Raw genomic sequence first — 113,498 nt, forward strand, 5'->3', positions numbered from 1 at the left:
CGCCGCCCGGCTGCGCGCCGCCGGTGAAGTTGCGTATATCAGGCATCTGTCGTCGCTCACCGGTACGCGTCAGTCGATCCTGATCGAGCGCGACGGCCTTGGCCGCACCGAGGGTTTTACGCTTGCCGCACTCGGCACGGGCGCACCGGGTGAGATCGTCGAGGCCGATATATCAGGCCACGATGGTAGCAGGCTGATCGCGGCGCCCCTCGCCGCCCGCGCGGCCTGAGAAACGCAAAGCATGGCTGGTTTTTTCAAGAAGATATTTTCGTTCGGCAAGAAAGAGGTGGTCGAGGAGCGGGTCGACGAGACCGCCCCGCTGCCGCCGATCAAATGGGAAGCGCTCGAGGCGCTGAAGCCGGCGGCCGAGCAGGTCGTTCCGGAGTTCTTGAAGCGTGACGAGCTGGAGCGCGAGGCGGAAACTGCGCCGACGCCGACGACGGTCGAGCCGGAAGTGATCCCCGCGCCGGAATCGGCGCCTGTCGAGAAGCCGGTGCCCGAGCCGGCACCGGCCATTCCGCCAGCACCGGAGCCGACTATTCCCTCCGAGCCGGAACCCCTGCCGGAGCCCGAGCCGGAAGAAGAACCCGCGCCCGAGACGCCTGCCGAGCCGCCGGCGCCCGAGGAGATACCAACACCTCCCGCCGTTCCGGAGCCTGCTCCCGAACCGCAGCCGCAGGAGGTCCCGCCACCCGCGCCGGCCGAGCCGGAGATCGTCCCGTCACGCCCGGAACAGCAGCCGGAACCGGAACCGGTCGAAGTGCCGACGCCTGCCGAGGTTCCGGCCGAGACACCAGCCCCGATCGAGGTGCCGACACCGGGGCCGGCCCCTGCTCAGCCATTATCAGAGGTCAGCGCCGCCCCTCATCCGCCTGCTGGCACCTTCTCTCCGTCTGAAGACGGGGAGAAGGAAGAAGTTTCAGCACCGACGCCCGAAGCCCCGCCTGCCGAAATCGCACCTCCCATTCGCCAGCCGGCGCCGATCGAATCGCAGCCGGTCATTGCGGAAATTGCGCCCGAGCCGCAGTCTCTTCCACAACCCGCGCCGGAGCCAAAAGCCGCACCCGGCAAGGTGACCGTCACCAAGAAGGTCGAGCAGAAGGCCGAGCCACAGAAGGCGCCGGAGCCGGCACCGAGGCGCTCATGGTTCCAGCGCATGAAGGACGGGCTTGCCCGCTCCTCCAAGGAGCTCACCGGCAACATTGCCGGCGTCTTCACCAAGCGCAAGCTGGACGAAGAGACTTTGCAGGACCTTGAGGATGTGCTGATCCGTGCCGATCTCGGCATGGAGACGGCCTTGCGCGTTACCGACGCGCTGGCCGCCAGCCGCTACGGCAAGGACGTCTCCGACACCGAGGTCCGCGCCATCATGGCAGCCGAGGTGGAAAAAGTGCTGGCCCATGTCGCCATGCCGCTGGAGCTCGACCTTTCACACAAGCCGCATGTCATCCTGGTGGTCGGTGTCAACGGCACCGGCAAGACCACAACTATCGGCAAGCTGGCCGCCAAGCTCACCGATGGTGGCCTGTCGGTGATGCTCGCCGCCGGCGACACCTTTCGCGCCGCCGCGATCGAGCAACTGAAGATCTGGGGCGAGCGGACGAAATCGCCTGTGATCGCCTCAAAGATCGGCGCCGATGCCGCGGGACTGGCCTATGACGCCTTCGAGAAGGCCAAGGAGGCCGGTTCCGACGTGCTGATCATCGACACCGCCGGCCGCCTGCAGAACAAGACTGAACTGATGGCGGAGCTCGAAAAGATCGTCCGCGTGCTTGGCAAACTCGACCCGGAAGCACCGCACACCGTGCTGCAGACGGTCGACGCCACCACCGGCCAGAACGCGCTCAACCAAGTCGAGATCTTCCGCAATATCGCCGGCGTCAACGGCCTGGTGATGACCAAGCTGGACGGCACGGCGCGCGGCGGTATTCTGGTGGCGATCGCGGCAAAGCACAAATTGCCGGTCTATTTCATCGGCGTCGGCGAACAGGTCGACGACCTCGAACCTTTCTCGGCAAGCGAATTCGCCAGGGCGATCGCTGGAGTAGCTTAACAAGCATGTCCCAAAAAGTTGCAGACTTTTTGGATCAGATCATGCGCAAGAAAGAGATTCCATGAACCCACCCATTCTCGAACGCGATCCGTCGGACCCGCAGAAGCAGAAGAAGGAAGGCGTCAATCCGCTGCTCAAGCTAGTGCTGGAGCTGGGTCCGTTGATGGTGTTCTTCTTCGCCAATGCGCGCGGCGGATGGCTGGTGCAGAAATTCCCTGTTCTGGCCGAGTTCGGCGGGCCGATTTTCGTCGCCACCGGGCTGTTCATGGCCGCCACGGCAATCGCCCTGATCGCCTCGTGGCTGCTCACCCGCACCTTGCCGATCATGCCGATGGTGTCGGGCGTCGTCGTCTTCATCTTCGGCGCGCTGACGCTCTATCTGCAGGACGACATCTTCATCAAGATGAAGCCGACCATCGTCAACACGCTGTTCGGCGGCGTGCTGCTCGGCGGGCTCTACTTCGGCAAGTCGCTGCTTGGCTATGTCTTCGATTCGGCCTTCAGCCTCGACGCCGAAGGCTGGCGGAAACTGACCTTCCGCTGGGGCCTGTTCTTCCTGTTCCTGGCCATCGTCAATGAGGTGGTGTGGCGCAATTTTTCCACCGACGCCTGGGTTACTTTCAAGGTCTGGGGCATCATGCCGATCACGCTTCTGTTCACCTTCAGCCAGATGCCGCTGATCCTGCGTCATTCACTCGAGGACAAGGCCGGCAAAGAAGAGAGAACCGGAAAGTAGAAAAAGCGGTTCTGCGTTCGTGAAACAATGAACCGTTCTGGGGAGAGGGACATGGAATTCATCACCACGCGCGACCAGTTGAGGACGATCTACAAGACGCCACGGCCGACCGACGGTTCTATCCGCAAGGAGCTGAAAAAACTTGACGGCCATTGCCGCTCCTTCATCGGCAAGAGCCCGTTCGTGCTGATCGGCTCGTCCGACGGTGCCGGCAATGCCGACGTGACGCCGAAGGGCGACAAGCCGGGCTTTGCCACCGTTCTCGACGACACCACCATCGCCATTCCCGATCGGCCCGGCAACAACCGGCTCGACACGTTGGAAAACATTCTCCTCAATCCCTCTGTCGGGCTGCTCTTCCTCATTCCCGGCATGAACGAGACGCTGCGCGTCAACGGCGATGCCCGCATCACCGTCGACGCAAATTTGCGCGAACGCCTCGCCGTCGACGGCAGGGAGCCGCAAAGCGTCGTCGTGGTCAGCGTCAAGGCCGCCTACATGCACTGCGCAAAAGCCTTCATGCGCTCGGACCTGTGGAAGCCGGAAACCTGGTACGACCGTGCGACGCTGCCGACGCTCGGCCAGATCATGCGCGATCAGCTGGCGGTTGCCGATTCCGCCGAGGCGACCGACCGCTGGCTCGACGAGGAATACAAGAAGACGATGTGGTAGGTTTCCGGACGCGATTCGCGTCTGGACCGATTCCATACCTTGCTGAACATCCTTGCCATTTCCGGCAGCCTGCGCGCGGCTTCCACCAATTCGGCGCTGATCGCCGCACTGGCCCGCGAAGCGCCGTCCGGCTGCCGCGTCACCGTCCATGACGGGCTTGGCCGTCTGCCCATCTTCAATCCCGATGATGAGGGCGAGCGGACGCCGCTCGAAGCCTCCAAGCTGATCGATGCCGTCACCCGAGCCGACGGCGTGATCGTCTCCTGTCCGGAATATGCCCATGGCGTGCCGGGCGGGCTGAAGAACGCCCTCGACTGGCTGGTCTCGCGCGACGCCGCCGTCGCCAAGCCCGCCATGCTGGTGCACGCCTCGCCGCGCTCGCTGTTCGCTCGCGCCGCACTGGCCGAGATCATGCGCACTATGTCATTCGCGTTGTGCGAGGATATGCTGGAGATTGTGCTGTTGGGGAAGAAGCAGCCGGAGGTCGAGAGCATCCTGGCGGAGCCGGCGAACCGGCTGGCGATGCGCGATGCGCTGAATGCTTTCGCGGACTTTATCCGCGCCCGTTGAGTGCCGACCCACCACGCATTCGTCATCCTAGGGCGAAGCAAGGAGCGAAGCGACGCGGCGCAGACCCTAGGATCCATGCCGCGACCTTTGCCGAGAATGCATCGGTCCAAGAAGGGCAGCCTAACGTTGGATACTACACGGACCGCCAAAGACAGTATTGCACCGTTGTGCCCTGCTCGAAAGTCGCGGCATGGATCCTAGGGTCTCCGCGACGTCGCTTCGCGACTGCTTCGCCCTAGGATGACGAAGGAAAGGGGCTTCGCCATGCCTTCGAAATCAACCCTTTCGCAGCGTCTCCACATCCGTCTTCCCAACATACCAATCACGCGCATTGACCTCCTCGAAAACCACCCAGACATCGTCGTTGCTCAGCCCGGTGGCGTCCATGATGGCCGCCGTGACCTTTTTGGCGATGTCCGCCTTCTTGCCCGCCGGATCGGCTGATATCACTTCCTTGACGATGCGGATGTTGACGAATGGCATTTTTTCCTCCCGGGATGTTCGTGCTCGCGACCCGCTTCGATGAAACCGTCGAACGGCCGCCAGTGCTCCAGTCTCAGTATGTCTTGGCGCCGTTGACCATGAGCCGCACCATGTAGAGCGACGTGGTGCCGGCGATGTAGAGGCAATTCAGCTTGTTGCCGCCGAACACGCAGTTGGCGGTGACTTCCGGTACCTTGACCTTGCCGATCAGCGTGCCGTCCGGATCGTAGCAATGGATGCCGTCGGCGGCACTGGTCCAGATGCGGCCGTCCTCGTCGAGCCTGAAGCCGTCGAACAGGCCGGCCGTGCAGTCGGCGAAGACTTTCTCGCCCGAAACCTTCTTGCCGCCCTTGCCGACATTGAACACCCGCATATGCGCCGGATTCTGCGCGCCATGCGTGCGGCCGGTGTCGACGACATAAAGCTGGCTCTCGTCTAGCGAGAAGGCCAGGCCGTTGGGCCGGACCATGTCGGTGATGACGGCTTCGACCTCGCCGGTGCCGGGATCGACCCGGTAGACATGGCAGGCGCCGATTTCGCTCTCGGCCCTGTCGCCCTCATAATCCGTATCGATGCCGTAGCTCGGATCGGTGAACCAGATAGAACCGTCGGATTTCACCACCGCGTCGTTGGGCGAATTCAGCCGCTTGCCCTTCCATTTGGCCGCAATCGTGGTGACCGAGCCGTCGAACTCGGTGCGGCTGACGCGGCGGCCCGAATGCTCGCAGGTGATCAGCCGGCCCTGCCGGTCGACGCTGTTGCCGTTCGAATTGCCGGACGGCTGCCGGAAGACGCTGACATTGCCGTCGGTCTCGTCATAGCGCAGCATGCGGTTGTTGGGGATGTCGGACCAGACGACATAGCGGCCGGCGGCGAACCAGGCCGGCCCCTCCGCCCACTGGCATCCGGTGAACAGCTTCTCGACCTGCGCGTTGCCGTTGAACAGGCGCGCGAAGCGCGGATCGAGAATTTCATAATAGTCCGCAGCCGCCATGCTTTTCCTCCCGGCATCAATGACACCGGATCAAGACAGCCGGAGGGACAGAAGGCAATGTGGGTACGCACAGTGTGATGCAAAAGATCGCTTGCCGGCTCTGCGCATGACGTTAATGCATGTCGCCCAAAAGTGGCCCCGGTTTTGGGAGAACGACATGCATAAAAACAAAGACCTGAAGCGCGTCGCCTGAATCCGTTCAAACGCGACGCGCTTTAGCGCCGCATTAACCGGCTATGCGTTCAGCGCAATGGTGCATTGCAACATCTTCTTTTTGCAATGCACCATTACTATGTCATGCTTCGTATCGATCAAGGGAGGAAGAAACCGCCGCCGAAACGCGGCGCCAAAAAGGAACCTTGCTATGATCCTCGACAGTCTCATGACCCGCGCTCGCAACAGCATTGCCAAGCGCAAGCACTACAACCGCCTTGTCGCCGAAATCGACAGCTTTTCCAGCCGCGATCTGGCCGACATGCGCGCCGACCGCTCGGAAATGCTCTACCAGATCCACAAGCAGATCTACGGCTGAGTATTCGATCGCCTCATCACGTTCGCCATCCTTGGGCGTAGCGACGCGTGGCGTTGCGAAGACCCAAGGATGATGCAGCTACGCGTATAGGTGCGTCGCGACGTCAGTTCGACGCCGCCAGCGCCTTGTCGATCTGTGGCAGCAAGAGATCCCTCGCCGTCTCGGGCGTCAGCGGGCCGACATGCTTGTAGGCGATCTTGCCGTCCTTGCCGATGACGAAGGTTTCCGGCACGCCATAGACGCCCCAGTCGATCGCCGCGCGGCCCGCTTCGTCGACCCCTATCGCCTGGAACGGATTGCCGAGATCGCCGAGGAACCGGCGTGCGTTTTCCGGCCGGTCCTTGTAGTTCAGCGCCGCCATGCTGAAACGCTTGTCCTGCGACAGCGCCAGAAGCACCGGGTGCTCTTCGCGGCATGGCGCGCACCACGACGCGAAGACGTTGACCAATGTGACCTTGCCGGCGAAGGTTTTCGAATCGAGCCCCGGCAGGTTTGAGCCCTCCAGCGCCGGCAGGCTGGTTTGCGGCGCAGGCAGGCCGATCAGGGCCGACGGCACTTCCGAAACATCGCGCCCCGACAGCAGCTGCGACAGGAACAGTCCGGCCAGGCCGAGGAAGATCAGCAGCGGCAACAGCACGAACAGGCGACGAGTGCGCGGGGGCGGCGTTTCTGTTTCGATGCTCATGGCTTTGCGACCTTGTCGGAGCGACGCCTCACGCCGGACGCCTCCAGTTCGGCAAGCTCACGCTTGCGCGCCCGCTGGTCGAGCAGGATCCAGCCGATCAATCCGGCCAGCACCACGGCAGTGATGCCATAGGCAGCGGTCACATAGAGTGCATGCGCGCTCATGCGGCAGGCCCCGCTGAAGTGCGGCCTTCCAAGCCAATCATGTCGCCCAGTCTAGACATGCTTTCCCTTAGCCTCGCTCCGTCGGCTTCGCAATCCGCAGTCATACGCCGCGTCAATCCGTGCCATGGCGCAGCGCCAGCGCCGCCGAGACCGGACCCAGCACGCCAAGAAACAGGGTCAGCGCGGCAAGAATGAGGAAGGGCTGCAGAAACGGATCGGGATTGGCGGTCGCTCCATAGCTTGCCGAAACGCCGAAGATCAGCACCGGAATGGTCAGCGGCAGCACCAGCACCGAGATCAGCAGCCCGCCACGCGGCAGCGCCACCGCCACCGCCGCACCGGCGGCGCCGATGAAGGTGATAGCAGGCGTGCCGACCAGCAGCGTCAGCGCCGTGGCGCCGATGCCGAGCGGCTCCATGTTCATGAACAGCCCGAGCACGGGCGCGGCGACCACCAGCGGCAGCACGCTGCCCGCCCAATGCGCCAGGCATTTCACCAGCACCGTCAAGGCCAGCATGTGGCGATCATTGCCGAGCACCAGCAGATCGAGCGAGCCGTCCTCGCGGTCGGCCTGGAACAGCCGATCGAGACCGAGCAGGCAGGACAGCAGCGCGCCAATCCACAGGATCGCCGGCCCGATGCGGGCCAGCAGCTTCAGGTCCGGCCCGACTCCGAACGGGATGGTGGCGATGACGGCGAGGAAGAAGATGACCCCGGTCAGCGCCCCGCCGCCCGCACGGATGTTGAGGCGGATGTCGCGCAGGAAGAGGGCTAGCATGGTATGAGATGCTCGGGCGCCATCATCAACCCGTTTCCCCCATCCTCAACTCCATCCCCTCGATCCCCAGCGGCAGGTGCGTCGCCGCGACAATCATCCCGCCATCCGTGCAATGCTTCGCCATCAACCCCGCGAACCGCGCCTCCGAAGCCTTGTCCAGCCCCGCCGTCGGCTCGTCCAGCAGCCACAATGGCCGGTGGCTGACCAGCAGTTTCGCGATCGCCGCCCGGCGCCGTTGCCCGGTCGATAGATAGCCGAACGGCAGGTGGCCGATGCCACCGAGCCCGACCGTTTCCAGCGCCTCTTCGACGCCGAGCTGTCCGTCGCCGTTGAAGTCGCGCCAGAAGCGCAAATTCTCCGCCACGCTGAGCGCCGGCTTCATTGCGTTCTGGTGGCCAAGGTAGTGACAGGCCGAGGCAACAGACGGGAACGCTTCGCCCCCGTCTTCAATCTTCATGGCACCCTCGATCCTCACGCTGCCTTGCGGCACCGGCAGCAGCGCGGCGATGACCCGCAGCAAGGTCGACTTGCCCGATCCGTTCGGCCCGGTAACGATGAGCGCCTGACCCTCCTCCAGGGCAAAGCCGATGCCGGAAAACACCGCGTCGCCGCCTCGCTCGCCGCACAGATTTTCGGCGATCAGCCGCATTCCTCGCCTGCCCTGAAACCATGTGTCGCGGCCGCTGCCGCATCGCACAAAATTGCTTTCCAACTGTCTAGAACTATTCCAGAAAATTCTCTATATGCGGTGCATCCGTGCCAGCGGTCGGCACGGGAACAGAATTAGCGCCGAACCAGCGCACGCGCCGCCTTGAACGGCTCGGGTTGCTTGGGAACGGACAGCGGAAATGGCCGTACCCGCACCTTTGCGCGTGATTGCATGCCATCGGCGTCCGTTCCCTTTCAGGCTGAACAGACAAGGATCGCACGTGTCAAAATCCCTCGACAGTTTCAATTGCCGCCGCACGCTGACCGCAGGCGGCGCGGAGTATGCCTATTTCAATCTCATTGAGGCCGAGAAGAACGGCCTCACCGGCATCTCGCAGCTGCCCTATTCGATGAAGGTGCTGCTGGAAAACCTGCTGCGCAACGAGGACGGCCGCTCCGTCACCAAGGAATCGATCCAGGCGGTGGCCGGCTGGCTGACCGACAAGGGCACCGCCGGTGTCGAGATCGCCTATCGCCCGGCCCGCGTGCTGATGCAGGATTTCACCGGCGTTCCGGCCGTGGTCGACCTTGCCGCGATGCGCGACGCCATGGCTTCGCTCGGCGGCGATCCGCAGAAGATCAACCCGCTGGTGCCGGTCGACCTCGTCATCGACCATTCCGTCATCGTCGACGAATTCGGCACGCCGATGGCCTTCGCCCGCAATGTCGAGCTGGAATATGAGCGCAACGAGGAGCGCTACAAATTCCTCAAATGGGGCCAACAGGCGTTCCGCAACTTCCGCGTCGTGCCGCCCGGCACCGGTATCTGCCATCAGGTCAACCTCGAATATCTCGGCCAGGTGGTGTGGACCAACACCGAGGACGGCGAAACGACAGCCTATCCCGACACCTGCGTCGGCACCGATTCGCACACCACCATGATCAACGGCCTTGGCGTGCTCGGCTGGGGCGTCGGCGGCATCGAGGCCGAGGCGGCCATGCTCGGCCAGCCCGTCTCCATGCTTTTGCCTGAGGTGATCGGCTTCCGCCTCACCGGCAAGCTCAAAGAAGGCGTCACCGCCACCGACCTCGTGCTCACCGTCACCCAGATGCTGCGTAAGAAGGGCGTCGTCGGCAAGTTCGTCGAGTTCTTCGGGCCGGGCCTCTCCAACATGACGCTGGCCGACCGCGCCACCATCGGCAACATGGCGCCCGAATATGGCGCCACCTGCGGCTTCTTCCCGGTCGACTCGGAAACCATCCGCTACCTCACAATGTCCGGCCGCAGCGAGGACCGCATCGCGCTGGTCGAGGCCTATGCCAAGGCTCAAGGAATGTGGCGTGAGACCGGCTCGACCGATCCGGTGTTCACCGATCTGCTCGAGCTGGAACTTGGCTCCGTCGTGCCGTCGATGGCCGGACCCAAGCGGCCCGAGGGCCGCGTCGCCCTGGAAGGCATTCCGGAAGGTTTCGCCAAGGCGATGGAGACCGAATACAAGAAGGCCGCCGAAATCTCCAAACGCTACGCAGTCGAAGGCACCGACCATGATCTCGGTCATGGCGACGTCGTCATCGCCGCCATCACTTCGTGCACCAACACCTCGAACCCGAGTGTGCTGATCGGCGCCGGCCTCCTGGCCCGCAACGCCAACCGCCTCGGTTTGAAGCAGAAGCCATGGGTGAAGACCTCGCTGGCGCCGGGCAGCCAGGTGGTCGCCGAGTATCTGGAGAAATCCGGCCTGCAGAAGGAACTCGATCAGATCGGCTTCAACCTGGTCGGCTTCGGCTGCACCACCTGCATCGGCAATTCCGGCCCGCTGCCGGCGCCGATCTCGAAGACCATCAACGACAAGGGCCTGATCGCTGCCGCGGTCTTGTCCGGCAACCGCAACTTCGAAGGCCGCGTCTCGCCCGACGTGCAGGCGAACTATCTGGCCTCGCCGCCGCTGGTCGTCGCGCACGCGCTGGCCGGCACCGTCACAAAGGACCTGACCACCGAGCCGCTCGGCGAGGACAAGAACGGCGAGCCGGTCTACCTCAAGGATATCTGGCCGAGCTCGGCCGAGATCCAGGAGTTCATCGAGAAGAACGTCACCCGCGAGCTGTTCGCCCGCAAATATGCCGACGTCTTCAAGGGCGACGAGTACTGGCAGAACGTCAAGGCGCCGGAAGGCCAGACCTATGCCTGGGACGACAACTCGACCTATGTGCAGAACCCGCCCTATTTCGCTGGCATGACATCAGGTTTCGGCAAGATCGGCGACATCAAGGGCGCCCGCGTGCTCGGCCTGTTCGGCGACAAGATCACCACCGACCACATTTCGCCGGCCGGATCGATCAAGGCGGCCTCGCCGGCCGGCAAATACCTCACCGACCACGGCGTCGGCGTCGCCGACTTCAACCAGTACGGCACGCGGCGCGGCAATCACGAGGTGATGATGCGCGGCACCTTCGCCAACATCCGCATCCGCAACCACATGCTGGGCGAGAACGGCCGCGAGGGTGGCTACACCATCCACTACCCGTCGAAGGAAGAGGAATCGATCTACGACGCGGCGATGGAATACAAAAGGGAAGGCGTGCCGCTGGTTGTCTTCGCCGGCGTCGAATACGGCAACGGCTCGTCGCGCGACTGGGCGGCCAAGGGAACCAATCTCCTTGGTGTCCGCGCGGTCATCGCCCAGTCCTTCGAGCGCATCCATCGCTCGAACCTGGTCGGCATGGGCGTTATCCCCTTCGTCTTCGAGGAAGGCACCTCATGGGCATCGCTCAACCTCAAGGGAGACGAGCTGGTCGAGATCGACGGCTTGAGCACCATCAAACCGCGCCAGACGATGATCGCCACGGTCACCTATGGCGACGGCACCGTGAAGAATGTGCCGATCATCTGCCGCATCGATACGCTGGATGAGCTCGATTACTTCAAGAACGGCGGCATCCTGCAATACGTGCTGCGCGATCTTGCTGCTTAGTACGGGAGTAAGGGAGTAGGGCAGTAAGGGAGTAGGGAAGGGAATCCCTATTCCCCTATTCCCCTATTCCCCTATTCCCCTATTCCCCTATTCCCCTATTCCCCTATTCCCCTACTCCCCTATTCCCCTACCTTCGGCTTCCCAAACCGCGCCGCTGCCGCCAAAAGCACGCTGAGCATCACGCCGTTGAGGATGTGCCAGAGGAAGTGCGTTCCGAGCGGAAAGCTGCCGCAGACCACCGGGTCGATCATCCGGCAGATGACGGATACGACGAAGATCGCCGAGCCCGCCAGATTATACCAGCCGGCGCGATTGCCGCTCACCGTCACCCAGACACCGAAGAAGGCGAGCGCCAGGAACGGCGGCAGATAGCCCGTCGTACCGTTCGACGCCTGGCGCAGCCAGTCCGGCACGGCAAGGGTTATCGCCCCGGCAATCACGTAGAAAGCGATGAAGATGGCGATGGCCTTGCCCCATCGCATGCCGAGGAAGCGACGCAGATTGAACAGCGTGTAGGCCAGCGTGAAGCCGGCGATCGGCAGCACGTCGGCCCAGACCGTGCCCTTGGTCGCAAAGGTGTGAAAGATCGTCGAGCCGATGCCGATCGCCACCACCCACCAGGCCAGCACCTCGGCGAAGGCGCCGGTGCCCAGCCTTCGCACCTCGCGCACGCCCCACAGGCCGGCGGCGATGAAGGCGAGATTGGTCAGGGCGTTGACGGGTTCGGACCAGAATTCCGGGCCGGTCCGCTCGCAATAGAGGTCGACCGGCGCCAAAAACGTTTGCCACATCGTGATTGCCGCCCGAATCGGTTTCTATCCTGAAGCGCAGATCCTTCCTATTGCGGGGTTGCGGTCAGCTGCAATGGCAAAATTTCACCGCAACGTGACTTCCCGTTGACTTCCGGTTCTGCCACATATTTTAGCAATCAAGATAAAGCCGGCACCACCGGCGGGAATCGGAATGGCCATGGCCTCGCGAAAATCATTGTGGCTGGCAGCTCTTGCGCTGGCCTTCTCGGCGTCTGCCGGCGCCGGGCATGCCGGCGAATCCGATCGCGCCCATGCCGACCGGGTCCAGATCGACAGGCCCCAGATCGACAAGCCATTGGGCGTGGTCGAGCTGTTCACCAGCCAGGGCTGCAGTTCCTGCCCGCCGGCCGATACGCTGTTCTCCGAACTTGCCGCCAAGGAAGATATCGTGGCGCTCGCCTATCACGTCGACTATTGGGACTATCTCGGCTGGCAGGACACGCTGGGCCGCAAGGAGAACACCGAGCGGCAATACGACTACATGCGCGCCTTCGGCAGCCGCTCCGTCTATACGCCGCAGGCCGTCATCAATGGCCGTGTCCACGTCAACGGCGCCAGCCGCGGCGAGGTTGATGGCGCGCTCGCCCGCATGGCCAAGAGCGGCGAAGGCATGCGCGTCGCCGTCAAGGTCAGCCGCACCAGCGACCGTGTGACGATCGACGCCGGTGATGCCGGCAACGGCCCCAGCGACGCCCATGTCGTCATCGTCTATTTCGACCCGCCGCAGACGGTCAAGGTCGGCGAGGGCGAGAATACCGGCCGCAAGATGACCTACTGGAACGCCGTCACCGGGATTCAGACCGCTGGCATGTGGCATGGCAAGGCACAGCGCTACGAGCTGCCGATGAGCGAGATTGCCAAAAAGGGCGGCTGCGCCGTGCTGCTGCAGTCGGTCGGCAAGGACGGCATGCCCGGTCCTATTCTCGGCGCCGCGTTCATCCACAAGCCGTAACGGACGCCGGCGCCCCCCATCTTCGCTAGGACTGTGGATGGGAGGCCCCTCATCCGGCCGCTTCGCGGCCACCTTCTCCCCGAGGGGAGAAGAGGTAAAGCGCCGCCGCGATCTCCTCTCCCCTCGGGGAGAAGTCGGATTGTCCCGAATTGCCCCTTCGCAATTCGGTTGGCAATCCGGGTGAGGGGGACGCGACGCTCGGTGAAACCGCACTCGACTCACCACCCAATAAAAAACCGACGTCAGCTTGCTTCTGACGTCGGTCATTTAGGTTTTGGGATCGTCGCACCCGGTTCTTCCGAGGAAGAGCCGAGGTTGGTTCGATCCGACGCAGACCCGTGGGCGGGGGGCTTGGGGTTTACGAGCCGGTGCCGGACCGAACCGTCTCAGGCAACACCGGTAAATTCGTCGGACATTGGGGCATGAGCGCGGATAAAAAAAGGCAGAAATGTGGCGGAACATCACCAATTCCAACACGGCGTTTCATAAAAGTGACTGGACGTGACGAAAACGGCGCGGCGCGGGGCTCGGTTCGCTAGGCCTTGCAATTCAGTCGCGAACACGCCAACTTTGGTTGGCAAAGATTCATTTTGAAGGATCGAGGCATGACGGATGACAGCGGCGGGACGGGGGATGGGGACGCATCCGCGATATTGATCCCGCTGCACGAGGCACGACGCGAACGTCTCGATCAGCCGGTACGGTTTGACCGCCGCGAGTTGGACCAGATCCTCAGGCTCTACGGACGCATGGTCGCTGCCAATGAATGGCGCGACTACGCCATCGATCATCTTGCGGACCGCGCCGTGTTTTCCGTATTCCGCCGCACCAGTGAAGTGCCGCTGTTCCAGATCGTCAAGGATCCGAAACTGGCCCGCAAGCAGGGCGCTTTTGCCGTCATCGCCGCCGGCGGCCGCATCCTGAAACGCGGTCAGGAACTTGGCCGCGTGCTTGGTGTGTTCGACAGCAAGCTCAAGGTTGTAGAGGCTTGAGCTACGGAATTGAAGAAACTGAAGAATTGAAGAATTGGGCACTCGACGCCTGATGTAACCGCCTTCTTCTTCAGTTCTTCAGTTCTTCAGTTGTTCAGTTCTTCAGTTCTTCAGTTCCCCAATTCCTCGCTTCAGTCCCCTTTAAGACGAAACTTCCGCTCCGGCAGCGAGCTCGGATCGGGCGGCGCCGAGGCACCGCCATTCAGCGACAGCTGCATGAACACCGTGTCCAGCCAGCGCCCATGCTTGTAGCCGGAACCTTCGAGGCGTCCCGAATAGCGAAAGCCGAGCTTTTCGTGCAGCCGCACCGAGGCACTGTCGGGACGGCCATCGCCGATCACCGCGATGATCTGGCGAAAGCCCGCCGTCGTCACTGCCTCGATCAGGCTTTGCATCAGCTTGAGCCCGACGCCCTGGCCCTTGGCCTCGGGCGCGACATAGACCGAATCCTCGACGATGAAGCGATAGGCCGGGCGCGGCCGGAAGGCGCCGGCATAGGCGTAGCCGAGAACAGTGCCGTCCTTCTCCGCCACCAGGTAAGGAAAGCCGCCGGCCATCAGGCTGTCGAATCGAACACCCATCTCCGCGCGGCTCGGCGGCTCCAGCTCATAGCTCGCCGTGCCTTGGGTCACCGCGTCGGCATAGATGGCCGTGACGCTGTCGAGGTCGGCCACCGTGACAGGCCGGATCGTAATATTGCTCATTGTTTATGCATGTCGTTTCTCTGCTCGCAATAACAGCAAAGGCCAAGACAAAAGAAAAGGGCGGCCGTTGGGCCGCCCTTCTGGAACTCGATGGTCCAAGCGCTGCTGTACTAGCGGCGGTCGCCCATGAACTGCAGCAGGAACATGAACAGGTTGATGAAGTCGAGATAGAGCCTCAGCGCGCCCATGATCGCCTTGCGGCCGGCGACATCGGTAGCATCGCCCTCGAAATACATCTCCTTGATCTTCTGCGTGTCATAGGCGGTGAGGCCGGCGAAGACCAGCACGCCGATCGCCGACACGGCGAAAGACAGCGCCGACGACTGCAGGAAGATGTTGATCACCGACGCGATGATGATTCCGAACACGCCCATGATCAGGAACGAGCCCATTGCCGTCAAGTCGCGCTTGGTGGTGTAGCCGAACAGCGACAGCGCGCCGAAAGCGGCGGCGGTGGCGAAGAAGGTCTGCGAGATGCTTGCCGTGGTGTAGACCAGGAAGATCGACGACAGCGACAGGCCGACGAGACCGGCATAGACCCAGAACGTGGTCTGCGCGGCAGCGACGCTCATCGACTGAATCCTGAACGACAGGAAGAACACGGCGGCCAGCGGCGCCAGCATCACCACCCAGCGCAGCGGCGAACCGAAGATCGCGTAGCCGAACGAGGTCAGCATCTCGCCGCTTGGCAGCGTCGCGACAGCCGAAGCCGGATCGGTGGTGGTGGCCAGCATGATCGTGCCGACAGCGGCAAGACCAGTGATGAGGAGGCCAAGCCCCATCAGATTGTAAACCTTGATCATGTAGGCGCGCAGGCCCTGATCGATGTCGGCACCGACGCTGACGCCGGGCACGGCGCGCGTCTGGTAGTTGCGAATGGGATCAGCCATTGTAGTCCTCTATTGCTTCTGCCCCGTCCGGTGTCAGGTCCTTCCGGACCCAGGCGCCGCTGGCAGGGCTCCAGCATGCCTGTGGCGAAATATGATGGTTATTCGCGTCAAGAACAAGACCGTAACCGGATGTAACGGTTCGTGAGGCAACCAAGTGCCGATTCCTCGGCTTTCCGGACGGCTTTCTTACCAAGATTTAATCCAGGATGCCTTTTCCGGGCCTGTCGTCACAGGTTGCGCAGCACCGGTGCTGCCTTGTGGCCGAGCACCCGCCAGGTGCCGGCGAGACCAATGCCGACCGTGACCACCAGCGAAAACAGAATGGTTGCCACCGCCACCTCCGGCATGAAATGCGACGGCAATGTCATGATGCGCGCGACGACGAACCAGGCGGCAGCACTGCCCGCTGCCAGCGCGAAGATGGCGGTGGCCAGCCCGATCAGCATATATTCGAGCGAGAAGGCCGATATCAGCGTCGTGCGTGTCGCACCCAGCGTCTTCAACACCACCGCATCATGGATGCGCGCCCGGTTGCCGGCTGCAAGCGCGCCGGCCAGCACCAGCACCGAGGCGATCAGCGCCACGCCAGCGGCGGCCCGGATCGCCGTGCCGAGTTGCCCGACCAACCGGTTGACGACATCGAGCGCGTCCTTGACCCGCACCGTCGTCACCGCGGGGAAGGCGCGGGTGACGGCGTTGAGGATGCGGGCGTCGTCGGCCGTCGAGGCACTCTTTTCGGTCAGCGTCGCCATCCAGCCATGCGGGGCGCCTGCGAATGTGTTGGGCGAGAAGACCATGACGAAATTGATGCCCATCGTCTCCCATTCGACCTGGCGGAAATTGGCGATCCTGGCGGTGACATTGCGGCCCAGCACATTGACGGTGATGGTGTCGCCGAGCTTCAGCCCGATCTCCTTGCCTTCTTGCGCCGAAAACGAAACCAGCGGTTCGCCGCTGTAATTTTCGGGCCACCAACTGCCCTCGGTCAACGTCGCGTTCTCCGGTTGCCTGGTGTCATAGGTCAGGCCGCGGTCCCCCCTCAGCACCCAGGCGCCTTCCGCCGGCACTTTCACCTTGTCGACATCGACACCGTTCAGCGCCATCACCCGGCCGCGCAGCATCGGCACCTTGGCCAGCACGCCCTGCGGGGCCTCCTTGCCGATCAGCGCCGAGAACGACGCGACATCGGCGCTCTGGATGTCGACGAAGAAGAAGTTCGGCGCCCGTTCCGGCAGGCTGCCGGAGATCTGCCGCCTGAGATTGCCATCGATCAGCGCCAGCGTCACCAGCAGCGTCAGGCCAAGCCCCAGGGACAGCACCACCGATGGCGTCAGGGCGCCTGGCCGATGAATGTTGCCGATGGCGAGCCTGAGCGCCACGAAGCGCACGCGCGGGCTTTTCCTGGCCGCCCATTGCACCAGTGCGCCGACCACGCGCAGCACCAGGAAGGCGAAGACGGTAGCGCCGACAAAAATCGAGGCTATGCGCTGGTCGCCCGAGAACAGAATGGCCAGCGCCGCAAGCAACAGCGCGATGCCTATGGCGGCCGCGACATAAGCGGGGCGCGGCAAGCCGCGGCCTTCCAGCCCCATTTCGCGAAACAGCGCGGTTGCCGGCACGTCGCGGGCGCGGCCGAGCGGCAGCAGCGCGAAAGCCAACGTCACCAGCAGGCCGAACAGCGCCGCCATACCGAGCGCGCCGGGATAGAAGCCGCCTTCGGCAGGCACCGGAATGACGGATTGCAAGGCCGCACTCGCCGCGAACGGCATCAGTGCGCCGAGCACAAGGCCCAGCACGATACCCAATCCGGCTATGATCAGGATCTGCACGAGATAGATGGCAAAGACGAAGCCGCCCGAAGCGCCCAGGCTCTTGAAGGTGGCGATGACGCCGCGCTTGCCGTCGAGATAGGCGCGTACCGCATTGGCGACGCCCACGCCGCCGACCACCAGCGCCGTCAGCCCGACCAGGGTCAGGAACTGCGAGAAACGTTCAATGTTGGACGACAGCGCGGGCGCCGCGTTGCTGCGTGTGCGGATCGACCAGCCTGCTTCGGGGAAATCCGTGGCGGCCTTGTCCTGGACGGCTTTCAGCCGCACCTCGTCGGCGTCTGCCGGCAGCCGGATCTTGTAGGCATTCTCGACCAGGCTGCCCGGCTGGATCAGTCCAGTGGCCGCCAGTCCGTCGGTCGAGATCATCAGCCTTGGGGCGAAGCCGAAACCGTCGGACACGGCGTCCGGTTCGGCGACCAGCCTGGCGCGCAGTTCGAAAGTGGCGGTGCCGAGCTTCAGCCGGTCGCCGATCTTGACGTGCAACCGCTCGAACAGAAGATCGGGTGCCGCCGCACCGAAGACGCCGAACTCTTCGCCGAACAGTTCCTGTTTCGACAGTGCCGGCTCGGTCTCCAGCGTGCCATAGAGCGGATAGGCATGGTCGACCGCCTTGGCCTCGACCAGCGCCTGGTCGGATCCGTCGGCCAGACGCGCCATCGAACGCATGCTGGCGGTCCGGGAAACCGTGCCGAGCCCGTCAAGGAAGCTGCGCTCCGCCCGGCTGGCGTCACGCTGGTTGATCTGGAAGCGAAGATCGCCGCCGAGCAGCGTCTGGCCCTGATTGGCGACACCGGCGGTGATCGAACGCGCCACCGAGTTGACGCCGCCGATGGCCGCGACGCCGAGCGCGATGCAGGCGAGGAAGATCAGGAAGCCGGACAGGCCGCCGCGCATCTCGCGCAGTGAGAAGCGGACCGCGAGCCTCAACGTCCGGGACAGCGGCATCAGGCCGTCACCTTGACGGGGGCCGGTGCCTCGATCCGGCCCGAGCGCATCGAAACCTGGCGCGAACAGCGCGCCGCGAGCGCCGGATCATGGGTCACCAGCACCAGCGTCATGCCGCGCTCGGCCGCCTTGGCAAACAAGAGGTCGGCGACCTGCCGCCCGGTCGCCTGGTCGAGATTGCCGGTCGGCTCGTCGGCGATCAGGATGCGCGGCGACGGCGCCAATGCGCGGGCGATCGCCACGCGCTGTTGCTCGCCGCCCGACAATTCGCCGGGATAGTGGGTGACGCGGTCGCTGAGGCCAACCGCCGCCAGCTCGCGCGCCGCCACCGAAAACGGATCGGCATGGCCGGCCAGTTCCAGCGGCACCGCGACATTTTCCAGCGCCGTCATGTTGGGAATGAGATGGAAGGACTGGAACACGATGCCGATGTTTCGGCCACGAAACGAAGCAATCTGGTCCTCGCTTTTGCCGTTGAGCAAAACGCCAGCGATTCGGACCGTACCCGAATCGACCCCTTCCAGGCCTGCCAGGACCATCAGCAATGTCGACTTGCCGGAACCCGAAGGTCCTACGATGCCGGTCGCCTCGCCGGTCGCCACATCAAGGCTGACACCCTTCAGCACATGGACCGATGAAGCGCCCTCGCCAAGGGTCAGGGATACATCTTTCAGCGCGATGACGGCTTCTGTCAAAATGAAATCGTCCTATATCTGGGAAGGCTCTGCTTGCCGGAAGCCGTCGACTGAAGAATTCCTAGCTCATATGGGGCCTGCCGCATGTCTTTCAAACGCAGTATTGCCGCAGGCTTGATGGTTTTCCTCGCCATCAGCGGCGCCATGTCGTCGGCGAGCGCCGAGCCGTTCAAGATCGTCGGCTTCGGTGACAGCCTGATGGCGGGCTTCGGTCTTGGCCCGGACCAGGGCTTTACCGACAGGCTGCAGGCCGCGCTTGGCGCCAGGGGCCAGGATGTGATCGTCGCCAATGCCGGCGTCTCCGGCGACACGACGAGCGGCGGCCTGGCTCGGCTCGACTGGTCGGTGCCGGACGGCACGCAGCTTGTCATCCTCGAACTCGGCGCCAACGACATGCTGCGCGGCGTTTCGCCCGACATCACCAGGAAGAACCTCGACGAGATGCTGAGCAAGCTGAAGCAGCGCAAGATTGCCGTGCTTCTGGCCGGCATGCGTGCCGCACCCAATCTCGGTCCCGACTACCAGAATGCGTTCGACGCCATTTTTCCGGACCTGGCGAAGAAATACGAAGTCGTGCTCTACCCGTTCTTTCTCGACGGCGTCGCCGGCCAGCCCGGCATGCAACTCGAGGACGGCCTGCATCCGAGCGCAAAAGGCGTCGACCAGATGGTCGAACGCATCCTGCCGACGGTAGAGAAGGTGATCGCGGCAGTGCCGGGCGATTCCTAGCGGATTGGAACTGTTTCCGCCCGGCAAGCTTTTAACAGGGACTGTGGCCAACAAACCTCTTGCTCCGTTTGACTATCGATGATTCGCTATAGGTGACAGTTCGATTCGAGGAAGGGAGGCTCTTCATGCCGCGTCTTTTCACCGCCCTCGAAATCCCGCGTGACGCTGCCCTTTCGCTGTCCCTGCTGCGGGGCGGCTTGCCGGGAGCCCGCTGGATCGATGTCGAAAACTACCATCTGACGCTGCGCTTCATCGGCGATGTCCCCGGCCATGTCGCCGACGAGATCGCCAACGCGCTCGACCGCGTCCACCGCCCTTCCTTCTCGCTGGCGCTGTCCGGCGTCGGCGCTTTCGGGCAGAAGAAGCCGCATGCGGTGTGGGCGGGTGCTTCCGCCTCGCCCGGTCTGGCTGCCCTTCAGGGCGAGATCGACCGCATCTGCCAGCGGCTCGGCATCCCGGCCGATCCGCGCAAGTTCATGCCGCATGTGACGCTGGCGCGCTTACGCAATTCGACTCCGCTGGACGTCGCCCAATATCTGTCGGCGCGCGGCAATTTCTCGACGCTGCCGTTCCGCATCGGCCGTTTCGTGCTGATGTCGTCGCGCGATTCGGTCGGCGGCGGACCCTATATCGTCGAGGAAGCCTGGCCGCTGTCAGGCACGGACGCCCGCGCCTCCAGCCTTGTCGCCAGCGCCTCCGACGCCTCGCGGATCATGCGATAGGCGGAAGCGAAGGCTTCTGCCTCGTCATGATAAGGATCCGGCACGTCGCGTGCCTTTCCCTGCGCGAACTCCAGGAACAGATGGATGCGGTCCTGCACGGCCGCCGGCGCCAGCGCCTTCAGGTCGGCGACATTCGACCGGTCCATGCCGAGGATCAGGTCGAAACGGTGGAGGTCCTGCGGCGTGACCTTGCGCGCCCTCTGTCCGGAAATGTCTACGCCGTGCCGCACCGCGATCGCGATCGCGCGTCGATCGGGGGCAGAGCCGGCCTCCCAGTCACAGAATCGAGCAGGATATCCCGGGCCGATCCGCGCTCGGCCCAAACGGCGCGGAAGACACCTTCCGCCAGCGGCGACCGGCAGATGTTGCCGAGGCAGACGAAGAGAATGGAGTTTATGGGCTTCGCGCTCATCGATCCGTCGCTATGGTGAGGGTCGTTTTCGAATAGCACAGGATATGGACATGGCGAGAGAGAAACTGGGCAGGCAAGCCGCTGAAGCCGCATTGACCGGTCTCGACGGCTGGGCGCTGGCGGAAGACGGCGCCTCCATCAAGCGCACATTCACCTTCGCGAATTTCTCCGAGGCTTTCGCGTTCATGACCCGCGTCGCGCTTGCCGCCGAGACGATGGACCATCATCCCGACTGGTCGAATGTCTACAAGACAGTCGACGTGACGCTGAACACTCACGACGCCGGCGGCGTCACCGCGCTCGATATCGATCTGGCCAAGAAAATGAACCGTTTTGCCGGCGCCTGAGGCCTGGTATCGCCTCGGCGGGCCCAAATCGGCACCGGCATCTTGTAGCGGGGGTCGGGTTTCACCACATTTTGCCCGCGGGCATGCGCCGGGATGCGCACGGGCTCTGCAAGGAGAGACTGATGGCGCGACAATCCGGTTTTAATTTCTTCGGCTTTGGCGGCAAGCTGGCGGACGAGAGCGAAGTGCGCGAGAAATTCTGGCGCACAGCCAAGAAGGCCGCGCGGCAGATCCCCTTCATGGAAGAGGTGGTGGCCGCCTATTACTGCGCCATGGACAAGAACACGCCGCTGCGCGCCAAAGGCATTCTGCTCGCCGCGCTCGGCTATTTCGTGCTGCCGGTGGATGTCATCCCCGACTTCGTCTTCGGGCTTGGCTTCACCGACGACATCGCCGTGCTCACCGCCGCGATCACCGCCGTCAGTGCCCACATCACCACTGCGCACCGGCAGGCCGCCAGGGACGCCATGGCCGACAAGGGCTGAACTCGCGCACGGAACGCCGTTGAAGCCGGCTTTCCGCGGCAGCGTAAAAAGTCAAACTCTTGCCGCTTTCGTGGCCTCCAAGTCGCCAAAGGGATGTCGCGCCAGCCGCTCGCAAGGCGGCGGCGCGGGAATGGCGGCGGTTTCCTCGGGGTGAGGGTCCTTTTCTCTTCGGAAATTCACCGTTTGGTAACCCAGATTAAATCAAAATGAAGCGACGGGCAGGACGCCAAGCCGGCCTGCCTCCGCACCATTTGGAATACGGGAAAAGCGATGCGCGGATTGATTGCTATAGTTTCGAGTCTGGTCCTGGTGGCCGTGGCAGCCCCGGCGCTGGCGCAGTCGGCGACCAAGATCGGCCAGCACAATGCCTGGGGCACCTACAGCTACCAGGCATCGGGCGGCAAGGTCTGCTATGTCCTGACCGTGCCGACCGACAAGCAGCCGCCGACGCTCGACCATGGCGACATGTTCTTCTTCGTCAGCCAGCGGCCCGGCCAGCAAGTGTCGTACGAGCCGCAATTCATTGCCGGCTACAACTTCCAGGACGGCTCCAAGGCCACCGTGACCATCGATAAGAAGACGTTTTCGATGTTCACCCGCGGCAAATCGGCCTGGGTCGAGAATGCCGCCGAGGAGCCGGTGCTGATCGCCGCCATGAAGACCGGCACCGACATGAAGGTGACGGCGAAGTCCGGCCGCGGCAATCCCACCTCCTATGTCTTCTCCCTGAAAGGTATTTCGGCGGCGCTGACGTCGATTGCCAAGTGCAAATAGGCTAGGCTTTGTTTTGAGTGAAAGGCCGGGCCGCAAAGCCCGGCCTTTCGTTTTTGGGTCTGTTGGTGGATCTCTGGCGAGGGTGCATCATCGCACTCCGCATGACTCTGCCTTCAACCTGTGCTATGCGCCGCGCTTCCTTTCCGGCACGATGCGTGAAATCGGCCGCAAACCGCTTATATCAGTGCAACCATGACCCTTTCATTCGATCTCACCACTGACGGCGCCCGCGACGCGTTGCGTGCCCGCGCGGCACAGCCCGAAAAGCCGTCGCTGATCGGCCTGACGCGGGTCGAACTCGCCGAGGCTCTGGTTGCATCAGGCACTGTGCCGGAACGCCAGGCCAAGATGCGTGCCCAGCAGCTCTGGCACTGGATGTATGTGCGCGGCGTCTCCGATTTCGCCGGCATGTTCAACATCTCCAAGGATCTGCGCGCCGAGCTCGACAAGCATTTCACCGTCGCCAGGCCTGAGATCGTCGAAGAGCAGATTTCCGCCGACGGCACGCGCAAATGGCTGTTCCGCTTTCCGCCGCGCGGCGCCGGCCGGCCGGTCGAGATCGAGACGGTCTATATTCCCGAAGAGGGTCGCGGCACGCTGTGCATCTCCTCGCAGGTGGGCTGCACGCTGACCTGCTCGTTTTGCCACACCGGCACGCAGAAGCTGGTGCGCAATCTGACGGCTGAGGAGATCCTCGCCCAGCTGCTCACCGCCCGCGACCGGCTCGGCGATTTTCCCGACCGCGACACGCCCGACGGCGCCATCGTGCCGGCCGAGGGCCGCAAAGTGTCCAACGTCGTCATGATGGGCATGGGCGAACCGCTTTACAATTTCGAAGCGGTGAAGAAGGCGCTGCTGATCGCTTCCGACGGTGACGGCCTGTCCCTGTCGAAGCGGCGCATCACGCTGTCGACCTCCGGCGTCGTGCCGGAAATCTTCCGCACCGGCGAGGAGATCGGCGTCATGCTGGCGATCTCGCTGCACGCCACCAATGACGATCTGCGCGACTTGCTTGTGCCGATCAACAAGAAGTATCCGCTCAACGAGCTGATCGCCGCCTGCCGCGCCTATCCCGGCTTGTCGAACGCCAAGCGCATCACCTTCGAATATGTGATGCTGAAGGACGTCAACGATTCCATCGAGGACGCCAAGGGCCTGATCAAGCTGCTCAAGGGCATTCCGGCCAAGATCAACCTGATCCCGTTCAACCCGTGGCCGGGCACCAATTACCAGTGCTCGGACTGGGAGACGATCGAGAAATTCGCCGATTACATCAACAATGCCGGCTATGCCTCGCCGATCCGCACGCCGCGCGGCCGCGACATTCTCGCCGCCTGCGGCCAGCTCAAATCCGACTCCGAGCGCATGCGCAAGGTCGACCGGCTGGCGCTGGAAGCGATGATGATAGCGGGGCACGGCGAGGCGTGAGCCGCCCCTTCGCCTGGCTAAAACGCTTCGCCATCATGGCGGTCGGCTATGTCGCCGCGGTGCTGACCTCGATCCTGGTGCCGGTGCTGCTGATCGCTCTCCTGGAAGGCATCGAAGACGGCAACTGGTCCATCATTTTCGCTTTCGACTGGCTGGGCTCGTTCCCGCTCGCCGTCTTGACCGTAACGATCGGCGCGCTGTTGATCGTCGGCCCGGCGCTCTTTGTCGCCGAACGGTTTTCACTTCGGGGATGGTTCTACTTCGCCGCCACCGGTGCGATCACGTCCATCGCCTTTGGCGTATCCATGCCGCGCTCGGCCAGCAGCTTTGTCTTCAATCCGGGCTTTCTGGGTTTTCTCGCCACCGCCGGCATCGCCGCCGGTTCGGTCTACTGGCTTCTGGCTGGACGCAGGTCCGGCACGCGACAGAATCTGGGCCGGGATTGATGGCGCGTCTCGTCGGCTACCTCGTCCGTTTCACCGTCATCCTGTTCGGCTATGCCGTCGCCTCGCTGGCGGCGAGCGCCTTCCTCAACATCCTGTTGCTGGCATCGCTCGGCTACACGCCGGAGCATGCGCATCCGACGGCGACGGCTTCCCTGTATTTCTCAATTCCCTTCGCCGCTCTGTTCGTCGCCTATTTCGCCCTGATGCCGGCCTCTGTCGTCATCCTGCTTGCCGAAATCCTGGGCCGGCGCGACTGGCTGTTCTATGCGCTGGCAGGCGCGGTGGTTGCCGGTGTTTTCCTCGGGCTTGCCGACCGCAGCGGTGACACCGCCTTCGTCGTCAGGGACACCAGCGCCATCATGGCCGTGATCGGCAGCGGCATGGTCGGTGGTATCTTTTACTGGCTCAGCGCCGGGCGCTGGGCCGCAAGCTGGTGGCAAGGCGAACCAGGATCAAAAGAGGATGGCCAGACAGGATGACGGCGCCTACTTCGCCTGCGCCGTCAGGATCTTGAGGGCGAAGGCGGAGAACACGCCGGCAAAGAGATAGTCGACCGCCCGTGTGACGCGCGGGCTGGCCTTCATCGCCGCCGAAAACTTTTCCGCCGCCAGCACCATCGGCACCGTCACCGGGACCGACAGCACAATGAACATCAGCCCAAGGAAAAACAGCTTTCCCGGTGCGTTCGGATCATGCGCGGAGACGAACTGCGGCAGGAAGGTCATGAAGAACAGGATGATCTTCGGGTTGAGCAGATTGACGCCAAGACCCGCGGCCCAGCTGCGCAACAGGGAAATCTCGGGGCCTGTCTTCTTCTCCGGCGAAAAGGCCGAGCCCCTGGTGATTGCCTGCCAGGCCAGGAAGACGAGATAGCCGGCGCCGAAGATCTTCAGCACGAAGAAAGCCATCGGCGAGGCGACGATCAGCGCCGAGACACCGACAACCACCAGTGTGGTGTGGATCAGCGTGCCGCACAGCGCGCCGGCCATCGAGGCAAAGCCGGTGGCACGGCCCTGGCTCAGCGTGCGCGAGACGAACAGGGTCATGTCCGGCCCCGGCGTGATCGCCAGGATGACCGTGGCGATGGCGAACTGGATCAGCGTGGCGGTGTCTGGAATGAACGACATGAGCGGCCCCCAAGGGATTGCGAGGCCTATACAGGATGCGCCATGACGATGCCAGACACAGCAGCGACCCGATTTCGATCCAGCAGGCGTCCGCACGGCATTCGCTGGACGGCCGGCCGCGGCGTCCTATGCCTGCCTGCTCAGCCGCATCCTCGCCGGCTCCTCCGCGACGAGTTGATCGTTGCGGACATCGGCGTCCCCGGTGATCTGGTCGATCGGCTTGGGCCGGCCGAGGAAATAGCCTTGCGCCTCGTTGCAGCCTTCGACTTGCAGGATGGTGAGCTGGACATGCGTCTCGACGCCTTCGGCAAGCACCGGAATGTCGAGGCTGCGGCCCAGCGTCAGCACCGCCCGGATGATGGCCTTGGCCTGCGGGCTTCGCTCGACGTCAGCCATGAATGAACGGTCGAGTTTGATCTTGTCGAACGGAAACGAGCGCAGCGTATCGAGCGATGAATAGCCGGTGCCGAAATCGTCGATCGCGATCGTCACCCCCAGCGCCTTGATCTGGCGCAGAACATGCAGCGTGCGCACCTTGTCGGCGACGATCGTCGATTCGGTGAGCTCCAGCTCCAGCCGTTTCGGCGACAGCCCGGTCTCGATCAGGATCTGATGGACGAGCTTGGCGAGATCGGCATGGGCGAACTGTACCGGCGACAAATTGACCGCGATCTTGTGGCCGTTGCCCCACGAGGCCGCCTGGCGGCACGCGGTCCGCAGCACCCATTCGCCGATCGCCATGATCGAGCCGTTCTCCTCGGCAATCGGGATGAATTCGGCGGGCGGGATCATGCCGTGCACCGGATGGGTCCAGCGCAGCAGCGCCTCGTAGCCGCAGGTGGCGCCGGTCGGGACCGAGGTCTGTACCTGATAGTGGAGCGAAAGCTCGCCGCGCTCGATCGCCTGGCGAAGGTCGGTGGCCAGCGCGCGGCGCGCCCGCGCCGTCTCATCCATGGCGGATTCGTAGAAGCAGACGGCTCGCGTGACGTCGTTCTTTGCCCGGTACATGGCAAGATCGGCATTGCTGACCAGCCGCTCGCGGTCGGCCCCGTCGCGCGGATAGATCGCTACGCCGATGCTGGCGCCGGCGGCGATTTCGAAATCGTCGAGCCGCAACGGCTCGAACAGGGATTTCTCCAGCCGCGAGACCAGCCCGAGAAGGTCCTTCTGATCCTTGAAGCGCTTGATCGCGGCGAACTCGTCACCGCCGAGCCGGGCGACGAATTCGCCCTCGCCGATGAGTTTCGACAGCCTGCGGGCGACGATCTTGAGCGCCTGGTCGCCGGCCGCATGCCCCCTGAGGTCGTTGATCTCCTTGAAGCGGTCGAGATCGATGACGATGACCGCCGTCATTGTGTCCTCGCCCTCGCATGCCCGGTCGATTTCATGGTCAAGGCGGTCGTTGAAGGAGACCCGGTTGGGAAGGCCGGTAAGGGCGTCGTTGAGGGCGAGATGCTGAAGCCGCTCGAAGCTCTCCAAACGACCACGCTCATCGATCAGATAGCTGGCGAAGCCGGTGGCCGCGACGATCAGGCCCACCACGGCGACGGCGACCGCCATTGCCACCAGAATATCGGGATTGGTGCCTGTGCTGATGAAGGACAGCGGCGTCACCGCCACCGCGGCCATAGCCGTGAAATGCAGGCCGACGATCGCCAGCACCAGCAGCCCGATGGCGAGATAGTTCGACCAGCGGTATGGCCGGCGCACGGCATGGCCGACGGCCAGGGCGGAGAACACCGCCGAGATGACCAGTGAGGCCACGACATAGGAGCCGTCCCATTCGACGATGCCGGCAACGTGATAGGCCATCATGCCGGTGTAGTGCATGGCCGAGATCGCCAGGCCGACGACGACGCCGCCCCATTCCGGGGCCAGGCGCCGGCTCTTGCCGGATGCGAGGGTGAAACCCAGCCCGGTGCCGGCGATGGCGATGACCAGGGATGCCATGGTCAGGACCGGATCGAAGGTGATCGGCGCGCCGGGCTGGTAGGCCAGCATGGCGATGAAATGGGTGCACCAGATCGACGAGCCGGCGGCGACCGCGGTCAGGAACAGCCAGCCCTTCATCTGCACGCCGGTGGTTTTTCTCGAACGGTCGAAGAGGCCGATCGTCACCCAGCAGCCGGTGACGCACATCAGCGCCGCCAGCAGGACAAGCCACAGATTATGCTCCATGGCGATGCATGATATAACGCGCATCAAGAACGGCCCGAGCCCGAGGGACACCCGCGACAAGGCAGGCAAGAAGCCGCCCGGAAATGGTCGAGGCGGCTTTGTCGCGAATGTTAGCGGCACGGCGTGAAAACTTGATTAAGTCCTTCCAGCAAATGCAGCCTTTGATTGCAGCAGGTTGTTTCCGCTGCCGGCGGCCCCCGGCCATGCGCTGGACCAGAAGCCATGCATGCACGCGTGCTTGCTCGCTCTGCCGTTCCTGCTAAAAGGCGCTGCGACAATCCGTGACGCCCAGGCTGGGGCGTCCGCCATCGACGGAGTAGAAATGTCCAAGGCCAAAGACATCAAGAAGGTCGTGCTCGCCTATTCCGGCGGTCTCGACACATCCATCATCCTGAAATGGCTGCAAACTGAACTCGGCGCCGAAGTCGTGACTTTCACCGCCGATCTTGGCCAGGGCGGCGAACTCGAGCCGGCCCGTCGCAAGGCCGAGATGATGGGCATCAAGGACATCCGCGTCGTCGACGTGCGCGAGGAATTCGTGTCCGACTTCGTCTTCCCGATGTTCCGCGCCAACACCGTCTATGAAGGGACCTATCTGCTCGGCACCTCGATCGCGCGGCCGCTGATCTCCAAGCATCTGGTCGATATAGCCCGGGAAACCGGCGCCGACGCGATCGCGCATGGCGCCACCGGCAAGGGCAACGATCAGGTTCGCTTCGAGCTTTCAGCTTACGCACTGAACCCCGACATCAAGGTCATCGCGCCGTGGCGCGACTGGTCGTTCAAATCGCGTACCGACCTGATGAATTTCGCCGAGCAGCATCAGATCCCGGTGCCGAAGGACAAGAAGGGCGACGCACCTTTCTCGGTCGACGCCAACCTCTTGCATTCGTCCTCCGAGGGCAAAGTGCTGGAAGACCCGTGGGTGGAGCCGCCCGAATTCGTTCATCAGCGCACCGTTTCGCCGATGGACGCGCCGGACAAGGTCACCGAGATCGAGATCGAGTTCCTGAAGGGTGATCCGATCGCGCTGAACGGCAAGAAACTGTCGCCGGCGACCATGCTGGCGGCACTCAACGATCTTGGCCGCGACAATGGCATCGGCCGGCTCGACCTGGTCGAAAACCGCTTCGTCGGCATGAAATCGCGCGGCGTCTACGAAACACCAGGCGGCACCATCCTGATATCAGCCCACCGGGCCATCGAATCGATCACGCTCGACCGAGGTGCGGCCCACCTCAAGGACGAGTTCATGCCGCGTTACGCCGAGCTGATCTATAACGGCTTCTGGTTCGCGCCCGAACGGCTGATGCTGCAGGCGATGATCGACAAGAGCCAGGAAGACGTCGAAGGCACGGTGCGGCTCAAGCTCTACAAGGGCAACGTCATGGTCACCGGCCGCAAGTCGAAGAAGACGCTTTACTCCGATGCGCTGGTCACCTTCGAGGACGACCGCGGCGCCTACGACCAGAAGGACGCCGCCGGGTTCATCCGCCTCAATGCGCTGCGGCTCAGGACTCTGGCCGCGCGCAACCGCGCCAAGTAGGGCGGATGCGCGGTTTCGGTCGCTGCCTGGCGCCGCTGGTTGTTCTGGCGACGCCGGCGGCCGGCCAGGAGTTCGACCCCGCCTCTCTCGACCTTGCCGCGCTGATCGAATGTCGGGCGAATGTGCCGGCCTACAACGACTTTGCCCTGTGGCTGTCCAGCGCACCGGGTGCCGTTGAAACGCTTGGCTGGAAGGAGGTTGCCTCGGGCAATCCGTTTCTCAGCCAATACGAACTGCCGGCCAAAATCCGCGTGTTCAACCGCGAGACGGGATCGATCGTGTTTACCGCAGCGGGGCCGATGGCCGTGCTCGATAGCGTTGCCGCGCCGGAGCTTGCCGAAGAACTCAACGTCATGGCCGTTTTTTCCACGCCGCAAAAATTCCTTGGCGAGAAGGTCGTTGTCCAAAGCACCGAAGAGTCGGAAGGATTGACCTTCTCCACGGGCATCAAGCTCAACGTCTCGACCGTCGAGTCGCACCCCGGCAAGACGCTGGCGGGCTGCTCCTACACGCTCGAAATCAAATGAAACCCGACATTCGCGCCGGGTTTCCGATCAAGTCAAAAATAGCCGGGGCCTTCTGCCCGGAGCATGATCCGTCAATCGCCGTCGATCGCCGTGGCAATGCGGGCGATGGCCTGCTGATAGACGCTCGCGGAATTCCAGCCGGCAATCGCGCCCATATTCGCACTCGCGCTCGCGCCCGCCCGCCAGCCATGCCCCTTGAGGAAGTTGGCGGTGGAAGCCAGCGCCGTGCTCTTGTCGCGCAGGTTTCCGCCACCGACGCCATATTTCAGGACGTTTCCGGGCAGGAACTGCGTGTGTCCGATCTCGCCATGCGCGGCCCCGACCGACGAGGCTGTCAACGCCCCGCGATCAACCAGCTTCAGGGCTGCGATGGCATGCGGGTAGAAGAACCCCGGCCGGCGGCAATCATAGGCAAGCGTCAAAATGGCAGAGACGGTGTTCTGGTTGCCCATGGCCGAACCGAAGCCGGTTTCCATACCCCAGATGGCGAGCAACACGCCCGGCGACACGCCGTAATTCGCTTCGATCTTGGAGAACAGCGCCGCATTCGACTTTTTCAGCGACCGGCCCTTGGAAATAATCGCTGCGCCACCACGACGCCGCATGAAATCGTCCACCGAGCCGCTGAAGGCCTTGTGAATGCCGCGGTCGACTGAGATCGTCTTTGTCGCGTAGTTTGCCCCGGCCAGAGCGGCCAGCCCCTTGGCGCCTACACCTTCCGACCTGGCCTGCGCGGCAAAGTCCTGCTTCCAGGCGTCGAAGCCGGCGCCGGTCTTGCCGCAGCTGGCTGCCGCCTGTGCGCCCGTCGCCAGCGCAAGCACCGCCACCACGGCCGCTGCAAACATCTTTCCCTTGGCAAGAATTGCCATGTTGATCTCCTGGTTGCCTGAATCACGTCCCAATTGCGAACTTGCCAGCGAAACGCGCACTTGTCACTGTCACCGCTGCAATGCTGGCGAATGCCGTGGAATTTGCCTAGGATCAAGTGATTATTGTGGCAGGGGGGCTGCATGAAAGACGTTGATGTCGTCATCATCGGTGCCGGCTCGGCGGGTCTTGCCGCCGCCAGGAGCTTGCAGGCGGCGGGGCTTTCCTTCACGCTGCTCGAAGCGATAGACCGAATCGGCGGGCGAGCCTGGACCAGCGACCAGCATTTCGGCGTGCCTTTCGACATCGGCTGCGCCTGGCTGCATGCGGCCGACCGCAATCCCTATTTTCCCGAAGCCCAGGCGGCAGGCTGGACGTTGCATCATCACGACATGAACGTCGATCATCTCTACTACCGCGAGCGCAAGGCGAGCGAAGCGGAAGAAGCCGACATGAAGGCCGCCGACGCAAAGCTGTTCGAACTGCTGGCCAAGCATGAAGTGAAGGACGGAGATGACGATCGTCTTTCGGCGCTGTTGGCAAAAGGCCATGCACCGCGCGCCGCCGCCACCTTCGCCGGGCCGATGGATTTCGGTGCCGACGAGGACGAAATCTCGATCCTCGACTTCCAGGCCGCTGCCGATCTCGACCCGAACTACTTCAGCAAGGAGGGCCTTGGCGCGCTGGTGGCGCGTTTCGGCGCCGGCGTGCCGGTCGAACTTTCGACGCCGGTGCGCAAGATCCTGTGGGACGTGCCGGGCGTCGCCTGCGTCACCGATCGCGGCACCGTCCGCGCCAAGGCGGTGATCGTCACCGCTTCGCCGGCGGTGCTCGCCTTCGAGGAGATCGCGTTCTCGCCGGCCTTGCCCGACACGCATTTCGGCGCCTTCTTCGACCTGCCGATGGGGATGCTGACCAAATTGCCTGTCGAGATATCGGGCACAAGGCTCGGACTGCAGCCCTTCGACGACCTGCTGATCGAACGGATGGCAAGGCACGACATCTATTTCCTGTGTTTTCCGTTCGACCTCGACCTGATGGTCGGTTTCGTTGGCGGCGATTTCGCCTGGGAGCTGTCGGCGGCCGGTGAAGCGGCCGGCATCGACTTCGTCGTTGACCGGCTGTGCGGCATCTTCGGCGGCGATACGCGCAAGCATGTCGGACGCGCCATGATGACCAATTGGGGCGGCGAGCGCTTCGTGCGAGGCGCATACGCCGCGGCCCGCCCCGGCCGTTCACTGGCGCGCATGGCCCTTATGCAGCCGGTGGCCGACAAGATCTTCTTCGCCGGCGAGCACCTGGCCGGTCCGCTGATGCAGACCTGCGGCGGCGCACGGCTGTCAGGCGAAGCGGTGGCAAGACAGGTGGTCGCCCAGCTTGCGGCGAGGACATGACCCGAACCGAAGGACAGAGCAAACGAGAGGTGGAACCTGGCCTTCGCTTTGCGAAACCTCGTTCTGCTGAGATCATGTTCCAACAAACAGTTCGACGAAATGTGGAACACCGCGCGGCTGTTCGCGTTGGGCACGGGCCGCCGTGAACATTTATGTCACCTCCGGTGAATTGAGATCGACATGAAACTCTTCGACTGCCCGCATTGCGGCCATCGCATCTATTTCGAGAACGCCCAGTGCCTGAACTGCGGAAACCCGGTGCTCTACGATCCCGAGCACGCGCGCTTTGCGCTGGCGGGCGCCGACGGCGTCTTCCAGTGCACCAACGCCGATAAATGCGCCTGCAACTGGACGGCGGAACCGGGTCACGCTTTTTGCCGCGCCTGCGTGCTGAACCAGTTGATCCCGGATCTCTCCGTCGACGGCAACCGCCGCCGCTGGATCCGTGTCGAAGCGGCGAAGAAGCGCGCCATCTACTCGCTGCTGGCCTTCGGGCTGCCGGTAGTCCCCAAGCAGACCCCTGCCGACGAGGTCGGCCTGGCCTTCGACTTCCTCGCCGACCCGATCGGCGGCGGCCCCGGCGGCGAGCGGATTCTCACCGGCCACGACAATGGCCTGGTCACGCTCAATGTCGCCGAGGCGGATTCGGCCGAGCGCGAGAAGCGGCGCGTCGAGATGGGCGAGAACTACCGCACCTTGCTCGGCCATTTCCGCCATGAGCTCGGGCACTATTACTGGGACCGTCTGATCCGCGACGATCCGCACAGGCTCGAAGCTTTCCGCGCACTGTTCGGCGACGACCGCGCCGATTACGAACAGGCGCTGAAGGCCTATTATGCCGATGGTGCGCCGCCCGACTGGCAGCAGGGCCACATCTCGGCCTATGCGACCTCGCATCCTTGGGAGGACTGGGCCGAGACCTGGGCTCACCACCTGCATATCACCGATACGCTGGAAATGGTGCACGCACTGAACTTTCCACTCGGCCGGCTGGAGACGGTGGAGGCCAACGACTTGCCGCGCGGCGACACCGGCGGCGAATTGCAGGCGGCACCCTCGGAGCCGGCGGCCGCGCCGGAGCCTTTCGAAAAGATCCTTGCTCGCTGGCTGGTGCTGTCGGAGGCCTCCAATTCGATCAACCGCTGCATGGGTCTGCCCGACCTCTACCCCTTTGTCATTTCGGACGTCACGGCGCGGAAATTGGAATTCGTTCACGAACTTCTGACCGATTTGCCGAAAGAACACGGAACAAATCGTGAGTTGGCGCAGGCGCTTTAGCGGGAACGCATGAGCTGCTGCCCCGTTTTCGCTGGCGAGGGACCATGAAAACGGAGAGAAACCATGAAATCCCTATTGTTTCCTGCGGTAGCCGGAATGCTGACCGTGGTGTCGGGCGCCGCGTTTGCCGATACCGCCGTCTCAGCCGTCACCGATCTTAACGTGCGCGCCGGGCCCGGCCCGCAATACCCTGTGATCGGCGTGCTCGCCGCCGGTCAGTCGGCAACGCTCAATGGCTGCATCGAAAACAGCAAATGGTGCACCATAGCCGAGGCCGGCGGCCAGGGCTGGGTCTATTCCGACTATGTGACGGCCGATATAGGCGGCAGCCGGGTGGTGCTGACGGAACGGCGCTCCAGCGTTGCTGTCGTCTCGCCGCCGGAGGACATCGGCAACTACTCGACCGATTATACCGGCGCGATCATCGCCAGCGATCCGGTCGTAGATGACTTCCCTTCGCCCCCGGCTGAAGTCCGCACCTATGTCGACACGCATCGCCTCGATCCCATCTATCTCGAAGGCGAAGTGGTGACCGGCGCGACCCTGCCCGACACCGTCGAGCTGCGCGAGATTCCGGACTACAATTACCGCTATGTCTATGTGAACGGCCAGCGGGCGCTGATCGATCCGCAGACCCGGCGCATCATGTACGTCGTTCGCTGACGACAATCGGCACAAGCGGCCGCTGCGACAGCAGCGGTCGCCAGCGGCGCTGCCGCGCGGCGCTCTCCTGCGCCGACTTTGCTCTGGCTTAGTCCTTTGCGGAAAACCATTCCGATTTTCCCGGCCATCGGTTAGTCGATAGGCGATGACTTTGGCAAAGGAGCCCGCGTGACCATCGATCCGGCCGCCTTCGAGCGTTACAGGCATTCGCCGAACGCCAGGACGACCTTGCCGCGCCTGTTGCTCGGAACGGGGATCGTGGTCCTTTTTTGGGCAGCAACCACCGTGGCCGTGCTGGTCGGCGGCACCTATGCTTTCATCGCCTGGCAGGCGACCCCATCATCCGGCATTCAGGGCTTCCTCGCTTCGCCCCTCGGCATCCTCACCGCGCTCGTCTCGTTTGCCGGCATCTGGATCGGCCTGTGGGTCGCGATGCGCTGGGTGCATGGCGAGAAGCTGTCGGCGCTGCTCGGCAACAGCCGACGAGTTTCATGGCCCGGCTTCCTCAAAGGGCTGATCGCGGTGCTGATCACGTCGTTCATATCTGAAATCCTGCTCTATCTGCTGCAGCCGCAGATCACGCGTGGCCCGATCAGCCTGTCATCCTGGCTGCTGTTTGCGATCCCGATCGCCGCGCTTACCTTGGTGCAGACCTCTTCGGAAGAGCTGCTGTTTCGCGGCTACCTGCTGCGCGGTCTCGCCAGCCGGTTCACGAGCCCGTTCGTCTGGGCCCTGCTGCCGGCCCTGCTGTTCACCTCGCTGCATTGGAGCGCGAGTTCGTCACCAGCCATCAATGCTTGCGTGCTGGCGTCGATCGCCGCTTTCGCGCTGCTGCTGACACTTGTCGTCTACGCAACCGGCAATCTCGGCGCCGCCTTGGGTGCTCATCTCGGCAACAACCTGACCGGGTTTCTCTTGATCTCGCATCAGGAAAGCTACAATTCCTTCGCCCTGTTCAATGCCAGGCCGCTCGAAGGACCGGGCTGGGCGACGTCGGATGCGGTTCTCATCGCCTTCATCGGCATCGCCTGCAGCCTGCTGACCATCGTGCTGCTTCTACATCCGCGTTCACCGCTCAAGGTCGCCGCCGAGCTTCCGGACCGGGCGAGCACGGCCTGATTGCAGGCCCGGGAACGACGCAATCCGGTCTTTGTCTTGACTCCGCGTCCGATTTCCTGTCTACACGCCCCGAATTCCGCGACGAGTATCCCTCCGAGCAAGCCGACCAGGACGCCGAAACCTCTTCGAGGTGAAGTGCTGTAAATCGATCCTGGAGGCCAACACCCGGCAGCGCTGAGCGCCCCCGGGTGCTTTTGGCTTTTTGCTTGCACGGGCTTTTGCTTGGACACTTGGCGCGAACGCATTACTTCTCGGTCACCGTCCGGGTGCCTGGGAAAAAGGAAGAAGAATGTTTGAATCGCTGCAGGAACGTCTTGGTTCGATCCTGAACGGCCTGACCGGCCGCGGAGCCCTGTCGGAGGCTGATGTCTCGGCGGCGCTGCGCGAGGTGCGCCGGGCGCTGCTCGAAGCAGACGTGGCGCTGGAAGTGGTGCGCTCCTTCACCGACAAGGTGCGTGAGAAGGCCGTCGGCGCTGCCGTGGTCAAGTCTATCAAGCCCGGCCAGATGGTCGTCAAGATCGTCCATGACGAACTGGTCGACATGCTCGGCGCCGAGGGCGTCGCCATCGATCTCAATGCCCCGGCCCCGGTCGTCATCATGATGGTCGGCCTGCAGGGTTCCGGCAAGACGACGACCTCGGCCAAGATCGCCAAGCGTCTCACCGAGCGTCAGAACAAGAAGGTCCTGATGGCCTCGCTCGACACGCGGCGTCCTGCCGCGCAAGAGCAGCTTCGCCAGCTCGGCGAACAGGTCAAGGTCGCCACGCTGCCGATCATCGACGGCCAGTCGCCGGTCGACATCGCCCGCCGCGCCGTGCAGGCGGCCAAGCTCGGCGGCCACGACATCGTCATCCTCGACACCGCCGGCCGCACCCATATCGACGAGCCGCTGATGGTCGAGATGGCCGACATCAAGAAGGTGTCGAGCCCGCACGAAATCCTGCTGGTCGCCGATTCGCTGACCGGCCAGGACGCCGTCAACCTGGCCAAGAGCTTCGACGAGCGCGTCGGCATCACCGGCCTCGTCCTGACCCGCATGGACGGCGACGGCCGCGGTGGTGCTGCACTCTCCATGCGCGCCGTCACCGGCAAGCCGATCAAGCTGATCGGCACTGGCGAAAAGATGGACGGGCTGGAGGAATTCCACCCCAAGCGCATCGCCGACCGCATCCTCGGCATGGGCGACATTGTCTCGCTCGTCGAAAAGGCCGCCGAGAACATCGACGCCGAGCAGGCGGCGGCGATGGCCAAGAAGATGCAGTCGGGCAAGTTCGACCTGAACGATCTCGCCGGCCAGCTTCAGCAGATGTCGAAGATGGGCGGCATGGGCGGCATCATGGGCATGATGCCCGGCATGGGCAAGATGAAGGACCAGATGGTCGCCGCCGGTCTCGACGACAAGATGTTCGGCCGCCAGCTCGCCATCATCTCGTCGATGACCAAGGCCGAGCGCGCCAATCCCGATTTGCTCAAGCATTCGCGCAAGAAGCGCATCGCCGCCGGTTCCGGCACCGACGCGGCCGAAATCAACAAGCTGCTCAAGATGCATCGCGGCATGGCCGACATGATGAAGGCGATGGGCGGCAAGGGCAAAGGCGGCGGCCTGATGCGCGGCATGATGGGCGGCCTCGCCTCCAAGATGGGCCTCGGCGGCATGATGCCGGGCGGCCCCGGGGGCATGGGTGGCGGCATGATGGGCGGCGGCATGCCGGACCTGTCGAAGATGGATCCCAAGCAGCTCGAAGCCTTGCAGAAGCAGGCGCAAGCAGCCGGCCTCGGCGGCGGCATGAAAGGCCTTCCCGGCGGCGGCCTACCCGGACTGCCCGGCGGCATGAAGCTCCCCGGCCTGCCCGGAATGGGCGGCGGCCTGCCCGGCCTTGGCAAGAAGAAGTGAGGACGCCATGAACGAAGAGAAGGACATGGCCGACGCCCGCGCTCTCCTGGCCGATTACCGCGCCTCGATCGACAACATCGACGCGGCCCTCATCCACATGCTGGCCGAGCGCTTCCGCTGCACCAAGGCGGTCGGTGTGCTGAAGGCGACGCATGGCCTGCCCCCGGCCGACCCGGCACGCGAGCAGCAGCAGATCGCCCGGCTTCGCCAGCTGGCGAAGGATGCCCATCTCGACCCGGATTTCGCGGAAAAATTCCTCAACTTCGTCGTCCGCGAAGTGATCCGCCACCACGAACAGATCGCCGCTTCCAACGGCGTGATGAAAGCCGGCTGAGAAACCAGCCACCAACCGATCAACCAAATCAGCCTTTTTAGGAGAAAATAAATGCCCTTGAAGATCCGACTGGCCCGTGCGGGCTCGAAGAAGCGTCCTTACTACCACGTCGTCATTGCCGACGCCCGTTCGCCGCGTGACGGCCGGTTCATCGAGTCGATCGGCTCGTGGAACCCGCTGCTGCCCAAGGACGGCGAACGCGTCAAGGTCGACGCCGACCGCGTCAAGCATTGGCTGGCGCATGGCGCCCAGCCGACCGACCGCGTGCTGCGTTTCCTCGACGAGGCCGGCCTCGTCAAGCGCGACGCCCGTTCCAACCCGAAGAAGGCCGAGCCGGGCAAGAAGGCGCAGGAACGTGCTTCGCTCTTGAAGAAGGCGCAGGAAGACGCTGCTGCCGCGGCTGCGGCCGCCGCAGCAGCACCGGCCGAGGCGGAAGCCGCCACCGCCGAATAAGTATTGCCCTATCGCATCCAGGAAAACGGCGGGCCAAGGCCCGCCGTTTTGCTGTTCGGTTCTGTCTGTAAGAGCTGCCGATCAATAACCGCTCGGGCAGCGGTCGATGTAGACGCGGCCCCGCCGATCGCGATAGCGGCATTCGCCGCTCTCGCTTGCCCGGCCGATCAGCGCACCGGCAACGGCGCCGACAGCACCACCGACGACGGCGCCTTCAACCGGATCGCCAGCGACCGCCGCACCGACGGCAGCGCCACCGAGACCGCCTACGGCCGCGCCTTTTTCCGTTTGCGAACAAGCGGCGAGCGGCACCAGCAGCGCCATCAAAAGCATCGTTTTCTTCATCGTCGTTCCTCTCCGATAGGATCCGCCTCCGCCGCCAGGCGAATCTCTAACTCGCAACTCGGCGATTCGATCCCTGAGACATTGCCCGGCAAAGGGTTCAGGCTTCGAGTTGAAAGCAATGCTTCGATCGGGATCTAACGGCTGAACGGGATCAGCGCGCGGACCCTGGCATCGCGCAGATACAGGCCACCCCACAGAATAATGCCGAGATAGACGCCGAACAGAATGTGCGAGAACAGCGGGTTGTCGACGCGGACATTGGTGGCGATGGCGCCGCCCATATAGGCGGTGAGCAGGATGGCGCCGAGCACCGCGGTGCGCGGCAAGGCGTAGAGCGCGGTCGAGATCAGGCCGATGACGCCAAGCATGCGCGCGACATTGGCATCGGCCGGCCAGCCGAGCGGCACCATCGTCTGGGTGACGACATCGAGCGGCGGCAGCTTGATGACGCCGTCGAAGATCATGAACAGCACGATGACGCCGCTGAGCACGCGGCCGGTCCACAAAGCGCCCGGCGAGACGGGCGCGGTTTCGGAAATGCTCATGGTGGTCCCTCCTGATGGTCGAGCCCTTTCGCAGGGGTCGACCCAAGGACGTGGCATGGGGCCGCGATCCGACAGCGGAGCGGATTCTTTTAAACCCGCGCGCCTTCGCCTACGAAAAATAGAACTTTTCCGCCGGGATCATCTTCGGCGGCGTTTCGCCCAGCGCCTCGAATACCGAGATCTCGCAGACGCGGCAGAGACCGTCGAGGGCGAGGTCGTTGGCCTCGGTGCCGAACGGATCCTCGAGCTCTTCCGAAAGCGCGTCGAGGCCGAAGAAGGTGTAGGCGATCAGCGCCGTGAACAGCGGCGTCGCCCAACCGGTGGTCGAGATCAGGCCGATCGGCAGCAGCAGGCAGACGATATAGGCCGTGCGATGCACCAGCAGCGTGTAGGCGAAAGGTAACGGCGTACCGGCGATCCGCTCGCAGCCGGCCTGGATGGCCGCGATCGACGCGAGCCTCTCATCGAGGATACGAAAGCCGATCGAGTCGACGTCGCCCGCCCGGCGCTGCGCATTGGCACGCCGGCCCATGCGCCTGACCATCTCATCCGCCGGATTGGAAAAGGCTGCTGCCTTGTCCGCCTCGGCGTCGATGAAGGCGCGGGCATCCTTCATGCTGTCGATCTTGCGCAACTGCCCGCGCAGGAAATGAGAGAAGGCGAGCGCTTCCATCAGCAAGGCGCGCTGTTCGGTCTGGTCCGGGATGAGGCTGGTGGTGGCGCGTGCCAGGTTGCGCATTTCGAAGACCAGCGCGCCCCACAGCTTGCGCGCCTCCCACCAACGGTCGTAGGCGGCGTTGTTGCGGAACGAGAGATAGATCGACAATGTCACGCCGACCAGGCCGAAAGGCGTGATGTTGAAGACGCTGAAATCAAGCTGGAACCGGCGCGCCACGGCCAGGATGATCGCGGAATAAAGCGCGAAGCCCAATATCTGCGGCAGGATGCGTGGCACGACCGAACCGCGCATGATGAAGAACAGCTGCAGGAATGTGGGGCGCGGGCGAACGATCATCGAAGGCCTTTCACGGACCGCCATCGGCCCTCACCTCCTTTATTGTGCGATGCGACAGCTCTGCAAGCCCAGCCGCCAGCGACACCGCAATGTCGTCCTTGCAGCGCCGGGACTATCGGCACGCGCCGGTCGCGGATATTGAAGAGCACGTGGGCTGCGGCCCATTTCTGCAAGCGAGAGAAACGAGTGACCGGCGAGACCGATCTGAAGACACTGCTGGCATCGATGACTCCGGAACTGCTGGCCGGCACCTATGTCTTCGCCACGCTGGCGCCTGGCGTCGCTCAACTGGAAGGCGTTGAGCCGGTCATGGTGTTTCGCGAGCGCGAGGGCGTGACACTGATCGTGACCGAGGAGGCGGCCAGCACTGCTGCACTGACCGCTTCGTTCCGCTGCCGGATGCTGACGCTGAACATCCATTCGTCGCTGGAAGCCGTCGGCTTCCTCGCCGCCATTACCACGCGCCTGACCGCCGCTGGCATGGGCGTGAACCCGGTTTCGGCCTTCTACCACGATCATCTGTTCGTGCCGGCCGACAGAGCGGAGGAAGCGCTGGAGCTGCTGGTTGGGTTGGCCGAGGAAAACAAGGTGTAGCGCATCGGCCAAGCTGCCGATCTCCCCCCGCGTGGGGGAGATGCCCGGGAGGGCAGAGGGGGGCGTGAAGGAACGCCAACTTCGCTCATTTACGACCAATAAAAACATCAGTGAGCGCAACTGAGATCGATTGAGGTCCGAGGGACAGCGCCCCCCTCTGTCCTGCCGGACATCTCCCCCACAAGGAGGGAGATTGGCTAACGGCCAAAGGCCGAGCCCGCGGCCGCGGGCCGCCGATCGTTCGGCGCCCCCCGCGGAGGGCCCGCCGCGGCAGCGGCGATACGGCCCGTGAGCGAAAACTAAACGGCCGTCAGGCCGCCTTCTTCTTCGGCTGGATCAGGCCGCGCTCGACCAGCAACTCGGCGATCTGCACCGCGTTGAGCGCCGCGCCCTTGCGCAGATTGTCGGAGACGATCCACATCGACAGGCCGTTGTCGATGGTCGAATCCTCGCGGATGCGCGAGATGAAGGTGGCGTCTTCGCCGGCCGATTCCAGCGGCGTGATGTAGCCGCCGTCCTCGCGCTTGTCCAAGACCTGGCAGCCAGGCGCTTCGCGCAGGATGTCGCGCGCCTCGTCGGCGGTGATCGGCTTTTCGAACTCGATGTTGACCGCTTCCGAATGGCCGATGAACACCGGCACGCGCACGCAGGTCGCCGTCAGCTTGATCTTGGGGTCGAGCATCTTCTTGGTCTCGGCGACCATCTTCCACTCTTCCTTGGTGGAGCCGTCATCAAGGAAGACGTCGATGTGCGGGATGACGTTGAAGGCGATGCGCTTGGTGAACTTCTTGACCTCGACGCCATCGGCGACGAAGACCGCGCGGGTCTGGGTAAAGAGTTCGTCCATACCTTCCTTGCCGGCGCCCGACACCGACTGGTAGGTGGCGACGACGACACGCTTGATGGTGGCGAAGTCATGCAGCGGCTTCAATGCCACCACCAGCTGCGCCGTCGAGCAATTCGGATTGGCGATGATGTTCTTGCGCGTGAACAGCGAGATCGCGTCCGGGTTCACTTCCGGCACGATCAACGGCACGTCCTGATCGTAGCGGAAGGCCGACGAATTATCGATGACGACGCAGCCCTGCTTGCCGATCTTCGGCGACCATTCCTTGGAGACGCTGCCGCCAGCCGACATGATGCAGATGTCGGTGTCGGAAAAATCATACTGGTCGAGCGTCTTCACCTTCAGCGTGCGGTCGCCGAACGACACTTCCGTGCCCTGGCTGCGCCGCGACGCCAGCGCCACGACTTCGCTTACCGGAAAGCCGCGCTCTTCCAGTATGTTGAGCATTTCCCGGCCCACATTGCCCGTGGCGCCGACGATCGCTACCTTGAAACTCATCGAAAAATCTCCTGTCCCTCTCCGCTTGGTTTTTGGAGAAACCCGCTGGCCGATGCGGGTTCCGTCCCCCGGGCCGAACCCGGGAGAGGGTGGTTAGGCCAAGGGAGTCACACCGTTTTGGTGGTGGTTTTGGTAGTTTTCTTGGCCAAGAATGGGGTTTTGCTGGAACGAGGAGACGCGCCGACGCGCCCGGCCCAATGATGTGCATTGAGGCTGGGGGCATCGAATGCAAGAAGAGCCATCAAAAGGCCGCGCATCGAAAAACGATCCCGTTCGGTGCCGGCTTTTACGCGGTTTGCGTCAAGAGTCAATTGCCGAGCGGCGCCTGGTTTTGCGCGCGCCCTGTACAATCGCGGCTGCGCGAAGTACGAACGGCCAAGATTGTTTGGCTGGCGCTAGGCCCGCCCCGGCATGTGCTCCGTGATGAGCGCGGACCCTAAAATTCCGAAAGAGTGAGATGTCCAACTTCGAAGCACTTGTTCCAGCGCTTGCCAGGGCGCTGGAGAAACGCGGCTATTCCGAGCTGACGCCCGTCCAGAAGGCGGTTGTGGCGCCGGAACTCGGCGCGGCCGATGCGCTGGTTTCGGCGCAGACCGGCTCCGGCAAAACGGTGGCCTTCGGCCTCGCTCTGGCGCCGACCCTGCTTGAGGGCGCGGAGCGCTTCGGCCACGCCGCCGCACCGCTGGCGCTGGCGGTGGCGCCGACGCGCGAACTCGCCTTGCAGGTGACGCGCGAGCTGGAATGGCTCTACGAGCTGACCGGCGCAACCGTGGCTTCCTGCGTCGGCGGCATGGACATGCGCTCGGAGCGGCGTGTGCTGGAGCGCGGCGCCCATATCGTCGTCGGCACGCCCGGCCGGCTGCGCGACCACATCACCCGGCGCTCGCTCGACATGTCGGCGTTGAAGGCGGTGGTGCTCGACGAGGCCGACGAGATGCTCGATCTCGGCTTTCGCGAAGACCTCGAATTCATCCTCGACGCCGCTCCTGCCGAACGCCGGACGCTGATGTTCTCGGCCACGGTGCCGCGCTCGATCGCCACGCTCGCCCAGGGCTATCAGCGCGATGCGGTGCGCATTTCGGCCGCCGGCGAGGAGAAGCAGCATCTCGACATCGAATATCGGGCGCTGAGCGTCGCCCAGCCCGACCGCGAGAACGCCATCATCAATGTGCTGCGCTATTACGAAGCCAAGAACGCGCTGGTGTTCTGCAACACGCGTGCCGCCGTCAATCATCTGACCGCGCGCTTCAACAACCGCAACTTCTCCGTCGTCGCCCTCTCCGGCGAGCTCAGCCAGAACGAGCGCAGCCATGCGCTGCAGGCAATGCGCGACGGCCGCGCAAAAGTCTGCATCGCCACCGATGTCGCGGCGCGCGGCATCGACCTGCCCAACCTCGAACTGGTCATCCACGCCGACCTGCCGACCAACCCGGAAACGCTGCTGCACCGCAGCGGCCGCACCGGCCGCGCCGGGCGCAAGGGCGTCAGCGCGCTGATCGTGCCCAACAGTGCCCGCAAGCGCACCGAGCGGCTGTTGCAGAACGCCGGCCTCAAGGCGACATGGGCGAGCCCGCCCTCGGCCGACGACGTGATGCGGCGCGACGACGAGCGCATCCTGGCCGATCCGGTTTTCGACGAGCCGGTGAAGGACGACGAACGCGGTTTCATCGACGCGCTGCTCGCAAGACATGGCGCCGAGCAAGTGGCTGCCGCCTTCGTGCGCCAGTGCCGCGCCAGCCGCTCGGCCCCCGAGGACCTCATGGAGATCGCGCCCTTCACGCCGTCGCGTGAAAGACCGGCAGGCGAAGGTTTCGCGCGCCGCGACGAGGCGCCCAGCCGTCGCGACGATTTCGGTGACAGCGTCTGGTTCTCGTTGTCGATCGGGCGCCGGCAGAATGCCGAGCCGCGCTGGCTCATCCCGATGCTGTGCCGCACCGGCAGCATCTCGAAGCGCGAGATCGGCGCCATCAAGATGCAGCCGGAAGAGACCTACGTGCAGATATCAGCCGACTGGGCCGACCGCTTCCTGGCCGCGATCGGTCCCGATCGCAAGCTGCAAGGCAACATCCTGGTGAAGCGGCTCGAGGGCACGCCCGATCTGTCGCGCGCCGGCTACCAGCCGCCAAGCCCCGACAAGAAACCGCATCGCGGCAAGGCGCCATTCGACCCCAACGCGCCGAAGCGCAAATTCGAAAAACGTGCACCGGCAGCAGTCGATCAGCGCCCGGCCACCGCGCATGAGGCAAAGCCATGGGCGAAGAAGCCGGGCAAGCCGAAATTCGACAACACCGGCGCGCCCAAGCACAAGAAAGCGAAGAAGCGGCCCACCTAGAGCATTTCACCGTTTCACGGAAACGGCGATCTGCTCTAACTCTTTGTTTTGACGCAATTCTAGACGGAAAACCGCGTCACACCTTTCCTAGAATTGCTCTAGGACTTCGGCCGGAGGGACGCGCTTGCCTGCAGGCCAGCCTTGATGGCAGCCCAGCTGGCCGATGCCGGCGTCGGGCGATGCTGCTTTGCGATGCGTTCCGTCAGCGATGAGCGCCAGTCCGGGTCTTCCGCCATCCTGCGGATCGCAGCGTACCAGCCGGCCTGGTCATTGGAATCGATCGCCGGCATCAGCCCGCCGCTCGCCTCGATCAGCGACGGCGCGGTCGAGACGATGACGGGAACGCCGAAATCGAGACATTCCGAGGCGCCATAGCCCCAGCCCTCGATATGCGAGGGAAAGACGCCGAAGGAAGCGCTGCGATAATATCGGATGAGTTCCTCATCGCTGATCGCTCCGGTGAACGTAACCCGCTCGAGCAGTCTCGGATGGGCCTTGAGATAGGCGCGCAGCGGATCGATCATCCAGCCCCAGCGCCCGGCGCAGACGAGCCTCGGCAGCTTGACGCCCTCGTCGAGCGCCTGCTGCCATATCCGTGCCAGCAGGATGTGGTTCTTGCGCACTTCGATGGTCGAACAATAGAGCACGAACGGCTCGTCGGCCTCGATGCGCGAAGTCTCGCCCATGCGCGAAGCCGTCTCGTACAGGATGGAAGGCATCGGAAACCGGTATACCACCGGCTGCGTGACGCCTGCCTGTTGCATATGATCGGTCAGCGTCGCACCAACTTCGTCGGATGCACAAAATGCCGGCGCGCCGGAACGCACGAGGTGCTCGAGATATGACCCGTAGCGAGCCTCGCCAGGGCTCATACCAACCATGTCGGGGCGCAGTGTCGGGATGAGGTCGTGGCAAAGAAACGCGAGGCCACCGGCGCGCCCGGAGACGGCGGCTCGGTCGTCCCCGGTCAGAATGTGATGGCTGATCAAGACAAAGCCGCGTTCAGTCTCGTCCGGTTGGCTTGGAGCCTGACGCGGGGCCGACCGGATCCGCGCCCGCTGGTACAGACGATAGGCCCGGATCAGCAGCCTCGTCGCCTGATAGGCAATCCCTTTGCGGCCATGGGTCATCGTCTTTGCGAGATGGCGGTCGGCGTCGCGCTTGCCCCATGGCTGCTGCCTCACCGCTTCGAGGGCCTGCGACATCGCCGTGCGTCTCCCAGGCCATCGTTTGAGGCGCCAGGGTGAAATCTCGCCCGTCGCGACATGGTCCTGCTCGAAAGGAGCGAGGGGGCGAAACCGGCCTTCCCACGGTCGGAACGCCACCACCTCCACGCAAGGGTCGGGATCGGCCAGGGCTGCGCTGACGAGAAAGCTTTCCACCCGTGGGATGCCGACAAGTCCCTGGCCGGACGGCCAGAACGTCAGGCCGGTGGCGTCGATGGCCAGCCTGGGAGGTCTTCTTTCCCCTCCATCTTCATTTACGGTTTTACTGTCAGGACTCTCGACTGTCATGTCTGCTTCTGTCGAAGGCGGTTGCACTCGATGCCTTATGCTTCATTTGCCGCGAAGAGGGTAGCCATGCTGGCCGTCTTGCCCATCGGCACGGCCCTGTGCCACCTTCGGCTAGGACGTGGCGAGCGGGGGTGGCAAATGCGCGGCGAAGTGCTTCACTATGACGAGGTCCAGGGCTTCGGCTTCATCACCGGCGCCGACGGCAGCCAATACACCTTCACCCGAGAAAACCTGCGCCGTGAAACTGCCATGCGGAAGGGCGCGTCCGTCGAGTTTCAGGCGGGCGGCGGCCAGGCTCACGACGTCTTTTCGATTGCCGCCCAGACCGCTACTTCGGCCACTGACGCCGGCACGAACCCCGCACCGACTCAAGCCGGCAGCAAGGCCGCGGCAACCCCGCCCCCGGCACAGCATTTCGGCCGCTCCTCCGAGCCGGCCGAACCCAGCGATCTCTGGGGCTATTTCTGGCGCGGCGTGACGCAGAACTACTTCAATTTCGCCGGCCGCGCCCGCCGCAAGGAATATTGGGGCTACTGCCTGTTCTGGACGGTTTGCCTGCTGATCATCGGCGGCATCGGCCTGTACACCGATATGGATATGGGCGGTTTCGACAGTGATATTTCGGGCGCGATAACGGTCGGGCTGTGCGGCACGTTCCTGCTGGCGACACTGCTCCCTAGCCTCGGCATGATCGTGCGCCGGCTCCACGACATCGGCCTGTCAGGCTGGCTCAGCCTGCTGATCCTGATCCCGACCATCGGCAGCCTGATCATCCTGGTCTTCGCGCTGATCCCGACGCAGGCCCGGGAAAACCAGTGGGGGCCGGTGCCGGCGGGTGTCAGGATTTAGCCGCCACGTGTATTGCAATCACAAACAACCCTGGGTAGTATTTGCGCAACGCGGGGGAGAAACATGCGTGGCACGATATTCCACTACGATCAGGATCAGGACTACGGCTACATCGACGGAATCGACAGCAAGCGTTATATCTTTGCCCGTGACGATGTGAGCCATGAAGTGACCCTCGCCAGGGGCACCCTTGTCGAGTTTCAACCGGATGACGGTACGGCGCACGATATAGTCGCCGTCACCCCGACAGCGCCATCGCCAAGCACGGGCCAGCCACGCCGTTCGGCCGAGAGCAGGCCCGCCTATTCCATGGGTCTGTGGGCTTACTTCTGGCGCGCGATAATTGCGGACTATAGCAATTTCAAAGGTCGCGCCCGCCGCAAGGAATTCTGGGCCTTCTGGCTATTCTACACCCTCGGGATATTGGCGCTTCTAGGCTTCGGAATACTCGTTGACCTAGCGTTCAATGGCTTCAAAACCAATGCGGACAGGACGACGATGAGGGCCATAGGGCTCATACCCTTCCTGGTTTTCTTTTCGGGATTGATCCTGCCGTCGATTGCCCTCGTCGTGCGGCGTGTGCATGACGCGGGTCTGAGCGGCTGGTTTGCACTGCTGGGCTTCATCACTCCCATTGGCAGCATTGCCTTGCTGGTCTTCGGACTTCTGCCGTCCCAGGTGGGCGAAAATCCTTGGGGACCAGTGCCGGCAGGCGTCAGGATCTAGCCGCTTTTCAACGCCTCACCCGAAAGTCTGAGAAAGACCTTCTGGCCGTGGCGTTCGGCGCCAAGCCGGTCGTAGAAGCGCAGCGCGCCTTCGTTCCAGTCCTCGGTGGTCAGGTCGATGCGGCCGATGCCTTCGCGCAGGCAATGATCGGCGAGAAAGCCGATCATTGCTCGGCCGACGCCGGCGTTGCGGGCTTTGTCGCGCACGAACAAATCCTTGAGGAACAGCAGCCGCTCAAGATCGATGCCGGGATGCGCGATCGCCACCGACGCCAGGCCGCTGACCTCGCCCTCGACGAAGGCGAGCGCGAAATGCGGATAGGCCGGGCTTTCCTCGCCAAGCCATTTTCGTGCGGCAGACACGGCCCGGCCGGCATCGAGAGGTGGCTGCCGGTAGTGAACCGCCATCTCGCACAATATGGCCGCGAGCGCCGTCGCGTCCTCGATCGTCGCCCAGCGGACGTCGACCGTCACGATATCAGCCCAGGAATTTGGCGATGATCGCGTCGCCCATCTGAACCGTACCGACCTCGGTCATGCCATCGGACATGATGTCTTTCGTCCGCAGGCCCGCGTCGAGCACGGCGGCGATCGCGCCTTCGACGCGGTCGGCTTCATCGACCATGCCGAAGGAATAGCGCAGGCACATGGCGAAGGAAGCGATCATGGCGATCGGGTTGGCGATGCCCTTGCCGGCAATGTCGGGCGCCGAGCCGTGCACCGGTTCGTAGAGTGCCTTGCGCTTCTTGGTTTTCACATCAGGCGCGCCGAGCGAGGCCGACGGCAGCATGCCGATCGAGCCGGTCAGCATGGCGGCGATGTCGGACAGCATGTCGCCGAACAGATTGTCGGTGACAATGACGTCGAACTGTTTTGGCCAGCGCACCAGCTGCATGCCGCCGGCATCGGCCAGCATGTGGTCGAGCTTGACGTCGGAATAGCGTGCCTTGTGGGTCTGGGTGACGACCTCGTTCCACAACACGCCCGACTTCATCACATTGCGCTTTTCCATCGAGGTGACGTGGTTCTTGCGCGTGCGTGCCAGTTCGAAAGCGACGCCCGAAATGCGCTCGATCTCGAACGTGTCGTAGACCTGCGTGTCGATGCCGCGCTTCTGGCCGTTGCCGAGATCGATGATCTGCTTGGGCTCGCCGAAATAGACGCCGCCGGTCAGCTCGCGCACGATCAATATGTCGAGGCCTTCGACCACCTCCTGCTTGAGCGAGGAGGACGCCGCCAGCGCCGGGTAGCAGATGGCCGGGCGCAGATTGGCAAACAGCTCCATGTCCTTGCGCAGCCGCAGCAGGCCGGCCTCAGGGCGCACCTCGTAGGGCACCGCATCCCATTTCGGACCGCCGACGGCGCCGAACAGCACCGCGTCGGCCGCCATCGCCTTTTCCATGTCGGCATCGGAGATCGCCGCGCCATGCGCGTCATAGGCGCAGCCGCCGACCAGCCCCTCATCGGTGGCAAAACCGCTGCCGAGCTTGTCGTTCATGACCGCGATCAGTTTCTTGACCTCGGCCATGGCCTCGGGACCGATGCCGTCACCGGGGAGCAGGAAAAGATGCTTCGTTGCCATGGAGAAACCGTCCTGGAAAGATTTGAACCGCGGCCTTGCTAAACGCCAAGCCGGTTGTGCGCAAGGAGTAACGCAGCGATCAAGAACAACCTCGTTCGTTTGCGATCCTTCGCGCCCCCCTCTGCCCCGCCAGCCTCCCGCAAATTGCAGCGCCTTGCCTTCACCGATGCGAGAGAATGTTGACCAGCCTGCCGAACGGATCGCGGACATAGAAGCGGCGCACGCCCCACGGTTCGTCGGCCGGTCCGTATTCGATGGCGAAGCCCGCCGTCTTCATGGCGCCGAGCGCCGCATCGACATCATCGACCTCGATCGAAAGATCCGGCACCGGCGTTTCGGAGCCGCCTTGCGCCATGAAACTGACCTGGACATCCATCTTTGCTTGCGAGCCGTAGGTGGCGATCCAGCCAAGGTCCATAAGCACATCGAGGCCGAGGACATCCTGATAGAAACGCTTGGCCGCAGTGGCATCCGATGTCTCGATATTGGCAACGATGCGCCGGACTTTCATCGTCGGTCGCCTTTCAAGCCGTGCGCCGCAGCGCCGTTACCTCGATCTCGATCTTCATTTCCGGTTTGTTGAGCTGGCAGACGATCATCGTCGCCGCCGGCCTGATATCGCCGAACGTCTCGCCCAGAATCGGGAAGACGATGTCCACGAAGGCCTGGTCGGTGATGTAGTAATGCGCCCGCACCACGTCGGCCATGTCGAAACCGCCATCCTGCAGCGCCTTGGCAATCGTCGCCAGGCAATTGCGCGTCTGCGCCTCCACCGGCTCCGGCATCGTCATCGTCGCATAGTCGTAACCGGTCGTTCCGGAGACGAAACACCAGTCGCCCTGCACCACGGCGCGCGAATAGCCGGCGGTCTTTTCGAAGGGGGAACCGGTGGAGATGAGTTTTCGCATGGGGTTCTCGTGAGTTGTGGTGGGCCATTTTGCAGGGAAAGGGCAGATCTGACCATGGGTCAACGCAGAGCGACTGGCGCTGCAAAGGCATTTTTATGTCGGCGGGACAGCACCCCCCTCTGGCCTGCCGGCCATCTCCCCCGCAAGGAGGGAGATCGGATGTCTCGAATGCTTTCGCCAGTTACAAACGGTGCAGAGATAGGCAGAGCGGCCAAGCTGCCGATCTCCCCCCTTGCGGGGGAGATGCCCGGCAGGGCAGAGGGGGGTGTGAAGGATCGCGGCGAAACAGTTTTTGGTTCACCGCCGAAATGCCTAGTTCGCAGACCCCAGCGCCTTGTCCAACGCCGCCTTCACATCGGCCGGCCATGTCGCCACATCAGGCCACGCCTGCGGCTTGCCATTGTCGCCGCGGCGCGCAAAATAGAGCCTTTGCTTGGCCGGGTCGACCGCCATGAAGCCGTCATTGCCGCCGCAATCATGCGGCACGCAGCCGCTGGCGTAGAAGGCGCCCGAAGCGGTCTTTTCCGTGCCGCCGCCGACCAGCAGGCTGGTCGCCATATCGGGCATGTCCTTGCCCAGCAGCTTTTCGGCTTCCTTGTAGACAGCCTCATTGTGGAAAGCGTCGATGATGTTCTGGTACTTTTCCGGATCGATGTCTTTCCAGTCCGTGCCGGGTTCCGGCATGTAGGTCAGATTGCCCGAAATCGTCAGCCCATCGGTCGGCGACCATTGCAAAGCCGGTTTCTCATCCCCCGGCAACAGATACGGCACGAAATAGATGGCATTGTCGGACACCGCCGAGGGCGGGGCGCCGCACTGGTCCTGCTCGACCATTGTGCTCTGGATCGTGCCACCTTCCGGTTTCCAGACGATCACCGTCGCCGGCCCGCATTGGTTGCCGCCGTCGCCGACATCGAACAGCGCCACCTTGACGCCGCCGACTTCCACGATCCTGTCAAAGAAGACGTCATAGTTGGTGGCCAGCTGCTGGCCGTCATAGGCAAGCACCTTCTCGCCATACTGTTCCTTCTGGGTGATGGTCAGCGTGCCGCCTTCGAAAGGGACGGGCGCCTGCTTGTCGTCATCGGCAGCGTCGGCGGCGTTCGTCCCCTGATCGGCGGACGGCTGGTCCGTCGCCGGGGCCGGCTGGTTGGCGGGTGCCTGTGTCTGCGCAAACGCGCTCACGGTTTGCCCCAGCAACAAGGCCAGCCCGCAAACGCCGGCAAGAAGCAAACGTGTCATGACTGTCCCTCCACTCAGTCGCAACGAACCCGGCGCAACGAAGGCCTGAAAAGCGGCCGGGCCTCCGCCTGGAGTGTGTACCGCTCAGGCCCAGGGGCGCTGTTCGGCGTTGCGCTTCTCGAACGAGGCGATGGCGCCGGCCTTCTCCATGGTCAGGCCGATGTCGTCGAGCCCGTTGAGCAGGCAGTGCCGCTTGAAATCGTCAAGGTCGAAGGTGACGACACCGCCGTCGGGACCACGGATTTCCTTGGATTCGAGGTCGACCGACACGGTGGCATTGGAGCCGCGCGAGGCGTCGTCCATCAGCTTCTCGAGATCCTCGGGGCTGACGGTGATCGGCAGGATGCCATTCTTGAAGCAGTTGTTGTAGAAAATGTCGGCGAACGAGGTCGAGATGACGCAGCGAATGCCGAAGTCGAGCAGCGCCCACGGTGCGTGCTCGCGGCTGGAACCGCAGCCGAAATTGTCGCCGGCAACCAGGATCTGCGCCTTGCGGTAGGCCGGCTTGTTGAGCACGAAATCCGGGTTTTCCGAGCCGTCATCCTTGTAGCGCATTTCGGCGAACAGGCCGGTGCCGAGCCCGGTGCGCTTGATCGTCTTGAGGTAATCCTTCGGGATGATCATGTCGGTGTCGACATTGACGATCGGCATCGGAGCGGCGACGCCGGTGAGCTTGGTGAACTTTTCCATGGCTTTTGCCCGTGTTTTCGTTGCGGGGGGATTGCTGAGGCACGGTTTACACAAAGCCGGCGGCAAATAAAAGGCAACTGTTCGTGCACGGTGGCACAAGCCAGCCCGATGGTGCAGTCTGGCGGACATGGCAGAAAACGCACACGTCCTCTATAACAGCGAAGCCGCGCTCGACATCGCCGAATTCCGTCGCGTGCTGGTCGAATCCGGCCTCGGCGAGACACGGCCGGTCGATGATGAAGCACGGCTGCGGGCGATGCTGTCGGGCGCCAACCTGGTACTGACCGCGCGCCTCGACGTCGAGGGCAAGCCGCTGATCGGCGTTATCAGGGCGATCACCGACTTCTCCTGGGTCTGCTACATCTCCGAACTCGCCGTTTCCCAATCCGCGCAGGGGCTCGGCATAGGCAAGGGCCTGATGGACGAGGCGCGCCGGCAGCTTGGATCGTCGGTCGCCATCAGCCTGATCTCCATGCCCGACGCCGTCGGCTTCTACGAACGTATCGGCATGAAGCGCATGGCCGACGCCTTCTGGTTCGACCGCAAGGGCTGACGTGCGGTCACCTGACTTGCAACGGCTAGCGGGACAGCACCCCCCTCTGTCCTGCCGGACATCTCCCCCGCAAGGGGGGAGATTGAGCGCTCAACCGCTTTCGCCAATTCCTGCGTTGCAGGAAAGAGCAAGGCGCTGAAGCTGCCGATCTCCCTTCTTGCGGGGGAGATGGCCGGCAGGCCAGAGGGGGGAACTCGACAGAACGGCGGTCTGCGCTGATCGCTCAAATCACATTCAATTCCCGGAACGCCCTTCCCTCCGCCACCCGCTCATACCCAAACGCCGAGCAGTCCACCGTGCGGTAGCCACCATGCACGATCAGTTCGGCCAGCGCCTTGCCGACCGCCGGCGCCTGCTGCAGGCCGTGGCCGGAGAATCCGTTGGCGAAGATGAAATTGCCGACTTCGGGATGCGGACCGATCACCGCGTTCTGGTCGAGCGTGTTGTAGTCGTAGTGGCCGGCCCAGGCGCGGGTCGGCTTGATTGCCTCGAAGGCGGGAATGCGGGTCGCCAGCACCGGCCAGATTACCTCTTCGAACAGCGGCCAGCTTACCTCGAAGTCACCGGGATCGGGTGCGCGGTCGCCTTCCTCCGGTTCGGCGCCGCCGGTGAGGTAGACCGAGCCTTCCGGACGAACATAGATGCCGGAGGGATCGACCAGCAGCGGCATGTCGGCATATTTCTCGCGCGCCTCGAAGACGAAGACATTGCGCTTGCGCGGCTCGACCGGGAGTTCAAGCCCGGCCATGGCAGCCACCTTGCCGGCGTTCGGGCCGGCGGCGTTGACGACGATGCCGGCCTTCAGCGTCTCGCCATTGCCGAGGCTCACTCCCGTGACGCGGTTGCCATCGCGCGCGATGCTGGTGACATCGGCGGCGATGAAATCGACTTTCTTCTGCCGCAGCGCCTTTCGGAACAGCGTCAGCATCGCATGCGCGTCGAACCAGCCTTCGCCGGTGCGGCCATAGGCGCCGGCTGAAATGCCCTCGGTCGACAGCCACGGGAACCGGCGCGTAAGCTGGTCGGCATCCTCGAGCACGATGTCGGCGCCCTCCGCGATCTGCGCCTCGTGATTGCTCTTGAGGATCGGCAAGCCGTCCTCGCCGGCAAGGATGAGGTAGCCGCCCTCGCGAAAGCCGATATCGGCATCATCCCCGAACTCTTCCTTCAGCCGCCGGAACAGTTTTAGCGTGAACTGCGACAGGCGGATGTTTTCCGGGATCGAGAATTGCTGGCGGATCGAAGCCATGGACAGCGTCGTTGCCGCATGCGCGAATTGCGGATCACGCTCGACCAGCGCGATCGTGCCGGAAAACCCTTGCTCACGCAGGTAATAGGCGACCGAGGAGCCGACGATGGCTCCACCGATGATGACGATGTCGTAGCGCATTTTTTCTCCGATCCGGCCGATGGTGTCCGTCACGCCACCGGCACAATGATCTCGAAGCGCGTGCCGCGTTCGCTGTCAACCAGCGCGATCATACCATCATGCGCTTTCAGGAGGGCCAGCACGATGCCGAGCCCCATGCCGGTGCCGCCCTGTTCGCGCCGCGTGGTGAAGAACGGCTCGAAAATGCGCGCCCGATTGCTCGGCGAAATGCCGGCGCCGTCGTCGCTGACCAGGATGCTCGCCTTGCCGTCGGCGCTCGTAGCGGAGACAGAAACCGCCGTCGCGCCGTGCCTGGCCGAATTGTCGATGAGATTGGCCAGCACGATAGCCGCGTTCTCGGCCGATATGCGCAATCTGATGTCGCCGCCGGCTCCGACGCAAACCGCCAGCCTGTTGTCGACGGGCAGCAGCGCCAGCGCCGCACCGATCGATGTGCTTTCGCCGCTCGGCGCCAGGTTTTCGGCACGCGCTAGGTCGAGCAGACGGCGAACCAGCAGATTGAGCCGCCCGGCGTCGGTGACGATATTGTCGGAAAAGCGCCGCCGCTCCGTATCGTCCATAGCGCCACCGGAATCGCGCAGCAGTTCGGCCGCGCCCTGGATCGCTGTCAGCGGCGATTTGAGCTCGTGCGAGACATGGGTGGCGAAAGTCTGGATGCTGTCCGACCGCGCCTGAAGCTTTTCGGCCATGTCGAGAAAGGCTGCGGACAGCTCCGCCATCTCTCGCGTGCCGTGATGGTCGAGCGGCCGGATCGCCGTGCGGTCGCCGGCGGCGATGCGCTCGGTGCGGTCGATCAGCGCATAGATCGGCCGGCTGACGGTGCGCAGGAAGATGAGACCGATGAGCAGCGTGCCGCCGAGAATGGCAATCGCCGCCAACGTCACCTTGCCGCGTTCGCCATAGAGATGTTTGATGATGTTGTTGGGCGTCCGCGACACATAGACGACGCCGGCGACCTTGCCGTCGACGGCGACCGGCAAAGCGACGAAGACCCGCACCTTGGTGCCGCGGCTGACCGAATAGAGCGGTGGCGTCGGCTGGTCGGGAATGCGCAGCCTGAGCGCGCTGGCATAGTGACCGGCAAGCGCTGTGCGCACCTCCTCGGCCGCACCGAGCGACTGGCCGACCTCGCCACGACCGGCGATGACGACGCCCCGGGGATCGAGCAGCCGGAAGCCGGCCAGCGTGGTTTTCTGCGTGGCGTCGAGAATACCGGACAGACGGGTACCGATCGCGGCAAAGGTGGGATCGACGATCGCAGGCATCGCCGCCGGCCGGGTCGGCAGCACATAATCCGAGGCAAGATCGAGTTGCGGCTCGATTGGCCTGTAGAGCGGGTCCGGATTGACGCTTCGGCTTGAATCCCCGCTTGGCCTCGGCATCGGCGCGCCGAGCTTGTCCGCCGCAATACCGGCGTCACGCACATCCTGCGCATAGATGGCGGCGATGGCCGCCCCTTGCGCGATCAGCTCCGCTTCGGTCTGGCGGATCAGCTGGTTCTCGTAGAGACGGAAGAAGAACAAGCCGACCAATGGCAGGGCCATCACCATGATCAGGATGGCGACGACGACCGTGGCAAGCCGTGGCCGCCATTTGCGGCCGATCCATTTGCCGGAAGTCGTCAGCCGCATCGGCCGAGCCGGAAGCCGACGCCATGCACCGTCTCGATAACATCCAGGCAACCCACTGCTGCCAGCTTGGCGCGGATGTTGCGGATATGGCTGTCGACGGTGCGGCCGGCGACATGGATGTTTGCGGCATAGGCGCTGGCCATCACTGCGTCGCGGTCGAGCACATGCGCGGGCCGCGTCAGAAACCCTTTTAAAATCGAGAATTCGATCCCCGTCAGGGCAAGCGCCTTGCCATCGAAGCTGGCAGCGTGACTGGCCGGCGCCAGAGCCAGTTTGCCATGCGAAAACTGCCTGTCGTCGACCGGTTCGGGCGCCGCCGGGCGGGCGCGCCGCAGGATGACGTTGACGCGGGCGACCAGCTCGCGCGGGCTGAATGGTTTCGTTACATAGTCGTCGCCGCCCATTTCGAGCCCGAGGATGCGGTCGATCTCCTCGTCGCGCGCGGACAGGAACAGCACCGGCACATCGGATGTGTGCCGCAGTCGCCGGCAGACCTCCAGCCCGTCCATCTCCGGCATGCCGATGTCGAGCACGACAAGATCCGGCGCCCGGCGGCCGATCGCTTGCAGGGCGGCGGCACCGTCGGCCACCCCTGTCGTTTTCATGCCGGCCTTTTCCAGCGCAAAGCAGATCACCTCGCGGATGTGCGGGTCATCGTCGGCGACGAGGATGTGATGCGGCATGGATCAGCGGCCCGGCATGGAAAGTTCGATTGCGGAGGGAATCACGAACGGCCCCTTGGTGTCGAGATATCGAAGCAGCCGCCAGTCGCGAAAGCTCCAGGCCCGCCAGTTCTGCTGGATAGTTCGATACCAGATTTCATCGCTGCCGCGCACGCCAGCCAGTTCGCGGACAGTGCCGGCGGCCGCCGTCTTGCCCTGCTGCTCGAGGAACCGATCGAGTGCGGGAAACGCGCCCGGACCGAGCGAGTGAAGATACCAGGCGTCTAGGGGAATGCCCTGGCCGGTCATTTCGAGGGAATGGCCGACATTGTAGTTGGCGATCGTCGCTGCAAAATTGATGAAACAGCCGGCATAAAGCGCCAGAGATAACGTCAGAAGATTGGCGGACAGCAGCCATTCGTTGGATTTTCCCAGTGCGATGCGGGCGATGATCAGGGCAAGCCCCGATGCGACCAGCCCCATCCAGACGAAGGCGGCGACGCGCCAGTAGGTCAATGCATAGATGCCGACATAGAGGTCGAGCCGCAGGATCGACGAAATGACCAGCATGATGTTCTGCGCCACCCAGGCATAGACCAGCCGGCGGATGAGCGGATCGGCCGATGTCTCGCTGCCTGGCCGCAGCGCTGCCAGCACGAAGCCGGCGGCAAGCAGCGCAGTGACCATCAAGGGATAGGCGCCACGATGCGCGTAGGCCGCGTAGCTCAGCCCGTCGGGAAGGGCCGCCCCGCCCCACAGATAGGTGGCGTCGAGCGCCGTCTGCAGCGCAAACAGGACGTTGAAGACGATCAGGGCGCGCAGGATGGCGGCCTTGCCGAACAGGATGTCTTCGATGGTGGTGACGGTTTTGTCGGCTTGAGCGCTGACGGCCGGCGCCGCGTGCGGGATGCGACGAACCAGGCGCGGCAGGCGCGGCCGCAGAAAAGCCCAGACAGCAGCTAGCACGAACAGCCAGAAGGCAATCCGCGCCAGTTGGATAAGATCGAGCAGCCTCACGAGGTCGATCAGCGACAGCCAGTAGTCGATCACCGGATTGGCGGCGCCGAACAGCGCCAGGAAGACCGCACCCAGCGTCAGCGGCATCACCCAGACGGCGATCGCCGCCAGCCGGATGCGCCGTCGGCCGAACCGGCGCGCCGTCTTGCGCCAGCGGATGAAATCGTTGGCGAAGCGGAACGGCGCCGCCAGCCCGAACAGCGCGATCTGGCCGGCAATACGCGCGATGCTGTGCCGCAGCCGCCCGCTCAGCGAAAGCGCAAAGACGGTCAGCGCCGCCAGCGCGATCGAGACCGACAAGGCACTGATGTTCTCGGCGAGCGGCAGCAGCGCGACAAGCAGGGCGGCGGGCTTGAGCCAGACCCTGCCGTCGCTGAAGGCTGCGGGATGCACGGCGACCACCGCGGCGGCAATCAGGGTGGCAAACAGGAAAACCGTGATGCCGGCGGGTTGGCCATAAAAGAGAGAATCCGCAAGTGCTGCCAGCAGGATGGCGACCCCGAAGCGGGTGCAATAGCCTGGCGCGGCGGTGAAGAAGGATATCATGACCTGGCCTTCCTGATGGCGTCCGGCCGGATTGCCGGCGGGGTTCTGCGGACAAAGGGAATGAGGATCGCCGTGGCGTTCGCGCGCGGCGATCGGCCAGCCACCAGCCTTCGCTGCGCAGCCGGTGAGGCAGGAACCAATAGGGTTTTGCTCGCTTTTGCATGCCGCCTGTTTGTCAGGCCGACGGGGAAAGGGTGGGGCGGATGCGAGGAGGTTTTCCGCAGGCATGTGCAGTTTTCGTGCAGGCAATTGAGGTTGAATTCGCCATCTTTCTAACGTGGGCGCTGCCCCTCGCCTGCCTGCCGGCATCCTCTCCCCGTAAACGGGGCGAGGGATGCTCTTATCTCCGGTTTCGCCAATCTCCAGCGTCGCAAGAAAGGCGCCGGCGTTCCGGCCAGCTACTCTCGCCCCGTTTACGGGGATGTCCGGCAGGACGGTGAGGGGCAGCACCAGCTTTCGCGATTGGCTCGCCTCAGGTACAAGTCGGGCGCTTGCCTCGACCGCCCGCAGGCGGCATAGATCACCCATGGAAACCTATCGCCCGCGCCGCTCCGTGCTCTACATCCCGGCCTCCAATGACAAGGCCTTGGCCAAGATCGCGCAGCTTGCCTGCGACGCAATCATCATCGACCTGGAAGACGCCGTCGCTCCGGCCGACAAGATCACTGCCCGCGAAAAACTGGCCAGCATTTTCGCCGGCCATCCCGTTGCCAGCCATATTGGCAGACGCTGCGAGATGATCGTGCGCATCAATGCGATATCAAGCGAATGGGGCGCCGACGACCTGCTGGCTGCCGCAAGCTGTGAGCCCGACGGCATCCTTCTGCCCAAGGTCGACACGCCGCGCGACCTGCTCGAGGCCGGCGATGTGCTTGACGACAATTTTGTCCCCGATAGCGTGAAACTATGGGCGATGATCGAGACGCCCAAGGCGCTGCTCAACATCGGCGCCATCGCCGAGCTTGGCCGTGATCCGGCCTCGCGGCTAAATTGTTTCGTTGCCGGAACGAATGATCTGGTCAAGGAGACCGGCATTCTGGCAACGCCTGATCGACGCTACCTCGTGCCATGGCTGATGCAGATGGTGCTGGCCGCGCGCGCCGGCGGCATCGACATGCTCGACGGCGTCTCCAACGATTTTCGTGACCTCGACGCTTTCACACATGAATGCGCGGAAGCCGCAGCCATGGGGTTCGACGGCAAGAGCCTTATCCACCCGGCCCAGATCGAAGCCGCGAACCGAGCCTTTGCGCCGTCCATGGAAGCGGTGGCCGAGGCGCGCTCGGTGAAGGAAGCCTTCGCGCTGCCGGAAAATGCCGGCAAGGGCGTGATCGCGCTGAACGGCAGGATGGTCGAGCGGCTGCACTTGGCGCAGGCCGAAAAACTGCTGGCGAAGGCAGCCGCCATCGGGTCATAAATGCTCGATGGATGCGGGCGAGCTATAGCTACTCACGACAGGAATTGAACAATGAAACTCTACCGCTTTCTGTCCGCTCCGGACGATGCCAGCTTCTGCCACAAGGTGACGGCGGCGCTGAACAAGGGCTGGCACCTGTTCGGCTCGCCGACCTATGCCTACGACAAGAAAGCCAAAGCGATGCGTTGCGGCCAGGCCGTGGTCAAGGATATAGACGGCCAGGAATACGGACCCGATACGAAGCTCAGCGACTGGTAGGCTCCGCTCGCATCCACAGCCAGCCGGCCAGCCAGGCGATGGCTGCCGCAAGCGTCACCAGGCCCAGGTCAAGAGCCCACTCCGGCACGAACGCACGGAGCGCGATAGGCACCGCGCCAATGAAATAGAGGGCGAGTGGAATGCGCGGAACGCCTCTTGCAACGACAAGAGAGATTACAAACGCAAGTGTCCCAAGCAGAAAAAGGAACGAACTGACGACCAAAGCCAGTCCGAGAGGGCCGGCGCGCAGCTCGATGATGGTTGTCAGCGGAAGTTTCGAAAATACCAGATTGATCACCACTTCCACACCGACCAAACTTGCCAGTGCAACGAAGTTGATGACAAACGCGATGGTGCCGAACAGGCCCGCGCGCCGGCCAAACGCAAGAAACAGGCCGACGACAAGACCAAGCGCCAATATCTCGGCGACCGGTGCGAGAAGTTGCGTCAGATCGGTGGTCGCGATGAGCGAGCTGCGTTTGGCCGCGTTGACCAGGAGAATAAGCGCGCTTCCGACGCCGGCCGCGGAGGCAAGCCGATAAAGCGTAGCGCTGGGCACAGCCGCGCTCGACTGGATGGTCGTGGAATTCTCTTTGCGCTGAGGTTCTTCGGCTGAACTCCTCAGCGAAATGAGCGATTGCGGACGGCGGGGTTCGGCGGTTCTGGCAAGCATCTTCGTTTCCTCATCCGGGAAAACGGGAGCCGCGAAGACCGCAGGCCTGTTCCGATCCCATCTGTAATCACTGCTTACATGCTCTTGCCTGCATTGTAAACAGTGACTACATAAATCGCGGATCGTGCTACAGATGCGTGAAGCAGGCCTCCGGAACGAAAACGAAGGAGAAGAGATGGCAAACGCCAAGACGCCTCACCGCACCGGCTACCACCATGGCCATTTGCGGGACACGTTGATCGATGCTGCAATTAAACTTGTCGAGGAAGGCGGCCCCGACAATGTAAGCGTGCGCGAAGCCGCAAAGCGGGCCGGCGTTTCCCCCGGCGCCCCCTTCCGGCATTTTCAGTCGAAAACAGCGCTGCTGACCGCGGTCGCCGAACAGGCCATGAACCGGCTGACAGAGGCCGTTGCCAATGCACTTTCAGCAGTCGACAGCGCGGATCCCATCGTGGCCTTCGAAGCAATCGGACAAGGCTATCTGGAATGGGCGATCGCCAATCCCACGCATTTCCAGATCATCAGTTCCCGAACCCTGATTGATTTCGACGCGTCGGACAGTCTTCGCGGTCAGAATGAGGCCATTCGCCGGAAGATGATCGACCTGCTGACCCAAGCGCAACACCAGGGTCAACTGGCTGCGAACGCGGATTTCGATCATCTGGTTCTTGCCGCTCGTGCCTTTGTCTATGGGTTGGCACGAATGGTGGTTGATGGTCATTTTCCGGAGTGGCATCCGTCCGAGCCGCCATCGCTCGCCGTGCGCAAGGCGCTGCATCTTTTCATCAGCCGAATGACCAACCTATCTGAAGCGGGATCCCAGAAACCCTTGCCGCCGCTGGGTTCTGGACCGACTGGATAGGAATGGACATTTCACGCGACGCAGGAACCAGCTATTCCGCCGCCTCTTCGATCTTCTCCATATCATCGTCCGACAGGCCGAAATGGTGGCCGATCTCGTGGATCAGCACGTGGGTGACGATGTCGCCCAGCGTCTCTTCGTTCTCGGACCAGTAGTCGAGGATGGCGCGGCGGTAGAGCGTGATCCGGTTCGGGCCTTCGCCGGTCTGCGGGTTCCAGCGCTCGGCGATGCCGCGTCCCTCAAACAGGCCGAGCAGGTCGAACGGCGTCTCCAACGACAGATCGTCCATGATCTCGTCGGTCGGGAACTCGGCGATCTGGATGACGATCTCGCCTGTCAGCTTGCGAAAATCCTCCGGCAGATGGGCGTACGCCTCCAGCGCCAGGAACTCCATTTCGTCCATCGAGGGCGAGAGTTCGTCGTGCCAGGTGCGGGTCTTGTAGATGCGGGCCATGCTTTGTCCTTTGATCCCGGCATATAGGCTTTCGCACCGTAATCGGCAAATGACACGGGCCGATGCGCCTGCGCCATCCGCGCGGAGAGGAATAAATTCCCCATGTGTCTGCTTGACTCTTGAGATGCGCTCTGGAATCTATAGGGAACATAACAGGAACAATGTGAGTGGAAGCTGACCGTCATGGCGATGACCGCCGTGGCGCGGGAGACTGTTTTTGCCCTGCGCCGCCAGATCGCGAAAATCGAGGGAACGCTGCCCGAGCGCTTGGCTGCGCCGGCCGCCGCGCCCTTTGATGCCGACGTCAACACCGATCTCACAATCGTCCGGCGTGGCATTGCCGCGGCGTTGCCGGATGCGTTCCTGCCTATTGGCGTCGAGCGCCTCGACGCCGCCCTGAGCGGCGGCCTGCCGAAGGCCGCCCTGAGCGAAATCCATGGCACGCAAACCCGCGATGCCGGGGCCGTCGCCGGCTTCGCTTTGTCGCTCACAAGCCTGATCCTCAAGCAAACGCCGGGGCTGCCGGTGCTGTGGATCGGCACATCGGAGATCTTTCGCGAGGCCGGCTTTCCCTATGCCAGGGGGCTTCACGCCTCGTTCGGCATCGAGCCGGAGCAATTGCTGTTTTCCGAGGCACCGAGACTTGTCGATGCGCTGTGGGTCGCCGAGGAGGCGGCCCGGATGACGGCGCTCGCCGCGGTCATCCTCGAAATTCGCGGCAATCCGCAGCGGCTTGACCTGACCGCGACACGCCGGCTGCATGCAAGGGCGCAAGCGGCCGGCCGCCCGGTGTTCCTGCTGCGGCAGGCGGCCGAGCCCGAACCGACGGCGGCACCCGTCCGCCTCATCGTCACGTCGGCACCGGCGGTGCCGCGCGACACCATCGCCGGGCCGCTGGCCGGCTCGATCGGCCGCCCGGCCTTCACCCTCACCATCGGCAAGAGCCGCACGGCCCTGCCTGGACAATTCACACTGGAGTGGAACCCCGATGAATGCGCATTCGACGAAAGAGCGGGCGACGAAGGAGCAGGTGGGGGAAGAAACCGGCCAAAGAATCCTGTCCCTGTGGTTTCCCTATCTGGCGGCGGAAAGGGTCCTGCGCCAGCGTCTGGGGCGGTCCTGGCGTTCCCGGCCGTCGGATCACCCATCTCACCCGCCGCTCGTGATCAGCCATCGCGACCGCAACGCACAGCGCATCTCGGCCCTCGACGAGCGGGCTGAGGCGCTGCACCTGAAGCGCGACATGGGCATCGCCGATGCGCGCGCCATGCATCCGTCGATCGACATCGTCGAGGCCGATCCGGAAGCCGACCGCCGCCTGCTCGAAGGCCTTGCCGACTGGTGCGACCGCTACACCCCGCTGGTGGCGCTGGATGGCGCGGACGGCCTGTTTCTCGACGTCACCGGCTGCACCCATCTGTTCGGCGGCGAACGTGCCATGCTGGACGACATCCTGTCGCGCTTCTTCCATCAGGGTTTCGATGTCCGTGCCGGGCTTGCCGCGACGCCGGGCGCGGCCTGGGCGGCGGCACGGTTTTGCGGCGACCGCATCGTTGTGTCAGGCGAGGAGGAAGCGCTGCTGGCACCCCTGCCGCTGGCCGCATTGCGCATCGAACCGGCGACCCGCACCAGCCTGGAAAGCGTCGGCCTGCGCACGGCGGGCGCCGTCATGGCGGCACCGCGCGCGCCGCTCGCCCGCCGCTTTGGCGCCTTGCTGCTCCTGCGCCTCGATCAGGCGCTTGGCCGCCTCGACGAGGCAGTCTCGCCGCGCCTTCCCGTCGCGCCGCTTTCGGTCGAACGCCACCTCGCCGAACCCATCACCCTGACCGAGGACATCGAACGGCTGGTGGGCATGCTGGCGGCGACCTTGAAAATCGATCTCGAGCGCCGCGGCGAGGGTGCCAGGACACTGGCGCTGCTGCTCTTTCGGGTCGACGGCGCCGTCAGCCGCATCGCGCTCGGCACCTCGCGGCCGATGCGCGAACCCATGCTGATCCAGAAACTGTTCCATGAGCGGCTGGCCGCGCTCGAACAGGATATCGATGCCGGTTATGGCTTCGACTTGGTGCGGCTTTCGGTGCTGGCGGCAGCCACCTTCGACATGCAGCAGGCCGATCTGACTGGCGAAACGGCCGACGACGGTGCCGACATCGCGCTGTTCGCCGACCGCATCCGCGCCCGGCTCGGCGAGGGCGCGGTTCTCCGGCCGGTCGCGGTCGAAAGCCATCTGCCGGAGCGCGCCGTCGCCACGATCCCCTTCACCGAAGCGCCACGCCGGACCACGCCGCCGAAAAAGCCCGGCAGGCTGCAGGCACCACAAACCATCTTTCCGCCGGAACGGCCGATCCGGCTGTTCCGCTCGCCCGAACCCATCGATGTGCCGGCCACTGAAATGCCGGAAGGACCACCGCTGAACTTCCGCTGGCGCCGCGCGCTCTACCGGGTCACGCGTGCCGAAGGGCCGGAACGCATCGCCGCCGAATGGTGGCGCGAGGCAGCGAGCGACCCGATCACGTCAACCCGCGACTACTTCCGTATCGAGGACGCCGATGGTCGCCGCTATTGGCTTTACCGGCAAGGTCTTTACGGCAACACGCAGGTCCCGCCGCGCTGGTTCATGCATGGTGTCTTCGCATGAACGCGCTGACCGTCATCCCCTATGCCGAGTTCGGCATCCAGTCGAATTTCTCCTTCCTGCGCGGCGCCTCCAAGCCGGAGGAGCTGGTGGTCGCGGCCAAGCTCCTGGGCTTCTCGGCGATCGGGCTTGCCGACCGCAACACGGTGGCCGGCGTGGTTCGCGCCTGGCAGCAGGCCAAGGTCGAAAAACTCTCCTATCACCCCGGCTGCCGGCTGGTTTTCGGCGACGGCACGCCGGACATCCTCGCCTATCCCCAGGACCGCAAGGGCTGGGGACATCTCTGCCGCATGCTCACCCAAGCCAATCTGCGCGACGAGAACGAAAAAGGCGCCACCCTTCTGCAGCGCGGCGACCTTCTCGAATGGGGTGACCTGATGTCGCTGGCGGTCCTGCCCGGTCTGTCGGCGGGCGCGCAGGACGGTCTCGCCTTGCTTCGGCTGCTCAAGGATCGTTTCGGCAGAAATCTCCGTCTGGCCGTTTCGCCCGACTACGCCGGCAATGACCGTTTCCGCATCGAGCAGGCCGCGGCGCTTGCCGAGAGCGTCGGTATTCCGCTGATGGCGACCAACGACGTTCTCTACCACACGGCCGAACGGCGCCCGCTGCAGGACGTGCTGACCGCGATCCGCCTCAACACGCCCGTCGCCGAGGTCGGGCTGCAACTCAGCGCCAATGCCGAGCGCCATCTGAAGCTGCCAATGGAGATGGCGCGCCTGTTCCGCAGGCATCCGCAAGCATTGGCCGAGACCTTGCGGTTTGCGCAAGAGCTGACTTTTTCGCTCAGCGACCTCCAGTACAATTACCCCGATGAGCCGACGGAATCGGGTCTTGGCCCACAGGCTGAACTGGAGCGGCTGGCTCGGGAGGGAGCGGCCAACCGCTATCCGGCGGGTGTGCCGGATTCGGTGATCAAGCGCATCCAGGAAGAGCTCACTCTCATCGAGCGCCTCAACTACGCTCGCTATTTCCTGACCGTCTACGACATCATCAAATTCGCCCGTGGCCAGGGCATTCTCTGCCAAGGACGTGGTTCGGCCGCCAATTCGGTCATCTGCTTCTGCATCGGCATCACCGAAGTCGGACCCGACAAGATCGATACGCTCTTCGAGCGCTTCATTTCCGAGGAGAGGAACGAGCCGCCGGATATCGACGTCGACTTCGAGCATGAGCGACGCGAAGAGGTGATGCAATACATCTATGAGAAATACAGCGGCAAGCGCACGGCACTTGCCGCCGCCGTCATCAGCTATCGCGGCCGGTCGGCGCTGCGCGAAGTGTCGAAGGCAATGGGTCTGTCCGAGGATATCAGGACGTCCCTTTCCGGCTCGATCTGGGGCTGGTCGACCTCGGAGCTCGGCGAGAAGGAAGCCCGCGCCGGCGGCCTCGACCGCACCGATCCGGTGTCTCGGCATGTGATGGAACGCGCCAACGAGATCATGGGGTTTCCCCGCCATTTGTCGCAGCATGTCGGCGGCTTCGTCATCACCAGGGACCGGCTCGATGAGATCGTGCCCATCGTCAAGACGGCGATGGACGAGCGCAAGATGGTCGAATGGGACAAGGACGATCTCGACGCGGTGAAGATCCTCAAGGTCGACATCCTGGCGCTCGGCATGCTGACCTGCCTGCAACGCGCCTTCACCTTGCTCACGGATCACTATCCTAATGCGCGGGATGACTATGGGCAGCCCTATGTGCTGGCCACCCTGCCGCCGGAAGATAAGCAGGTCTACAAGATGATCTGCCGCGCCGATACGCTCGGCGTCTTCCAGATCGAATCGCGCGCCCAGATGTCGATGCTGCCGCGTCTCCAGCCAGACAATTTTTACGATCTCGTCATCGAGGTGGCGATCGTGCGGCCGGGCCCGATCCAGGGCGATATGGTCCATCCCTATCTGCGCCGCCGGCAAGGCAAGGAAAAACCCGAGTATCAAAAGCCGGAGCTGGAGGCGATCCTCAGCAAGACGCTTGGTGTGCCGCTGTTCCAGGAGCAGGCGATGAAGATCGCCATTGTTGCCGGCGGCTTCAAGCCGGGCGAGGCCGATGAACTGCGCCGTGCCATGGCCACCTTCAAGCGCACCGGCACCATCGGCAATTATCGTCTCCGCATGATCAAAGGCATGGTCGACAAAGGTTACACGAAGGACTTCGCCGAGCGCTGCTTCAAGCAGATCGAGGGTTTTGGCGAATACGGCTTTCCCGAAAGCCATGCCGCTTCCTTCGCCCTGCTCGTCTATGCCTCCTGCTGGTTCAAGACCTTCTATCCCGACGTGTTCTGCGCCGCGATCCTGAATTCACAGCCGATGGGGTTTTACCAGCCGGCCCAGCTGGTGCGCGACGCAAGCGACCATGGTGTCGACATTCGTGACGTCGACGTCAATTTTTCGGTGTGGGATTGTGCGCTGGAAAAGGCGCCGTTCGATCCGGCCCGCATCATCCCACGCCATGCCGAAATGCGCGGCGTCATCGAGACGAAGCATGCCGTCCGGCTCGGCTTCAGGCAGATCAAGGGCCTGTCGAAGGAGCGCATGGAGGCTTTCGTCGAACAGCGCAGCTCAGGCTATGTATCCGTCAGGGATGTCTGGCTGCGCTCCAGTCTCGATGTCGGCGAGATCGAAAAACTGGCGCAGGCCGATGCCTTCCGCTCGCTCGGCCTTGATCGTCGCGAAGCCTTGTGGGCGGTGCGCGCGCTCGACGGCAAGAGCGCCGCCGAAAGGCTGCCGCTGTTCGACCAGCCGGCGCTTCGCCTGCGCGAGCTGGAGCCTGAGACGAAGCTGCCGAAAATGCCGCTCGGCGAGCATGTCATCCATGATTACCGCGCGCTCGGCCTGTCGCTGAAGGCGCATCCGGTCGCCTTCCTGCGCGAGCGGCTCGACCGCGCCGGCGTCATCCCCAATGCGAACCTGCCTTCCGTGCGCGACGGCAGGCGCGTCTCCGTCGCCGGCCTCGTGCTGGTGCGGCAGCGCCCCGGCAAGGGCAATGCGATCTTCCTGACGCTGGAGGACGACAAGGCGGTTGCCAACGTCATCTTCTGGCAAAGAACCTTCGACCGTTACCGACCCATCGTCATGGGCGCCCGGTTCGTCAAGGTCACCGGAAAATTGCAGTCGGAATCGGGCGTGGTCCACATCGTCGCCGAGAGGATCGAGGATCTGACGCCCTGGCTGACCGTACTTCTGGAGAAGGTCAGCGGGGCCGAACCAGCGGTTCCTCCGAGAGACCTCGCCAAGGAGCGTTCGGATCACTCCAGCCCCGCCAAACAAAGCGCACCGATCCGGCAGGATCTCGCAACGCTGTCCGAAGAAGCGGAAAGGGTCATGCCCAAGGGGCGGAATTTTCAGTAGTGTCAAAAACTTCGATGGCAGCGGGACAGCACCCCCCTCTGTCCTGCCGGACATCTCCCCCGCAAGGAGGGAGATTGGCAGCTTTGGCGCTTTCGCACATTCCAGCAACCGTGGAGATTAGCGAAAGCCGAGACTACATCCAATCTCCCCCCTTGCGGGGGAGATGGCCGGTAGGCCAGAGGGGGGTGCTGTCCCGCCCACCTCACCAGCCTGTGGTGCAAGAACTCAGCCCGGCCCACCCAAGCGTGGCGGCGGCGGGGCGAGCACGTCCTCCACCGAAAGCGTCCGCGCCTCGGAGGGCAGCATGATCGGGATGCCGTCACGCACCGGATAGGCAATCTTGGCGACCCTGGAAATCAGTTCGCCGCGCTCTGGATCCCAGGCCAGCGGCCCCTTGGTCAGCGGGCAGGCCAGCAGCTCCAGCAGCTTGGGATCGACCTTCCTCTCGTCACGTCCGTCCGCCGCCATAAGATTCTCTTCCCAGCCAGTTGCGGGCCTAAGATGTGCCGAGATTCAGGTCAGGCCGAGTCGAAAATGGCTGATACCGAGAACCGGAGCGGAGCGTACTTTTCGTACGTGAGCTCAGTTCTACCGCAACGCGGTAGAACGGGGAAGCGCAGGAAGCCGCCACTTGCAGGCCGGTCTCACCTGAATATCGACACATCTTACTGCAAACTCGAGCCAAAGTCCTCATTCTCGCGCGCCAGCGCCATTTCGGTGATGGCGATCAGCGTCTCCGCCCGGGTCTTCAGGTCGGCTGCTTCGAGCAGCGCCTGTTTCTCGGCCGGCCCGTAGGGCGCCATCATCGACAGCGCATTGACCAGCATGGCATTTTCGGCGCGGCTGACGCTTTCCCAGTCGGCCTCCAAATCGTTGGCCTGCAGATAGGCGCGAAACGCCTTGAGCAGCGATGGCCGGTCGATCTCGTTGTCCGCCTGATCCTCGTCGAGATCGGCAAGGAAAGGCGCGGGCTTGCACTGGCGAAACGGCGTCTTGACCGTCAATTCGTGGGCGATGCGGAACCGGCACACGCCCTGCAGCGAAATCAGGTAGCGGCCGTCGCCACTCTCGGAAAAGGCGATGATGCGCCCGGCGCAACCGACATTGCAGAGCTCCGGCTCGCCATCGCCGCGCAAGGCGCCGTCGAGACTGGGCTGGATGACGCCGATGAGCCGCGAGCCGGCGATCGCCTCGTCCACCATCTGCAGATAGCGCGGCTCGAAGATGTTGAGCGGCATGCGGCCTCCCGGCAGCAAAAGCGCACCCTCGAGCGGAAAGATCGGGATCGTCGACGGCAAATCCTTGGCGAGCCGGTAATGCGCGTTTCCCGCTTGCACCATATTCCTCCGATCGCTTCACCAGAAGCGCGTCATGGCAGTTCTAATTTGGCGCAGTCATGGCCGACGCCAAGCCCGTGCGGCAAAACAACCGGCAAACGGCTCAGGAAAACAGCAATGCCGACAATTTGCGGCGCGCGGCAAGCGTTGCCTCGTCGGTCATGCCCCATGCCTCGAACAGCTGCAGCAATTGCGTCCTGGCGCCATCCTCGTTCCAGCTTCGGTCGGCCTTGATGATGGCCAGCAGATTGTCTGCGGCCGCAGTGCGGTCGCCGTTGGCGTTCTGGATCATGGCCAGATCGAAGCGCGCCTGGTGATCCCCAGGATTTTCCGCCAGCCGGCGCTCGAACTCGGCTGGATTGCCGAGAGCCGCCGCTTGCGCTGCAACCGCCATCCTGGCGCGCAGGGCTGCCAGCGGCGGCGCATCCTTCTTGGCCTCCGGGGCTGTTGCCAAAAGCGCCTCGGCGCCTTCCGTGTCGCCGGCGTCGAACAACAGTTCGCCCAGTCCGGCGATCGCCTCGATCGTCTCCGGCGCCTGCGCCAGGACGGCGTCATAAATGTCGGCCGCGGTCTGCATGTCGCCGGCCTCGCGCGCTTCGGTCGCCGCTGCCAAGGCTTCCGCCACCGGCGGCGCGCCGTTGCCCTTGCCGCCGACCTTGGTGATGAATTCGTTGATCTGGCTCTCCGGGATGGCGCCCATGAAGCCATCGACCGGCTGGCCGTCCTTGAAGGCGATGACCGCCGGGATAGACTGGATGCCGAGCTGGCCGGCGATCGAGGGATGGTCGTCGATGTTCATCTTGACCAGCTTGACCCTGCCGCCGGCGGCCTTGACCGCCTTCTCCAACTGCGGCGTCAGCTGCTTGCAAGGCCCGCACCAGGGCGCCCAGAAATCGACCAGCACCGGCTGGCGGCGCGATTCCTGGATGACATCGGCGGCAAAGGCAGCCGTCGTCGTGTCCTTGATCACATCGGCGGGAGCGGCGGGCGCATCGCCAAGCGCGACTTTCGCCGGCGCCGGCGCCGCTCCACCATACTGCACCGAGGTGGTGTACTGGCCGCCATTACCGCCAAAGGAGCCGCCGAACGGATTGTTGTCGCTCATCTCTTTACCCTTCCGTGGCGCCGCCGGCCGGCGGCCAGGCGCCCTATGCTTCAGACCATCTGACTCAAGCCATCCATGTGGCGATCACACGGAGACTTTCAAGATAGCAGCATCGTGCCCGGTTGCCTCGACGAATCTGATCAGGTCCCGCGCCGCGATCGATGTCGTCGCCTCATTGGTCAGCGGATGCCCATTGATCACCGCATGCTCCATCAAATCCTTGTCGAGCACGAGCTTGACCCTGTTTGCCGTGTCGTTGATGACGCCAAAGACCGTCACGGCGCCCGGTGTGACGCCGAGCAGCTCCATCAGCATCTCCGGCTTGCCGAAGGAGACCCGGCTGGCGGCGCCGATCACCTGGTGGATCTGCTTCAGGTCGACGACCGCGTCCTCGCCGACGGTGACCAGGAAGAAATTATCCTTCTTGTCCTTCAGGAACAGGTTCTTCGTGTGCGAGCCGGCGATTTCGCCGCGCAACGCCTGCGAATCCGCGACCGTGTAGAGCGGCGGATGGCGCTTCGTCGAGGCGGCAATCCCGAGTTCAGCGAGAAAGGCCATCAAATCGGCTTCGGTCTTCGGCATCGGTTTCGTTCCGTTTCTCAAGCCAGCCGTTTACGGCCAATGGGGCAGCCGACACAAGACCGTCATGCGACATCATGGGGAGCGGCACCGCCCTTCGCGCTGGCGCCCCGCCGCCCGCCGGCGGCTTGCCGGCCCGGCGCGGCGTGTCACAAAAAGCCTGCGATTTCCCTGTTGCAATCGCCGCGCTCTTCAGCCATATAGGCTCGGCTTGCGGCCAAGACGCCGTGCGAGCGGGTGTAGCTCAGGGGTAGAGCACAACCTTGCCAAGGTTGGGGTCGAGCGTTCGAATCGCTTCACCCGCTCCAGTTTCCTCCAGGGGACTAAGCATCGAAAAGCCGCGGAACTCCGCGGCTTTTTCGTTTTTGGGCTTGCCTGGCTAAGAGTTTCGGCGGAATTCCCCAGGAGTCACATAAAATTACAGCGAGGAACGGTTCCCGCCTCGCCTCGTTAGCGCTCCATCAACGCAACGATGGAGAAAGCCATGCAGGACATTTCCGGCAAGCGCGTCGCTATCCTGGCGACGAACGGGTTCGAGCAATCCGAACTTGAGGTGCCGCTGAAGAAGCTGCGCGAGGCGGGCGCCAAGGTCGATGTCGTGTCGCTCGCAAGCGGCAAGATCAGAGGCTGGGATCTCAAGGACTGGGGCCGAGAAGTTCCCGTCGACAAGACTTTGGATGAGGCGCGAGCGGACGCCTATGAGGCGATCGTCCTGCCCGGCGGGGTCATCAATCCCGATCTGCTGCGTGTCGAGCGAAAGGCTCTGGGCTTCATCGAATCGTTCTGGTCGGCCAAGAAGGTCGTCGGCGCGATCTGCCATGCGCCCTGGCTTCTCGTCGAGACCGGCATCGTAAGGGGTCGCCGGGTCACATCTTACAAATCGATCAAGACCGACGTGATCAACGCCGCCGGTCTGTGGGAGGACAGCAAGGTCGTTACCGACCAGGGACTTGTCACCAGCCGCAACCCCGGCGATCTCGAGGCGTTCTGCGACAAGCTCGCCGAGGAGATCAGCGAAGGGCGGCACGACAGAAGGGTTGCTGCCTAGCCGGCTGTCCGCCCGGACGCATCGATTGGAAGGTTACGCCGGGAAAACCGCACCGTTTTCCTCAGGCGCTCTTCGCCCCATCCGCCTTCCGCAGCGACGCCTGATGCACCAGCGAGGTCCAGCTGTTGGTCGAGGCGAGGTGGCAATAGAGCAGGCCGAGCGCGCCGGATTTGCGCAGGTCGAGGAACGCCTCGTCGCTCAATCTGTTGAAGGCCGGCTCGTCGATCACCTGGAAATCGGTGAGGTTGAGCACCTCGCCGCCTTCCAGCGTCACCTTGCTCTGGCGCGGTGAAAACAGGCTGTGTGCATCGACCTTTTCGACCATCTCGCGGGTGGCTCTGAAGTCGATCTGGAACTGGTTGCAGAAGGCGAGCGCCTGTTTGGTCGCTTCGGTCGGCTCGTTGCCGGTGAAGAACGGCAGGATCTTGTCATCGCGGGACGGCGCCAGCAACTGGTCGACGACCCGGTCGCTGGCCCGTTCGACGCACAGCGTCAGCCGGCCGGCCGATGTCGGGTCTTCGGCCAGGATGAAGGGATAGCGCCGGACATAGGCGGGGATGTAGTGCGGCCCGGTCCATTTGCCGTCGGCATCGACGAACAGGTTCTCGTTCTGGCGCACGCCGGTGATGATCACCGGCGACTTGGCCGGGCCGATAAAGACGATCGGGTAGGAGCGCATCGCCGCCGGCATTTCCGACGCGACCACCGGAATGGCGTGCGCGGAGCGGGCGAAGCCGAAGTCGCTACGCGCGGTCAGGCCAAGCGAGCCGTGCCGCGCCGGATTGAGCGCCTCGGGCCTCGAATAGAACAGCGGCAACGCATCGCCCGTCACGTTCGTCTTTGCATCCGCCATCATCCGTCTCCCGCACGCCCATCAGGCTGCCAATGGTCCCGAAGCCGGGATTTATGCTTGTTTGCGCTGATCTTGGATCGAAAGGAATCCCGCGCATGAACAAAGTACTACAGCGTCTCTTGCGCGCATAAAAGGACAGGCGGTGCTGTATTTTGGGTTTGCGGCGGTCGATTGTCTTGGGGAACACGACCGCCGGCCTGCCCGCCTCTGGACAGCTTGCGGCGAAGCGGCGACAGTGCCTCCGCTGGAGCAATTCCAGGAAAAGTGTGGAGCGGTTTTCCCTGGCAATTGCGAAGAAACAAAAGCCGGATCAGCGATCCGAACGCTGAACCGCTCCAGCGGACAGATTGAGGGAAACGGAATGGCGTCGGTGTCGGATTTCGAGCAGGGACAAACCTTCACCGTCGAAGCCGGGGGCCGGCAGATCCCGCTCGAACTGAGCGCGGTCAAGCCCATCGCCGCCAGCCCGCGCCCGGGTGGCGGTTTCTCGCTGCTGTTCAAAGGCCCGCGCGAAATCGCATTGCCGCAGGCGACCTATCTTTTCACGGGGGAAAGCGGCAGCCACGAGATCTTCATCGTGCCGGTCGCCGCCGATGCGACCGGGCGGCTTTACGAAGCGGTGTTCAATTAGAGGCTTGACGCAGGGAGGGTCTGATCGCTTCGAAATTAGCTGAAGCCTCTCCTCTTCGTTCGTCATCCTAGGGTCTGCGCCGCGTCGCTCCGCTCCTTGCTCCGCCCTAGGATGACGAAGCTGGTGAGAGCCGCCGCTTGCGATGCTCGCCGTCACATACCAGCCCCGCCGCCCCCGGCGCACAGTCCATCAGGTCATAAACGCCCTTGTCCTCGACGACCGCGAAGCCCAGCGCGGCATAAAGCCGTCTCGTCGGATTGTGCTTCTCGACATGGATCGATGCTGATTTGCCGGCTAACCATGCCTCGTCGATGAGGTCACAGAGCAGTGCGGTGCCGTAGCCCTTGCGGCGATGATGCGGCAGGAAGGCAATGTCGATGATGCGGTGCTGGCTTGGCCAGCGCTCGACATAGAGGCGGCCGATGTCTTCGCTATCGCGTTCCACCACCAGCCAGTCGGCCTCGGGATAGTGTTTTCGGTAATGCGCATGCTGGGCCTGGAACTGCATGCCGAGGAATTCGGCCTTCTGCGCCTCGCTCCACGACGTCACTGCGAGTTCTTCGAAGCGGGTCGAGGCATAGAGCCGCGACAGGAACGGCAAATCCGCTTCCGTCGCAGCGCGGAAGCCGAGCCCGGCCGTGTCAGACCGGGGCCAGACCGGACGGGCCTGCTTCGCTTGCGCCACGCTGGCGTAAATCAACCGTCAGACCGGCGGCGTCAGGTCGCGCACGACGACGATCTGCTTGAGATTGTTGTCGGTCAGCGACGTCCAGTTATACTCCCATTCGGAACTGTCGATGCCCATCTGGTTGATCGTCCACAGGCCGTTGGTGCCGTCCGGCATGAGCGCCAGGCTGAACAAAGCGAGCCGGCCGTCGGCATTGTAGTTGAGCGTCAGGCGCGTCGAGCGAAGGGATGCGCCGAAATCGCGCCATCCCGACCAGTTCTGGGTATAGGCATCCCATTGCGCGTTGAATTGGAGGAAGTGCTGCTGGTCGGCGGCGACCAGCACGATATCGCCGTCGCCCTGGATGCCGGCGGCAAGCGCAAGGTTGGGCGCCCTGGAGTAGCCGGGTGTCGCCCACTGCGTCCACGTATCCGATCCGGCGGGCATCTGGCGCGTGTGCAGCACCTGGCCGTTCTGGGTCAGGGCGAACAGATTGGTGGCGCCCAGCGGGCCGACGACCGGCGCCATCTCGATGAAGCCACCTGTCTGGGTCGTGTCGATCTGCACCCAACCCGTCCAGTCGGCGGCCTTCAGGGCCTGCGCCTTCGCCTGCTGGCAGCGATAGAGATGCAGGTTCGAATTGATGCCGAACAGGGCGATGCGGCCGTCGCCCTGGCGTATCGCCGAAACCGTCACCAGCCCGCCGGGGATCTGGATCCAGTCGCTCCACGGTTTGGCCGGCGGCGTCAGCACGTCGACGGTGACGACGATCGGTGTCGTCGTGCCCGGCGGCGTGATGGTTTTCTGCACCTGCACGATCTGGTCCGGATTCTGGTAGATCCACCAGATGCGGCCCTGATTGTCAGTGACGAAGACCTCGATGCGGCCGTCGGCATCGCGCGCCATCGAAAGCTTCTGATAGGAGGTGGCGCCGGGCGGCGTGCCGATGCCCATCGGCGCGGTCCATTTCTCGACCGGGCCGATCTGGTTGGCGTCTTCGGTGATGAAGGACAGATTGGTGGTTCCCGATGGCTGCGCGACCACGGCGACACGGCCGTCCTTGGTGAGGCCCGCCGTCATGATCACCCAGGCGCCGGGCGCGATGAACGACCAGGCCGAAGGCCATGGCCCGTTCGGCGAAAGCTGCGCCTTCTGGATCAACTGCCCCTTGGCGGAATCGATCCCCACCACCATCAGCCGCGACAGTTCGAAAAACGACGTGCCGGCCGGCTTGTGCTGGTAGACGGGCGCGGGACCGGAGCGCACCGGACGCCCGCCATCCCTGGCCTTGGAAGCCGCCCTTGGCGCTGGCGTCTTCGCGGCGGGGGCTTTCGACTCTGATGCTGCTTTCTTGGCCATCGTATTGGTCCCTGCCCTGTTGGCTCGGAATTCAGGTTCTTGGTGGGAAGACGCCTTGCAGTGCGATGCAGAAATAGAGCGTCAGATAGGGCTGCAGATTGTTGTGTGGCAGGTCGCCGCCGGCGGGGGGGAGCGATTGAGGACTCATCTGCGTCAGGTTGGCCGCCGGGGTATAGATTGTTGCGTTGGTGGATTTGGCCAGGCTTCGCGTCGATGACGGCGCATTGAGCTCGCCCAGATCAATGTCATGGTCGCGCATTGCGTGAGTGTGGTTAGGAATTTCCGATTCGAGCAGGGTTACCGTTTCCGTACCGCCAGGCTCGCCAAGATCGTGCAGGGACAAGCCCGGCCCCTGACCCCAGAACATCGGCGCACGGCCTTGCAGATCGGGCAAAGCGAAATTGGACTTGCCGTCGCCGCCATAAGTGGTGCCTAGCAGCGAAAACAGCGCCGTGTTCTGCGACAGCGGCAGCAACTGCCCGTCGCACCACGCCCAGCCCCTGGGCGCGAAATTGAACGGAAAGATCCGGATTTCGGCGACGAACGGGTCAGCCATGATGTCCTCTCAGGTGGGCGACGGAAAGATGCCGAAAAGTGAAATGATAAAGCTGATGCAAAGATACGGCTGGAAATTGTTGTGCGGCTGGCTGCCGCCAACGGCTGTTACAGCCTGCTGGGCCATGTTGGTATCGGTCGTGTCCTGGATGTAGGGCAAGGCGCCACCGCCAATCTGTGCAACGACCTTCCCGCTGGGACTGGTATCTTGACCAATATTCAGGGACGCGACCATTGGATGGCTGTGTGAAGGAATCTGGGAAATTGTCATATTGACTTCCTCCACGCCTCCCGTCTCCGCGAGGATAAAGCCGTTGCCCTGATGGAGCGGAACACGGCCTTGCAGGTCGGGCAGCGCAAAGGTGCTCTCGCCATCGCCGCCATAGGTTGTGCCAATCAGCTGGAAAAGTGTCTCGTTCTCCGAGATCGGCAGCAATTGTCCCTCGCAGAACATCCAGCCGGCCGGCGCGAAGTTGCCGGCAAACATGCGTATCTCGCCAACGTAAGGCTGTGCCATGGTCGCGCCTCCTTAATTTGGCGAAGGAAAAATGCCCTGCAGGGCGATGCAGAAGCTCAGCGTCAGGAACGGCTGCATGTTGAGATGCGCCTGACTGCCGCCAATACTGGCAATTGTGCTCGGGCTCAGCGTCGTCACGTTCGCGAAGTCGCTATACAGCCGCCCCGGAACCACCCCCAAAACGTTCCCAACACCATCTTGGCTACTACCGGTGTTTGTGCTGGCCTGCGCAAAATGAACGTGTGTCGGCATTTCGGAAATCGACAGCGTGTGGTTTTGCTCGCCACCGCGCTCGCCAAGTGTGTGACTGCTTCCGACGTGGATTGGGATACGTCCCCGATAATCGGGCAGTGCGAAATTGACCTGGCCGTCACCGCCGAAAGTGGTTCCGAGCAGTGAGAATAACGCCTGGTTCTGGTTGATTGGCAAAAGCTGCCCGTTACAGAGTGCCCAACCCTTGGGCGGGAAGACAAATGACATAATCCTGATTTCCGATAGAAATGGCTCGGCCATGTCTCGCGCCCTCATAAGATATCAGTAGAATACACGGAACGACACAAAAGTCTACTTGGCTCCCTAACAAAATAGGTACTTTATAAAATAATAGACAGTATTTAAATAACTAGAGGCGCAGGAAGACAGTACACATCCAAGGCTGTAGATCATCGCACCAAGATCACGGCACTGAACCGGCCGAGTGGTGGCCTTTCTACCTCATCAGCGTCGTCATCACGGGAACGGCGGCGTGGCGAGCCCGGTAAATCCGGTCGAGTCGGCCGTCGCAGTTGATGCAGAAACAACTGTATTGCGGCTGTTCAGATAGGCGATGGCGGCGGCCAGATCCGTGGGGGCCCCGGCATAGCCACTAAGGTTGATCGTCCCGTTGTTGCGTTGACGTACCCGGATGTCGCCGGCCGCCATGGTGCCGCCAAGCGAATGCGTGAAGGTGTTGGCCAGAGCGCCGGCGCCGCCTATGTTCAAATCGATGGATGAACCATCTCCCGTCGGCGACGCGATGCCCGACTGAACGAGAATGCCAGCGGCTGCATTTCCAACGCCATCCAGTTTGATGTCAATCGCGTTGCCGGTTATCTGGGCCAGGATGCTGCCCGCGCCGTCCTGTCCGGTCTGGACAAGGATGGCGCGTTGCGTACCGGCATAGTCGATGGTGTTGTTCTTGATTCCGACCCGCATGGCACCGCCGCCGGCATTGAATACCGCTATGCCGTCCGCTGTCAGCCCGTTTGCGACCGTGATGGTGTTGTTTTCAATTCGAGCGTCAAAAGTGAAGCCGTTGTCGAACGCCGAGCCGAGTAGGCTCACCACGACGAAGTCGCCCGTGGCCGTACTGCTCAGCGTGTTGCCGGTGGCGACGAGGCTCACATCGCTGTTGTCCCCGGCGCTGACGGACAGCTGATCGTTGTTGCTGCTCGACGTGCTGTTGATGACGTTCAGGTTCATCGTGGAGCTGTCGAACGCATCGGCGACGATTCCACCGCTGAAGTTGTTGCTCGAATTGGCACCCGAGAAGTTGATCGTGGCGTTCGACGTTCCACGGATGCCGAACAGATACCCGCTGCCAAGCACGGCGCCGGTCGAGCTGCCGCCTGAAATCGTCAGTGCGAGCGTGCCGGACTGGGTCTGCAGCTGGAAGTTGTCGTCGCCGCTGCCTGTGATCGTGGTGCTGGTGACCGCGCTGGTGCCGGACATGTTGTAGAAATGGATGCCGTCTTCGTCCGCGCCATTGCCCGCATTCGATATGCTGCTGTTGCTGAGCGTGAAGTTCGAAACAGTATTGCCGTTGATGCCTTGCTCGGCGCCGCCCGAAATGGCGATCCGGTCCAGCGTCGCCGTAGAGACGTTTTGAAGGTGGATGGCCGCGTTGGTCGCGAGGTTGTCACCGGTCGAAAGCCCTGAATTGTCGGCGTCGAGATCGGTGGTTCCGGCATTGGTGAAATTCATGTTCTTCAGCGTGATGTTGCTCGCGCTGATGAAACTGGCGCCGCGCCCGGTTGTGTTCTGAATGGTGCCGCCCGAGCCGGCGGTGGTGCCGACACCTGTCACGGTCAATCCACCCGAGCCCGTTGTGTTGAGCACGATGCCGTTGGTGCCGCCATTCGCCGAAATGCTCTGGAAATTCAGCCCGCTGGCGCCGATCGTCGTGTTGACCACGTTGAGCGCCGTGCCTGTGCCGGAGGTGATCGTGTTGCCGGTGCCCTGCACCGTCACCGTCCCTCCGCCCGTGGCGCTGAAGCCGCCGCCGCTCGTTGTGTTGATAATCAGCCCGCCATTGGTGAAGTTGATGGTCGCGCCGGGGTTGCTGGTCAGGATGACGGCGGCATTAACACCGGTCGAGAGCGTCTTGACCGCGCCGCCGAAGTTGATCGTGCCGCCGGCGTTGCTGAGCACGGCAATGCCCAGCCCGCCATCGCTGCGGATGATCGAGCTGGCGCTGTCGAAATTGATTAAACCGCCGGCCATGCCGCGGATATTTGCGACATTGCCGCCGGGGTTGGTGATGTCGACATTGTTCAGGTTGACGACCGCGCTGACGTCGTCATTGCCTGGCGTGCCCTGGTCGCCGTCGACGACAAAGGCATGGTTCGCAGCCCCCGCGTCGGTCTGGATGGCGACATTGTTGAAGGTGTAGGTGCCGGTCGCGTTGTTCAGCGAATCGCCGAGAATGGTGATGCCGGCCGTGCCCGTCAGGCTGGCATTGTTGACGGTGACGCTGCCCGCCGCCCCGTCGATCACAATGCCGGTGCCGCCGGTGTCGTTGAGCCCGTTCGCCACGGCAGTGGTGAAATTCACCGAACCGCCGGCGGTGTCGGCGACGACGATCATGCGCTGGCCGGTGGTGGCTTGCGTGATCGTGCCGGCATAGGTGACGGTGGCGGTGCCGCCATTGACATTGAACGCGGTGCCGCTTGGGCTGATGATCGAGGTGCCGGTGCCGAAATTGAACGTGCCGCCCGAGCCGTTGAGGATGTCGACGCTGGCATTGCCGCCATTCAGCGTCGTCGTGCCGACGAAACTGTAGATGCCGTCCGCATTGTCCAACTGCAGGCCGGTGCCGTTCGTCGCCGACAGCGCGCCGGTGGCGAAGTTGAGCGTGCCGCTGTGGCCGCCCGCGACGCTGACCAGGGTGGCATTGTTCGACTGACTGACATTGCCGGTATAGTTGAGGTTGGCGGTGCCGCCGCTGACGGCGATGGTTGCCGAGCTGCCGCCGACCAGCGAGCCGGCGCCGAGATTGATCGTCCCCGACCCGATGACGTTGGTGAGGACGACGGCGCTGTTGCCGCCGGCGCCGTTGCTGGTCGAGGAAAAATTCATGCCGGTGGCCGCGACGGTGACGCCGCTCAGGTTCATCGCCACACCGGTGCCCGTGGCGATGGAGTTGCCCACGCCGGTGACGCTGACCGTGCCGGTGCCCGTGGCATTGAAGCCGGCGCCTGCCGAGGTCACGATCGCCAGCCCGCCGCCGTTGAAATTGACCGTCACCGGGGCGCTGTTGCCGGCAATATCGACGCCAAGCCCGCCGCCGCTCATGCCGATGGCGTAGCTGGCGCCGCTGATGTTGTAGGTGCCGCCGGTGTTGGCGGTGATCGATATGCCGGTGCCCCCACCGGTAAAGCTGTTCGAGGCGCCGGACACCGTCACCGTGCCGCCTGCATTGTTGTTCAGCGATACGCCCAGCCCGCTGGCCGTCAGATTGCCGCTCAGGGCGACGAGGCCGGCGCCGGCAAGCCGGCTCTGGACATTCAGCGCCGGACTGAATGCGCCCGAATTGTTGACCGTGCCCGAATAGCTCACGGCAGCCGTGCCGCCGACGACATTGAAGGACGCGCCCGTCGCCCCGCTGAGCGCGCCGGTGCCGAGATTGAGCGCTCCGCTGACATTGGTCAGGCTGACATTGTTGACGCCGCCGGCCGACGAGGTCGAATCGAGCGCGATGGTGGCGGCAACACCGGAGAGATTGATCGCTGTGCCGCCGGTTGCGTTCACCGTCTGGGCGGCAGCCGTAGCGGTGATGCCCATCGTGCCGCCGGTGCCGAGAATGCCGGTGCCGGCGGTGGTGTCGATGGTGACGCCATTGGTGAAGCTGGTTGTGCCGCCGGCCTGCCAGAGACCAACGCCGCTGGTCGTGTCGATGTTGGCGAGACCGGTGACGTTGAGCGTGCCGGTCTGGACTCGGATGCCGCCGCCTGTGTTGGGGACGGTGACATTGTTCACCGTCACCGTGTTGAAGTTGAAGGTGCCAGTGTTGGTGTTGATGGCATCGATGCCGAAGCCCGTCGTGTTGGTGATGCTTGTCCCGCCGGTGACGGTGAAGGTCCCGGCGACGCCGTCGAAGATGATGCCGCTGGCGCCGCCTAGGGCGCTGACGGTGGCAAACGTCATGTTGACGGTCAGCGGATCGAGATCGAATGCCGCGCCGTTGTTGGTGGTGACCACGCCACCGCTGTTGTTCAGCGTGAAATTGGTGGTTTTGGTGTTGGCGATGACACCGGTGCCGCCATTGTTGGCAAGGCTGAGCGTGCCCAGATCAAGGGTACCGCTGGTGTTGGTGAAACTGAGGCCATTGCCCTGCACGCGAGCGCCTGGGTTACCGATGCCGAGCGTGCCGGCACTGACCGTGCCGCCGGCGCCGTCGGAATCGAAGCGGACATTGTTGAAGGCGATGCCGCCGCTGCCGGCGCCGCCGGTCACCTTGTTGCCGGCAAACGACCTGATCGCAATTGAGTTGTCGGTTGCATTGATGTTCTGACCGGCGAAGGACGCTGCGAGGCCGGAGCCGGTCGATTGCAGCGTGTTGCCGTCAATCGACAGCAGAAGCGTATTGGCCGGAGCTCCCGTGGTGGAGAAATCGAGCGCGTTGCCGCCGGCGGCGATGGTGTTGTTCCTGACGAAGAAACTGGAGGCGCCGGTGGCGTTGGCGGCAACGCCCGCACCGGAACCGAGATTGCTGACGATCAGGTTCTGGATGCCGCCCGTGAAGATGCCGCTGCCTGATGTCGCCAGGTTGATGACCTGCGTGGCGTTGTTGCTCTGCAGGACCGGCCGCAGCGTGTCGATGCCCCCCGGCGCCGAAATGATCGGCGAGTTCTGCACCGTGGTGAAGTGGAACGCGGCGGAGGCGCCGCTGCTGGTGTCGACACCGAGCTGCGAAACATCGACGGCCGCGTCGCCGCTCTTGAAGGCGAGCAGCACCTGCCCGTCATCGAGGTTGAACGTGGTGCCACTCAGGTCGATGGTTTCCTGGGCGCCGTTGACGTTCTTGTCGATCAGCACCACGACGTTGGCCGTGGAAGCCTGTGCGCCCGCGTAACTGCCCGGATTGGCGAGGCTGCCGTCGCCGGTGCCGCCTTCGGTGACGTAGTAGACGGTGATCGATGACAGGTTGGAAACGTCGCCGGTGAAATTGACGTCGTTGAAATTGTAGTCGCCATTGGTCGGCAAACTATCGGTGGTGTGGATGACGTGGCCGCCGGTGGTTGCGATCGACGACTCGGCCGGGCCGGCGCCGTCGCCGAACACCAGCCTGGCGTTGGTGGCGCTGGAGAACTGCACGCCATAGCCGACATTGGCGATAGTCGATTTCTGGCCGGCCGGATTGTTGTTGACGGTGTCGCCGAGCTGGATGGTGCCCGTGCCGGTGGTGCCGGCCATGTCGATTCCGATCGTGCCGGCGAAGCCGCCGCCGTCTACATCAAAATCGTCCGCGGTGATGTTGCTCGCGCCGAGCGCCGCGCCGTTGAGGTCGAGGCCGACCGCATTGGCGGCATTGAGCCCGATGGTCAGGCTGGCGAAATTCAGCGTCGAGCCGAGCGTGCCAGAGACCTGGACGCCGGTCGTGGTGACGCCCTGCAGGTCGACCGCGCCGAGATTGAGGGTGCCGCCGCTGACATTGTTGAGCGATATGCCGGTCGCCGCGCCATTGACCGAAATCGTATCGAACTTGATACCACCGGCGCCGACCGTCGCGCCTTTCGCCCCGGCGACGACCGCCGTCGCGTCGCCAAGCTTCAGCGCCGTGCCCGTGCCGGTGGTGATGGTGTTGCCGTCGCCGGTGACGCTGATCGTGCCGGGGCCAAAGGTGCTGGCGGTGAAGCCGGCGCCGCTGCTGGTGGTGATGACGAGGCCGCCATTGGTGAAGTTGAGCGTGCCCTTGGTCTGCGGGTCCATCACGTACGACGGTGCCTTGACGATGGCATCGTTGGCGCCGGTGTTGAATATCTTCGACGTACCAGAGAAGGTGACCGTGCCGTTGGCCGAGCCGCCGATGGCGACACCCTCGCCACCGCTGTGATCGATGGTGCTCGAAATATCGTATATGCCTTCGGCATGGCCAAAGAAGTCGAAGGCCGTCGATGACGTGGTGGAAACGACGGAACCGCTCATGTTCAGACGGGTCGCATCGCCGCTGGCGCTTATCACCGATCCCGCACCGACCGTGATCGAACCTTTGTAGGTCAGCGTGGTGAAGGCCAGGTCATTGCCGCCGCCGAGGCTGATAGCCGAGACGGTGGTGTTCGTGATGCTGGCGCTGCCGTTGACGCCGACGTTGACGGTCCCGCCCTGCGAGCTCTGTATGATGCCGAACTGGCCGCCATCGATGGTCAGGGTGGATCCGGCGACATTGGCGATGTTGACGGTGCCAACCTCGGGACCGCCGATATCGAACCCGGCATATTGGACGTCGAGATCGATCGTGCCGGTGAAGTTGACCTCCCCGGTGCCACTCAGGGCGTACAGCCAGGCGCCGGTGTATCCAGTATCCCTCAGGCCGCCGATGTTGACATCCCCGACGAGATTGGCGCCCAACAGCGTCACGCCGGCACCGCCAGGGTCGCCGGGAAGGGCAGGGATCGTGGAGTCCGCCGAGATGCTGTCGAAGGTAATGCCGGCGCTGCCGACATTGGCACCATACACCACAAGCCCGTCGCTGCCGGCATTGATCTTGTTGCCGGCGCCGGTGACGGTAATGATGGTGGAGGTTGCGTCAGCCGGGCCTAAATCGCCAATTGCGACGAAGCCCGCCCCGGTCATTGTCGTTATAGCAAGGCCACCATTGGTGAAGTCGATCGTGCTGTTGGTATTGAGTGCCGGGACGGCTGAAGCGTAATTGCCAATGATACCCAAGCTCACGCCGTCCGTCGCGCCCGAGCTGATCACCTTGCTGGTGCCCGAGAAGGTGATCGCGGCCGCGTCGTTGCCGGCAACGACGATGTTGCCGCCGGCTGCCGCATTGGTATCGGTGAGATTGCCCGACAGCGTCACCGAGCCGCCGGTCATGCTCTGGATCGACACCGCGGCGCCCGTGCCGTTGCTGGCGATCGTGCCGCCATAGGAAATCGTCGCGTTGCCGCCGCTGGCTGCGGTCCCCGAGCCGACATTGAACGACGTGCCCGAACCGGTGTTGGTCAGCGTACCGGTGCCGAAGCTTGCCGTGCCGCTGAGGTTCTGCAGGTCGACGCCGCTGCCGGAAGCGAATGTGGCACTTGTCGAGGCGAAGTTGATACCGGCCGTGATGCCGTCGAGCGCCGCCGCCTGCGCGTTGGTGGCGTTGATCGTGCCGGTCACGACATTGACCGTGCCGCCGCCGGTGGCGCTGAACGCTGTCACGCCGTTCGTGGAGACATCCAGATCCGCGAAGGTGATGACAGAGCCCGTATTGCCGGTCAGCGAAACGCCGCTGCCGTTGACCGTCGCCTTGTCGGCGAAATCGACCGTGCCGCCGGTGCGGTTGGCGATCGAGATGCCGCCGCCGGTCAGCGTGCCCGCCGGTCCGCTGTTGGGCAAGGTGCCGCGCGTGACCGTGATGTTGCCGGTGCCGCCATCGACGTCGAGCAGCGTGCCGGCAACGTTGATGTTGTTGTCTGTGATCGACAAATTGCTGTCGAGGCCGGCAACCTTGAACGCCGTCTGGCCGGTGGCGACATTGCTGACCGTGACGCCCTGGATGACGATACCGCCGACATTGCTGAAGCCGGCAGCATTCTGGTCGATGGTGAAGACCGAACCGCTGCCGCCAGTGAAGTCGAATGCGGTGTCGCGCACCTGATTGCTGCCGAGCAGCTGCAACGTATCGCCGCCCGTGCTCTTGACCACGCCCTCATTGCCGGTGACGTTGCCGCCGGTGGCGCCGAGATTGCCCTGGACATTGATCGGCTGGATGGTGCCGGAGGTGATGATCGAACTGCCGTTGCCGAAGCCGGCGATCGACTGGCCCGAATCGAGCGTGAACGGCATGGCGCTCAGATCGACCGTGCCGACAAAGGCGAAGGTCAATGTGCCGGTCATGGCATCGGCCTGGGCGGCCGTGACCGTGGTCACCGCGGCGCTGAGCCCGTTGGTGCCGGCAGCGATCACGCCACCGTCCTGGGAAATCATGACGACCCCGCCGACCGCGCTGGCCAGATTGGCGCTGCCGGTGAAGGCGACATCGTCGAAATCATAATTGCCGAGCGTCGGATCGAGCCCGATCGTGTTGACCGTGTAGCCGCCACTGGCCGCGCTGATGAAGGATTCCAGCCCGTCGCCCGCATTGCCGTCGCCAAAGGTGAAATTGGCGTTGGCGGAGGTCGCCGTTGTGCCGCCGGACGACAGTTCGACGCCGACGCCAACCTTCGAGATGCTGGAGCCCTGCAGGAAGGTGATGGTCTTGTTGCCGATGGTCCACGACAGGTCGATGCCGCGCGAGGTCAGGTCGTCGGTGCCGGTGATCGTCGTCACGCCGAAATCGGCTGTCGTTGACGAACCGCTGAAGTCGATGCCGGTCTGGTTGGCGCCGGCGCCCAGCGTCACATTGGTTGTTCCAAATGTGACATCGGCATTGGTCAGGGCGAAGTTGATGCCGGCTGGACCGACGGTCGAACCCATCGTCACGCTGGTGGTGCCGAAGGTGACGGCGCCGGCATTGTTGGTGATGTCGATGCCATTGCCCGTGGCGCCCGACACGGTCACCGCCCCGAAGGTCGCCGATGCGGTGCTGGCGACATTGGCGACGGCCAGGCCGGTGGCCGTCGCGCCGGTGATCGACAGCGGAGCTGTGACGTTCAGCGTCGCGGTGCCGGCAAGGCCGGTGACGACGGCACCACCGCCGCCCGTCGCAGACAGCGTCGAGCCGATGAAGCTGATCGCGCCGCCGACCGGGGGCAGCGACGAGCCGATCGCGAAAAGATTGCCGGTGCCGGTCGAGGTGATGCTGCCGCTGAAGGTCACCGAGCCGCCGGTGGTGCCGTCGACCTTGACCGCCGTGCCTGGCACGGTTGCCGAGCTGGAGATGTTGGCCGCTACACCGATTGTCGCGCTGCCACCGGAAACGACGACACCGTCGCCAACGCCCGAATTGGTGATGGTGCCACCGAGGATCGTGATCGAGCCCGTGTTGTTGGTCAGGCTGACATCGGTGCCCGCGACATTGGTCGTCACCAGATTGGTGATGGTGAAGGTCGATGACGAAGCGTTGATTGCAACGCCGTTGATGCCGGCACCGGTGCCACCGATAGTGACATTGCCACCCAGGAACTGGCCGCCCGAGACGGCATTGAAATTGAGCGCTGTGGCTGCCACGACGCCTGTCGTGATGCTGTCGAACGCCATGCCGCCGGTGCCGATGGTGACGCCGTCGAGATAGATCGCGTGGCCGGTGCCGGTGGTGATCTGCTCCGTGCCTGCGGCCGCGACTGTGATCGTGCCGCCCCCGGTGGCGCTGAAGCCGGTGCCGATCGTCGTGGTCAGATCCAGCCCGCCGGTGAATTTGATTGTGCCGCCGGTGTTGCCACTCAGGTTGATCGCGAAGGCGGTGGCGGTGCTGGCGGTGATCGCTCCGCCGAACGTGGCGCTGCCGCCGCTCATGCCAGAGATCGTCACCGCGCTGGTAGCAGCGGTCTGGTTGATGGTGCCGTTGTAGGTGACGTTGGGCGTCGAGTTGCTGATGGAGAAGGCGTTGCTGCTCGTGTTGGCGATGGAACTCCCGACCCCGAAGGTCAAGGTTCCGCTGGAACCGCCGACGATGCCTATGCCTACGCCGCCGCCGGTGATGTCGAGATCGTCGAAGGTGGCGATGCCGTCGAAATTGTTGGTGGACAGCGCGGCACTGGTGGCGTTGGTGATCTTGGTGTTGCCGGTGAAATTGACGGTCGCGCTCGAACCAACAAGCGCGATGCCGGTTTGAGATGCGGTCTGGACGGTCAGGTCGTCGACCGAGACCGTACCGGTCACTCCATCGAGGAAGAGGCCGGTAGCGACATTGCTGACCGTCACGCCTTGGACGGTCAGGCCATTGATGCCCAGGCCGTGTATGCCGGCGGCGGCGCCACCGGAAATATTGAAATCGAGCAACGTGTTGCCGTTGCCCAGCGTCACGACATCGCCGCCGCCGGAACTGGTCAGCGTTGCCGCGCCCGCGGAATCCGAGATGGATTCGTCATGATGGACGTTGGTGCCGGTGACATTCAACGGCACCCCGCCGAGCGAGAACTCGCGGCCGTTGCCGAACGAGGCCAGTTCCTGTCCGTCGCTCAGCGAGAAGCCGGTGGCGTCGTCGATTGTCCCGCGGTTGACCAGCACAATGATGGCGTCGCTGGCGGTAATGCTGTCGGCATAATCGATCGAGGCGAGGTCGGTGATCGACGTGCCGCCGCCCGAAGCCCCGGCCGCGACGAAGATATAGTTGCGCAGATCGTAAAGTTGCAGGCCGGTAAACTGTGTCGTGCCGAAGGCGTAGTGGCCGCTGCCCTCATTGAGCCCGCGCGCATCGAGCGAGGCGGTGATGCCGGAGATGGAGCTGGAATCGCCGCCGAAGGTAAATTCGGCGTTGGCCGTGGCCCCCGGCGTGCCGGCTATGCCCAGCCGCACGCCGGTATCGACATTGGTGATGACGCCGCCATCGGTGATGGTGATGACCGCCCCGCCAACACTCGGTGAGGTCAGGTCGATGCCGATCGAGCCGGCAGCACCGGTGCCGGTGATGTTGAGCGACTGCGCGGTGAAATTGGTCCTGGATCCGGAGAAGTCGAGGCCGGTGCCGACACCCAGTCCGGAGATGACGATGTTGCCGGCGACCACCGCCGCATTGACGCCGGCAAACGAGATGCCGTCGGCGCCGGGGTTGGTGATGCTGATGTCGCCGAAGCGGATCGTCGCCGGCGAATCCGAAATGGCGATCGCCGGTCCGGTCGTGTCGGAGATCGTCGTCGCACCGTTGACGGTGAAGCTGCCCGCGACATTCTCGAGCACGACACCCGACGTGCCGCCGCTCTGGCTGATCGAGTCCAGCACCACATGAGCGGTGATCGGATCGATGAAGACGGCGGTGCCGCCATTGCCCGATATTGTGCCGCCGGTGGTGGTGAACGTCCCGCCGGTCGAGGTGCCCTGCACGGTGATGCCGCGGTCGGTATTGTCCTGCGCATTGACGGTGGCGAAGGTGTAGGTGCCCTTGCCGGTGATATCGAGACCGTCGTCGAGATTGCCCTGCAGCAGCGTCGTGCCGGTGAAATTGTAGGTGCCGTCGCCGTCGATGTGCAGACCGTCGAGGCCGTTGCCGGTGGCGGTGAAGTTGGAGCCGGTGATGCCAGTCGAGCTGCCCGTGAAGTCGGCGCCGTTGCCGCCCGCACCGGTGACCGTCACATTGGTCAGCGTCGCGCCGGTGATGTTGTTGCCCAAAATGCCGTTGGCGCCGCCCGTGATGGTGATGCCGTTGAGCGTGTTGCCGTTGCCCAGCGTGATGACGGGGTTGACGACGTTGGTGCCCTGGATCGTGCCGTCGCTGCCGCCCAGGTTGAAGGTGCTGGTGCCGCCACCGAACAGCCTGGCGGTGACGCTTTCGCCGCCGCCGATGACGGTCTGGCCATTGGCGAGCGTCACGCCGCCGGTCGTCAGATTGCCGTTGCCGCCAAGCGCGACGACAAAGCCGTTCGCACCCGACTTGGTCACGGCGTCGTCCAGCGTCGTCGGGTCGGCCAGCGTGCCGGCGCCGGCGAGGCCGCCGTCGGCGAAATAGAACTTGCCGAAGGCGGCACTGGTGGCGGCGTTGATGGCGATGCGCGTGGTCGTGCCGCCGGTCAGCGTCTGCGACTGGACGCGGACGCCGATGTCGCCACGCACCCGTTCGTTGACGCGCTTGCGAAGGCCTTCGCTGACCGGATAGACCGGCTCCGCCCCGCTATCGGTCCCGTCTGCATTGTCCGAGCCGCTGCCAGGATTGAACGGGATGTTCAGCCGCACACTGCCGGCGAACTGGGTGTCGTCGCGATTGTCGTTGCGGACCTCGCCGGCGAAGACCAGTTCCGTGTTGCTGCCGAAGACATCGCCGATCGTATACTCGAACCCGGCCTTGGCGCCGGTGACGCTGCCGTCGTCGCCATGCGGATCCTCGAAATGATAGCCGCCGATGTCGAGCCGCAGCGAATGCTTGTCGGGCAGGGCGACCGGCACCTGCGCACCGATCTCGCCCTCGATGCCCCACGCCGCGTAGTCGCGGTGGTCGATGACCGAGATCTGCTCGATCAGCTGGTTGCTGACCATCGACAGGGTCGAGCTGGCCGAGTGATCCGTTGAATCGCCCTTGATCGGCAGATAGACGTTCACATGCGCATCGAAATGAGGCGTGATCGCCTCGGCGCCCAGCGTGGCGGCGGTGAACTGGGTGGAGTTGTAGTTCTCGATGTTGAGGTAGGCGTGGCCGCCGATCATCAGGTCCGGGTTGACGATGCGGCGAATGCCGAGGCCGACATCCTGGCCGAAACCATCCTTGAAATCGTGCTTGGCCCGGACATCCAGGAACAGCACGGATTCGGCCGTCTGCTTGAGCGGGATGAAACCTTCGAGCGCGGCGTTGCCGCCATTGTTGTCGGCGCCGATGATAGCGCGGATCTGCGGCTGCCACAGGCCGTTCGGATCGGCATGGGCCGCCGGACCGGAAAGGCCGAGCGCCAGCGTCGTCAGCGCCGTCGTCTTCCAGAGATGCCTGGCGATTCGCGAACGGCGATAGCCGGCGCGAGCGTGGAAATCCTCCCCACGCGCCGCTATCTCACCAACTTGCCGAGAAGTCTCGGTAGTTCCCATCCCTGGCGAGTCCTTCGGGGACTACACGCGCCCCGTGTAAATCCTTAATCGAATTCTATTGTATAGCGAGTCTCGGGCGCTCCGATTTCTGAAAGCTCCCTGTAAAATTGTTCGCTGTATCCGAAAGGTCACAGTAATTTCGCCGGCTTTCTTGCCTCCGGTCGAGCTTTCGAAACAGTCGCGGGTGTTGTATCAAGCCGTGCTCGGGAGAATACCGGGCGCGGTGAGGAAACATGCAAGACGTCCGGCAAAATAACATGACAGCTACTTTAGCGAAGTCTAATTTACTTGGCGTGGCCGCGGGGCTGACCGCCCTGTGGCTTGGTCTGGCCGCCGGCCCAGCCCTTGCCGAAGATGCCAAGCCGGCCCAGCCAAAGCCGGCTGAAAGCAATGCAAAACCGGCCGATGCCAATCCATGGGCAGTGAACTGCTCCAGCGGTTCGGCGACCAGCGAGCTTCAGTGCCAGGTTTCGCAGAACCTGACCGAGGCCAAGACCGGGCAGCGCGTGCTGACCGTGACCGTGCGCCGCGACAACGGCAATGGCAGCCTCGCCATGCTGCTTGCCCTGCCACACGGCCTGTTCCTGCCGTCCGGCGCCTCCTTCCAGATCGACCAGGGCCAGAAGACGACGATTGCCATCCAGACCAGCGACCAGAACGGCGCTTATGCCGCCACGCCGCTGTCGGCGGATCTCATCAAGGCAATGAAGTCCGGCACCAATCTGAACATCGGCATGGAATCGGTCACCCGCAAGCCGGTCACCATCCCGATATCGCTGGCTGGCTTCACGGCCGCCGTCGCCAAGCTGGAATCGATCAAGTAGCTGCTGTCAGCGGCTTGATTGTCGATGCGCGGAGTGCTTCGTTGCCGCTTCGAACAGTGGGGAAATCATGACAGGCTTTGTCGATCGCAGGCGCGCGGCGCAACTGATGAAGCGCGCGGGCATCGCGGCGCTGGTGCTGTGCGCACCCGAGGCCTTCCACTATGCGACCGGCGCCTCGATCGGCCCGGCGGGACTGTTCCGGCGCGCCGGCGCCGGCTTCGTCGTCATCCCGGCCCGCCAAGGCCTGCCGATCGGCGTGGTGGTGGCGGATTTCAATGCGGGACAGTTGCAACTGGCTCTGCCCGACGCCGTCATCCGCAGCCACCCGATCTGGATCGAATTCGCCACGTTTGACGCCTCGAGGCCAGCGCAAGGGCTGGCGCGGCGCATAGTGGCCGGCTTTGGCTCGTCCGGCTGGACGCCTGCCATTACCCGGCCCGCTACATTCGAGTTGGCCAATTCCGTCCATGAGCTGAAGCAGATCCTGACCGGGTTCGGTCTCGAGCGCGCAACGATCGGCGTCGATCTCGATTTTGTTCCCGCCGCTGATTTCGCTGCCATGCAGGCGCTGCTGCCGGGCTGCACGATGGTCGACGGCTCGGCGGTGCTCGACAGGCTGCGGGCCGTCAAGTCGCCGCGCGAGATCGATCTGCTGCAGCAAGGCATCATCCTGTCGGAGGCCGGGCTGGAGCGGCTGCAGGTCGATGCCATGGCCGGCATGCGTCAGGCCGATCTCATTGCCCTCTATCGGCAAGGCGTCGCCACGGCCGCGGCCGGCCTGTCCCATCCGGTCGCCACAGCCGAATATGTGACGCTCGGCGCCCGGCTCAAAAGCACCGATGCGAAAGCCATGCCGGGCGATCCGCTGAAGTGCGACATGGTCTGCACGGTCGGCGGCTACGCCTCCGACATGTCGCGCAACTTCACCTTCGGGCCGCCATCCGCCGAGCAGGCCGAACTGCACGCGATCGCCGAGCGGACCTTTGACGACGGGCTGGCATCCCTTGTTCCGGGAACCACGCTCGCCCAAGTGCATCGCGTCGCCACCGACAGCCTGGCGCGGCAAGGGCTGCGTACCTACCGCCGCGGCCATTTCGGCCATGGCGTCGGCCAGTCCGTCTTCTCAGAGCAATGGCCGTTCATTGCGGCCGACAGCGATGTCGTGATCGAAGCCGGCATGGTGCTGGCCTTCGAAATCCCGCTCTACATAGACCGCCTCGCCAGCTTCAATCTCGAGGACCAGTTCCTGATCACACCGGACGGGCCTGTTGCCATGAATCGTCTGCCGAGACGGTTGGAGAGGATTGGATAGCCGGCTTTGAGTCTGCACGCTGGAGATTGGCCGAAGCCTCCCCACCTTCGTCATCCACGGGCGGAGCAGGAGCGAAGCTCCGTCGCGGAGCCCCGAGGATCCATGCCGTGACCTTGGCCGAGGAATGCAGCGGAGCAGAACTCTTCATCGTAGCGACGCTTTGAAGTCGCGGCATGGATCCTCGGGTCTGCGCTGCGTCGCTGCGCTCCTTGCTCCGCCCGTGGATGACGAAGCGATGGGCGGATTTGGCCAATCTCGAAGCCGCACGCGGTGCCCAGCACCTACCCACTCACCGCCGGCCGCCGCCCCTTCCACGGCATCTCTCGCTCCAACTGTGCCGACGCGGCCAGCACCGTTGCCTCGTCGCCGTAGCGGCCGACGAGCTGCACGCCGATCGGGACGCCGCCTTTCGACCAGCCGAGCGGCAGCGAGATCGCCGGTTGGCCGGAGATGTTGAAGGGGAAGGCAAACACCGAGTCCGCCCATTTGGCGTTGTAGCGATCGATGTCTGTTTCCGACATGTCGTAATAGCCGAACGGGCGCGGCAGCTGCGTCAGGGTCGGGGTGATGAAGAGATCGTAGGCGCCGAGGTCGCCGACGATGTCGCGGCCGACCTGCCTGAGTTGCTCGACATCGGAGATGTGCCTGATGCCGCTGGTCGAGCGGCCGCGCTCGATGATTGCCCAAGTCACCGCCTCGACATCGCCTGGCGTCACCGGCCGCCCCACCACCGTCTCAAGGTAGTCGAACGTCGCCGCCGTCTGCACGCAGGTCATGTTGGTGTAGGTCTTCCACACAGCATTGGCGTCGAGCGGCATGTCATGCTCTTCGACGTGGTGGCCGAGGCGCTCGAGTGCCGCCACGGTCGCCAGCACCGCCGCCTTCACCTCCGCATCGATCGCCGTGCCGTTGGGCGGCGTGACGGAAAAGCCGATGCGCAGCTTCTTTGGCGCTCGCGCCGAGAGGCTGAGCCAGCTGCCATCTGGAACCGGCGGCGTGTAGGGATCGCCGGGCAGCGCGCCGGCAACCGCATCGAGATAGGCCGCGGTGTCGCGCACGGTGCGCGAGCAGCAGAGAAAATAGGCGCCGCCGTACCAATAGTCGCCGAACGGCGCGAGGCTGACACGTCCGCGCGACGGTTTTAAGCCCACAATGCCGCAGCAGGAGGCCGGGATGCGGATCGAGCCGGCGCCATCGCTGGCCTCGGCGATCGGCACCATGCGCGACGCGATGGCCGCGGCAGCGCCGCCGCTCGAGCCGCCGGGCGTGATGCCTTCCTTCCACGGGTTCTTGGTCACACCGTAGAGTTTCGGCTCGGTGGTGATCGACCAGCCATTTTCCGGCGCGTTCGACTTGCCGACCAGCACCAGCCCGGCCGCCTTCATGCGGCGAACGACCTCGGTGTCGAAATCGGCAACGACATCCCTGAGGTAGAAAGAAGAATTGGTGTTCGGCGCCCCGGTCCAGGACGAGGCCAGCTCCTTGAGCAGGAACGGCACACCGGCGAAGGGCGCTGATGTGTCGACCGTTTCGGCCTGCGCCCGCGCCATGTCGTAGAGGCGATGGATGACCGCATTGAGCGCCGGGTTGAGCCGCTCGACCAGCGTGATCGCTGCCTCCACCAGTTCCGCCGGTGAAACCTGGCCGCTGTGCACCAGTCCAGCCAAGTCGAGCGCGTCGGACTCGGCATAGGTTTTCAGCAGACTTTCGGTGACCATGTCTCTCTCCCAATTTTTCAACGTCGTTCGTTGATCTTGCCAACGTTTGGCGCCGCCTCCCGGCACCCTCTGTCGAGAGGGACCAAGGCACTCAAGAAACCTAGCTTTTCGCCCTACGAATACCCCCACCCCTAACCCCTCCCCGCAAGGTGGAGGGGGATTCTGTAGGCGCTGAACTCGGCAAATCACAGGCGTTTAACACCGAGGATGAAGAGCGCGGCAGCTTCCCTCCCCCTTGTGGGGAGGGTTAGGGTGGGGGTCCTTCTTCGCCAGAATCCATATGCGACAGCCTCGAATGGGGACGGGGAGACGGGAATTGCGTCAGGCCAGGTCGATGGTCCGCCCGAGCGCGATGCTCTGTTCGGCGGCGAGCACGATGCGCAGGCTGTTGACCGCTGCATCCATCTGCTCGGTCAGGTCGAGATCCTCGCGGATGGCGCGCAGGAAGAAGGCCTGCTCGCGGTCGCAGAGTTCCTGGTGGCCGGGCTCGTCCTCCATGCTGACGATCTCGTCGGGCTTGGAGAAATTCTTGTCGCCATCGACAGCGGCATAGTGGATCTTCAGCGCGTCGGTCTTGGTGTGGCGGTCGATGTCGGCGGAGTTCGACACCTCGGCGGTGTCGGCGGCGCTGCTCGCCTGCTGTCCGGCGACGATCGACACCGCGCCCTTGGGGCCGACCACGTCCTTCACGAAATAGGCCGTCTCGCTCATCATCGGACCCCAGCCGGCTTCGTACCAGCCGACCGAACCGTCATCGAAGGTGACGTGCAGATGGCCGTAATTCTGCTTGTCGGCCTCCGCCCAGAGCTTGGCGCCGATGCCGTGCACGCGCACCGGCTTGGCGCCGGTCAGCTGGCACATGACGTCGACATAGTGGACGCCGCAATCGACGATCGGGATCAGCGAATCGATCAGGTTCTTGTGCCAGTGCCAGGCGCTGCCGCTGCTCTGCTGGTTGAGGTTGAGCCGCATCACCAGCGGCTTGCCGAGCGTCTTGCCGACCTCAATGAACTTGATCCATGACGGGTGGACGCGCAGGATATAGCCGAGCACCAGCTTGCGGTTCTTGGCGCGTGCCGCCGCGACCACTTTCTCGGCATCCTCATTGTTGGTGGCGAGCGGCTTTTCCATGAACACATGGCAGTTGGCGGCGATTGCCTTCAGCGCATATTCGGCATGGGTGTTCGGCCAGCTGTTGATCGACACCGCGTCCGGTTTTGTTTCCTTCAGCGCCTGGTCGAAATCCTCGTAGAGTGGGTAGCCGGCTAATTCTCCCGGAATCTTCGTGTTGCTCTTGATCGAGCGGCTCATAATGCCGACGATCTCAAAACCGTCGAGCCGGTGATACGCGCTGGCATGCGACGCACCCATATTGCCGAGACCCACCACCAGCACCTTTACCTTGTCGGACACCGCTGCCTCCCAATTGATTGAATTGTGGACGGCGATCAGCGCCGCCGCTCACTGCCCTTCCTCTCCCCCGTCGATCGGGGGAGAGGTGTCGAGCGCAGCTCGACGGGGTGGGGGTCGACCTTCGCCGCCCGCCTAATATTTCTTGCGCGTCGGATTGTGCCTGTCTTGCGGCGACTGCGCGTTTGGCGAACGCCTTCCCCCACTCCGTCGCCGCTTCGCGGCGCCACCTCTCCCCCCTCCGGAGGGAGAGGAAAGGAGCCCGGCAGGGCAATGAGGGGCGGCGCCGACATGATCCGTTTGCGCCCCTACTTGATCGCCGAATCGAACAGATGCGCCTTGATCTTCTCTACATCGAGGGCGGCGAAGCCTTCCGACAGCTTGTATCCGTCGGCATCGGCTTTAACCTTGGCCTTGTCGAAATCATTGGCCGGGCCGATCAGATCGTTGGTGCAGACATCCTCGGCCTCCACCGGAGCGGTGATCTGGCCGATCTTGTGGATCTCGTCGAAAAAGCCCTGCCAGCTCGCCATGTCGTGCGAGCCCCAGCCGCCGCGCTTGTCCATGTCGCCACGGAAGACATTGATCTGCTGCAGGATCGAGGTGGTGCCGAGCTCGGGTCCGAGATTCTTGGCCAGCGTCGGGAACTGCTCGAACACCGCTTCGACGGCCGCGCGTGGATTCTGGTAGCCAAACTCGAGGCCCATCGCCCAGCCGCGCAGGTACTTTTCCAGGAACGCCTTCTTGTCGGGATCCTCGAGATCGGCGGCGCGCACGACGAAGGTGTTGGCCGGCAGCTTGGAATTCTGCACGCCGAGCCAGTATTCAAAGTCGAGCCCCTTGGCGATCCATTCGGCACGCAGCCCTTCCCATGCCAAAGCGGCGTCGCCCTGGCCGCCGGCCAGCGCCGTGCCCCAGGTCGGCCAGCCGGCCTCGACATATTTCACCTTCTTGATGTCGACGCCTTGTGCGGCCAGCAGCGGGTCGGTGATCGACTGCCAGGCGGCGGAGCCGAGCAGGATGGTCTTGCCTTCCAGCTTCTTCAGATCGTTCGACCCCTCGCCCTTGCGGAAGGCGATGCTGAACGTGTCGCGGGCGCCCATGTGGAACACCGACTTCAGCTTCATGCCGTTCTGGATGGCAAAGGAGAACACGCCGGGCGACGGGAAGCCCATATCGGCCTGGCCGACATCGACGAACTTCACCGTCGCGGTCCCGTCCGACGGCCCCGGCTGCATGTCGGTGTCCAGCCCGTCGAAATAGCCGGCCTTCTTGGCTGCCCAGTAGGGATAGTCGTCGAGCACTTCGAGGGTGCCGCGCGGCGAGATCCAGGTGAATTTTCCATAAGGTTCGGCCCTGGCCTTGAGGCCAGTGGCGCCGAGCGCCGTGGCCGTCACCAGCCCAGCGCCGGTCACCTGCAGGAAATAACGGCGGCTGATCCCCGCCGGATTAATCGAGATTTTTTTGGTCATGGCATTCCCCTTTTTTGTTTGATGTCGGTCTCTTGCCGCCCGCCTCCCGGGCGTTCATATCCTTGTGTTCAAGCCTCCCAGCTCGCCCATTTCTTGCCGATCAGGAAGAACAGCACGTAGATCAGGATGCCGAGCGTCGACAGGATCAGCACCACGGCGAAGAACTGCGGCATCTGGATCATCGACGAATAGGTCGTCAGCCGGTTGCCGAGGCCGAAACCGCCGCCGACCATTTCGGCGCCGACCGCTGTCAGCAGGCCGAAGATGGCGCCAATCATCAGCCCGACCAGGATCATCGGCAGCGCCATCGGCGCGCGGATCTTCCAGAAGATCTGCAAGGTGCTGGCGCCATAGGAGCGCGCCAGCGCGATCTTGGCGCTGTCGACGCGGCGAAAGCCGGTCGCGGCATTGATCATCACCATCGGCCCGGCGGCCAGCGCCACCGCGATGATGCGCGGCGTGTAGCCGAAGCCGAAGCGCAGGATCAGCAGCGGCACCAGCGCCAGCATCGGCGTCGTGACCAAAAGCAAAATGTAGGGCGCGACGATTTTCTCGGCGAACGGAAACTGGGTGATGACGGCGGCTAGAACAAGGCCTATGACGGCGCCGATCGCAAAACCGGACAACAGCTCGACCAGCGTGTAGCCGAGATGCGGCGCGATCAGCGGAAACTCGTCGAACAGCGCATAGGCGATCGAGCTTGGCGGCGGCATGATGTAGAGCGGCACATGAAACAGCCGCAGCGCCAGTTCGATGCCGCCGATGATGATCACCGCCACGGCAAGAATGGCCGCCACCTCCTTGCCCGACTTGATGCCGGGGCCGCTGGCGAAGGCCGACAGATTGGTCAGGCTGACCTCGTGGCCGTCGCCGGACTTGGTTTTCGAGAATTCCGGGATCGTGTCGCTCACGGCCTGATCCTCACGATCTCCGCGCTCGGGCGCTCCGGGGCTTTTGGCCGCGTGCGTTCGCCGACAATGTCCATCTTGATACGGTTGGTGAGGTCGAAGACCTCCTTCGTCGCCATGATCTCCAGCGAGCGTGGCCGGGGAAACGGCACGCGATACTCCTTGGCGACGCGGCCAGGCCGGGCGCTCAGCACCACGACCCGGTCGGAGAGGAAGATCGCTTCCTCGATCGAGTGGGTGATGAAGACGATGGTTGTCTTGGTGTCGAGCCAGATCTCCTCGACCAGACGGTTCATCTCCTCGCGGGTGAAACTGTCGAGCGCGCCGAACGGCTCGTCCATCAGCAGCACCGAGGGTTTAAGCGCCAGCGCCCGCACGATCGCCGCCCGCTGCTGCATGCCGCCCGACAGCTCGCGCGGAAACTTGCCGCCGAAACCGTCGAGCCCGACGCGGTTGAGCAGATGCGCGATCCACGCCCGGTCCGGCTTCTCGCCCTTGATCTCGAAGGGGAAGCGGATGTTGGCGTCGAGATTGCGCCACGGCAAAAGGTTCGCTTCCTGGAAAACGATGCCGATATCGGGATGCGGGCCGGTGATGGTCTTGCCGTCGAGCTGGATTTCACCGCTGGTCAGGCTGTGCAGGCCCGACATCGACCACAAGAGCGTGGTCTTGCCGCAACCGGAAGGACCGACGATCGAGACGATTTCATTGGCGCTGACATCGAGGCTGCAACGGTCCAGCGCCAGCAGGTCGCCGGAGGCCGTGTGATAGATCTTGGTCGCTGCCTGCACGCCAAGTTTCGGCTTTTTTGCATCGCCCGTGTTCATCTGCCCCCCGGGAAGATTGCGCGATGATCCATTGGCTCATCCCTGCGAAAATCAGTCTGTAACTATCCTACTTTCCTGTCAAGCACCGGCGATGATAACTGTATCACGAAAATCGGGTGATATACCTATCTGGTTGTTTTAATGGCATTTTCACGCCCTTGAAATGCATGTTGCTTTCCTACATACTTCTGGACTGACACGGATCAGAGAGGAACGGAGGAAGGTGAGCTTTCCCCAACGACACGCTGCGGTTGCGATGCGGTCGGGCACGTGGAGCCAAGGCGTGCAAACATGCTAAGACGACAGCCTCGCAACCCAGGGAAAGACCAGGACCCCATGACCGAAGCTGGCAGCCAGGACGAGCCTGTTCCAGACCCCGATACCGAGAGGCGCGATCCTGTCCGGCGCATTCCCGACATCATTTCGCTGGTCAAGGATTCCTACAGCGAATTGCGCCCTGCCGAACGGCGTGTCGCCGATGTCGTGCTCGACGACGTCAAATATGCCGTCGACGCGTCCAACGCCGCCCTTGCCCAGCGCGCCGGGGTCAGCGAACCGACGGTGACCCGGTTCTGCCGCGCCATCGGCTGCGAGGGTGTGCGTGACTTCAAGCTGAAGCTGGCGCAGAGCCTCGTCGTCGGCGCGCTCTATCTGGCCAAGTCGCCCTCCGTCAGCAATGACAATGGCATGCCGTTCTGGAACGCCGTGTTCGGCGAGGCGCGCCGGGCGCTGCAGGAGGCCGAGCGGCAGCTCGACCCGGCGCAGCTGCAGAAAGCCGCCGAGCTGATCGCCAGGGCGCGCCAGGTTACGGTCTTCGGCCTCGGCGGCAGCTCCTCGGCGCTGGCGCAGGAAACCCAATACCGGCTGTTCCGCTACGGCATCACAGTCAGCGCCCAGTGCGACCCCTATCTGATGCGCATGACCGCCTCGACGCTCAAGCCGGGCGATCTGGTGATCGCCATTTCGGCGACGGGACGCACCCGCGAGGTGATCGAGGCCGTCGAGCTCGCCAAGCATTACCGCGCCAACGCGATCGCCGTGACCGCGCCCGACACCGAACTCGCCCGCGCCTGCGACGTCAGGCTGACGGTGGCGGTGCCCGAATATCCCGACACGCTGAAGCCGACGGCCTCGCGCTTCGCCTTCCTGGCGGCGATCGACCTTTTGGCGGTGGCCTCGGCCTACAAGCTCGACGGCTCGGCCCGCGAGACGGTGCGCCGCATCAAATACAACGCCCAGATCCACCGCACCGGCAAGGAGATGGAGCCGCTCGGGGATTAGCTCCCTCCTCCCCGTTCACGGGGAGAAGGTGCCGGCAGGCGGATGAGGGGCGGCGCCGCGTTCGACAATTGAGATTTTTACGCCGTGTGCGGCGTGTTGCAGGAAGAGGGAAAGACATGCTCGAGATAGCCCCATCGAAACAGGCAGCCGCATGGCTCGGGTCCTTTGCCAAGGTACTCGAAGCGGGAGACGCGGCGGCCGCGACCAACCTGTTTGTCGATGATTGCTACTGGCGCGATCTCCTGACCTTCACCTGGAACATCACCACCATGGAAGGCCGCGAGGCGATCGCCGATATGCTGAAAGCTGCGCTGGCGACGACCAAGCCCAGGGCATGGCAGCTGATCGGCGAGGCAACTTCGGAGGAGGGCACCATCGAGGCTTGGTTCAGCTTCGAAACCGCGGTGGCGTCAGGCGAAGGCATCATGCGGCTGCGCGACGGCCGCTGCCGGACATTGTTCACCGCGATGACGGACCTCAGGGGATTCGAGGAGCGCAAGGGCGCAGACCGGCCACTCGGCGTGCGCCACAAGGCCGATCCCCAGCGTGAAACCTGGTCGGAGGCGCGGGCGCGCGAGACGCGCGAGCTCGGCAACGAGGAACAGCCCTACTGCCTGGTCATCGGCGGCGGCCAGGGCGGCATCATGCTGGGGGCGCGGCTGCGCCAGCTCGGCGTGCCGACCATCGTCATCGAGAAAAATGCGCGGCCCGGCGATTCCTGGCGCAACCGCTACCGCACGCTCGTGCTGCACGACCCGGTCTGGTACGATCATCTGCCCTACATCCCCTTCCCCGAAAACTGGCCGGTGTTCACGCCCAAGGACAAGATGGGCGACTGGCTGGAAATGTACACGCACGTCATGGAGCTCAATTACTGGGTCGCCACCAAATGCCTCAGCGCGTCCTATGATGAGGTCGAAAAAGTCTGGACCGTGGTGGTCGACCGCGTCGGCCGGCAGATCACGCTGAAGCCCAAGCACATCGTCTTCGCCACCGGCGCCTACGGCCCGCCACGGCGGATCGATCTTCCGGGCGCCGACCGGTTCAAGGGCGAATTGCTGCACTCCAGCCAGTATGCCAGCGGCGAGAAATTCCGGGGCAGACGTGTCGCTGTCATCGGCGCGGCAAGCTCCGGCCACGATGTCTGCGTCGACCTCTGGGAAAGCGGCGCCGAGGTCACCATGATCCAGCGTTCACCGACGACGGTGGTCAAATCGAGCACGCTGATGGAGGTCGGCTTCGAGATCTTCTCGGAAGACGCACTGGCGCGCGGCATCACCACCGAGAAAGCCGACATGATCGTCGCCTCGACACCGTTCGCGCTGGTGCCCAAGGGCCAGCGGGCGCTTTACGAGGTGATCAAGGCGCGCGACGCGGCCTTTTATGACCGCTTGCGCGCCGCCGGCTTCGCCCTCGATTTCGGCGACGACGAGACCGGCCTTCTGATGAAGGCCTACCGCACCGGCTCCGGCTACTATATCGATGTCGGCGCTTCCGACCTGATCATCGACGGCAAGATCGGCATCCGCAGCGGCGTCGCCATCAAATCGCTGACCCCGAGCGGCATCCTGTTCGAGGACGGCAGCGAACTCGCCGCCGACGCCATCATCGCCTGCACCGGCTATCAGTCGATGAACGAGAATGTCGCCGCGATCGTCTCGCGCGAAGTCGCCGACAAGGTCGGCCCGTGCTGGGGTCTCGGCTCGGGCGTCAAGGGCGACCCCGGACCGTGGCAAGGCGAGCTGCGCAACATGTGGAAGCCGACCGCGCAGGAAGCACTGTGGTTCCACGGCGGCAATCTGGCGCTGTCGCGTTTCTATTCGAAATATGTCGCGCTGCAGATCAAGGCGCGGAGGGAAGGGATTGAGACGCCGGTTTACGGGGCACCGAGCAATTCAAGCAACGAGCGTCCTATGGATTCGTCATCCTAGGGCGAAGCAAGGAGCGAAGCGACGCGGCGCAGACCCTAGGATCCATGCCGCGCCATTCGTGCACGCGAAAGCGGACCAGAATCGGCTTTCAATGCACCAACGGCGATGAAGGGCCTATCGAACAACCATCCTGATCCGTCGCATTCTTCGGCAATGGTCACGGCATGGATCCTCGGGTCTGCGCGTCCGCTTCGCTTCCGCTCCGCCCGTGGATGACGAAGTCGCGCAGAACTTTCACTCATGCCGGTGCCCAAAGTGCCTCGCCGCCACCTCGACATGCGTATGCGACGCCTGCGCCACGAAACGCTCGGTCTCGTTGTGATCAGCCGCCTCGTTCGGCCACCAGGTGCCGCCGATAACGATGCCTTCCGACACCAGCCTCTGGTCGGCGACCAATGACGCGCCGACCGCATCGACAAAGGTGAAGCGGCCCGGGCGCTGCCGGAGCACGGCGACATCGCCGACGGTGCCCACCGCCAGCGTGCCGAGATCAGGCCGCGCGATCGCCCTCGCCGGCGCTTGCGTGGCGGCGCGCAGGACCTCGACCAGCGGCATGCCGAGCGCCAGCAGCTTCGACATGCAGACCAGGATGTCGAAGGCCGGCCCATCGACGCAGTAGAGATGCACGTCGCTCGAGATCACGTCCGGGGCCAGCCCTTCCTCAAGCATGGCGCGGGCGACGGCGAAATCGAACGAGCCCATGCCGTGGCCGATGTCGAAGATGACGCCGCGCTCGCGCGCCAGCCGCATGTCGGGCCGCACCGCGCCGGAGGCGAACACCGGCGCATTGGGAAACGGCCGGAAGCAGTGGGTGAGGATGTCACCCTTGCGCAGGCGCGGCAGCACTTCCGAGCGGCCGGGCGGCGGCTCGTCGATATGCGCCATCAGCGGCAGGCCAGCCTGGTCGGCGGCCTCCAGCGCCAGATCCACCGGGGCGATGCCGCTGGTGCCGCCGGCATGCTTGCCGGAGCGGACTTTTACGCCGACCACGACATCGCGGTGTTCACGCACCGCCGCGACCACCTCGCGCGGTTCGCACAGCCTGAGGTCGCTGCACTCGCCGACCGACACCGTCTGCGAGAAGCCGAAAATGCCGGCAAAGGAAATGTTGACATAGGCCAGGATGCGGACCTTCGACCGCTCCATGACATGGCGGCGGAAGCCGAGGAAATTGCCGGCTCCCGCACTGCCCGCATCGATGAAGGTGGTGGTGCCGCTCTTGGCGGCCAGCCGGTCGGCATCGACGCCAAGCGACGTGCCGCCCCAATAGACGTGGCTGTGCAGGTCGACCAGGCCCGGCGTGACGATGCAGCCGCCGGCATCGACGATCTGCGCGGCGCTGGTCACCGGGATATCGGCATCGACAGCGGCAACGCGGCCATTGGCGATGGCGACATCGCGCGGCGCATCGATCCCGGACGCCGGATCGATCAGCCGTCCACCCTTCAGCAGGAGGTCGAATTGCATTTGGGGTCACCTCCGCTTGGTTGCTTTGCCTACAGAGGCCGGTAGGCGACCGCCTCGACCTCGATCTTGATGTCGATCATCAGCCGCGATTCGACCGTGGTGCGGGCCGGCGGGTCTTTGGGGAAGTGCCGGGCATAGACCGCGTTGAAGGCGCCGAAATCGCGCGCATCCTCCAGCCAGACCGTGGTCTTCACCACATCGTCCATTGTGCAGCCGGCCAGCGCCAGTGCGGCCTTGATGTTGGCGAGCACCTGCTCGGTCTGCTCCGTTATGCCGCCCTTGACCACGATGCCATCGCTGCCGACAGGCACTTGCCCCGAGACATAGACGAGATCACCGGCCCGCACGGCTGGCGACAACGGCACATGCGATGTTCCAAAACACTGTTTCGGCAAGGGACAAGCCTCCTCTGATGACAGGACGGGGTGCCATGGCAGCGCCCGCTTCGATCGACACTTACGCCGATCGGGGCGATCCTCATAGGGGGCTTGTTGGAAAGCAACATTCTTCGAAATCCGCGTTGCTTTATTACAAGAGCGCTTGCATCGTACGCGCTGGCGGGCGACTTGGGAGCCGTAACGCACAGACGCATTTGCCAGAGCGGAGACACCCAGCAATGACTTACGACAAGAACCCGTTTCCATCAGGCGATACCGATCGCCACGCGCTCTGGGAAATGCTGGTGCGGCGCGACATCGACGCCTTCATCGGCCAGGACTGGGCCATGGTCGAGGATGATTTCGTCGGCGAGAGCTTCTTCGGCATGCATGCTCATTTCCTGCATAACGCCGACGCCTGGCGGCTGCAGTTTCCAAGGCTGGACATCTACCGCGACGAATGGCTGCGCCAGGCCAGGGAGACGGCGGCGACCAAATTCGCCGAGCCGCTGCGCGAGGCGCTGTTTCGCGTCACCAACATGCGCGACATCGATGTCGACGGCGACCGCGCCGTGCTGCACAAGAAATTCGACGGCTTGGTTGCCAAGGCGGACGGCAGCGTCGATCGCTTGAAATGGCAGACGCTGTATTTCTGCAGCAAGGTCGGCGGCAGCTGGAAGATCGCCGGCTTCGTCGGCTACATGCCGCATCCGCTCGGCAGCTAGAACCACCGATCACTAGAGCGCAGGGTGGGTCGGGCCGAACGTGCGGCCCGGCATCGCGCCCGCCATCAGCGCGCCGTTGAGCAGCAATGGCGGATGCAAGGCGCCGCATTCCATCAAACGCACCGCCAGGCATTCCCAATGCCTTTTGCGCGCCATTCTTACGAATTTGTATGCCGCCGGACAGGCCGGTGTGAACTCGTTTGCTTACGATGCGCGGGGTGGATCGCCACCGCCCCGCCGCAACCGTCGACCTCTGGACTTCAGCCATGCTCGCGCCCAACAGGCAACAACCCGCCGCACCGAGCCACAGCAGGGTTCCCGACGTCACCCTCGACTTCTGGCTGGTCAAGCTGATGGCGGTCACCACGGGCGAGACCGCAGCGGATTATCTTGCCGACACACTCGGGCTTGGGCTGACCGCCACCTCGCTGATCATGACCGGCATCCTGACCACGGCCCTCGTCCTGCAGTTTACGCGGAAACGCTATATGCCGTGGGCTTATTGGCCGGCGGTGGTGCTGATCAGCATCGTCGGCACGCTGGTGACGGACAGCCTCGTCGACAGTTTCGGCGTGCGCCTGCAGACGGCAACCATCGCCTTCTCGGTCGCGCTCGCTGCGACATTCGCGGTCTGGTACGCCAGCGAAAGGACGCTGTCGATCCACACCATCTTCACCACCAGGCGCGAGATCTTCTACTGGCTGGCGATCCTGCTGACCTTCGCGCTCGGCACCGCCGCCGGCGATCTCGTCGCCGAAAGCTTCGACATGGGCTACCTCACGACGGGGCTGCTGTTCGGCGGCGTCATCGCGCTGATAGCGCTCGCCTACTGGCTGCTCAGTCTCGACGGCATCCTGGCCTTCTGGCTCGCCTATATCCTGACGCGGCCGCTCGGCGCCTCATTCGGTGACCTGCTGTCGCGGTCGGCCAGGCATGGCGGCCTGGGCTTCGGCACCATCTTCACCAGCCTGCTCTTCCTTGGCTGCATCATCGCCCTCGTCCTGCACATGACCCTGAAGGGCGACGAGGCCGATGAGATCCTCCTGGAATCGGATTGACCTCAGCGTGTGCGTGCGCTGACCAAGTGCAGAGCAGAATGGAAGTTTTCTTCAGTAGCGATCCTTCACACCCCCCTCTGGCCTGCCGGCCATCTCCCCCGCAAGGGGGGAGATTGACTGTACCTCCGCTTTCGCCAATCTCGAATGTTGCAAGAGTTGCAAGAGGGGTGGGGGATCGAAGCTGCCGATCTCCCCCCTTGCTTGCGGGGGAGATGCCCGGAAGGGCAGAGGGGGGTGCTGTCCCGCGGACGTCGGGTTCCGCATCGCTACGCGGCTCGGAGATGTCACGGCATCCCAAGGACGAAGCCAGGAAAGCTTCCGCCAATCGCGAATGTATGACGAAAGCGCCACCATACCTGCGCCTTCGTGACATCCTAGGAACAAGCCCGTGCCGGTGATAGCCTCTCCATCTCGGCAACGGACCGGACCTTTCATGCGACTGCTTCTCGTCGAGGACGACCACAGGACGGCCGACTATATCGTCAGGGGACTGACCGAGGCCGGCCATGTCTGCGACCTGCTGCGCAACGGACATGACGCGCTGTTCGCGGCGACCCGGGGCAATTACGACGTGATCATCGCCGATCGGATGATCCCCGGCCTCGACGGCCTGTCGATGATCAAGGCGGTCCGCGCCGCCGGCGTGCGGACGCCGGCGATCTTTCTCACCTCGGTCGGCGGCATCGACGACCGCGTCGAGGGGCTCGAGGCCGGCGGCGACGACTATCTGGTCAAGCCCTTCGCCTTTTCCGAGCTTCTCGCCCGCATCAACGCGCTCGGCCGGCGGCCGGCGGCGCAGGAGCAGAAAACCGTTCTACGGGTTGCCGACCTCGAGATGGACCTGATCATGCGACGCGTCATCAGGCGGGGCCAGACGATCGACCTGCAGCCGCGGGAATTCAGCCTGCTGGAAGTGCTGATGCGCGGCGAAGGCCGTGTCATCACCCGCACCATGCTTCTGGAGCGCGTCTGGGATTTTCATTTCGATCCCAGGACCAGCGTCGTCGAGACCCATATCAGCCGGCTGCGGGCCAAGGTCGACAAGCCCTTCGAAACCCAGCTCATCCACACCGTCCGCAACACCGGCTACAGCCTGCACGCGCCGTCATGACCGGAACATGGTCCCGCCTGCTGCGCAGCACGCCGTTCCGGCTGGCCCTGACCTTCGCCTTCCTGTTCGTGCTGGCCTTCGTCCTGTCGGGCGCCATCGTCTACCAGATGATGAGCGCCGATCTTGCCGAGCGGCTCGACGACACCATCAAGGAGACCTACGCGGTGGTCGCCGCGACCTATGCCGAGAACGATCTCAAGGAGCTGGTTGAGACCGTCGGCAGCCACTCCCTGCGCAGCCTCAAGAAGGAGCAGCTGTTTTCGCTGACCGACGCGACGGGCAATCGCCTGGCCGGCAACTTCACCGCGGCAGGGCTCCCCGACGGCTTCTCGATGTTCGACACCGAAATGCCCGGCGTGCCGCCCGGCGCCGAGTACCGCGCCTATTCCGGTCCGGTCGGCGGCAACACCCTGACCGTCGCCTTCAGCCTTTCCGAGACGGAGGAGCTGGAGAGGATCGTGCTGATGAGCTTTGGCTGGGGAACCCTGATCATCACCGGGCTGGCGGTCGCCGGCGGCGCCCTGCTGGCTTCGCGAGTCCAGCGCCGTCTCGACGGCATCGCCGCCACCATGGTGGATGTCTCGCATGGACGGCTGGACACCCGCATTCCGCTGACCGGCAAGGGCGACGACATCGACATCGTCTCCAGCCAGGTCAATGCCGCGCTCGATCGCCTGTCGGCACTGGTCGAAGGCATGAAACAGGTCAGCGCCAACATCGCCCACGATCTGAAGACGCCCCTCAACCGGTTGCAGATGATCCTCGACACCGCATCGGAAAAGAATCTGTCGGGCCAGAAGATCGCGGCTGAGCTGGCCGAGGCGCATGCCGAGAGCCTGCAGATCAACGAGACCTTCGATGCGCTGCTGCGCATCGCGCAGATCGAAGCCGGCGCGCGCCGGGCGCGGTTCACCGATGTCGATCTGGGCGAGGTGCTGCAAACCATCGCCGAGATCTATGCCGATGTTGCCGAGGACGACGGAAAGTCGCTGTCGTTGGCGCAACCACAGGAAACGACGGACCGGATCCATGGCGATCGCGAGCTGTTGACGCAGATGTTCGCCAATCTGGTCGAGAACGCGCTGCGCCATTGTCCATCGGGCACGACGATAAAGCTGTCGGCGACGCGCCAGGGCGAACGCGTCGTTGCCGGTGTCGCCGACAACGGTCCCGGCATTCCCACCGACGAACATGAAAAAGTGTTTCAGCGGCTTTATCGGCTGGACCATAGCCGGTCGACATCCGGCAGCGGGCTGGGTCTCAGCCTTGTCAGGGCCATCGCCGACCTGCATGGCGCGTCGATTACGCTTGAGGATTGTCGGCCTGGCCTTGAGGTGGCGGTGAGCTTTCCGCCGGCGCTGGATTGGTAGGCGAAATGAACCATTCGTCCAATGCCTGAGGTAAGGAAATTGGCGAAAGCCGAAGTGACGGCCAATCTCCCCCCTTGCGGGGGAGATGCCTGGCAAGGCAGAGGGGGGTGCTGTCCCGCCGACCTGTCGATCTGTCACACGGCGCAGATGGCCGAGGCTAGCGCCTGAGCACCCCCCTCTGGCCTGCCGGCCATCTCCCCCCCAAGGGGGGAGATCAGCAGCTTCACCTATCTATCCGCGTCGACAGGATGATCGACGACAAAGTCCGCTCGACTCCGTCCATGGCGCCGATCTGGTCGAGCAGCATGTCGAGGTCGCGGATCGACGGCGCGTCGACGATGACGATCATATCGAAATTGCCGCTGACCGAATGCAGCGTCCTGACCGTCGCCAGGCCGCGCAGGGCGCGCACCACCTTGTCGGCGAGCTTGGGCGTCACGGTGAGCAGCACATGTGCCCGCACCAGCCCCTGCTCGTAGTCCGGCGCCAGCCGCACGCCATAGCCTGATATGATGCCGCGCTGCTCCAGCCGTTCGATCCGGCTCTGTACCGTGGTCCGCGAGACGCCAAGCCGCCGCGCGAGCTCGGCGGTCGAGGCGCGCGCATTCTCGCGCAGCAGGGAAAGCAGGGCTTGTTCGGCGTCACTGAGCATTTCGACGATTCTTCTCGGCAGACTAGCCAATAGATGGTTTCGTTTCGGACAAAACCACGCTTCCATTCGACGGGCAAGCTGCGAATCTGGGCTCACAATCAGTGAGGGATCGGTCATGAAGAAAATTGTCGTTGTCGGCGCCGGAAAGATCGGCTCGACCATTGCCGAGATGCTCGCCGCCACGGGGGATTATCAGGTCACGCTCGTCGACCGCTCGGCAGCACAGCTCGCTTCCGCCGAACTGCCGGCCACGGTCGCGACGCTGGAGCTCGACATCGAGGCATCCGGCACGCTGGAAGCCGCCCTCGCCGGCAAATTCGCGGTGCTCAGCGCCGCTCCCTTCCATCTGACCACCCGCATCGCCGAGGCAGCGGCCAGTGCCGGCGTGCACTATCTCGACCTGACCGAGGATGTCGTCTCGACCCGCCGCGTCAAGGAATTGGCGCGCTCCGGCAGAAACGCCTTCATTCCGCAATGCGGCCTGGCGCCGGGCTTCATCTCGATCGTCGCCAACGATCTCGCCAGCCGATTCGACACGCTCGAAAGCGTGCGCATGCGCGTCGGCGCTTTGCCGCAATACCCGTCCAATGCGTTGAACTACAATCTGACCTGGAGCACCGACGGCGTCATCAACGAATATTGCGAGCCCTGCGAGGCGATCGTCGAGGGCGAACTGGTCGAGGTGCCGCCGCTGGAGGAGCGCGAGGAATTCTCACTCGACGGCGTCACTTACGAAGCCTTCAACACCTCCGGTGGGCTCGGCACGCTGGCCGAGACGCTGAAGGGCAAGGTGCGCACGCTGAACTACCGCACGATCCGCTATCCCGGCCACGCCGCGATCATGAAGGCGCTGCTCAACGACCTTGGCCTGCGCCACCGCCGCGACGTGCTGAAGGACATTTTCGAGAGCGCCCTGCCGGCGACGCTGCAGGATGTGGTCATCGTCTTCGTCACCGTCTCGGGCCGCAAGAACGGCCGCCTGCTGCAGGAGACCTACGCCAACAAGATCTACTCGAAGCGTGTCGGCGACACGGTGCGCAGCGCCATCCAGATCACCACGGCGTCCGGCATCTGCGCCGTGCTCGACATGCTGGCCGACGGCAGCCTGCCGGCGACCGGCTTCGTCAAGCAGGAAGACATCGCGCTCGACGCATTCCTAGCCAACCGCTTCGGCCGCGCCTATGCCCAGCACGAGATGGTGAGCCGGCTGGCGAGCTGAAGTTCTTCACCCTCCCCCTTGTGGGGAGGGTCGGCTCGCATGCGTAGCGAAGCGTAGACTGCGAGACGGGGTGGGGTGAGCGCTGACGGTCGGCGAGGACCCCCACCCCGCTCCGCTTCGCGGATCGACCCTCCCCACAAGGGGGAGGGTAAGCATCCTCAAATATGCAGCGCGTGCCCCAGCGCCTTGAGCGCCGCTTCCTGGAACCCTTCGCCCTGCGTCGGATGCGCATGGATCGTGCCGGCAATGTCCTCCAGCCGCGCGCCCATCTCCAGCGCCAGCCCGAATGACGCCGCCAGTTCCGACACACCTTTCCCGACCGCCTGGATGCCAAGCACCAGATGGTTGTCGGCCCGCGCCACCACGCGGACGAAGCCGTCTTCGCCCAGCTTCGTCATCGCCCGGCCATTGGCGGCGAACGGGAACATGCCGATCTTGATCTCGCCGCCCAGAGCTCTGGCCTCTTCCGGTGAAAGACCAGCGGTGACGAGTTCCGGATCGGTGAAGCAAACGGCGGGAATGGCGCGCTTGTCCCAGTTGCGCTTGTGACCGGCGATGATCTCGGCAACCATCTCGCCCTGGGCCATCGCCCGGTGCGCCAGCATCGGCTCACCGGTGACGTCACCGATGGCAAAGATGCCGCGCATCGAGGTGCGGCACTGCTCGTCGATGCGGATGAATTTTCCAGCCATATCAAGGTCGATCTGGTCGAGCCCCCAGCCTTCGGTCACCGGCTTGCGGCCGACCGTCACCAGGATTTTTTCGGCGGCGACCTTGGCGCTCTTGCCGTCGGATGTCTCGATCAGCAGCGCGTCGCCTTTGGTCGACAGCCCCTTGGCCTTTGCACCCAGCATCACCTCGATGCCGAGTGCGTTGAGCCGCTTGACCACCGGCCGGGTGAGTTCCGCATCATATTGCGCCAGCACGCGCGGCAACGCCTCGACCACGGTCACTTTGGCGCCCATTTTGGCGAAGGCCATGCCGAGTTCCAGTCCGATATAGCCGCCACCAACGACGGCAAGTTTTTTTGGCACCTCACCGAGTGCCAGCGCCTCGGTTGAGGAAATCACCGGACCGCCAAAGGGCAGGAACGGCAGTTCGACCGGCGTCGAGCCGGTGGCGATGACGATCGCCTCGGCGCGGATCACTTGGCTTCCCGTCTCGGTCTCGACCTCCACAGTCTTGCCGTCGCGAAAGCTCGCCCAGCCATGCACGGTCTTGACTCCTGCCTTCTTGAGCAGGCCGGCGACGCCGCTGTTGAGCCGGCTCACGATGCCGTCCTTCCAAGTGATCGTCTTAGCCAGGTCGAGCGTCGGTGCGGTGAGCGAAATGCCAAGCGGGCTCTTGCCGCCCGCCATGTGTGAGACCCTCTCGAACTCTTCCGCCGCATGGATCAGCGCCTTGGACGGGATACAGCCGACATTGAGACAGGTGCCGCCTGGTTTGCCCGACTCGACGATCACCGTGTCGACGCCGAGCTGCCCGGCACGGATGGCGCAGACATAGCCACCGGGACCCGCGCCGATGACCAGCAGCTTGCAGGAGATTTCTTTCATGGGGATACGCTCTTTTTGGTGAGGAAGGCCCCCTCATCCGGCCGCTTCGCGGCCACCTTCTCCCCGCTGGGGAGAAGAGACTGGCGCCTGCGCTGACGACCTCCTCTCCCCTCGGGGAGAGGTCGGATTGCCCCGAATTGGCGTTGCAATTAGGGTGGGAATACGGGTGAGGGGGACTTAGACATCGGCCTCATCACCCGGAAAACACGAAAATCAGCGCCGGTGTTTCCAGCAGCGTCTTTATCCGCTGGATGAACACCGCCGCGTCCCAGCCGTCGATGACGCGATGGTCGAAGCTCGACGACAGGTTCATCATCTTGCGCGGCATGAACTGGGTGCCGTCCCACACCGGCCGCACCATCATCTTGTTGACGCCGATGATCGCCACTTCCGGATGGTTGATCACCGGCGTCGTCGCCACGCCGCCCATGGCGCCGAGCGAGGTGATGGTGATGGTCGAGCCGGACAGCTCGTCGCGTGTCGCGGTGCCGGACTTGGCAGCCTCGGCCAACCTGATGACCTCAGTGCCGCATTCCCAGATGTCGCGCGCCTCGGCATGCCTGACCACCGGCACCACCAGCCCCGACGGCGTCTGCGCGGCAATGCCGATATGGATGCCGCCATGCTGGTGGATGATGCCGGCCTCGTCGTCGAACAGCGAATTGAGGTTGGGCTGGTCCGCTATCGCCTTGACCATCGCCCGCATCAGGAACGGTAGCAGCGTCAGCTTCGGCCGCTCCACGCCCGGGCGCTTCTCCTTGTTGAGTGCGGCGCGCAATTCCTCCAGCGCGGTGACGTCGATCTCCTCGACATAGGTGATGTGCGGGATGCGCGATTTGGACAGCGTCATCTTCTCGGCGATCTTGCGCCGCAGCCCGACCACCTTGATGTCCTGTATCGTATCGTTGCGGGCGAGACCGGATGTCCTGGCGACCTGCGGGCCGCGCGCCAGGAACGCCTCGATATCCTCATGGCCGATGCGCCCGGCAGGGCCGCTCCCCGCAACCTGCCGGAGATCGATGCCCGCCTCTTTTGCCCGCAGACGGACGGCCGGAGAGGCCAACGATCTTTCGCCCTCGGGACGGGGTGCGCCGGCGGGCGCGACAACTCCGGGCGTCGGCGCAGTACCCCCGCCCCTAGCCCCTCCCCACAAGGGGGAGGGGGATTCTGTCTGCGCTGCTCGCACGCTTTTTGCGGAGGACTCTGATGATGGCGAAGTAGATTTTGCTCCGCCCTTGGAGGCCGTGGCGCGTCCACCTCCCCCTTGTGAGGGGCTAGGGGTGGGGGTACTCTCAGCCGTGACTTTTGCCGGCGTCGCACCACCCGCAACATTGCCCTCGCCCGCCACCTTCAGCCGCACGATGGGCGAGCCGATCGCCACCGTGTCGCCGATCTCGGCGCCCAGCCACAGGATTTCGCCGTCGACAGGCGACGGGATTTCGACCGTCGCCTTGTCGGTCATGACGGCGGCAAGCACGGTGTCCTCGCGCACCATGTCGCCGATCTTGACGTGCCATTCGACGAGCTCGGCTTCGGCGACACCCTCGCCGACATCGGGCAGCTTGATGATGTGTTCGCCCATCTCAGGCCCCCATGGTTTCAAGCAAAGCACGGCCTACCCGGGCGGGACCGGGGAAATAGTCCCATTCCTGCGCATGCGGATAGGGCGTGTCCCAGCCGGCAACGCGAGCGACCGGCGCTTCGAGGTGATAGAAGCAGTTTTCCTGCACCAGGGCCGACAGTTCGGCGCCGAAGCCCGACGTCAGCGTCGCCTCGTGCACGATGACGCAGCGCCCAGTCTTCTTGACCGAGGCGACGATCGTGTCGAGATCGAGCGGCAAAAGGGTCCTGAGATCGATGATCTCGGCATCGATGCCGGTTTCCTCGACCGCGGCCTGCGCGACATAGACCATGGTGCCGTAGGCGAGCACGGTGAGGGCCGAGCCTGCCCGGCGGATCGCCGCCTTGCCGAGCGGCACGGTGTAGTGGCCGTCGGCGACCTCTCCGAGCTCATGTTTCGACCACGGCGTCACCGGCCGGTCGTGATGGCCGTCGAAAGGGCCGTTGTAGAGCCGCTTCGGCTCCAAAAAAATCACCGGATCGGGGTCTTCGATCGCCGCGATGAGTAGCCCTTTGGCGTCATGTGGGTTGGACGGCACCACGGTCTTCAGTCCCGACACATGGGTGAACAGCGCTTCCGGGCTCTGGCTGTGCGTCTGGCCGCCAAAAATGCCGCCGCCGGTCGGCATGCGCACCACGATCGGACAGGTGAAATCGCCGTTGGAGCGGTAACGCAGCCGTGCCGCTTCCTGCGTCAGCTGGTCGTAGGCCGGGTACATGTAGTCGGCAAACTGAATCTCCACGCACGGCTTCAGGCCATAGGCGGCCATGCCGATGGCCGAGCCGACAATGCCGGATTCGTTGATCGGCGCATCGAAGCAGCGGCTCTTGCCGTATTTGGCCTGCAGGCCTTGCGTGCAGCGGAATACGCCGCCGAAGAAGCCGACATCTTCGCCGAACACGACGACTTTGTCGTCGCGCCCCATCGACACGTCCATGGCATCGCGAATGGCCTCGATCATGGTCCGTCTCGGCATGGCTCAAACCCCCGCCTGCTGGCGCTGGCGTCTGAGATGCGGCGGCATCTCGGCATAGAGCCCTTCGAACATGTCGCGTGTCGACGGCTTGCCGCCGGCATGCAGCGTGCCGTGGCTTTCCGCTTCCTTCTGCGCCGCGATGACCGTGTCGAGGATTTCCGCCTCGGCCTGCGCGTGCCGCTCGTCCGACCAGACGCCGAGCGCGATGAGATGGTTCTTCAGCCGCACGATAGGGTCGCCGAGCGGCCAGGCGTCGGATTCGGTCTTTGGCCGGTAGGCCGAGGGATCGTCCGAGCTCGAATGCGCGCCGGCACGGTAGGTGACATATTCGACCAGCGTCGGCCCGAGATTGCTGCGCGCCCGCTCCGCCGCCCATTTGGCCACCGCATGGACGGCAAGATAGTCGTTGCCGTCGACGCGCAATGACGGGATGCCGAAGCCGAGGCCACGGGCGGCAAACGTGCCCGAGCCGCCGCGCGCAATGCCCTGGAAAGTAGAGATCGCCCACTGGTTGTTGACGACGTTGAGCACGACGGGCGCCTTGTAGGTGGAGGCGAACACCAGTGCCGAATGGAAGTCGGACTCGGCCGTCGAGCCATCGCCGATCCACGCGGCTGCGATCTTCGAATCATTGCTGATTGCCGACGCCATCGCCCAACCGACCGCCTGGATGTACTGCGTCGCCAGATTGCCGGAGATCGAGAAGAAGCCGTGCTCCTTCGACGAATACATGATCGGCAATTGCCGGCCCTTCAGCGGGTCGGCCTCGTTGGAATAGATCTGGTTCATCATCGTGACCATCGGGTAGCCGTCGGCGATGAGCAGGCCGGCCTGGCGATAGGTCGGAAAGTTCATGTCGCCCGGCGCCAGCGCCTTGCGGAAGGCGCAAGCCACCGCCTCTTCGCCCAGATGCTGCATGTAGAACGAGGTCTTGCCCTGCCGCTGAGCCATCTGCATGCGCGCATCGAAGGTCCGCAGCGTCATCATGTGGC

104 protein-coding genes, 1 tRNA gene and 1 pseudogene (2 of these 106 running past the window's edge) are annotated in these 113,498 nt (G+C 63.8%); 49 read left to right on the top strand and 57 right to left on the bottom strand.

The genetic code is table 11. The annotated features are described in order from the left end of the window. From mtaB to NKH95_RS12690, 5 genes are all read left to right on the top strand, one after another. Positions 1-229 carry the end of a tRNA (N(6)-L-threonylcarbamoyladenosine(37)-C(2))-methylthiotransferase MtaB gene (gene mtaB / locus NKH95_RS12670; protein ID WP_031213274.1) on the top strand. Its footprint begins 1,085 nt before the window's first position, so only the last 229 of its 1,314 coding nucleotides appear in the window; the start codon falls outside the window, past its left edge; the stop codon is at positions 227-229. A 12-nt stretch (positions 230-241) separates the two neighbouring features. Then, positions 242-2,053, top strand: a complete 1,812-nt coding sequence (ftsY, locus tag NKH95_RS12675; protein ID WP_023811293.1) for a signal recognition particle-docking protein FtsY — start codon at positions 242-244, stop codon at positions 2,051-2,053. Positions 2,054-2,114: 61 nt separating this feature from the next. After that, positions 2,115-2,789, top strand: a complete 675-nt coding sequence (locus NKH95_RS12680) for a septation protein A (RefSeq protein ID WP_023811294.1) — start codon at positions 2,115-2,117, stop codon at positions 2,787-2,789. A 51-nt stretch (positions 2,790-2,840) separates the two neighbouring features. Then, entirely contained in the window at positions 2,841-3,461 is a 621-nt protein-coding gene (locus NKH95_RS12685) for a pyridoxamine 5'-phosphate oxidase family protein (protein WP_023811295.1), read from the top strand. 39 nt (positions 3,462-3,500) lie between these two features. Next, a complete protein-coding gene (locus NKH95_RS12690; RefSeq protein WP_023811296.1) occupies positions 3,501-4,031 on the top strand; it encodes an NADPH-dependent FMN reductase in 531 nt (176 codons plus the stop codon). Between the two features lie 276 nt (positions 4,032-4,307). On the opposite strand, the gene NKH95_RS12695 is transcribed toward NKH95_RS12690, so the two are convergent. Both NKH95_RS12695 and NKH95_RS12700 read right to left on the bottom strand, forming a co-directional pair. Then, positions 4,308-4,514: a tautomerase family protein gene (locus tag NKH95_RS12695; RefSeq protein ID WP_023811297.1), complete on the bottom strand. Its 207-nt coding sequence runs from the start codon at positions 4,512-4,514 to the stop codon at positions 4,308-4,310. Positions 4,515-4,587: 73 nt separating this feature from the next. Next, positions 4,588-5,508, bottom strand: coding sequence for an SMP-30/gluconolactonase/LRE family protein (locus NKH95_RS12700; protein ID WP_023811298.1), 921 nt, complete (start codon positions 5,506-5,508; stop codon positions 4,588-4,590). A gap of 364 nt (positions 5,509-5,872) precedes the next feature. On the opposite strand from NKH95_RS12700, the gene NKH95_RS12705 reads away from it, so the two are divergent. Continuing rightward, on the top strand, positions 5,873-6,040 hold the full coding sequence (locus NKH95_RS12705; protein WP_013528833.1) for a hypothetical protein: 168 nt from the start codon (positions 5,873-5,875) through the stop codon (positions 6,038-6,040). Positions 6,041-6,143: 103 nt separating this feature from the next. Here NKH95_RS12705 and NKH95_RS12710 read toward each other — a convergent pair whose 3' ends face one another. From NKH95_RS12710 to ccmA, 4 genes are all read right to left on the bottom strand, one after another. Next, positions 6,144-6,725 carry a DsbE family thiol:disulfide interchange protein gene (locus tag NKH95_RS12710; RefSeq protein WP_023811300.1) on the bottom strand — a complete coding sequence of 194 codons (582 nt, stop codon included), beginning with the start codon at positions 6,723-6,725 and terminating at the stop codon, positions 6,144-6,146. Next, positions 6,722-6,889, bottom strand: coding sequence for a heme exporter protein CcmD (gene ccmD / locus NKH95_RS12715; protein ID WP_013528831.1), 168 nt, complete (start codon positions 6,887-6,889; stop codon positions 6,722-6,724). Before ccmD ends, NKH95_RS12710 begins: the two co-directional genes overlap by 4 nt. 112 nt (positions 6,890-7,001) lie before the next feature. Beyond that, positions 7,002-7,667 carry a heme exporter protein CcmB gene (gene ccmB / locus NKH95_RS12720; RefSeq protein ID WP_023811301.1) on the bottom strand — a complete coding sequence of 222 codons (666 nt, stop codon included), beginning with the start codon at positions 7,665-7,667 and terminating at the stop codon, positions 7,002-7,004. A 25-nt stretch (positions 7,668-7,692) separates the two neighbouring features. Next, complete coding sequence (ccmA, locus tag NKH95_RS12725) at positions 7,693-8,316, bottom strand: heme ABC exporter ATP-binding protein CcmA (protein WP_023811302.1); 624 nt, start codon at positions 8,314-8,316, stop codon at positions 7,693-7,695. Between the two features lie 280 nt (positions 8,317-8,596). Between ccmA and acnA the strand changes: the two genes are divergently transcribed. Next, entirely contained in the window at positions 8,597-11,287 is a 2,691-nt protein-coding gene (gene acnA, locus NKH95_RS12730; RefSeq protein ID WP_352891679.1) for an aconitate hydratase AcnA, read from the top strand. A gap of 119 nt (positions 11,288-11,406) precedes the next feature. On the opposite strand, the gene NKH95_RS12735 is transcribed toward acnA, so the two are convergent. Continuing rightward, positions 11,407-12,078, bottom strand: coding sequence for a ceramidase domain-containing protein (locus NKH95_RS12735; protein WP_352891680.1), 672 nt, complete (start codon positions 12,076-12,078; stop codon positions 11,407-11,409). A gap of 172 nt (positions 12,079-12,250) precedes the next feature. Between NKH95_RS12735 and NKH95_RS12740 the strand changes: the two genes are divergently transcribed. Then, positions 12,251-13,051 (top strand): DUF1223 domain-containing protein, encoded by an 801-nt coding sequence (locus tag NKH95_RS12740; protein WP_352891681.1) that lies wholly within the window; start codon positions 12,251-12,253, stop codon positions 13,049-13,051. A gap of 605 nt (positions 13,052-13,656) precedes the next feature. Then, positions 13,657-14,043 carry a DUF2794 domain-containing protein gene (locus NKH95_RS12745; protein ID WP_023811306.1) on the top strand — a complete coding sequence of 129 codons (387 nt, stop codon included), beginning with the start codon at positions 13,657-13,659 and terminating at the stop codon, positions 14,041-14,043. 131 nt (positions 14,044-14,174) lie between these two features. On the opposite strand, the gene NKH95_RS12750 is transcribed toward NKH95_RS12745, so the two are convergent. The 4 genes from NKH95_RS12750 to NKH95_RS12765 form a co-directional block, all read right to left on the bottom strand. After that, positions 14,175-14,747, bottom strand: coding sequence for a GNAT family N-acetyltransferase (locus tag NKH95_RS12750; protein ID WP_023811307.1), 573 nt, complete (start codon positions 14,745-14,747; stop codon positions 14,175-14,177). Positions 14,748-14,857: 110 nt separating this feature from the next. After that, on the bottom strand, positions 14,858-15,637 hold the full coding sequence (locus NKH95_RS12755; protein WP_023811308.1) for a Bax inhibitor-1/YccA family protein: 780 nt from the start codon (positions 15,635-15,637) through the stop codon (positions 14,858-14,860). Positions 15,638-15,864: 227 nt separating this feature from the next. After that, the gene (locus NKH95_RS12760) at positions 15,865-18,414 is read right to left on the bottom strand and encodes an ABC transporter permease (protein WP_352772582.1); all 2,550 of its coding nucleotides are present in this window, start codon (positions 18,412-18,414) and stop codon (positions 15,865-15,867) included. Beyond that, on the bottom strand, positions 18,414-19,109 hold the full coding sequence (locus NKH95_RS12765; protein WP_352797832.1) for an ABC transporter ATP-binding protein: 696 nt from the start codon (positions 19,107-19,109) through the stop codon (positions 18,414-18,416). Before NKH95_RS12765 ends, NKH95_RS12760 begins: the two co-directional genes overlap by 1 nt. Before the next feature lie 84 nt (positions 19,110-19,193). Here NKH95_RS12765 and NKH95_RS12770 point away from each other — a divergent pair, with 84 nt between their 5' ends. Together NKH95_RS12770 and thpR are read left to right on the top strand one after the other, a co-directional pair. Next, positions 19,194-19,838 (top strand): arylesterase, encoded by a 645-nt coding sequence (locus NKH95_RS12770; protein ID WP_128304279.1) that lies wholly within the window; start codon positions 19,194-19,196, stop codon positions 19,836-19,838. A 125-nt stretch (positions 19,839-19,963) separates the two neighbouring features. Continuing rightward, the gene (gene thpR, locus NKH95_RS12775; protein WP_127382293.1) at positions 19,964-20,560 is read left to right on the top strand and encodes an RNA 2',3'-cyclic phosphodiesterase; all 597 of its coding nucleotides are present in this window, start codon (positions 19,964-19,966) and stop codon (positions 20,558-20,560) included. Here the strand turns inward: thpR and NKH95_RS12780 are convergent. Further along, positions 20,464-20,972 (bottom strand): annotated as a pseudogene (locus NKH95_RS12780) (low molecular weight protein-tyrosine-phosphatase). The gene thpR and the pseudogene NKH95_RS12780 overlap by 97 nt on opposite strands. 50 nt (positions 20,973-21,022) lie before the next feature. On the opposite strand from NKH95_RS12780, the gene NKH95_RS12785 reads away from it, so the two are divergent. From NKH95_RS12785 to NKH95_RS12810, 6 genes are all read left to right on the top strand, one after another. Beyond that, positions 21,023-21,319, top strand: a complete 297-nt coding sequence (locus tag NKH95_RS12785) for a 4a-hydroxytetrahydrobiopterin dehydratase (protein WP_023811314.1) — start codon at positions 21,023-21,025, stop codon at positions 21,317-21,319. A 122-nt stretch (positions 21,320-21,441) separates the two neighbouring features. Further along, on the top strand, positions 21,442-21,804 hold the full coding sequence (locus tag NKH95_RS12790; protein ID WP_128304281.1) for a YkvA family protein: 363 nt from the start codon (positions 21,442-21,444) through the stop codon (positions 21,802-21,804). A gap of 270 nt (positions 21,805-22,074) precedes the next feature. Beyond that, on the top strand, positions 22,075-22,578 hold the full coding sequence (locus NKH95_RS12795) for an invasion associated locus B family protein (protein WP_023811316.1): 504 nt from the start codon (positions 22,075-22,077) through the stop codon (positions 22,576-22,578). A gap of 192 nt (positions 22,579-22,770) precedes the next feature. Next, positions 22,771-24,006 (top strand): dual-specificity RNA methyltransferase RlmN, encoded by a 1,236-nt coding sequence (rlmN, locus tag NKH95_RS12800; RefSeq protein ID WP_023811317.1) that lies wholly within the window; start codon positions 22,771-22,773, stop codon positions 24,004-24,006. After that, entirely contained in the window at positions 24,003-24,452 is a 450-nt protein-coding gene (locus NKH95_RS12805) for a hypothetical protein (protein WP_023811318.1), read from the top strand. Before rlmN ends, NKH95_RS12805 begins: the two co-directional genes overlap by 4 nt. Continuing rightward, positions 24,452-24,931 carry a hypothetical protein gene (locus NKH95_RS12810; protein WP_023811319.1) on the top strand — a complete coding sequence of 160 codons (480 nt, stop codon included), beginning with the start codon at positions 24,452-24,454 and terminating at the stop codon, positions 24,929-24,931. Before NKH95_RS12805 ends, NKH95_RS12810 begins: the two co-directional genes overlap by 1 nt. Positions 24,932-24,937: 6 nt before the next feature. On the opposite strand, the gene NKH95_RS12815 is transcribed toward NKH95_RS12810, so the two are convergent. Continuing rightward, the gene (locus tag NKH95_RS12815; protein WP_128304284.1) at positions 24,938-25,579 is read right to left on the bottom strand and encodes a LysE family translocator; all 642 of its coding nucleotides are present in this window, start codon (positions 25,577-25,579) and stop codon (positions 24,938-24,940) included. 126 nt (positions 25,580-25,705) lie between these two features. Then, the gene (locus NKH95_RS12820) at positions 25,706-27,781 is read right to left on the bottom strand and encodes a putative bifunctional diguanylate cyclase/phosphodiesterase (protein ID WP_352555588.1); all 2,076 of its coding nucleotides are present in this window, start codon (positions 27,779-27,781) and stop codon (positions 25,706-25,708) included. Positions 27,782-28,079: 298 nt separating this feature from the next. Between NKH95_RS12820 and NKH95_RS12825 the strand changes: the two genes are divergently transcribed. Both NKH95_RS12825 and NKH95_RS12830 read left to right on the top strand, forming a co-directional pair. After that, complete coding sequence (locus tag NKH95_RS12825; protein ID WP_352555590.1) at positions 28,080-29,303, top strand: argininosuccinate synthase; 1,224 nt, start codon at positions 28,080-28,082, stop codon at positions 29,301-29,303. 5 nt (positions 29,304-29,308) lie between these two features. Beyond that, complete coding sequence (locus NKH95_RS12830) at positions 29,309-29,830, top strand: hypothetical protein (RefSeq protein ID WP_352891684.1); 522 nt, start codon at positions 29,309-29,311, stop codon at positions 29,828-29,830. Between the two features lie 71 nt (positions 29,831-29,901). On the opposite strand, the gene NKH95_RS12835 is transcribed toward NKH95_RS12830, so the two are convergent. Then, positions 29,902-30,699 (bottom strand): lytic murein transglycosylase, encoded by a 798-nt coding sequence (locus tag NKH95_RS12835; protein ID WP_128304286.1) that lies wholly within the window; start codon positions 30,697-30,699, stop codon positions 29,902-29,904. Between the two features lie 141 nt (positions 30,700-30,840). On the opposite strand from NKH95_RS12835, the gene NKH95_RS12840 reads away from it, so the two are divergent. From NKH95_RS12840 to rpsP, 7 genes are all read left to right on the top strand, one after another. Then, a complete protein-coding gene (locus NKH95_RS12840) occupies positions 30,841-32,091 on the top strand; it encodes a flavin monoamine oxidase family protein (protein WP_352891685.1) in 1,251 nt (416 codons plus the stop codon). Positions 32,092-32,271: 180 nt separating this feature from the next. After that, positions 32,272-33,369 carry a zinc-binding metallopeptidase family protein gene (locus tag NKH95_RS12845; protein ID WP_352891686.1) on the top strand — a complete coding sequence of 366 codons (1,098 nt, stop codon included), beginning with the start codon at positions 32,272-32,274 and terminating at the stop codon, positions 33,367-33,369. A 63-nt stretch (positions 33,370-33,432) separates the two neighbouring features. After that, on the top strand, positions 33,433-34,032 hold the full coding sequence (locus NKH95_RS12850; RefSeq protein WP_352891688.1) for a DUF1236 domain-containing protein: 600 nt from the start codon (positions 33,433-33,435) through the stop codon (positions 34,030-34,032). Positions 34,033-34,200: 168 nt separating this feature from the next. Beyond that, a complete protein-coding gene (locus NKH95_RS12855) occupies positions 34,201-35,151 on the top strand; it encodes a CPBP family intramembrane glutamic endopeptidase (RefSeq protein ID WP_352723078.1) in 951 nt (316 codons plus the stop codon). Between the two features lie 289 nt (positions 35,152-35,440). Beyond that, on the top strand, positions 35,441-37,045 hold the full coding sequence (gene ffh / locus NKH95_RS12860) for a signal recognition particle protein (protein WP_352891689.1): 1,605 nt from the start codon (positions 35,441-35,443) through the stop codon (positions 37,043-37,045). A 7-nt stretch (positions 37,046-37,052) separates the two neighbouring features. Then, a complete protein-coding gene (locus NKH95_RS12865) occupies positions 37,053-37,379 on the top strand; it encodes a chorismate mutase (protein WP_023811329.1) in 327 nt (108 codons plus the stop codon). Positions 37,380-37,430: 51 nt separating this feature from the next. After that, the gene (gene rpsP, locus NKH95_RS12870) at positions 37,431-37,832 is read left to right on the top strand and encodes a 30S ribosomal protein S16 (RefSeq protein ID WP_023811330.1); all 402 of its coding nucleotides are present in this window, start codon (positions 37,431-37,433) and stop codon (positions 37,830-37,832) included. Between the two features lie 81 nt (positions 37,833-37,913). Here rpsP and NKH95_RS12875 read toward each other — a convergent pair whose 3' ends face one another. From NKH95_RS12875 to NKH95_RS12885, 3 genes are all read right to left on the bottom strand, one after another. Next, complete coding sequence (locus tag NKH95_RS12875) at positions 37,914-38,177, bottom strand: YMGG-like glycine zipper-containing protein (protein WP_023811331.1); 264 nt, start codon at positions 38,175-38,177, stop codon at positions 37,914-37,916. A 134-nt stretch (positions 38,178-38,311) separates the two neighbouring features. Continuing rightward, positions 38,312-38,722, bottom strand: a complete 411-nt coding sequence (locus NKH95_RS12880; RefSeq protein ID WP_352555599.1) for a DoxX family protein — start codon at positions 38,720-38,722, stop codon at positions 38,312-38,314. A 109-nt stretch (positions 38,723-38,831) separates the two neighbouring features. Continuing rightward, positions 38,832-39,761: a bestrophin family protein gene (locus tag NKH95_RS12885; RefSeq protein WP_352891692.1), complete on the bottom strand. Its 930-nt coding sequence runs from the start codon at positions 39,759-39,761 to the stop codon at positions 38,832-38,834. Positions 39,762-39,923: 162 nt separating this feature from the next. On the opposite strand from NKH95_RS12885, the gene NKH95_RS12890 reads away from it, so the two are divergent. Then, a complete protein-coding gene (locus NKH95_RS12890) occupies positions 39,924-40,331 on the top strand; it encodes an ACT domain-containing protein (RefSeq protein WP_352891693.1) in 408 nt (135 codons plus the stop codon). Positions 40,332-40,641: 310 nt separating this feature from the next. Here NKH95_RS12890 and NKH95_RS12895 read toward each other — a convergent pair whose 3' ends face one another. Further along, positions 40,642-41,676, bottom strand: a complete 1,035-nt coding sequence (locus tag NKH95_RS12895; protein WP_023814446.1) for an aspartate-semialdehyde dehydrogenase — start codon at positions 41,674-41,676, stop codon at positions 40,642-40,644. A 107-nt stretch (positions 41,677-41,783) separates the two neighbouring features. Further along, the gene (locus NKH95_RS12900; protein ID WP_352891695.1) at positions 41,784-41,987 is read right to left on the bottom strand and encodes a hypothetical protein; all 204 of its coding nucleotides are present in this window, start codon (positions 41,985-41,987) and stop codon (positions 41,784-41,786) included. Between the two features lie 146 nt (positions 41,988-42,133). On the opposite strand from NKH95_RS12900, the gene NKH95_RS12905 reads away from it, so the two are divergent. After that, on the top strand, positions 42,134-44,008 hold the full coding sequence (locus tag NKH95_RS12905; protein WP_352891697.1) for a DEAD/DEAH box helicase: 1,875 nt from the start codon (positions 42,134-42,136) through the stop codon (positions 44,006-44,008). A 98-nt stretch (positions 44,009-44,106) separates the two neighbouring features. Here NKH95_RS12905 and NKH95_RS12910 read toward each other — a convergent pair whose 3' ends face one another. After that, a complete protein-coding gene (locus tag NKH95_RS12910; RefSeq protein ID WP_023814444.1) occupies positions 44,107-45,213 on the bottom strand; it encodes a glycosyltransferase in 1,107 nt (368 codons plus the stop codon). A gap of 447 nt (positions 45,214-45,660) precedes the next feature. On the opposite strand from NKH95_RS12910, the gene NKH95_RS12915 reads away from it, so the two are divergent. Then, positions 45,661-46,371: a DUF805 domain-containing protein gene (locus NKH95_RS12915; protein ID WP_023814443.1), complete on the top strand. Its 711-nt coding sequence runs from the start codon at positions 45,661-45,663 to the stop codon at positions 46,369-46,371. 63 nt (positions 46,372-46,434) lie between these two features. Then, complete coding sequence (locus NKH95_RS12920; protein WP_023814442.1) at positions 46,435-47,097, top strand: DUF805 domain-containing protein; 663 nt, start codon at positions 46,435-46,437, stop codon at positions 47,095-47,097. Here the strand turns inward: NKH95_RS12920 and NKH95_RS12925 are convergent. From NKH95_RS12925 to leuD, 6 genes are all read right to left on the bottom strand, one after another. Next, positions 47,094-47,570 (bottom strand): GNAT family N-acetyltransferase, encoded by a 477-nt coding sequence (locus NKH95_RS12925; RefSeq protein ID WP_352759343.1) that lies wholly within the window; start codon positions 47,568-47,570, stop codon positions 47,094-47,096. The genes NKH95_RS12920 and NKH95_RS12925 overlap by 4 nt on opposite strands. A 4-nt stretch (positions 47,571-47,574) precedes the next feature. Continuing rightward, positions 47,575-48,678: a 3-isopropylmalate dehydrogenase gene (gene leuB, locus NKH95_RS12930; protein WP_352677481.1), complete on the bottom strand. Its 1,104-nt coding sequence runs from the start codon at positions 48,676-48,678 to the stop codon at positions 47,575-47,577. Between the two features lie 160 nt (positions 48,679-48,838). Next, positions 48,839-49,189 (bottom strand): VOC family protein, encoded by a 351-nt coding sequence (locus NKH95_RS12935; protein WP_352555955.1) that lies wholly within the window; start codon positions 49,187-49,189, stop codon positions 48,839-48,841. 13 nt (positions 49,190-49,202) lie between these two features. After that, entirely contained in the window at positions 49,203-49,586 is a 384-nt protein-coding gene (locus tag NKH95_RS12940) for a RidA family protein (RefSeq protein WP_352723110.1), read from the bottom strand. Between the two features lie 312 nt (positions 49,587-49,898). Further along, entirely contained in the window at positions 49,899-50,828 is a 930-nt protein-coding gene (locus NKH95_RS12945) for an Ivy family c-type lysozyme inhibitor (protein ID WP_352612521.1), read from the bottom strand. Positions 50,829-50,912: 84 nt separating this feature from the next. Further along, complete coding sequence (gene leuD / locus NKH95_RS12950) at positions 50,913-51,518, bottom strand: 3-isopropylmalate dehydratase small subunit (RefSeq protein WP_127329306.1); 606 nt, start codon at positions 51,516-51,518, stop codon at positions 50,913-50,915. A gap of 127 nt (positions 51,519-51,645) precedes the next feature. On the opposite strand from leuD, the gene NKH95_RS12955 reads away from it, so the two are divergent. Then, positions 51,646-52,071, top strand: coding sequence for a GNAT family N-acetyltransferase (locus tag NKH95_RS12955; protein ID WP_352868508.1), 426 nt, complete (start codon positions 51,646-51,648; stop codon positions 52,069-52,071). Positions 52,072-52,294: 223 nt separating this feature from the next. Here the strand turns inward: NKH95_RS12955 and NKH95_RS12960 are convergent, their stop codons facing one another. The 4 genes from NKH95_RS12960 to NKH95_RS12975 are packed head-to-tail and all read right to left on the bottom strand — an operon-like array spanning position 52,295 to position 57,317. Continuing rightward, on the bottom strand, positions 52,295-53,461 hold the full coding sequence (locus tag NKH95_RS12960) for an NAD(P)/FAD-dependent oxidoreductase (protein WP_352612523.1): 1,167 nt from the start codon (positions 53,459-53,461) through the stop codon (positions 52,295-52,297). A gap of 29 nt (positions 53,462-53,490) precedes the next feature. Then, a complete protein-coding gene (locus NKH95_RS12965; RefSeq protein ID WP_352632263.1) occupies positions 53,491-55,092 on the bottom strand; it encodes an ATP-binding protein in 1,602 nt (533 codons plus the stop codon). Then, positions 55,083-55,775: a response regulator transcription factor gene (locus NKH95_RS12970; protein ID WP_128304302.1), complete on the bottom strand. Its 693-nt coding sequence runs from the start codon at positions 55,773-55,775 to the stop codon at positions 55,083-55,085. The genes NKH95_RS12965 and NKH95_RS12970 overlap by 10 nt, the downstream gene beginning before the upstream one ends. Before the next feature lie 3 nt (positions 55,776-55,778). Continuing rightward, positions 55,779-57,317 carry a DUF4153 domain-containing protein gene (locus tag NKH95_RS12975; protein ID WP_352632266.1) on the bottom strand — a complete coding sequence of 513 codons (1,539 nt, stop codon included), beginning with the start codon at positions 57,315-57,317 and terminating at the stop codon, positions 55,779-55,781. A gap of 526 nt (positions 57,318-57,843) precedes the next feature. On the opposite strand from NKH95_RS12975, the gene NKH95_RS12980 reads away from it, so the two are divergent. Then, positions 57,844-58,734, top strand: a complete 891-nt coding sequence (locus NKH95_RS12980; protein WP_352442389.1) for an HpcH/HpaI aldolase/citrate lyase family protein — start codon at positions 57,844-57,846, stop codon at positions 58,732-58,734. A 51-nt stretch (positions 58,735-58,785) separates the two neighbouring features. Next, positions 58,786-58,992, top strand: a complete 207-nt coding sequence (locus NKH95_RS12985; protein ID WP_013528780.1) for a DUF1737 domain-containing protein — start codon at positions 58,786-58,788, stop codon at positions 58,990-58,992. On the opposite strand, the gene NKH95_RS12990 is transcribed toward NKH95_RS12985, so the two are convergent. Beyond that, positions 58,979-59,665, bottom strand: a complete 687-nt coding sequence (locus NKH95_RS12990; protein ID WP_352612530.1) for a hypothetical protein — start codon at positions 59,663-59,665, stop codon at positions 58,979-58,981. The genes NKH95_RS12985 and NKH95_RS12990 overlap by 14 nt on opposite strands. 175 nt (positions 59,666-59,840) lie before the next feature. On the opposite strand from NKH95_RS12990, the gene NKH95_RS12995 reads away from it, so the two are divergent. After that, complete coding sequence (locus NKH95_RS12995; protein ID WP_352799188.1) at positions 59,841-60,527, top strand: TetR/AcrR family transcriptional regulator; 687 nt, start codon at positions 59,841-59,843, stop codon at positions 60,525-60,527. A gap of 31 nt (positions 60,528-60,558) precedes the next feature. Here the strand turns inward: NKH95_RS12995 and NKH95_RS13000 are convergent, their stop codons facing one another. Beyond that, positions 60,559-60,981, bottom strand: a complete 423-nt coding sequence (locus tag NKH95_RS13000) for a metallopeptidase family protein (RefSeq protein WP_023763026.1) — start codon at positions 60,979-60,981, stop codon at positions 60,559-60,561. Positions 60,982-61,164: 183 nt separating this feature from the next. Here NKH95_RS13000 and NKH95_RS13005 point away from each other — a divergent pair, with 183 nt between their 5' ends. Genes NKH95_RS13005 through NKH95_RS13015 form a run of 3 tightly spaced genes read left to right on the top strand, consistent with a single transcriptional unit; the run spans position 61,165 to position 66,963 of the window. Further along, the gene (locus tag NKH95_RS13005) at positions 61,165-62,202 is read left to right on the top strand and encodes an ImuA family protein (RefSeq protein WP_352891698.1); all 1,038 of its coding nucleotides are present in this window, start codon (positions 61,165-61,167) and stop codon (positions 62,200-62,202) included. After that, positions 62,144-63,619, top strand: a complete 1,476-nt coding sequence (locus NKH95_RS13010; protein ID WP_352799189.1) for a DUF6504 family protein — start codon at positions 62,144-62,146, stop codon at positions 63,617-63,619. The genes NKH95_RS13005 and NKH95_RS13010 overlap by 59 nt, the downstream gene beginning before the upstream one ends. Then, the gene (locus tag NKH95_RS13015; protein ID WP_352891699.1) at positions 63,616-66,963 is read left to right on the top strand and encodes an error-prone DNA polymerase; all 3,348 of its coding nucleotides are present in this window, start codon (positions 63,616-63,618) and stop codon (positions 66,961-66,963) included. Before NKH95_RS13010 ends, NKH95_RS13015 begins: the two co-directional genes overlap by 4 nt. 225 nt (positions 66,964-67,188) lie before the next feature. On the opposite strand, the gene NKH95_RS13020 is transcribed toward NKH95_RS13015, so the two are convergent. The 4 genes from NKH95_RS13020 to NKH95_RS13035 all read right to left on the bottom strand — a co-directional run bounded on the left by NKH95_RS13020 (position 67,189) and on the right by NKH95_RS13035 (position 69,987). Then, positions 67,189-67,431 carry a Trm112 family protein gene (locus tag NKH95_RS13020; protein ID WP_127261272.1) on the bottom strand — a complete coding sequence of 81 codons (243 nt, stop codon included), beginning with the start codon at positions 67,429-67,431 and terminating at the stop codon, positions 67,189-67,191. 197 nt (positions 67,432-67,628) lie between these two features. Then, positions 67,629-68,300 (bottom strand): LON peptidase substrate-binding domain-containing protein, encoded by a 672-nt coding sequence (locus tag NKH95_RS13025; RefSeq protein ID WP_023810888.1) that lies wholly within the window; start codon positions 68,298-68,300, stop codon positions 67,629-67,631. 103 nt (positions 68,301-68,403) lie between these two features. Then, complete coding sequence (gene trxA, locus NKH95_RS13030) at positions 68,404-69,405, bottom strand: thioredoxin (protein WP_023810887.1); 1,002 nt, start codon at positions 69,403-69,405, stop codon at positions 68,404-68,406. 84 nt (positions 69,406-69,489) lie between these two features. Beyond that, a complete protein-coding gene (locus NKH95_RS13035) occupies positions 69,490-69,987 on the bottom strand; it encodes a prolyl-tRNA synthetase associated domain-containing protein (protein ID WP_128304309.1) in 498 nt (165 codons plus the stop codon). A 230-nt stretch (positions 69,988-70,217) separates the two neighbouring features. Between NKH95_RS13035 and NKH95_RS13040 the strand changes: the two genes are divergently transcribed. Both NKH95_RS13040 and NKH95_RS13045 read left to right on the top strand, forming a co-directional pair. Next, a tRNA-Gly gene (locus tag NKH95_RS13040) sits at positions 70,218-70,292 on the top strand. A 176-nt stretch (positions 70,293-70,468) separates the two neighbouring features. Further along, complete coding sequence (locus tag NKH95_RS13045; protein ID WP_352891700.1) at positions 70,469-71,032, top strand: type 1 glutamine amidotransferase domain-containing protein; 564 nt, start codon at positions 70,469-70,471, stop codon at positions 71,030-71,032. Between the two features lie 61 nt (positions 71,033-71,093). On the opposite strand, the gene NKH95_RS13050 is transcribed toward NKH95_RS13045, so the two are convergent. After that, positions 71,094-71,885 carry a SapC family protein gene (locus tag NKH95_RS13050; protein WP_352891701.1) on the bottom strand — a complete coding sequence of 264 codons (792 nt, stop codon included), beginning with the start codon at positions 71,883-71,885 and terminating at the stop codon, positions 71,094-71,096. A gap of 361 nt (positions 71,886-72,246) precedes the next feature. Here NKH95_RS13050 and NKH95_RS13055 point away from each other — a divergent pair, with 361 nt between their 5' ends. Continuing rightward, positions 72,247-72,516, top strand: coding sequence for a DUF6916 family protein (locus NKH95_RS13055; protein WP_352555984.1), 270 nt, complete (start codon positions 72,247-72,249; stop codon positions 72,514-72,516). A 106-nt stretch (positions 72,517-72,622) separates the two neighbouring features. On the opposite strand, the gene NKH95_RS13060 is transcribed toward NKH95_RS13055, so the two are convergent. From NKH95_RS13060 to NKH95_RS13085, 6 genes are all read right to left on the bottom strand, one after another. Continuing rightward, a complete protein-coding gene (locus NKH95_RS13060; protein WP_352891702.1) occupies positions 72,623-73,216 on the bottom strand; it encodes a GNAT family N-acetyltransferase in 594 nt (197 codons plus the stop codon). Positions 73,217-73,219: 3 nt separating this feature from the next. Continuing rightward, a complete protein-coding gene (locus tag NKH95_RS13065) occupies positions 73,220-74,542 on the bottom strand; it encodes a DUF8189 domain-containing protein (RefSeq protein WP_023810881.1) in 1,323 nt (440 codons plus the stop codon). Positions 74,543-74,573: 31 nt separating this feature from the next. Beyond that, complete coding sequence (locus tag NKH95_RS13070) at positions 74,574-75,098, bottom strand: phage tail protein (RefSeq protein WP_023810880.1); 525 nt, start codon at positions 75,096-75,098, stop codon at positions 74,574-74,576. Between the two features lie 9 nt (positions 75,099-75,107). Beyond that, complete coding sequence (locus NKH95_RS13075; protein WP_023810879.1) at positions 75,108-75,614, bottom strand: phage tail protein; 507 nt, start codon at positions 75,612-75,614, stop codon at positions 75,108-75,110. A gap of 12 nt (positions 75,615-75,626) precedes the next feature. Further along, complete coding sequence (locus tag NKH95_RS13080) at positions 75,627-76,127, bottom strand: phage tail protein (protein ID WP_023810878.1); 501 nt, start codon at positions 76,125-76,127, stop codon at positions 75,627-75,629. 216 nt (positions 76,128-76,343) lie between these two features. Then, positions 76,344-88,691, bottom strand: a complete 12,348-nt coding sequence (locus NKH95_RS13085) for an inverse autotransporter beta domain-containing protein (RefSeq protein ID WP_352891703.1) — start codon at positions 88,689-88,691, stop codon at positions 76,344-76,346. A gap of 257 nt (positions 88,692-88,948) precedes the next feature. On the opposite strand from NKH95_RS13085, the gene NKH95_RS13090 reads away from it, so the two are divergent. Beyond that, positions 88,949-89,515: an invasion associated locus B family protein gene (locus NKH95_RS13090; RefSeq protein ID WP_352772469.1), complete on the top strand. Its 567-nt coding sequence runs from the start codon at positions 88,949-88,951 to the stop codon at positions 89,513-89,515. 67 nt (positions 89,516-89,582) lie between these two features. Then, entirely contained in the window at positions 89,583-90,827 is a 1,245-nt protein-coding gene (locus NKH95_RS13095) for a M24 family metallopeptidase (protein ID WP_023810875.1), read from the top strand. Positions 90,828-91,108: 281 nt separating this feature from the next. Here NKH95_RS13095 and NKH95_RS13100 read toward each other — a convergent pair whose 3' ends face one another. The 5 genes from NKH95_RS13100 to NKH95_RS13120 all read right to left on the bottom strand — a co-directional run bounded on the left by NKH95_RS13100 (position 91,109) and on the right by NKH95_RS13120 (position 97,162). Then, positions 91,109-92,545, bottom strand: a complete 1,437-nt coding sequence (locus NKH95_RS13100) for an amidase (RefSeq protein ID WP_023814187.1) — start codon at positions 92,543-92,545, stop codon at positions 91,109-91,111. A 321-nt stretch (positions 92,546-92,866) separates the two neighbouring features. Next, the gene (locus tag NKH95_RS13105; RefSeq protein WP_352891704.1) at positions 92,867-93,958 is read right to left on the bottom strand and encodes a Gfo/Idh/MocA family protein; all 1,092 of its coding nucleotides are present in this window, start codon (positions 93,956-93,958) and stop codon (positions 92,867-92,869) included. A gap of 305 nt (positions 93,959-94,263) precedes the next feature. Then, complete coding sequence (locus tag NKH95_RS13110; protein WP_352891705.1) at positions 94,264-95,427, bottom strand: ABC transporter substrate-binding protein; 1,164 nt, start codon at positions 95,425-95,427, stop codon at positions 94,264-94,266. 68 nt (positions 95,428-95,495) lie between these two features. Beyond that, the gene (locus NKH95_RS13115) at positions 95,496-96,338 is read right to left on the bottom strand and encodes an ABC transporter permease (RefSeq protein WP_352723096.1); all 843 of its coding nucleotides are present in this window, start codon (positions 96,336-96,338) and stop codon (positions 95,496-95,498) included. Beyond that, positions 96,335-97,162, bottom strand: coding sequence for an ABC transporter ATP-binding protein (locus NKH95_RS13120; RefSeq protein WP_352679982.1), 828 nt, complete (start codon positions 97,160-97,162; stop codon positions 96,335-96,337). The genes NKH95_RS13115 and NKH95_RS13120 overlap by 4 nt, the downstream gene beginning before the upstream one ends. A 336-nt stretch (positions 97,163-97,498) precedes the next feature. Between NKH95_RS13120 and NKH95_RS13125 the strand changes: the two genes are divergently transcribed. Both NKH95_RS13125 and NKH95_RS13130 read left to right on the top strand, forming a co-directional pair. After that, the gene (locus NKH95_RS13125; protein ID WP_352868459.1) at positions 97,499-98,443 is read left to right on the top strand and encodes a MurR/RpiR family transcriptional regulator; all 945 of its coding nucleotides are present in this window, start codon (positions 97,499-97,501) and stop codon (positions 98,441-98,443) included. A gap of 116 nt (positions 98,444-98,559) precedes the next feature. Beyond that, positions 98,560-100,374, top strand: coding sequence for an NAD(P)-binding domain-containing protein (locus tag NKH95_RS13130; protein ID WP_352723095.1), 1,815 nt, complete (start codon positions 98,560-98,562; stop codon positions 100,372-100,374). Positions 100,375-100,608: 234 nt separating this feature from the next. Here the strand turns inward: NKH95_RS13130 and NKH95_RS13135 are convergent, their stop codons facing one another. Continuing rightward, positions 100,609-101,841, bottom strand: a complete 1,233-nt coding sequence (locus NKH95_RS13135) for an amidohydrolase/deacetylase family metallohydrolase (RefSeq protein WP_352442370.1) — start codon at positions 101,839-101,841, stop codon at positions 100,609-100,611. 29 nt (positions 101,842-101,870) lie between these two features. Beyond that, positions 101,871-102,236, bottom strand: a complete 366-nt coding sequence (locus tag NKH95_RS13140) for a RidA family protein (RefSeq protein WP_128305956.1) — start codon at positions 102,234-102,236, stop codon at positions 101,871-101,873. A gap of 221 nt (positions 102,237-102,457) precedes the next feature. Here NKH95_RS13140 and NKH95_RS13145 point away from each other — a divergent pair, with 221 nt between their 5' ends. Then, entirely contained in the window at positions 102,458-102,943 is a 486-nt protein-coding gene (locus tag NKH95_RS13145) for a hypothetical protein (RefSeq protein WP_128305955.1), read from the top strand. 12 nt (positions 102,944-102,955) lie between these two features. On the opposite strand, the gene NKH95_RS13150 is transcribed toward NKH95_RS13145, so the two are convergent. Continuing rightward, entirely contained in the window at positions 102,956-103,099 is a 144-nt protein-coding gene (locus NKH95_RS13150) for a hypothetical protein (protein WP_352442368.1), read from the bottom strand. 110 nt (positions 103,100-103,209) lie between these two features. Here NKH95_RS13150 and NKH95_RS13155 point away from each other — a divergent pair, with 110 nt between their 5' ends. From NKH95_RS13155 to NKH95_RS13165, 3 genes are all read left to right on the top strand, one after another. Continuing rightward, positions 103,210-104,001: a COG4705 family protein gene (locus NKH95_RS13155; RefSeq protein WP_352723092.1), complete on the top strand. Its 792-nt coding sequence runs from the start codon at positions 103,210-103,212 to the stop codon at positions 103,999-104,001. A gap of 433 nt (positions 104,002-104,434) precedes the next feature. Beyond that, a complete protein-coding gene (locus NKH95_RS13160; protein WP_352442366.1) occupies positions 104,435-105,112 on the top strand; it encodes a winged helix-turn-helix domain-containing protein in 678 nt (225 codons plus the stop codon). Next, on the top strand, positions 105,109-106,482 hold the full coding sequence (locus tag NKH95_RS13165) for a HAMP domain-containing sensor histidine kinase (RefSeq protein WP_023813395.1): 1,374 nt from the start codon (positions 105,109-105,111) through the stop codon (positions 106,480-106,482). Before NKH95_RS13160 ends, NKH95_RS13165 begins: the two co-directional genes overlap by 4 nt. Before the next feature lie 223 nt (positions 106,483-106,705). Here the strand turns inward: NKH95_RS13165 and NKH95_RS13170 are convergent, their stop codons facing one another. Continuing rightward, the gene (locus tag NKH95_RS13170) at positions 106,706-107,134 is read right to left on the bottom strand and encodes an Lrp/AsnC family transcriptional regulator (RefSeq protein WP_023813397.1); all 429 of its coding nucleotides are present in this window, start codon (positions 107,132-107,134) and stop codon (positions 106,706-106,708) included. Between the two features lie 115 nt (positions 107,135-107,249). On the opposite strand from NKH95_RS13170, the gene NKH95_RS13175 reads away from it, so the two are divergent. Then, entirely contained in the window at positions 107,250-108,353 is a 1,104-nt protein-coding gene (locus NKH95_RS13175; RefSeq protein WP_128305951.1) for a saccharopine dehydrogenase family protein, read from the top strand. Positions 108,354-108,511: 158 nt separating this feature from the next. Here NKH95_RS13175 and lpdA read toward each other — a convergent pair whose 3' ends face one another. The 4 genes from lpdA to NKH95_RS13195 all read right to left on the bottom strand — a co-directional run. Beyond that, on the bottom strand, positions 108,512-109,909 hold the full coding sequence (lpdA, locus tag NKH95_RS13180) for a dihydrolipoyl dehydrogenase (RefSeq protein WP_352612553.1): 1,398 nt from the start codon (positions 109,907-109,909) through the stop codon (positions 108,512-108,514). 193 nt (positions 109,910-110,102) lie between these two features. Further along, positions 110,103-111,491, bottom strand: a complete 1,389-nt coding sequence (locus NKH95_RS13185; RefSeq protein WP_352891710.1) for a dihydrolipoamide acetyltransferase family protein — start codon at positions 111,489-111,491, stop codon at positions 110,103-110,105. Position 111,492: 1 nt separating this feature from the next. After that, complete coding sequence (locus NKH95_RS13190) at positions 111,493-112,506, bottom strand: alpha-ketoacid dehydrogenase subunit beta (RefSeq protein ID WP_027162844.1); 1,014 nt, start codon at positions 112,504-112,506, stop codon at positions 111,493-111,495. Positions 112,507-112,509: 3 nt separating this feature from the next. Continuing rightward, positions 112,510-113,498, bottom strand: the 3' portion of a protein-coding gene (locus tag NKH95_RS13195) for a 3-methyl-2-oxobutanoate dehydrogenase (2-methylpropanoyl-transferring) subunit alpha (protein WP_352761464.1). Its footprint extends 244 nt past the window's final position; the window shows 989 of its 1,233 coding nt (coding positions 245-1,233); its start codon lies beyond the right edge, outside the window; it ends in the stop codon at positions 112,510-112,512.

The sequence above is a fragment of the Mesorhizobium sp. M0848 genome, assembly GCF_040319805.1.
Classification (GTDB): domain Bacteria; phylum Pseudomonadota; class Alphaproteobacteria; order Rhizobiales; family Rhizobiaceae; genus Mesorhizobium.

Coding starts and splice junctions, on each gene's coding strand:
- ftsY (WP_023811293.1), top strand. CDS start 242: ATGGCTGGTTTTTTCAAGAAGATATTTTCGTTCGGCAAGAAAGAGGTG.
- NKH95_RS12680 (WP_023811294.1), top strand. CDS start 2,115: ATGAACCCACCCATTCTCGAACGCGATCCGTCGGACCCGCAGAAGCAG.
- NKH95_RS12685 (WP_023811295.1), top strand. CDS start 2,841: ATGGAATTCATCACCACGCGCGACCAGTTGAGGACGATCTACAAGACG.
- NKH95_RS12695 (WP_023811297.1), bottom strand. CDS start 4,514: ATGCCATTCGTCAACATCCGCATCGTCAAGGAAGTGATATCAGCCGAT.
- NKH95_RS12700 (WP_023811298.1), bottom strand. CDS start 5,508: ATGGCGGCTGCGGACTATTATGAAATTCTCGATCCGCGCTTCGCGCGC.
- NKH95_RS12705 (WP_013528833.1), top strand. CDS start 5,873: ATGATCCTCGACAGTCTCATGACCCGCGCTCGCAACAGCATTGCCAAG.
- NKH95_RS12710 (WP_023811300.1), bottom strand. CDS start 6,725: ATGAGCATCGAAACAGAAACGCCGCCCCCGCGCACTCGTCGCCTGTTC.
- ccmD (WP_013528831.1), bottom strand. CDS start 6,889: ATGAGCGCGCATGCACTCTATGTGACCGCTGCCTATGGCATCACTGCC.
- ccmB (WP_023811301.1), bottom strand. CDS start 7,667: ATGCTAGCCCTCTTCCTGCGCGACATCCGCCTCAACATCCGTGCGGGC.
- ccmA (WP_023811302.1), bottom strand. CDS start 8,316: ATGCGGCTGATCGCCGAAAATCTGTGCGGCGAGCGAGGCGGCGACGCG.
- NKH95_RS12735 (WP_352891680.1), bottom strand. CDS start 12,078: ATGTGGCAAACGTTTTTGGCGCCGGTCGACCTCTATTGCGAGCGGACC.
- NKH95_RS12740 (WP_352891681.1), top strand. CDS start 12,251: ATGGCCATGGCCTCGCGAAAATCATTGTGGCTGGCAGCTCTTGCGCTG.
- NKH95_RS12745 (WP_023811306.1), top strand. CDS start 13,657: ATGACGGATGACAGCGGCGGGACGGGGGATGGGGACGCATCCGCGATA.
- NKH95_RS12750 (WP_023811307.1), bottom strand. CDS start 14,747: ATGAGCAATATTACGATCCGGCCTGTCACGGTGGCCGACCTCGACAGC.
- NKH95_RS12755 (WP_023811308.1), bottom strand. CDS start 15,637: ATGGCTGATCCCATTCGCAACTACCAGACGCGCGCCGTGCCCGGCGTC.
- NKH95_RS12760 (WP_352772582.1), bottom strand. CDS start 18,414: ATGCCGCTGTCCCGGACGTTGAGGCTCGCGGTCCGCTTCTCACTGCGC.
- NKH95_RS12770 (WP_128304279.1), top strand. CDS start 19,194: ATGTCTTTCAAACGCAGTATTGCCGCAGGCTTGATGGTTTTCCTCGCC.
- thpR (WP_127382293.1), top strand. CDS start 19,964: ATGCCGCGTCTTTTCACCGCCCTCGAAATCCCGCGTGACGCTGCCCTT.
- NKH95_RS12785 (WP_023811314.1), top strand. CDS start 21,023: ATGGCGAGAGAGAAACTGGGCAGGCAAGCCGCTGAAGCCGCATTGACC.
- NKH95_RS12790 (WP_128304281.1), top strand. CDS start 21,442: ATGGCGCGACAATCCGGTTTTAATTTCTTCGGCTTTGGCGGCAAGCTG.
- NKH95_RS12795 (WP_023811316.1), top strand. CDS start 22,075: ATGCGCGGATTGATTGCTATAGTTTCGAGTCTGGTCCTGGTGGCCGTG.
- rlmN (WP_023811317.1), top strand. CDS start 22,771: ATGACCCTTTCATTCGATCTCACCACTGACGGCGCCCGCGACGCGTTG.
- NKH95_RS12810 (WP_023811319.1), top strand. CDS start 24,452: ATGGCGCGTCTCGTCGGCTACCTCGTCCGTTTCACCGTCATCCTGTTC.
- NKH95_RS12815 (WP_128304284.1), bottom strand. CDS start 25,579: ATGTCGTTCATTCCAGACACCGCCACGCTGATCCAGTTCGCCATCGCC.
- NKH95_RS12820 (WP_352555588.1), bottom strand. CDS start 27,781: ATGCGCGTTATATCATGCATCGCCATGGAGCATAATCTGTGGCTTGTC.
- NKH95_RS12825 (WP_352555590.1), top strand. CDS start 28,080: ATGTCCAAGGCCAAAGACATCAAGAAGGTCGTGCTCGCCTATTCCGGC.
- NKH95_RS12830 (WP_352891684.1), top strand. CDS start 29,309: ATGCGCGGTTTCGGTCGCTGCCTGGCGCCGCTGGTTGTTCTGGCGACG.
- NKH95_RS12835 (WP_128304286.1), bottom strand. CDS start 30,699: ATGGCAATTCTTGCCAAGGGAAAGATGTTTGCAGCGGCCGTGGTGGCG.
- NKH95_RS12840 (WP_352891685.1), top strand. CDS start 30,841: ATGAAAGACGTTGATGTCGTCATCATCGGTGCCGGCTCGGCGGGTCTT.
- NKH95_RS12845 (WP_352891686.1), top strand. CDS start 32,272: ATGAAACTCTTCGACTGCCCGCATTGCGGCCATCGCATCTATTTCGAG.
- NKH95_RS12850 (WP_352891688.1), top strand. CDS start 33,433: ATGAAATCCCTATTGTTTCCTGCGGTAGCCGGAATGCTGACCGTGGTG.
- ffh (WP_352891689.1), top strand. CDS start 35,441: ATGTTTGAATCGCTGCAGGAACGTCTTGGTTCGATCCTGAACGGCCTG.
- NKH95_RS12865 (WP_023811329.1), top strand. CDS start 37,053: ATGAACGAAGAGAAGGACATGGCCGACGCCCGCGCTCTCCTGGCCGAT.
- rpsP (WP_023811330.1), top strand. CDS start 37,431: ATGCCCTTGAAGATCCGACTGGCCCGTGCGGGCTCGAAGAAGCGTCCT.
- NKH95_RS12875 (WP_023811331.1), bottom strand. CDS start 38,177: ATGAAGAAAACGATGCTTTTGATGGCGCTGCTGGTGCCGCTCGCCGCT.
- NKH95_RS12880 (WP_352555599.1), bottom strand. CDS start 38,722: ATGAGCATTTCCGAAACCGCGCCCGTCTCGCCGGGCGCTTTGTGGACC.
- NKH95_RS12885 (WP_352891692.1), bottom strand. CDS start 39,761: ATGGCGGTCCGTGAAAGGCCTTCGATGATCGTTCGCCCGCGCCCCACA.
- NKH95_RS12895 (WP_023814446.1), bottom strand. CDS start 41,676: ATGAGTTTCAAGGTAGCGATCGTCGGCGCCACGGGCAATGTGGGCCGG.
- NKH95_RS12905 (WP_352891697.1), top strand. CDS start 42,134: ATGTCCAACTTCGAAGCACTTGTTCCAGCGCTTGCCAGGGCGCTGGAG.
- NKH95_RS12910 (WP_023814444.1), bottom strand. CDS start 45,213: ATGTCGCAGGCCCTCGAAGCGGTGAGGCAGCAGCCATGGGGCAAGCGC.
- NKH95_RS12915 (WP_023814443.1), top strand. CDS start 45,661: ATGCGCGGCGAAGTGCTTCACTATGACGAGGTCCAGGGCTTCGGCTTC.
- NKH95_RS12920 (WP_023814442.1), top strand. CDS start 46,435: ATGCGTGGCACGATATTCCACTACGATCAGGATCAGGACTACGGCTAC.
- leuB (WP_352677481.1), bottom strand. CDS start 48,678: ATGGCAACGAAGCATCTTTTCCTGCTCCCCGGTGACGGCATCGGTCCC.
- NKH95_RS12935 (WP_352555955.1), bottom strand. CDS start 49,189: ATGAAAGTCCGGCGCATCGTTGCCAATATCGAGACATCGGATGCCACT.
- NKH95_RS12940 (WP_352723110.1), bottom strand. CDS start 49,586: ATGCGAAAACTCATCTCCACCGGTTCCCCCTTCGAAAAGACCGCCGGC.
- NKH95_RS12945 (WP_352612521.1), bottom strand. CDS start 50,828: ATGACACGTTTGCTTCTTGCCGGCGTTTGCGGGCTGGCCTTGTTGCTG.
- leuD (WP_127329306.1), bottom strand. CDS start 51,518: ATGGAAAAGTTCACCAAGCTCACCGGCGTCGCCGCTCCGATGCCGATC.
- NKH95_RS12955 (WP_352868508.1), top strand. CDS start 51,646: ATGGCAGAAAACGCACACGTCCTCTATAACAGCGAAGCCGCGCTCGAC.
- NKH95_RS12960 (WP_352612523.1), bottom strand. CDS start 53,461: ATGCGCTACGACATCGTCATCATCGGTGGAGCCATCGTCGGCTCCTCG.
- NKH95_RS12965 (WP_352632263.1), bottom strand. CDS start 55,092: ATGCGGCTGACGACTTCCGGCAAATGGATCGGCCGCAAATGGCGGCCA.
- NKH95_RS12970 (WP_128304302.1), bottom strand. CDS start 55,775: ATGCCGCATCACATCCTCGTCGCCGACGATGACCCGCACATCCGCGAG.
- NKH95_RS12975 (WP_352632266.1), bottom strand. CDS start 57,317: ATGATATCCTTCTTCACCGCCGCGCCAGGCTATTGCACCCGCTTCGGG.
- NKH95_RS12980 (WP_352442389.1), top strand. CDS start 57,844: ATGGAAACCTATCGCCCGCGCCGCTCCGTGCTCTACATCCCGGCCTCC.
- NKH95_RS12985 (WP_013528780.1), top strand. CDS start 58,786: ATGAAACTCTACCGCTTTCTGTCCGCTCCGGACGATGCCAGCTTCTGC.
- NKH95_RS12990 (WP_352612530.1), bottom strand. CDS start 59,665: ATGCTTGCCAGAACCGCCGAACCCCGCCGTCCGCAATCGCTCATTTCG.
- NKH95_RS12995 (WP_352799188.1), top strand. CDS start 59,841: ATGGCAAACGCCAAGACGCCTCACCGCACCGGCTACCACCATGGCCAT.
- NKH95_RS13000 (WP_023763026.1), bottom strand. CDS start 60,981: ATGGCCCGCATCTACAAGACCCGCACCTGGCACGACGAACTCTCGCCC.
- NKH95_RS13005 (WP_352891698.1), top strand. CDS start 61,165: ATGGCGATGACCGCCGTGGCGCGGGAGACTGTTTTTGCCCTGCGCCGC.
- NKH95_RS13015 (WP_352891699.1), top strand. CDS start 63,616: ATGAACGCGCTGACCGTCATCCCCTATGCCGAGTTCGGCATCCAGTCG.
- NKH95_RS13020 (WP_127261272.1), bottom strand. CDS start 67,431: ATGGCGGCGGACGGACGTGACGAGAGGAAGGTCGATCCCAAGCTGCTG.
- trxA (WP_023810887.1), bottom strand. CDS start 69,405: ATGAGCGACAACAATCCGTTCGGCGGCTCCTTTGGCGGTAATGGCGGC.
- NKH95_RS13035 (WP_128304309.1), bottom strand. CDS start 69,987: ATGCCGAAGACCGAAGCCGATTTGATGGCCTTTCTCGCTGAACTCGGG.
- NKH95_RS13045 (WP_352891700.1), top strand. CDS start 70,469: ATGCAGGACATTTCCGGCAAGCGCGTCGCTATCCTGGCGACGAACGGG.
- NKH95_RS13050 (WP_352891701.1), bottom strand. CDS start 71,885: ATGGCGGATGCAAAGACGAACGTGACGGGCGATGCGTTGCCGCTGTTC.
- NKH95_RS13055 (WP_352555984.1), top strand. CDS start 72,247: ATGGCGTCGGTGTCGGATTTCGAGCAGGGACAAACCTTCACCGTCGAA.
- NKH95_RS13065 (WP_023810881.1), bottom strand. CDS start 74,542: ATGGCCAAGAAAGCAGCATCAGAGTCGAAAGCCCCCGCCGCGAAGACG.
- NKH95_RS13070 (WP_023810880.1), bottom strand. CDS start 75,098: ATGGCTGACCCGTTCGTCGCCGAAATCCGGATCTTTCCGTTCAATTTC.
- NKH95_RS13075 (WP_023810879.1), bottom strand. CDS start 75,614: ATGGCACAGCCTTACGTTGGCGAGATACGCATGTTTGCCGGCAACTTC.
- NKH95_RS13080 (WP_023810878.1), bottom strand. CDS start 76,127: ATGGCCGAGCCATTTCTATCGGAAATCAGGATTATGTCATTTGTCTTC.
- NKH95_RS13085 (WP_352891703.1), bottom strand. CDS start 88,691: ATGGGAACTACCGAGACTTCTCGGCAAGTTGGTGAGATAGCGGCGCGT.
- NKH95_RS13090 (WP_352772469.1), top strand. CDS start 88,949: ATGACAGCTACTTTAGCGAAGTCTAATTTACTTGGCGTGGCCGCGGGG.
- NKH95_RS13095 (WP_023810875.1), top strand. CDS start 89,583: ATGACAGGCTTTGTCGATCGCAGGCGCGCGGCGCAACTGATGAAGCGC.
- NKH95_RS13100 (WP_023814187.1), bottom strand. CDS start 92,545: ATGGTCACCGAAAGTCTGCTGAAAACCTATGCCGAGTCCGACGCGCTC.
- NKH95_RS13110 (WP_352891705.1), bottom strand. CDS start 95,427: ATGACCAAAAAAATCTCGATTAATCCGGCGGGGATCAGCCGCCGTTAT.
- NKH95_RS13120 (WP_352679982.1), bottom strand. CDS start 97,162: ATGAACACGGGCGATGCAAAAAAGCCGAAACTTGGCGTGCAGGCAGCG.
- NKH95_RS13125 (WP_352868459.1), top strand. CDS start 97,499: ATGACCGAAGCTGGCAGCCAGGACGAGCCTGTTCCAGACCCCGATACC.
- NKH95_RS13130 (WP_352723095.1), top strand. CDS start 98,560: ATGCTCGAGATAGCCCCATCGAAACAGGCAGCCGCATGGCTCGGGTCC.
- NKH95_RS13135 (WP_352442370.1), bottom strand. CDS start 101,841: ATGCAATTCGACCTCCTGCTGAAGGGTGGACGGCTGATCGATCCGGCG.
- NKH95_RS13145 (WP_128305955.1), top strand. CDS start 102,458: ATGACTTACGACAAGAACCCGTTTCCATCAGGCGATACCGATCGCCAC.
- NKH95_RS13150 (WP_352442368.1), bottom strand. CDS start 103,099: ATGGCGCGCAAAAGGCATTGGGAATGCCTGGCGGTGCGTTTGATGGAA.
- NKH95_RS13155 (WP_352723092.1), top strand. CDS start 103,210: ATGCTCGCGCCCAACAGGCAACAACCCGCCGCACCGAGCCACAGCAGG.
- NKH95_RS13160 (WP_352442366.1), top strand. CDS start 104,435: ATGCGACTGCTTCTCGTCGAGGACGACCACAGGACGGCCGACTATATC.
- NKH95_RS13165 (WP_023813395.1), top strand. CDS start 105,109: ATGACCGGAACATGGTCCCGCCTGCTGCGCAGCACGCCGTTCCGGCTG.
- NKH95_RS13170 (WP_023813397.1), bottom strand. CDS start 107,134: ATGCTCAGTGACGCCGAACAAGCCCTGCTTTCCCTGCTGCGCGAGAAT.
- NKH95_RS13175 (WP_128305951.1), top strand. CDS start 107,250: ATGAAGAAAATTGTCGTTGTCGGCGCCGGAAAGATCGGCTCGACCATT.
- lpdA (WP_352612553.1), bottom strand. CDS start 109,909: ATGAAAGAAATCTCCTGCAAGCTGCTGGTCATCGGCGCGGGTCCCGGT.
- NKH95_RS13185 (WP_352891710.1), bottom strand. CDS start 111,491: ATGGGCGAACACATCATCAAGCTGCCCGATGTCGGCGAGGGTGTCGCC.
- NKH95_RS13190 (WP_027162844.1), bottom strand. CDS start 112,506: ATGCCGAGACGGACCATGATCGAGGCCATTCGCGATGCCATGGACGTG.